This window comes from Pelomonas nitida (assembly GCF_043555975.1).
Classification (GTDB): domain Bacteria; phylum Pseudomonadota; class Gammaproteobacteria; order Burkholderiales; family Burkholderiaceae_C; genus Pelomonas; species Pelomonas nitida.
This window is the reverse complement of record NZ_JBIGIA010000007.1, coordinates 1-109,189: the sequence shown is the minus strand read 5'-3', so window position 1 is coordinate 109,189 and position 109,189 is coordinate 1. Positions and strand designations below refer to the sequence as shown.

General features: G+C 70.4%; 104 protein-coding genes (1 of these 104 cut by a window edge). 42 read left to right on the top strand and 62 right to left on the bottom strand.

The genetic code is table 11. The features are described from left to right. From ACG00X_RS10875 to ACG00X_RS10860, 4 genes are all read left to right on the top strand, one after another. Nucleotides 1-184, top strand: partial view of a hypothetical protein gene (locus tag ACG00X_RS10875; protein WP_394488175.1) — the 3' portion only. Its footprint begins 107 nt before the window's first position; 184 of the gene's 291 nt are visible here — the last part of the coding sequence; the start codon falls outside the window, past its left edge; it ends in the stop codon at nt 182-184. An 81-nt stretch (nt 185-265) separates the two neighbouring features. After that, nucleotides 266-1,333 carry a sensor histidine kinase gene (locus tag ACG00X_RS10870; protein ID WP_394488173.1) on the top strand — a complete coding sequence of 356 codons (1,068 nt, stop codon included), beginning with the start codon at nt 266-268 and terminating at the stop codon, nt 1,331-1,333. Beyond that, on the top strand, nt 1,321-2,019 hold the full coding sequence (locus ACG00X_RS10865; RefSeq protein WP_394488172.1) for a LytR/AlgR family response regulator transcription factor: 699 nt from the start codon (nt 1,321-1,323) through the stop codon (nt 2,017-2,019). The genes ACG00X_RS10870 and ACG00X_RS10865 overlap by 13 nt, the downstream gene beginning before the upstream one ends. Before the next feature lie 54 nt (nt 2,020-2,073). Continuing rightward, nucleotides 2,074-3,261 (top strand): acyltransferase family protein, encoded by a 1,188-nt coding sequence (locus ACG00X_RS10860; RefSeq protein ID WP_394488171.1) that lies wholly within the window; start codon nt 2,074-2,076, stop codon nt 3,259-3,261. Between the two features lie 6 nt (nt 3,262-3,267). Here ACG00X_RS10860 and ACG00X_RS10855 read toward each other — a convergent pair whose 3' ends face one another. The 5 genes from ACG00X_RS10855 to ACG00X_RS10835 all read right to left on the bottom strand — a co-directional run bounded on the left by ACG00X_RS10855 (nt 3,268) and on the right by ACG00X_RS10835 (nt 10,464). Continuing rightward, nucleotides 3,268-6,126, bottom strand: coding sequence for a bpX6 domain-containing protein (locus ACG00X_RS10855; RefSeq protein ID WP_394488170.1), 2,859 nt, complete (start codon nt 6,124-6,126; stop codon nt 3,268-3,270). Then, entirely contained in the window at nt 6,119-6,721 is a 603-nt protein-coding gene (locus ACG00X_RS10850; RefSeq protein WP_394488169.1) for a hypothetical protein, read from the bottom strand. Before ACG00X_RS10850 ends, ACG00X_RS10855 begins: the two co-directional genes overlap by 8 nt. Nucleotides 6,722-7,978: 1,257 nt before the next feature. Continuing rightward, nucleotides 7,979-8,380, bottom strand: coding sequence for a bpX5 domain-containing protein (locus tag ACG00X_RS10845; protein WP_394488168.1), 402 nt, complete (start codon nt 8,378-8,380; stop codon nt 7,979-7,981). Continuing rightward, nucleotides 8,377-9,507, bottom strand: coding sequence for an AAA family ATPase (locus tag ACG00X_RS10840; protein WP_394488167.1), 1,131 nt, complete (start codon nt 9,505-9,507; stop codon nt 8,377-8,379). The genes ACG00X_RS10845 and ACG00X_RS10840 overlap by 4 nt, the downstream gene beginning before the upstream one ends. Nucleotides 9,508-9,663: 156 nt before the next feature. Continuing rightward, a complete protein-coding gene (locus ACG00X_RS10835) occupies nt 9,664-10,464 on the bottom strand; it encodes a class II glutamine amidotransferase (RefSeq protein WP_394488166.1) in 801 nt (266 codons plus the stop codon). Between the two features lie 292 nt (nt 10,465-10,756). On the opposite strand from ACG00X_RS10835, the gene ACG00X_RS10830 reads away from it, so the two are divergent. Then, nucleotides 10,757-11,428, top strand: coding sequence for a helix-turn-helix transcriptional regulator (locus tag ACG00X_RS10830; RefSeq protein ID WP_394488165.1), 672 nt, complete (start codon nt 10,757-10,759; stop codon nt 11,426-11,428). A gap of 112 nt (nt 11,429-11,540) precedes the next feature. After that, nucleotides 11,541-12,173, top strand: coding sequence for a Crp/Fnr family transcriptional regulator (locus ACG00X_RS10825; RefSeq protein ID WP_394488164.1), 633 nt, complete (start codon nt 11,541-11,543; stop codon nt 12,171-12,173). Between the two features lie 33 nt (nt 12,174-12,206). Here the strand turns inward: ACG00X_RS10825 and ACG00X_RS10820 are convergent, their stop codons facing one another. Next, a complete protein-coding gene (locus ACG00X_RS10820) occupies nt 12,207-13,169 on the bottom strand; it encodes a M48 family metallopeptidase (protein ID WP_419964732.1) in 963 nt (320 codons plus the stop codon). A gap of 81 nt (nt 13,170-13,250) precedes the next feature. On the opposite strand from ACG00X_RS10820, the gene ACG00X_RS10815 reads away from it, so the two are divergent. Continuing rightward, nucleotides 13,251-13,727, top strand: coding sequence for a flavin reductase family protein (locus ACG00X_RS10815; RefSeq protein WP_394488163.1), 477 nt, complete (start codon nt 13,251-13,253; stop codon nt 13,725-13,727). A gap of 149 nt (nt 13,728-13,876) precedes the next feature. Here the strand turns inward: ACG00X_RS10815 and ACG00X_RS10810 are convergent, their stop codons facing one another. The 3 genes from ACG00X_RS10810 to ACG00X_RS10800 are packed head-to-tail and all read right to left on the bottom strand — an operon-like array spanning nt 13,877 to nt 16,607. Continuing rightward, nucleotides 13,877-15,334: a hypothetical protein gene (locus ACG00X_RS10810; protein ID WP_394488162.1), complete on the bottom strand. Its 1,458-nt coding sequence runs from the start codon at nt 15,332-15,334 to the stop codon at nt 13,877-13,879. Continuing rightward, complete coding sequence (locus tag ACG00X_RS10805) at nt 15,334-16,215, bottom strand: ABC transporter ATP-binding protein (RefSeq protein ID WP_394488161.1); 882 nt, start codon at nt 16,213-16,215, stop codon at nt 15,334-15,336. Before ACG00X_RS10805 ends, ACG00X_RS10810 begins: the two co-directional genes overlap by 1 nt. After that, nucleotides 16,212-16,607, bottom strand: a complete 396-nt coding sequence (locus ACG00X_RS10800; RefSeq protein ID WP_394488160.1) for a GntR family transcriptional regulator — start codon at nt 16,605-16,607, stop codon at nt 16,212-16,214. The genes ACG00X_RS10805 and ACG00X_RS10800 overlap by 4 nt, the downstream gene beginning before the upstream one ends. 288 nt (nt 16,608-16,895) lie before the next feature. Between ACG00X_RS10800 and ACG00X_RS10795 the strand changes: the two genes are divergently transcribed. From ACG00X_RS10795 to ACG00X_RS10780, 4 genes are all read left to right on the top strand, one after another. Continuing rightward, the gene (locus ACG00X_RS10795) at nt 16,896-17,132 is read left to right on the top strand and encodes a hypothetical protein (protein WP_394488159.1); all 237 of its coding nucleotides are present in this window, start codon (nt 16,896-16,898) and stop codon (nt 17,130-17,132) included. A 98-nt stretch (nt 17,133-17,230) separates the two neighbouring features. Beyond that, nucleotides 17,231-17,662 (top strand): copper chaperone PCu(A)C, encoded by a 432-nt coding sequence (locus ACG00X_RS10790; protein ID WP_394488158.1) that lies wholly within the window; start codon nt 17,231-17,233, stop codon nt 17,660-17,662. Between the two features lie 87 nt (nt 17,663-17,749). Continuing rightward, nucleotides 17,750-18,355 carry an EF-hand domain-containing protein gene (locus ACG00X_RS10785; protein WP_394488157.1) on the top strand — a complete coding sequence of 202 codons (606 nt, stop codon included), beginning with the start codon at nt 17,750-17,752 and terminating at the stop codon, nt 18,353-18,355. Nucleotides 18,356-18,447: 92 nt separating this feature from the next. Then, nucleotides 18,448-18,789, top strand: coding sequence for a hypothetical protein (locus ACG00X_RS10780; RefSeq protein ID WP_394488156.1), 342 nt, complete (start codon nt 18,448-18,450; stop codon nt 18,787-18,789). A 14-nt stretch (nt 18,790-18,803) separates the two neighbouring features. Here the strand turns inward: ACG00X_RS10780 and ACG00X_RS10775 are convergent, their stop codons facing one another. The 8 genes from ACG00X_RS10775 to ACG00X_RS10740 all read right to left on the bottom strand — a co-directional run bounded on the left by ACG00X_RS10775 (nt 18,804) and on the right by ACG00X_RS10740 (nt 26,405). Beyond that, complete coding sequence (locus ACG00X_RS10775) at nt 18,804-19,703, bottom strand: alpha/beta fold hydrolase (RefSeq protein ID WP_394488155.1); 900 nt, start codon at nt 19,701-19,703, stop codon at nt 18,804-18,806. Between the two features lie 10 nt (nt 19,704-19,713). Then, nucleotides 19,714-20,310: an ATP-dependent Clp protease proteolytic subunit gene (locus ACG00X_RS10770; protein ID WP_394488154.1), complete on the bottom strand. Its 597-nt coding sequence runs from the start codon at nt 20,308-20,310 to the stop codon at nt 19,714-19,716. Between the two features lie 63 nt (nt 20,311-20,373). After that, on the bottom strand, nt 20,374-21,123 hold the full coding sequence (locus ACG00X_RS10765; RefSeq protein ID WP_394488153.1) for a DUF4184 family protein: 750 nt from the start codon (nt 21,121-21,123) through the stop codon (nt 20,374-20,376). Between the two features lie 7 nt (nt 21,124-21,130). After that, nucleotides 21,131-21,427: a DUF3144 domain-containing protein gene (locus tag ACG00X_RS10760; RefSeq protein WP_394488152.1), complete on the bottom strand. Its 297-nt coding sequence runs from the start codon at nt 21,425-21,427 to the stop codon at nt 21,131-21,133. A 45-nt stretch (nt 21,428-21,472) separates the two neighbouring features. Further along, on the bottom strand, nt 21,473-22,291 hold the full coding sequence (locus ACG00X_RS10755; protein WP_394488151.1) for an esterase/lipase family protein: 819 nt from the start codon (nt 22,289-22,291) through the stop codon (nt 21,473-21,475). Nucleotides 22,292-22,371: 80 nt separating this feature from the next. Then, on the bottom strand, nt 22,372-22,698 hold the full coding sequence (locus ACG00X_RS10750) for a PspC domain-containing protein (RefSeq protein WP_394488150.1): 327 nt from the start codon (nt 22,696-22,698) through the stop codon (nt 22,372-22,374). Nucleotides 22,699-22,803: 105 nt separating this feature from the next. After that, nucleotides 22,804-24,600, bottom strand: a complete 1,797-nt coding sequence (locus ACG00X_RS10745; protein WP_394488149.1) for an ABC transporter substrate-binding protein — start codon at nt 24,598-24,600, stop codon at nt 22,804-22,806. Then, entirely contained in the window at nt 24,597-26,405 is a 1,809-nt protein-coding gene (locus ACG00X_RS10740) for an ABC transporter substrate-binding protein (RefSeq protein ID WP_394488147.1), read from the bottom strand. The genes ACG00X_RS10745 and ACG00X_RS10740 overlap by 4 nt, the downstream gene beginning before the upstream one ends. Nucleotides 26,406-26,540: 135 nt before the next feature. Here ACG00X_RS10740 and ACG00X_RS10735 point away from each other — a divergent pair, with 135 nt between their 5' ends. The 8 genes from ACG00X_RS10735 to gshA all read left to right on the top strand — a co-directional run bounded on the left by ACG00X_RS10735 (nt 26,541) and on the right by gshA (nt 38,722). Beyond that, nucleotides 26,541-27,479, top strand: a complete 939-nt coding sequence (locus tag ACG00X_RS10735) for an ABC transporter permease (protein ID WP_394488146.1) — start codon at nt 26,541-26,543, stop codon at nt 27,477-27,479. Nucleotides 27,480-27,540: 61 nt separating this feature from the next. After that, nucleotides 27,541-28,569 carry an ABC transporter permease gene (locus tag ACG00X_RS10730; protein ID WP_394488145.1) on the top strand — a complete coding sequence of 343 codons (1,029 nt, stop codon included), beginning with the start codon at nt 27,541-27,543 and terminating at the stop codon, nt 28,567-28,569. After that, entirely contained in the window at nt 28,566-30,275 is a 1,710-nt protein-coding gene (locus ACG00X_RS10725; RefSeq protein WP_394488144.1) for an ABC transporter ATP-binding protein, read from the top strand. The genes ACG00X_RS10730 and ACG00X_RS10725 overlap by 4 nt, the downstream gene beginning before the upstream one ends. A gap of 19 nt (nt 30,276-30,294) precedes the next feature. Next, nucleotides 30,295-32,400 carry a diguanylate cyclase gene (locus ACG00X_RS10720; protein ID WP_394488143.1) on the top strand — a complete coding sequence of 702 codons (2,106 nt, stop codon included), beginning with the start codon at nt 30,295-30,297 and terminating at the stop codon, nt 32,398-32,400. Nucleotides 32,401-32,420: 20 nt separating this feature from the next. Beyond that, the gene (locus ACG00X_RS10715) at nt 32,421-34,418 is read left to right on the top strand and encodes a diguanylate cyclase (RefSeq protein WP_394488142.1); all 1,998 of its coding nucleotides are present in this window, start codon (nt 32,421-32,423) and stop codon (nt 34,416-34,418) included. A gap of 10 nt (nt 34,419-34,428) precedes the next feature. Beyond that, nucleotides 34,429-35,421, top strand: a complete 993-nt coding sequence (locus ACG00X_RS10710) for a Bug family tripartite tricarboxylate transporter substrate binding protein (protein ID WP_394488141.1) — start codon at nt 34,429-34,431, stop codon at nt 35,419-35,421. Next, nucleotides 35,418-37,124: a SulP family inorganic anion transporter gene (locus ACG00X_RS10705; RefSeq protein WP_394488140.1), complete on the top strand. Its 1,707-nt coding sequence runs from the start codon at nt 35,418-35,420 to the stop codon at nt 37,122-37,124. The genes ACG00X_RS10710 and ACG00X_RS10705 overlap by 4 nt, the downstream gene beginning before the upstream one ends. Nucleotides 37,125-37,228: 104 nt before the next feature. Then, a complete protein-coding gene (gshA, locus tag ACG00X_RS10700) occupies nt 37,229-38,722 on the top strand; it encodes a glutamate--cysteine ligase (protein WP_394488139.1) in 1,494 nt (497 codons plus the stop codon). A 43-nt stretch (nt 38,723-38,765) separates the two neighbouring features. Here the strand turns inward: gshA and ACG00X_RS10695 are convergent, their stop codons facing one another. Next, on the bottom strand, nt 38,766-40,919 hold the full coding sequence (locus tag ACG00X_RS10695) for a putative bifunctional diguanylate cyclase/phosphodiesterase (protein WP_394488138.1): 2,154 nt from the start codon (nt 40,917-40,919) through the stop codon (nt 38,766-38,768). Nucleotides 40,920-41,141: 222 nt separating this feature from the next. Here ACG00X_RS10695 and ACG00X_RS10690 point away from each other — a divergent pair, with 222 nt between their 5' ends. Further along, the gene (locus ACG00X_RS10690; protein ID WP_394488137.1) at nt 41,142-41,786 is read left to right on the top strand and encodes a YecA/YgfB family protein; all 645 of its coding nucleotides are present in this window, start codon (nt 41,142-41,144) and stop codon (nt 41,784-41,786) included. A gap of 118 nt (nt 41,787-41,904) precedes the next feature. On the opposite strand, the gene ACG00X_RS10685 is transcribed toward ACG00X_RS10690, so the two are convergent. Further along, a complete protein-coding gene (locus ACG00X_RS10685) occupies nt 41,905-44,331 on the bottom strand; it encodes an alpha/beta hydrolase family protein (protein WP_394488136.1) in 2,427 nt (808 codons plus the stop codon). A 63-nt stretch (nt 44,332-44,394) separates the two neighbouring features. Beyond that, on the bottom strand, nt 44,395-45,669 hold the full coding sequence (locus ACG00X_RS10680; RefSeq protein ID WP_394488135.1) for an Hsp70 family protein: 1,275 nt from the start codon (nt 45,667-45,669) through the stop codon (nt 44,395-44,397). A 94-nt stretch (nt 45,670-45,763) separates the two neighbouring features. Between ACG00X_RS10680 and prsT the strand changes: the two genes are divergently transcribed. Continuing rightward, the gene (prsT, locus tag ACG00X_RS10675) at nt 45,764-48,550 is read left to right on the top strand and encodes an XrtA/PEP-CTERM system TPR-repeat protein PrsT (protein ID WP_394488133.1); all 2,787 of its coding nucleotides are present in this window, start codon (nt 45,764-45,766) and stop codon (nt 48,548-48,550) included. Between the two features lies 1 nt (nt 48,551). On the opposite strand, the gene ACG00X_RS10670 is transcribed toward prsT, so the two are convergent. Together ACG00X_RS10670 and ACG00X_RS10665 are read right to left on the bottom strand one after the other, a co-directional pair. Continuing rightward, nucleotides 48,552-49,829 (bottom strand): D-amino acid dehydrogenase, encoded by a 1,278-nt coding sequence (locus tag ACG00X_RS10670; RefSeq protein ID WP_394488132.1) that lies wholly within the window; start codon nt 49,827-49,829, stop codon nt 48,552-48,554. Between the two features lie 12 nt (nt 49,830-49,841). After that, a complete protein-coding gene (locus ACG00X_RS10665; RefSeq protein ID WP_394488131.1) occupies nt 49,842-50,474 on the bottom strand; it encodes a LysE/ArgO family amino acid transporter in 633 nt (210 codons plus the stop codon). Between the two features lie 73 nt (nt 50,475-50,547). On the opposite strand from ACG00X_RS10665, the gene ACG00X_RS10660 reads away from it, so the two are divergent. Beyond that, a complete protein-coding gene (locus ACG00X_RS10660) occupies nt 50,548-51,465 on the top strand; it encodes a LysR family transcriptional regulator ArgP (RefSeq protein ID WP_394488130.1) in 918 nt (305 codons plus the stop codon). On the opposite strand, the gene ACG00X_RS10655 is transcribed toward ACG00X_RS10660, so the two are convergent. Further along, nucleotides 51,466-51,597, bottom strand: coding sequence for a hypothetical protein (locus ACG00X_RS10655; RefSeq protein ID WP_394488128.1), 132 nt, complete (start codon nt 51,595-51,597; stop codon nt 51,466-51,468). Nucleotides 51,598-51,923: 326 nt separating this feature from the next. Between ACG00X_RS10655 and ACG00X_RS10650 the strand changes: the two genes are divergently transcribed. Next, a complete protein-coding gene (locus ACG00X_RS10650; RefSeq protein WP_394488127.1) occupies nt 51,924-52,145 on the top strand; it encodes a hypothetical protein in 222 nt (73 codons plus the stop codon). On the opposite strand, the gene pssA is transcribed toward ACG00X_RS10650, so the two are convergent. Genes pssA through ACG00X_RS10625 form a run of 5 tightly spaced genes read right to left on the bottom strand, consistent with a single transcriptional unit; the run spans nt 52,142 to nt 55,800 of the window. Then, complete coding sequence (gene pssA, locus ACG00X_RS10645; RefSeq protein ID WP_394488126.1) at nt 52,142-52,759, bottom strand: CDP-diacylglycerol--serine O-phosphatidyltransferase; 618 nt, start codon at nt 52,757-52,759, stop codon at nt 52,142-52,144. The genes ACG00X_RS10650 and pssA overlap by 4 nt on opposite strands. Nucleotides 52,760-52,772: 13 nt before the next feature. Beyond that, nucleotides 52,773-53,867, bottom strand: a complete 1,095-nt coding sequence (locus ACG00X_RS10640) for a nucleotidyltransferase domain-containing protein (protein ID WP_394488125.1) — start codon at nt 53,865-53,867, stop codon at nt 52,773-52,775. Further along, nucleotides 53,864-54,778: an HprK-related kinase A gene (locus tag ACG00X_RS10635; RefSeq protein ID WP_394488124.1), complete on the bottom strand. Its 915-nt coding sequence runs from the start codon at nt 54,776-54,778 to the stop codon at nt 53,864-53,866. The genes ACG00X_RS10640 and ACG00X_RS10635 overlap by 4 nt, the downstream gene beginning before the upstream one ends. Then, the gene (locus ACG00X_RS10630; protein ID WP_394488123.1) at nt 54,775-55,071 is read right to left on the bottom strand and encodes an HPr-rel-A system PqqD family peptide chaperone; all 297 of its coding nucleotides are present in this window, start codon (nt 55,069-55,071) and stop codon (nt 54,775-54,777) included. The genes ACG00X_RS10635 and ACG00X_RS10630 overlap by 4 nt, the downstream gene beginning before the upstream one ends. 27 nt (nt 55,072-55,098) lie before the next feature. Further along, complete coding sequence (locus tag ACG00X_RS10625; RefSeq protein ID WP_394488122.1) at nt 55,099-55,800, bottom strand: hypothetical protein; 702 nt, start codon at nt 55,798-55,800, stop codon at nt 55,099-55,101. Between the two features lie 384 nt (nt 55,801-56,184). On the opposite strand from ACG00X_RS10625, the gene ACG00X_RS10620 reads away from it, so the two are divergent. Then, a complete protein-coding gene (locus tag ACG00X_RS10620) occupies nt 56,185-56,982 on the top strand; it encodes a head GIN domain-containing protein (RefSeq protein ID WP_394488121.1) in 798 nt (265 codons plus the stop codon). A 22-nt stretch (nt 56,983-57,004) separates the two neighbouring features. Continuing rightward, complete coding sequence (locus ACG00X_RS10615; protein ID WP_394488120.1) at nt 57,005-57,649, top strand: hypothetical protein; 645 nt, start codon at nt 57,005-57,007, stop codon at nt 57,647-57,649. Here the strand turns inward: ACG00X_RS10615 and ACG00X_RS10610 are convergent. Further along, entirely contained in the window at nt 57,639-59,297 is a 1,659-nt protein-coding gene (locus ACG00X_RS10610) for an alkaline phosphatase family protein (RefSeq protein ID WP_394488119.1), read from the bottom strand. The genes ACG00X_RS10615 and ACG00X_RS10610 overlap by 11 nt on opposite strands. 68 nt (nt 59,298-59,365) lie before the next feature. Here ACG00X_RS10610 and ACG00X_RS10605 point away from each other — a divergent pair, with 68 nt between their 5' ends. The 4 genes from ACG00X_RS10605 to ACG00X_RS10590 all read left to right on the top strand — a co-directional run bounded on the left by ACG00X_RS10605 (nt 59,366) and on the right by ACG00X_RS10590 (nt 62,023). Continuing rightward, nucleotides 59,366-60,073: a hypothetical protein gene (locus ACG00X_RS10605; protein ID WP_394488118.1), complete on the top strand. Its 708-nt coding sequence runs from the start codon at nt 59,366-59,368 to the stop codon at nt 60,071-60,073. After that, entirely contained in the window at nt 60,070-60,828 is a 759-nt protein-coding gene (locus tag ACG00X_RS10600) for an enoyl-CoA hydratase/isomerase family protein (protein ID WP_394488117.1), read from the top strand. Before ACG00X_RS10605 ends, ACG00X_RS10600 begins: the two co-directional genes overlap by 4 nt. A 94-nt stretch (nt 60,829-60,922) precedes the next feature. Beyond that, on the top strand, nt 60,923-61,159 hold the full coding sequence (locus ACG00X_RS10595) for a hypothetical protein (protein ID WP_088484130.1): 237 nt from the start codon (nt 60,923-60,925) through the stop codon (nt 61,157-61,159). A gap of 150 nt (nt 61,160-61,309) precedes the next feature. Then, the gene (locus ACG00X_RS10590; RefSeq protein ID WP_394488115.1) at nt 61,310-62,023 is read left to right on the top strand and encodes a 16S rRNA (uracil(1498)-N(3))-methyltransferase; all 714 of its coding nucleotides are present in this window, start codon (nt 61,310-61,312) and stop codon (nt 62,021-62,023) included. Nucleotides 62,024-62,048: 25 nt separating this feature from the next. Here the strand turns inward: ACG00X_RS10590 and ACG00X_RS10585 are convergent, their stop codons facing one another. Both ACG00X_RS10585 and ACG00X_RS10580 read right to left on the bottom strand, forming a co-directional pair. Continuing rightward, a complete protein-coding gene (locus tag ACG00X_RS10585) occupies nt 62,049-62,561 on the bottom strand; it encodes a hypothetical protein (RefSeq protein ID WP_394488114.1) in 513 nt (170 codons plus the stop codon). Then, a complete protein-coding gene (locus ACG00X_RS10580; protein WP_394488113.1) occupies nt 62,551-63,828 on the bottom strand; it encodes a THUMP domain-containing class I SAM-dependent RNA methyltransferase in 1,278 nt (425 codons plus the stop codon). The genes ACG00X_RS10585 and ACG00X_RS10580 overlap by 11 nt, the downstream gene beginning before the upstream one ends. A 53-nt stretch (nt 63,829-63,881) precedes the next feature. Here ACG00X_RS10580 and ACG00X_RS10575 point away from each other — a divergent pair, with 53 nt between their 5' ends. Continuing rightward, nucleotides 63,882-64,739, top strand: a complete 858-nt coding sequence (locus tag ACG00X_RS10575; protein WP_394488112.1) for an alpha/beta hydrolase — start codon at nt 63,882-63,884, stop codon at nt 64,737-64,739. A gap of 107 nt (nt 64,740-64,846) precedes the next feature. Here the strand turns inward: ACG00X_RS10575 and ACG00X_RS10570 are convergent, their stop codons facing one another. The 9 genes from ACG00X_RS10570 to ACG00X_RS10530 form a co-directional block, all read right to left on the bottom strand. After that, the gene (locus ACG00X_RS10570) at nt 64,847-67,201 is read right to left on the bottom strand and encodes a polymorphic toxin-type HINT domain-containing protein (RefSeq protein WP_394488111.1); all 2,355 of its coding nucleotides are present in this window, start codon (nt 67,199-67,201) and stop codon (nt 64,847-64,849) included. A gap of 53 nt (nt 67,202-67,254) precedes the next feature. Then, a complete protein-coding gene (locus tag ACG00X_RS10565; RefSeq protein ID WP_394488110.1) occupies nt 67,255-68,751 on the bottom strand; it encodes an RNA polymerase factor sigma-54 in 1,497 nt (498 codons plus the stop codon). Between the two features lie 178 nt (nt 68,752-68,929). Then, the gene (gene lptB / locus ACG00X_RS10560) at nt 68,930-69,706 is read right to left on the bottom strand and encodes an LPS export ABC transporter ATP-binding protein (protein WP_394488109.1); all 777 of its coding nucleotides are present in this window, start codon (nt 69,704-69,706) and stop codon (nt 68,930-68,932) included. After that, nucleotides 69,706-70,308 (bottom strand): lipopolysaccharide transport periplasmic protein LptA, encoded by a 603-nt coding sequence (lptA, locus tag ACG00X_RS10555; RefSeq protein WP_394488108.1) that lies wholly within the window; start codon nt 70,306-70,308, stop codon nt 69,706-69,708. The genes lptB and lptA overlap by 1 nt, the downstream gene beginning before the upstream one ends. A gap of 45 nt (nt 70,309-70,353) precedes the next feature. Continuing rightward, nucleotides 70,354-71,010 carry a thiol:disulfide interchange protein DsbA/DsbL gene (locus ACG00X_RS10550; RefSeq protein WP_394488107.1) on the bottom strand — a complete coding sequence of 219 codons (657 nt, stop codon included), beginning with the start codon at nt 71,008-71,010 and terminating at the stop codon, nt 70,354-70,356. A 2-nt stretch (nt 71,011-71,012) separates the two neighbouring features. Continuing rightward, nucleotides 71,013-71,678: a thiol:disulfide interchange protein DsbA/DsbL gene (locus ACG00X_RS10545; RefSeq protein ID WP_394488106.1), complete on the bottom strand. Its 666-nt coding sequence runs from the start codon at nt 71,676-71,678 to the stop codon at nt 71,013-71,015. A 24-nt stretch (nt 71,679-71,702) separates the two neighbouring features. After that, nucleotides 71,703-72,371, bottom strand: a complete 669-nt coding sequence (locus tag ACG00X_RS10540) for an SPOR domain-containing protein (protein WP_394488105.1) — start codon at nt 72,369-72,371, stop codon at nt 71,703-71,705. Further along, a complete protein-coding gene (gene argS, locus ACG00X_RS10535) occupies nt 72,368-74,077 on the bottom strand; it encodes an arginine--tRNA ligase (protein ID WP_394488104.1) in 1,710 nt (569 codons plus the stop codon). Before argS ends, ACG00X_RS10540 begins: the two co-directional genes overlap by 4 nt. Nucleotides 74,078-74,131: 54 nt before the next feature. Further along, nucleotides 74,132-74,536 (bottom strand): VOC family protein, encoded by a 405-nt coding sequence (locus ACG00X_RS10530; RefSeq protein ID WP_394488103.1) that lies wholly within the window; start codon nt 74,534-74,536, stop codon nt 74,132-74,134. A gap of 31 nt (nt 74,537-74,567) precedes the next feature. Here ACG00X_RS10530 and ACG00X_RS10525 point away from each other — a divergent pair, with 31 nt between their 5' ends. The 3 genes from ACG00X_RS10525 (at nt 74,568) to ACG00X_RS10515 (ending at nt 76,787) form a co-directional block, all read left to right on the top strand. After that, entirely contained in the window at nt 74,568-75,926 is a 1,359-nt protein-coding gene (locus ACG00X_RS10525) for a serine/threonine-protein kinase (protein ID WP_394488102.1), read from the top strand. Between the two features lie 113 nt (nt 75,927-76,039). After that, on the top strand, nt 76,040-76,372 hold the full coding sequence (locus ACG00X_RS10520) for a PsiF family protein (RefSeq protein WP_394488101.1): 333 nt from the start codon (nt 76,040-76,042) through the stop codon (nt 76,370-76,372). A gap of 160 nt (nt 76,373-76,532) precedes the next feature. Continuing rightward, nucleotides 76,533-76,787: a glycine zipper domain-containing protein gene (locus ACG00X_RS10515; protein WP_394488100.1), complete on the top strand. Its 255-nt coding sequence runs from the start codon at nt 76,533-76,535 to the stop codon at nt 76,785-76,787. A gap of 15 nt (nt 76,788-76,802) precedes the next feature. Here the strand turns inward: ACG00X_RS10515 and ACG00X_RS10510 are convergent, their stop codons facing one another. The 6 genes from ACG00X_RS10510 to ACG00X_RS10485 form a co-directional block, all read right to left on the bottom strand. Then, entirely contained in the window at nt 76,803-77,753 is a 951-nt protein-coding gene (locus ACG00X_RS10510) for a peptide ABC transporter ATP-binding protein (protein ID WP_394488099.1), read from the bottom strand. Further along, the gene (locus tag ACG00X_RS10505; RefSeq protein ID WP_394488098.1) at nt 77,750-78,703 is read right to left on the bottom strand and encodes an ABC transporter ATP-binding protein; all 954 of its coding nucleotides are present in this window, start codon (nt 78,701-78,703) and stop codon (nt 77,750-77,752) included. Before ACG00X_RS10505 ends, ACG00X_RS10510 begins: the two co-directional genes overlap by 4 nt. Nucleotides 78,704-79,334: 631 nt before the next feature. Beyond that, nucleotides 79,335-80,234 (bottom strand): ABC transporter permease subunit, encoded by a 900-nt coding sequence (locus ACG00X_RS10500; protein ID WP_394488096.1) that lies wholly within the window; start codon nt 80,232-80,234, stop codon nt 79,335-79,337. Beyond that, complete coding sequence (locus ACG00X_RS10495; protein WP_394488095.1) at nt 80,231-80,698, bottom strand: hypothetical protein; 468 nt, start codon at nt 80,696-80,698, stop codon at nt 80,231-80,233. Before ACG00X_RS10495 ends, ACG00X_RS10500 begins: the two co-directional genes overlap by 4 nt. Further along, nucleotides 80,698-81,711: an ABC transporter permease gene (locus tag ACG00X_RS10490; RefSeq protein ID WP_394488094.1), complete on the bottom strand. Its 1,014-nt coding sequence runs from the start codon at nt 81,709-81,711 to the stop codon at nt 80,698-80,700. The genes ACG00X_RS10495 and ACG00X_RS10490 overlap by 1 nt, the downstream gene beginning before the upstream one ends. After that, a complete protein-coding gene (locus ACG00X_RS10485) occupies nt 81,711-82,622 on the bottom strand; it encodes an N-acetylmuramoyl-L-alanine amidase (protein ID WP_394488093.1) in 912 nt (303 codons plus the stop codon). Before ACG00X_RS10485 ends, ACG00X_RS10490 begins: the two co-directional genes overlap by 1 nt. Nucleotides 82,623-82,889: 267 nt before the next feature. Between ACG00X_RS10485 and ACG00X_RS10480 the strand changes: the two genes are divergently transcribed. Then, a complete protein-coding gene (locus tag ACG00X_RS10480) occupies nt 82,890-84,095 on the top strand; it encodes a lysozyme inhibitor LprI family protein (protein ID WP_394488092.1) in 1,206 nt (401 codons plus the stop codon). Between the two features lie 511 nt (nt 84,096-84,606). Here ACG00X_RS10480 and ACG00X_RS10475 read toward each other — a convergent pair. From ACG00X_RS10475 to ACG00X_RS10450, 6 genes are all read right to left on the bottom strand, one after another. After that, a complete protein-coding gene (locus ACG00X_RS10475; RefSeq protein ID WP_394488091.1) occupies nt 84,607-85,515 on the bottom strand; it encodes a hypothetical protein in 909 nt (302 codons plus the stop codon). Then, complete coding sequence (locus ACG00X_RS10470) at nt 85,515-86,360, bottom strand: pectate lyase (RefSeq protein ID WP_394488090.1); 846 nt, start codon at nt 86,358-86,360, stop codon at nt 85,515-85,517. Before ACG00X_RS10470 ends, ACG00X_RS10475 begins: the two co-directional genes overlap by 1 nt. Nucleotides 86,361-86,653: 293 nt before the next feature. Further along, complete coding sequence (locus ACG00X_RS10465) at nt 86,654-87,196, bottom strand: DUF2894 domain-containing protein (protein WP_394488089.1); 543 nt, start codon at nt 87,194-87,196, stop codon at nt 86,654-86,656. After that, complete coding sequence (locus tag ACG00X_RS10460) at nt 87,193-87,843, bottom strand: OmpA family protein (RefSeq protein ID WP_394488088.1); 651 nt, start codon at nt 87,841-87,843, stop codon at nt 87,193-87,195. The genes ACG00X_RS10465 and ACG00X_RS10460 overlap by 4 nt, the downstream gene beginning before the upstream one ends. After that, on the bottom strand, nt 87,836-90,481 hold the full coding sequence (locus tag ACG00X_RS10455; RefSeq protein WP_394488087.1) for a hypothetical protein: 2,646 nt from the start codon (nt 90,479-90,481) through the stop codon (nt 87,836-87,838). The genes ACG00X_RS10460 and ACG00X_RS10455 overlap by 8 nt, the downstream gene beginning before the upstream one ends. Beyond that, entirely contained in the window at nt 90,478-91,155 is a 678-nt protein-coding gene (locus ACG00X_RS10450) for a DUF3348 family protein (RefSeq protein ID WP_394488086.1), read from the bottom strand. The genes ACG00X_RS10455 and ACG00X_RS10450 overlap by 4 nt, the downstream gene beginning before the upstream one ends. Nucleotides 91,156-91,362: 207 nt before the next feature. Between ACG00X_RS10450 and dmeF the strand changes: the two genes are divergently transcribed. Then, nucleotides 91,363-92,313, top strand: coding sequence for a CDF family Co(II)/Ni(II) efflux transporter DmeF (dmeF, locus tag ACG00X_RS10445; protein WP_394488085.1), 951 nt, complete (start codon nt 91,363-91,365; stop codon nt 92,311-92,313). Nucleotides 92,314-92,358: 45 nt separating this feature from the next. Here dmeF and ACG00X_RS10440 read toward each other — a convergent pair whose 3' ends face one another. Then, nucleotides 92,359-93,270: a LysR family transcriptional regulator gene (locus ACG00X_RS10440; RefSeq protein WP_394488084.1), complete on the bottom strand. Its 912-nt coding sequence runs from the start codon at nt 93,268-93,270 to the stop codon at nt 92,359-92,361. Between the two features lie 117 nt (nt 93,271-93,387). Here ACG00X_RS10440 and ACG00X_RS10435 point away from each other — a divergent pair, with 117 nt between their 5' ends. Genes ACG00X_RS10435 through ACG00X_RS10425 form a run of 3 tightly spaced genes read left to right on the top strand, consistent with a single transcriptional unit; the run spans nt 93,388 to nt 95,078 of the window. Next, nucleotides 93,388-93,939 (top strand): carboxymuconolactone decarboxylase family protein, encoded by a 552-nt coding sequence (locus ACG00X_RS10435; protein WP_394488083.1) that lies wholly within the window; start codon nt 93,388-93,390, stop codon nt 93,937-93,939. A 33-nt stretch (nt 93,940-93,972) separates the two neighbouring features. After that, nucleotides 93,973-94,437 carry a nuclear transport factor 2 family protein gene (locus ACG00X_RS10430; protein ID WP_394488082.1) on the top strand — a complete coding sequence of 155 codons (465 nt, stop codon included), beginning with the start codon at nt 93,973-93,975 and terminating at the stop codon, nt 94,435-94,437. Further along, nucleotides 94,437-95,078 carry a pyridoxamine 5'-phosphate oxidase family protein gene (locus ACG00X_RS10425; protein WP_394488081.1) on the top strand — a complete coding sequence of 214 codons (642 nt, stop codon included), beginning with the start codon at nt 94,437-94,439 and terminating at the stop codon, nt 95,076-95,078. Before ACG00X_RS10430 ends, ACG00X_RS10425 begins: the two co-directional genes overlap by 1 nt. 45 nt (nt 95,079-95,123) lie before the next feature. On the opposite strand, the gene infA is transcribed toward ACG00X_RS10425, so the two are convergent. From infA to trhA, 4 genes are all read right to left on the bottom strand, one after another. Beyond that, nucleotides 95,124-95,387, bottom strand: a complete 264-nt coding sequence (gene infA / locus ACG00X_RS10420; RefSeq protein ID WP_394488080.1) for a translation initiation factor IF-1 — start codon at nt 95,385-95,387, stop codon at nt 95,124-95,126. 89 nt (nt 95,388-95,476) lie between these two features. Continuing rightward, a complete protein-coding gene (locus tag ACG00X_RS10415) occupies nt 95,477-95,695 on the bottom strand; it encodes a hypothetical protein (protein WP_394488079.1) in 219 nt (72 codons plus the stop codon). 74 nt (nt 95,696-95,769) lie between these two features. After that, nucleotides 95,770-95,982 carry a cold-shock protein gene (locus ACG00X_RS10410; protein WP_394488078.1) on the bottom strand — a complete coding sequence of 71 codons (213 nt, stop codon included), beginning with the start codon at nt 95,980-95,982 and terminating at the stop codon, nt 95,770-95,772. A gap of 262 nt (nt 95,983-96,244) precedes the next feature. Next, nucleotides 96,245-96,907, bottom strand: a complete 663-nt coding sequence (gene trhA, locus ACG00X_RS10405) for a PAQR family membrane homeostasis protein TrhA (RefSeq protein WP_394488077.1) — start codon at nt 96,905-96,907, stop codon at nt 96,245-96,247. A 394-nt stretch (nt 96,908-97,301) separates the two neighbouring features. Here trhA and ACG00X_RS10400 point away from each other — a divergent pair, with 394 nt between their 5' ends. Beyond that, nucleotides 97,302-97,598, top strand: a complete 297-nt coding sequence (locus ACG00X_RS10400) for a hypothetical protein (protein WP_394488076.1) — start codon at nt 97,302-97,304, stop codon at nt 97,596-97,598. A 276-nt stretch (nt 97,599-97,874) separates the two neighbouring features. On the opposite strand, the gene ACG00X_RS10395 is transcribed toward ACG00X_RS10400, so the two are convergent. The 3 genes from ACG00X_RS10395 to ACG00X_RS10385 all read right to left on the bottom strand — a co-directional run bounded on the left by ACG00X_RS10395 (nt 97,875) and on the right by ACG00X_RS10385 (nt 102,367). After that, nucleotides 97,875-99,383, bottom strand: coding sequence for a pectate lyase family protein (locus ACG00X_RS10395; protein WP_394488075.1), 1,509 nt, complete (start codon nt 99,381-99,383; stop codon nt 97,875-97,877). A 214-nt stretch (nt 99,384-99,597) separates the two neighbouring features. Then, on the bottom strand, nt 99,598-100,032 hold the full coding sequence (locus tag ACG00X_RS10390) for an InlB B-repeat-containing protein (protein ID WP_394488074.1): 435 nt from the start codon (nt 100,030-100,032) through the stop codon (nt 99,598-99,600). A 151-nt stretch (nt 100,033-100,183) separates the two neighbouring features. Beyond that, the gene (locus ACG00X_RS10385; RefSeq protein ID WP_394488073.1) at nt 100,184-102,367 is read right to left on the bottom strand and encodes a hypothetical protein; all 2,184 of its coding nucleotides are present in this window, start codon (nt 102,365-102,367) and stop codon (nt 100,184-100,186) included. A 562-nt stretch (nt 102,368-102,929) separates the two neighbouring features. Here ACG00X_RS10385 and ACG00X_RS10380 point away from each other — a divergent pair. Next, nucleotides 102,930-103,952: a DctP family TRAP transporter solute-binding subunit gene (locus ACG00X_RS10380; protein WP_394488071.1), complete on the top strand. Its 1,023-nt coding sequence runs from the start codon at nt 102,930-102,932 to the stop codon at nt 103,950-103,952. Nucleotides 103,953-103,988: 36 nt separating this feature from the next. Here ACG00X_RS10380 and ACG00X_RS10375 read toward each other — a convergent pair whose 3' ends face one another. Next, the gene (locus ACG00X_RS10375; RefSeq protein WP_394488070.1) at nt 103,989-104,654 is read right to left on the bottom strand and encodes a type 1 glutamine amidotransferase domain-containing protein; all 666 of its coding nucleotides are present in this window, start codon (nt 104,652-104,654) and stop codon (nt 103,989-103,991) included. Between the two features lie 381 nt (nt 104,655-105,035). Between ACG00X_RS10375 and ACG00X_RS10370 the strand changes: the two genes are divergently transcribed. Both ACG00X_RS10370 and ACG00X_RS10365 read left to right on the top strand, forming a co-directional pair. Beyond that, nucleotides 105,036-107,267: an FAD-binding protein gene (locus ACG00X_RS10370; RefSeq protein WP_394488069.1), complete on the top strand. Its 2,232-nt coding sequence runs from the start codon at nt 105,036-105,038 to the stop codon at nt 107,265-107,267. A gap of 762 nt (nt 107,268-108,029) precedes the next feature. Continuing rightward, a complete protein-coding gene (locus ACG00X_RS10365) occupies nt 108,030-108,230 on the top strand; it encodes a hypothetical protein (protein ID WP_394488067.1) in 201 nt (66 codons plus the stop codon). A 169-nt stretch (nt 108,231-108,399) separates the two neighbouring features. Here ACG00X_RS10365 and ACG00X_RS10360 read toward each other — a convergent pair whose 3' ends face one another. Continuing rightward, complete coding sequence (locus tag ACG00X_RS10360; protein ID WP_394488066.1) at nt 108,400-109,116, bottom strand: hypothetical protein; 717 nt, start codon at nt 109,114-109,116, stop codon at nt 108,400-108,402. Between the last annotated feature and the right edge of the window lie 73 nt (nt 109,117-109,189).

The window sequence follows — 109,189 nt, the reverse complement described above, 5'->3', positions numbered from 1 at the left end:
GCAGACGACCGCCACCGCCGCCACGCCCGACCCGCAGATGCGCCGCGCCGCCGCCGACCTGAAGCAGGGCCAGGTCGACACCGACCTGCGCGCCACGCCGGGCCTCGATGCCCAACGCCGCGGTGCGCTGGTCAGCGGTGGCGAGCGCGCCGCGAGCGACCGCAAGCCGCGCACCGGGCGCTGACGAGCGCGCCGGGGCGAACGGCAGCCCCGGCGGGGCGAGTGGCGAGCGCAGCGACTGCAAGCTCCGCTACGCTGCCCACCCATGTCCGTCCTGCCGCGTCGCTGGCGCCTGCCTTATCTCGCCCTGCTGGTCGTCGTCGCGCTGCTGCTCAGCGCCTCGGCCCTTGAGGGCTACCGCCTGAGCGGCGGCAAGCGCTTATGGGAGCCGTTCCTGTGGGAATTCAGCTCGATCGGCGTGACCGGTCTGCTGGTGCTCGGCTTGCATGCGCTGGTCGGGCGACTGAGCGGCATGCCGTGGCAGCGCCAGCTGGCCGTGCACGCGCTGGCGCTGCCGGCCTTCAGCCTGCTCCACATCGCCGGCATGTTCGGCCTGCGCCTGCTCGTCTACCGCCTCGTGGGCGTGGCCTACCACCCCGACGCCGTGACCAGCCTGCTCGTCTTCGAGGGCGGCAAGGACGCGGTCAGCTACATCAGCTTCTGCTTCATCTCGCGCGGGGTGTGGCTGGCGCAGGCGGCGCGGGCGCGTGTGCAGGAGCTGGAGCGCGCACGCCGCGAGCTGGCCGAGGAGCGCCTGGCGCGGCTGGCCGACCAGGTGCAGCCGCATTTCCTGTTCAACACGCTGAACCTGATCTCCTCGGTCATGTACGAGGACGTGCCGCGTGCCGACCGCCTGCTGTGCCAGCTGGCCGACCTGCTGCGCCAGACGCTGGCCGCGCAGCAGCGCGTGGAGCACACGGTGCGCGAGGAACTGGCGCTGGTGCAGCCCTTCCTCGCGCTGATGCAGGCGCGCTTCGGGCCGGAGCGGCTGGTCGTGCAGATCGACGCGGGCGACGCGGCGCTCGGCTGCCGTCTGCCGGCGCTGCTGCTGCTGGCGCCGGTCGAGAACGCGGTGAAGCACGACGTTGCCCGCCACCGTGGCCGCGTGACGGTGGAGGTGTGCGCGCACGCAGTGGGCGGGCGGCTCGTGCTGACCGTCAGCAACCATGGCGACACGCCCGTGCCGGCCGCCCCGCCCGACGCCGAGGGCGGCCTGGGCCTGCGCAACCTGCGCGAGCGGCTGGCGGCGCGTTACGGCGCGGCGGCGTCGGTCGCCTTCGGCCCCGAGGGCGCGGGCATGCGCTTGCGCGTGGAGCTGCCATGCGCGTGCTGATCGTCGACGACGAGCCCGCCGCGCGCGCCCGGCTGCGCCGGCTGCTGTCGGCCGAGGCCGATGTCGCCGAGCTGCTGGAGGCGCCTGACGCACCCACCGCGCTGACCCTGGTGAGCGCCCAGCCCGTGCCGCCCGACGTCGCGCTGCTGGACATCGAGATGCCCGGCGGCAACGGCGTGCAGCTGGCCGCCGCGCTGCGCGAGCGTGGCGTGCGCAGCATCGTGTTCTCCACCGCGCATGCCGAGCACGCGCTGCAGGCCTTCGAGCTGGCGGCGCTGGACTATCTGCTCAAGCCCTACCTGCCCGAGCGCCTGGCCGCCGCGCTGGCGCGCGTGCGCGAGCAGCTGGCGCGCCCGGCGGCGCCGGTCGGCGAGTGGTGGGTGGGCGGCGAGCGCGTGCGGCTCGCCGACGTGCAGTGGCTGTCGGCGGCCGACAACTACATCGAGCTGCACCTGCCGCCGCGCACCCTGCTGGAGCGCGCCACGCTGGCCGACGCGCTGGCCCGCCCCGGCTGGGCCGCACGTTTCCTGCGCGTGCACCGCAGCCACGCCGTCAACCCGGCGCACGTGCAGCGCATCGAACGCCTGGCCAGCGGCGAGGCGCTGCTGACGCTGGGCGGCGGCGAGGTGCTGCGCGTGTCGCGCGGCTACCGCGCGGCGCTGGATGCATTCGCCCCGCCGGCCTGACCATTCGCCCCAGCGCCCTCGCGCCGCGCCGGCCGGCCCGCGAAGCTGGCGGCCATGAACACCACCGCCACCCCCCGCCTGGCCTTCCTCGACGGCCTGCGCGTCGCCGCCTTCGCGCTGCTGATCCCGTACCACGTGGGCATGTACTACGTGACCTGGGACTGGCATGTGAAGAGCCCCGCCGCCAGCGACGCGCTGGAGCCCTTCATGCAGCTCAGCTCGCCGTGGCGGCTGAGCCTGCTGTTCCTGATCGCCGGCGCGGCCTGCCATGGCCTGTTCGCCAAGCGCGGCGTGCTCGGCACGCTGAAGGACCGCTCGTCGCGCCTGCTGCTGCCCCTGCTGTTCGGCATGGCCGTCATCGTCCCGCCACAGGCCTACTTCGAGGTGCTGACCAAGGCGCCGGTGCAGTTGCCGGGCGACGGTGGCTACCTCGACTTCTGGTGGGCCTATCTGCACGGTGGCAAATACTGCCGTGGCAACGACTGCCTGGACGTGCCGACGTGGAATCACCTGTGGTTCCTGCCCTATCTGTGGCTTTACGCCGTCGTCGGTGCGGTGCTGGCGTCACTGCGCCTGCGGCCGCGCGCGCTCGCGCTGCCCGCCTGGGCCTGGCTGCTGCTGCCCGCCGTGCCACTGGCACTGCTGCGCGTCTTCGTCATGCCGCACTGGCCCAGCACGCACGACCTGACGAACGACCTCTACAACCACCTGCAGTACGGCCTCGTGTTCGCGGTCGGCTGGGCCAGCCGCACGCCGCTGGCGCAAGGCCTGTGGCCGGCCGCTCTGCGGCTGCGCTGGTGGGCATTGAGCCTGGCGCTGGCCGGTTGGGCGGTGATGCTGGCCTTCAACAGCCGCTATGCCGTGGACACGCCGCCCGACGCCTTGCTGGCCGCGGCCCGCGCGTTGCGTGCGTCGCAGGCCTGGTGGTCCATCGTTGCCGCCTGCGGCTGGGCGCAGCGCGCCTTCCCGCGCGAGACGCCGTGGCTGCGCCAGGCCGGCGCGGCGGTGTTCTGCCTCTATATCCTGCACCAGAGCGTCATCGTGGTGCTGACGCAGGCCCTGAAGCCGCTGGCGCTGCCGTGGGGGCTGGAGGCGCTGCTGCTGATCGTGCTCACGCTGGCCGTCTGCGCCGCGGCCTATGCCGTGCTGCGCCGCGTGCCCGGCCTGGCGCTTTTGACGGGCATCCAGCGGCGCGCCGCGAGCCCGGCGCCGCGCGCCGCCACGCGGCTGCATTCGGCCTGATGGGGCTCAGGCCGACGCCCGCTGCTGGTGGCCGGTGGCGGTGTCCAGCACGGCCACACGGCCGCGCGCATCGGTCAGCAGCCAGCGGCCATCGTGAAAGCGCGCCACCGGCGCGTCGGCCTCGGGCCAATGCCAGCGCGCATGCAAGCGGCCGGTCTGCCAGTGCGCCAGCTCCAGCAGGTCGTGCTCGCCGTCGAAGCGCGCCATGAGCAGCCAGTCCTGCGCCGCCGCCTTGACCTCGGCACCTTCCAGCACGATGCCCTCGCCCTGCAGCCCGCCTTCCGACGCGACGTGGCGCAGGTGCACCCGCGCCCGGGCGTCGGCCGGCTGCGCCAGCAGCAGGTCCACGAGGCCGTGCCCGGCCACCATGCCGCGCGTCAGCGCGGGCGGGGTCGACGGCGGCGCCTCCAGCCGCGACAGCAGGCGCCGCCCGGCGTGCAGGTAGATCCACTGCTGCGCGTGCGCGTCGGGCGTCGGCGGGCCCAGCCACCAGTACTCCTTGCTGTCGTCGCGCTCGATCTGCAGCACGGGGCCGGGCAGGTCGGCCACGCGCCACAGCACGTCGCGCAGCTGGGGTGATTGCACGTCCAGCACATCCACGCGGCGGCCGGTGGCCACGGTCCAGCCGGTGCCGTCGAAGCGGTGGGCGAAGGCGTCGAGCCGGTGCATGCCCAGGTCGGTCCAGCGGCCGCTGGTGATGTCCAGCCGGCTCACGCGCCAGGCGTCGTCGCGCCGCGCCAGTGCCAGCGCGCTGCCGCCGCCGTCGGCCGGCACCAGCTGGTGCGCCGGCGCGGCAAAGTGGGCCAGCCGCCGGCCTCGCGCATCCAGCCGCACGGCGCCGCTCTCGCCCAGCGCCAGCAGCAGCTCGCCGTCGGGCAGTGGCACGGCGTCGAGCACGGCCTGCAGCCCGCCGGGCGGCAGTTCGCAGTGCACGGCCTCCTTGGCCTGCTGCAGCGGGCGTGGTGCCGGCAAGGCGCCGGCCTTGAGCGTGGGCAGGTCGGCGGACAGCGCGGCGTCGCCCGCCAGCTCCACCAGCGCGCGCAGCTGGGCGAGGTCCCGCCCGCCGGCGCTGCCGCTCAACGCATCGGCCAGCGTCGGGCCGGCCATCAGGGTGGCCAGCCGGCGCGTGGCCGGACTGACGGGCTTGGGCAGGCGCAGCAGTTCGTCGATCAGCGCCTGGCGCTCGGCGGCCAGGCCGGCGTCGGTCTGCAGGGCCTCGGCGAGCGCTTCGTGGGCCGGGAGCGTGTCGGGCCAACCGTGGGCGCGCCAGGCCAGGGCGCGCACCGCCACCGCGCCACCGGCCGCACTGGCCGTGTCCAGCCAGGCCAGCGCCTGCCCGCGTTCGGCCGCCAGCGGCCACAGCACCTGCACGGCCTCCAGCCAGCAGCCGCGGGCCGTCAGCGCCTGGGCCCAGGCCGAGCGCAGCTGCGCGGCGGCATCGGGCCAGCGGGATTGCAGCAGGTCGACGGCGGCGGCGAAGGCGTTGTCGCGCCGCGCCACGAGCACGGCGCGCCGCCAGTCACCGGCCACCGCGTACAGCCGCACGATCTGCGCGGCCGGCAGGTCCCAGCGGAAGGCGAGTTCGGCGGCATCGGCGGCGCGGCCGTGGCGCTCCAGCAGGTCCAGCGCTTCCTGGCGCAGCTGCATCAGCTCGGCCAGCACGAACACCGCCTCGTCGAGGCGGCCGGCGGCCTCCAGTTGCTGGGCGGCGCGGCGGTAGAGCGTGCGCAGATGGCGTTCCAGCTCGGGCCCGAAGTCGACCGACGCGCGCGCGCCGACGCCGTCGCCCAGCTGCAGGTCGCTGCGCGGCCCCAGCCGGCCGAAGGACTGGCCCAGCGATTGCCCGTTCCCGCCGAGCGGCACGGCGTGGCGCAGCGCGTCGTCGAGCCGGCCTTCGTCGAACATCGCGAGCATGCGGCGCATATAGGCCGCGTGCTGCGCGCCGAGCAGGCGTGCCAGCCCGGTGGTCAGCGACAGCCGCGCGGCCCACTGGCGCCACCGCGGCGGCACGAGCCGGCCCAGCGGCCGGCGCGCCCGCAGCCCGGGGGCCGCTGCCGTTGAGGCGGCGGTGGCCGCGCCGGGGCTGGCCGCCTGGCCCGACCCGCGCTTGCCGCCCGCTGGCGTCAGCAGGTAGCCGGCCGCGCCCAAGAGCAGCACCGTGCCCCAGCCACCGCCGCCGCTGCCGAGCCCGGCGATCAGCGCCAGCAACGCGGCACCGGCGAGCAGGGCCAACATCACGCCGCTGCTGCGGCCCGGCCGCCATCCGCGCGGCGTGGTGGCCGGTGCCGGGGGCGTGGTGCCGGCCGCCGGTCGTGTGGCCTGCAGGGCCTGCATCAACCGCTGTGCCTCGGGCGATGGGGCGCGCGGCACGCCGGGGCCGAGGATGTCGTGCAGCGGCCGCGCCTCGGCCACCAGCTGGCGCGGCGGTTCGGGCAGGCTCAGGTCCAGCGGCGTGATCAGCGGGATGTCCGCGTCCAGCCAGTCCGCCGGGTCCACGACGTCGGCGTCGCGCAGGTGCAGCGCGCGCAGCCGGCCGCCCTCGGCCAGCCAGACATCGGCCGTCGGCCGGCCGGCCAGGTCGGCGGGTTGCAGGGCCGCGCTGCACAGTGCGCCGGCCGTGCGCTGCAGCGGCCATGCGCGCAGCCGGTCGCAGTCCAGCGGCCGTGGCACGGGCAGGCTCTGCAGGTCGCCGTCGGCAAAGCGGTGCAGTGTTGCGCCGGCCGCCCAATGGGCCAGCACCTGGCGCCGCCGGGCGGCCTCGGGCAGCCAGGCCGCCGGCCACCACAGCGCGGCCACGAGGCGCCGGCCCGACAGCGTCGGGTGGGCGACGTCGGCGGGCGCCGTCAGGCTGTCGTGCTCAGTCATGCGTAGCCTCCCCGGCGGTGTCGTGCACGGTCAGCAGCCGTGTGCCGGTGGCGCCGTCCAGCACGATGAGCTGGCGCGACTGCGTCAGCAGCGCCACGCGGCCGGAGTCCGGGCAGACGCTGCATTGCGCGATCTTGTCGGGCAGCTCGATCAGCACCTCGCGTCGGTCCGGCAGGTCGCGGTACAGCAGCCGGGCGCTGCTGCCCTGCACGATCAGCGCGGGTGGTTGGTCGCCCTGGCTGAGGAGGCCCAGCGCGCGCTCGCCAGGGGGCAGCACCACCTCGCGCTCGACGACGCCGTCGGGGTCGTGCAAGCTGGTCAGCGCGTGCGCGCTCGACAACAGCAGCCAGGCCTCCTGCGCCGCCTGGCGCCGCAGCACGGCCAGCGCGCCCAGCCGGGGGGGCGACAGCCGCGGGCGTTGCGCGAACAGTACCCGCGCCTGCGGCGAGTCCAGCCGGCACAGGCGGCGGCGCATCGGTGTCTGCACGCCGTTGGCCGTGAGCTCGCGCAGCCACAGGCCGTTGCCGGCGAAGACGGCGTAGACCAGCCGATCCACGTCGAGCCGGGTCATGCCGATGACCGCTTCGTCCAGCATGCGCGCCGGTCCCTCGGGCCCGGTGTCGGGCCCCCAGCAGATCAGGCGGCCGCGCCGGTCGATGACGCAGGCCCGCGCGCGCGTGCTGGGCGCTGGTCAGCAGGGCCAGCGGCAGCCAGCGGCCGGCGGACACGGCCGGCTCGAACTCGTCGACCGGCGGGCGGGCGCGCGGGGCAAAGCGCGGCAGCTGCCAGAAGTGCAGCTGCTGGGCGTCCAGCCCGACGCCGAAGGCCTGGCCCTCGTTGAGCTGGGCCGCGACGAGCGGGCGCGCTGCCGACCATTCCTGCCGGCGCCATTTCGGCCGCCCCTGGCCGGGCGCCCGCAACTTGAACACCAGCATGGCGTGGCCCTCCAGCGCCGGCACGCCGACGTGCGTGCCCTTGCGGCTGAACAGCGGCGGGCGGTTCAGCGCCAGGCGCAGCCGTGCGTCCGGTCGCATCGGGGCGTGCAGGGCGGGCGCGCGCTGCTCGAAGTCGCCGCGCAGCAGCGGGGCGCTGACCTCGCCGGGCGGCAGCGGCAGTCGGGCGCTGCGCGAGGTGGTGGCCGTGGCGAGCTGCACGGCGAGCCCGTCGTCGGTCAGCGTGCGGCGCAGCGTCAGGCGGCGCTCGCCGCGCGCCGTCGTGGCCTGCGGTTGCGGCGCACCGATCCACCAGGTCTCCACCTCCGCCATGCCCAGGGGCGACTCAGGCCCCGGGGCGAGGCTGCGCCGCCAGTCGGCCTCGTGGGCGTCGTCCACCGGGGCCAGGCGGCGGGCCTTCAGCAGCTGGCGCAGCTGCGCGGGGTTCTCGGCGTCGTGCAGCTCGCCGGGGGACTGCAGCACGCCCCAGCGCAGGCGCCCGCCGAGGTCGGCCGCGCGGCGCGCCAGCAGCACCCAGGCGGCCAGATGGCCCAGGCGTGGCGCACCGAGTTGCAGGGGGCCGGCGTCGAAGATGGCGACCACGAGGCGGTCCGACGGCATGGCCCGCAGTTGCGGCGCCAGGAACAGGTGTTCCGTCGCCACCGCGCGGCGCAGGAATTCGTCGGGCAGCTCCTCGGCCAGCAGCCATTCGCTGGCCAGCAGTCGTTCGTAGGGCCCGCGCAGGCGCAGGTCGCCCAGGCCGTCGGGCTCCAGCGCACCGCGGCCGCCGGTGGCCGGCGCAGGCCCGACCAGCTCCGACAGCCGGCGCACCAGCTCGCCCAGCGCGTCGGCCAGCGCCGGCTCGAACCAGCCCAGCCAGGGGCGCCAGGGCTGCAGCGGCAGCGGCAGATCGACGGGCGTCATCGCAGGCCTTGCAGCGCCGAGTCGCTGGCGATCTGCGGGCGGTCCAGCGGCAGCGCGGCGGCCGGGTCGGGCCATAGCAGCAGCGGCTGGCGGCCATGCTGGCGGCGCAGCCCGCGGTCGACCAGGTCGTGCGCCAGGTCGGGTTCGGCGTGGGTGGGCAGCCACAGCGCGGGCGCCTGCGGGCTGGGCGCGGCGTAGCGCACGCCTTCGACCCAGGGCAGGTCGTCCGCCGCGCCGAGCACCACCAGCCAGCCCGGCGCGGCGACGAGCTGCAGCGTTTCGCGCTGGGCCGACGGCAGGCCGGCCAGGCGGGCGAGCAGGCTTGTCGTGACGGCGCCGACGGCCACGGCCGCCCGCGGTGCCGGCGCCGAGACGGCGGCTTGCCAGCGCCAGCTCATGTCGGCAGCGCGTCGTGCGTGGCGGCGAGGCCGGCGGCCAGGCGGCTGCGCAGCGCGGCCAGCTCGGCCGGCAACTGCTCGGGGGCGAAATTGGCGTCGATCTCGCGCAGCACCGCCTCGGCGCCGGGGCCGTCGGCGTCGGGCGCGCTCAGCCAGGCCTGCGCCGCCTCGGTCAGCCGGGCCAGGCGCGAGCGCGGCTGCAGCGTGGCTTCTTCGACGGCGTGGTGCAGGTGCGGATGCTCGGCCAGCGCGAACACGTCCTTCAGCGCCTGGCGCGCCTGCTGCTGCGCGGCCTGCGTGGGCAGCGCATACAGCAGCGGCCACAGGTCTGCCGGCCCGGCCTGCAGGCGCCCGGCCAGCACGGTGGCGGCGGCCACCAGGCGCTGCGCCTTGACGATGCGGCGGTCCGACAGGCGGATGCCGGCTGCGCGCAACTGGCGAAGTGCATCGGCCAGCGCGGGGCGCACGGCGTCCATCTGCACGTCGCGCAGGTGCCGGCCCAGCAGGTCCAGGTGGGTCAGCGCGCTGCCGTCTGCCACGGTCGCGAAGTCCGAGCGCCAGCCGCCCTGCAGCAGCGCCTCGAGCTGTTCATCGGGCACCGGCTCGACGAAGGCATGCAGCAGGAAGCGGTCGGCGAAGGCGGCGAGCGCCTCGTCGTCGGGCAGCGCGTTGGCGGCCCCCACGCAGACGCGCAGCGGGCAGTGCAGCTGCGTGTGCCCACGCCGGAAGCGCCGTTCGTTGAGCACGCCCAGCAGCGTGTTCAGGATGGCCGTGGAGCCGAGGAAGACCTCGTCCAGGAAAGCCACTTCCGCCTCCGGCAGCATGCCGGTGACGTCGGTCTCCACCGTGCCATCGCGCAGCTTGCGCAGGTCCACGGGACCGAACAGTTCGGAGGGCTCGGTGAAGCGGCCGAGCAGGTATTCGAAATAGCGCCCGCCCAGCGCATGCGCAACCCGGCGCACGACGGCGCTCTTGCCCGTGCCCGGCGGGCCCACCACCAGCAGGTGTTCCTGCGCGACGGCGGCCAGCACGATGAGCTCGGCCAGCGGTTCGCGGCCGACCAGGCCGGTGGTGGCGGATTGGATGGCCGTGCGCAGCTGACGCGCGGCGACTTGCAGGTCGGTCATGGCGGGTGTCGGCGCGCGGCCGTTCTTGGCGATGCGGCTCCGGCCGGTGCCTGCTGGCACCGCTCCTCCCGAGGCCCTGGCCCGCATTGTGCCGGCCGGCGGCGCGAAGTCCGACCAGTTGTTTCGCTAGGGTCAGCCGCGCGTTGCGCGAACCGGTCAGGCCGCCGCCTGGGCCGCGAGGCCTTCGCGCAGAAACACGCAATCGCCGCGCTCGAACACGCGCACCTCGCCGGGCAGGAAGGCCTGCCAGGCCTCGTCGTGCGTGAGCGGCTCGGTGGCCACCAGCGTCATGCAGTCCAGCGGGCCGTTCAGCGTGGCGAGGTCGACGCTGAGGTCACCATCGCGCAGCCGCACGTGGCCGAACGGCGGCTGGCGGCGCAGCCAGTGCAGCCGCGTGGAGGCGTGCGCCAGCAGCGCGCGGCCGTCGGTCAGCAGCATGTTGAAGCGGCCGTGCTCGGCGATCTCGTGCAGCCAGGGCGTCAGCGTGGCCGCCAGCTCCGGCCAGTCGGGCAGGTTGGTCCCGAAGCGCAGCTGCAGGCGCTGCATCAGCCAGCAGAACGCGCGTTCGCTGTCGGTCTGGCCGGCCGGCGTGAAGGCGCCCGTCAACCCGGGCTGGAAGTCCTTGAGGTCGCCGTTGTGTGCGAACACCCAGGTGCGCCCGCCCCAGCTGCGGCGAAACGGGTGGCAGTTCTCCACCGAGCGCACGCCCTGCGTGGCCTTGCGCACATGGGCAATGATGTTGCCGGCCTGCACCGGGTGGCGGCCGTAGTGCGAGGCCAGGTCGGACTCGGCGGCCGGGCGGTCCTCGACGACCACCTCGCAGCGCTCGCCGTCGTGGAAGGCGACGCCCCAGCCGTCGACATGGTCAGCCGTGCGGCCCCCCCGGGCGGCAAAGCCCCGCAACGAGAAGTTGGCGGCGGCCGGGAGGCGGCTGTTGAGGGCGAAGAGTTCGCACATCGGCGGACAACGGCAGTGGTGGTGGGAGGAGCAACGCCGCCAGTCTGACGAGGGATGACAGGAATGCCAACGATTCTTCCGTCATGAGCTCATGCGCACGTGCGCTTGTGCACGCGCCGTCAGGTCAGCTCCGCCGCAATCCCTAGTTTGTCGAAACGTTTTTTCGGGATGACGCGGGCGGGTAATTCGTTCACAAACACATTCAGCAACATTTACGCCAAATCGCAAACATGCTCTCCTACGCTTTAGGGAAATGGCTCGCAGGTGTGGGCCGAGGAGCACTGCCATGTGGATGAATGAGTTTGTTCAACCGGGTCAGGTGACGGGTCGCCGCGAAGAGCGGCGCCAGGCGGCATCCCTATCCACACAGTGGATGGGGTTGGTGCTGGAGGAGCTCGACCACGGCGTCGTGCTGCTCAACGGCGCGGGCCGCGTGCTGCATACCAACAACGCCGCTCGCGCGTCACTTGGCGACAACCACCCGCTGGAGCTCGTCGGCACGCATCTGCGCGCCCGGCTGCTCACCGATGCCGTGCCGCTGGCCGAGGCGCTGGAGGGCGCGGAGGCCAGCGGCCGGCGCTGCCTGTTGCGCCTGGGCGACGAGCGGGCTGACTGTGGCCGCGCCAACGTGGTTGTCGTGCCGCTGAACCGCGACGTCAGCCAGGCGGCTGTGTTGCTGATTCTGGAGCGCCGCCAGCTGTGTGGCGATCTGGCCGCGCAATGGTTCGCGTTGCGCTATCAGCTCACGCCGGCCGAGACGGAGGTGCTCAAGGCGCTGTCCAACGGCGTCAAGCCCGCCGAAGTCGCCCAGCGCCAGGGTGTGGCCATCTCCACGGTGCGCAGCCAGATCCAGAGCATCCGCGCGAAGAGCGGCGCCGACAGCATCGGCGAACTGATGCGCCAGCTGGCCCTGCTGCCGCCGCTGGTGTCGTCGCTGCGGCCGGTGGCCAAGCTGGTGAACTGACGTGCCGGTGAACCGATGGCCGGGCCCGACGCCCCTACCACGAATTGGCACAGGACGAGGGGCCTTAACATTCAGCCACGCGGCCGGGCCTAACGCCCGGCGCGCTGTGTGGATGGCTGACGACTCTCTCGACAACGAACTTCTGTCCCTGCCCACCTCGCTGCGGCTGCTGGCCGCACGCGGGATCGCCCGCAGCTATCGCAAGGGCGTCGTGCTGATCGAGGAAGGCTCGGTTGGCGACAACCTCTACCTCGTGCTGGCCGGCTCACTGCGCGCCTACAGCAGCGACGCACGTGGTCGCGAGATCACCTACGGTGTCTACGGCCCGGGCGAGTATGTCGGCGAGATGAGCCTGGACGGCGGGCCGAGGTCGGCCAGCGTCATCACCGAAGCGGGCAGCCGGCTCGTCATGGTCACGCGGGCCAGCCTGCTGACGCACATCAGCGAGCACCCCGAGTTCGCCTTCGAGCTGTTGACCAAGGTCATCCGGCGTGCCCGTGCCGCGACGCTGTCGACCAAGCAGCTGGCGCTGAACGACGTTTACGGCCGGTTGAAGAACCTCGTCGACGAGTCCACCTGCGAAGGCCAGTTGCTCGCGCTGACCCACCAGGGCATGGCGCAGCGGCTGGGCTGTTCGCGGGAAATGGTGTCCAAGCTGGTCAAGGACCTGGAGCAGGGCGGCTATCTGCGGCGCGTGGCGGCCGGGGAATACCAGCGGCTCAAGACGCTGCCGGCGCGCTGGTAGCGCGCCGCAAATCCCGGCGTGGCGGCCGGCGCTTCAGCTGGCTGATTTCATCGGCGGCGCGATGGGGAAGCGTTGGTCCGGCTTTGCCGCGCGGGCATACAGGCCGCTGACGAGCGGCAGGTTGGCCTGGATGTCCCGGATGCGGGTGCCGCTGGCCGGGTGGGTGGACAGCCATTGCGGCGGCGCGCCCTTGTTCGCGGCCATCATCTTCTCCCACAGACGCACGGCGGCGGCCGGGTCATAGCCGGCGCGGGCTGCCAGCTCGATGCCCACGAGGTCGGCCTCGGTCTCGTCTTCCCGGCTGAAGCGCAGCGTCAGCAGCTGCCCGCCGAGCCCGGCCAGGCCGCGGCCCAGGTTGCCCAGGCCCAGCAGCGCCGAGCCCAGCTCGATGACGCCGTTGGTCACGGTGTTTTTGCCGACGCGCTCGCGCGCGTGTTCGCGCAGCGCATGCGCGACCTCGTGGCCCATGATGGCAGCGACCTCGTCGTCTTCCAGCTTGAGCTTGTCGAGGATGCCGTAATAGAAGGCGATCTTGCCGCCGGGGATGCAGAAGGCGTTCAGCTGCGCGTCGCCCAGCAGGTTGACCTCCCATTTCCACTGACGCGCCCGGTCGTTCCACTCGTAGCTGTAGGGAATGATGCGCTGGGCGATGTAGCGCAGGCGTTGCAGTTGCGGGTGCTGCATCGGCGCCAGCCCGCGCTGCTGGGCGGCCTGTTGCAGCATCTGGGCGTACTGCTGGCCGCCGGCCTTTTCCAGCTGCTCGGCCGACACGAAGCCGGTGAACTTGCTCTTGGGGCCCACGTCCACGCCTTCGCGTGCCCAGGCGGGCAGCAGCGCGGTGGCGCCGGACGCTGCCAGCAGGCCCGTGAACAGGCGGCGAGCCGGCCGCGCGGGCGCGCAGCGGCCGGCGGCGCAGTCGGCACAGGCGCCGAACATGCGTTGCGGCGGGTGGGTGAAGTGGAGGTTGTCGCGGACCAGGAAGTCGTCGGCATGCATGGCGGCATTGTGCGATGGCGCGGCGCCTGGACTCGTAGGACTGGCGACAATGATGCAATGAACCCGTCTCCTGCCCCTGACATGGACAGCCAGCAATTCCGGGCCGCCCTCGGCATGTTTGCCACCGGCGTGACGATCATCACCGTGCGCTCGGCGGATGGCGGCCTCGTCGGCCTGACGGCCAACTCCTTCAACTCCGTGTCGCTGGAGCCGCCGCTGGTGCTGTGGAGCCTGGCGCGGCGCGCGGGGTCGCTGCCGACCTTCACACATGGGTCGCACTACGCGATCAACATCCTGGCGGCCGACCAGAAGGAGCTGGCCCAGCGCTTCGCGACGCGCGACATCGACCGCTTCGCCGGCGTGGCCTGGCGCGAGGGGGCGGGTGGCGCGCCGGTGCTGGACGGCGCGGTGGCCGTGTTCGAGTGCGCCAATCGCAGCCGTTACGAGGAAGGTGACCACGTCATCTTCGTCGGCGAGGTGGAGCGCTGCACGTCGCGGCCCGGCGCGCAGCCGCTGATCTTCCATGGCGGCCGCTACTTCACAGAGCTGCCGATATAAAACCCCCGCCCAGCTCAGCGGCGCGGGCTTTGCAGGATGGCGCCGTCGATTTCGGCGCGTTCGGATCGTCGTTGGCGTGTAGGGCAAGCCTCTGCCCAACTGGAGTCAGCCATCGCTGACGCCACTGGCGCAGTGGGCCGAGGCCGGGATCAGCCCAGCCGCCCGGCGGGCAGCGCCACCGGCGCGGCCACCAGCCGGCGCCAGCGCCAGGCCAGCAGCAGGGCTGACACGATGACCACGGTGGCGGCTACCAGCCACGGCGGTACGCCCAGCAGCTGCACCAGCACAAGCAGTCCACCCCAGAGCGCCATGCTGGCGAAGACCGGCACGACGACTGTCATTGGCGTGACCGGCCGCATGGTGGCCGGCCGGCGCGTCAGCGAGAGCGCGGCGCAAGGCAGCGCGGCCAAGGGTAGGTAGAGCATCAGGCTCTTGTCACTGCAGGCCGCCAGGGCCGCCAGGGCCAGCTCGCACAGCAGCCAGGCCGCGAGGAAGTTGCGCCATTGCAGCCGCGCCACGGCGCGGTTCAGCGCTTCGCCCTGCGGCATGCCCGGCAACAGGCGCAGCAGCGCCTGCTCACGGCGGCTGTGCCACAGCGCCGTGGGCAGGGCAAAGGCGGGGTTGAGGCCGATGTTGGCGATGGCCATGCCGATGCCGAAACTCCCGGCCACCAGCATGGCGGCCATGTCGAATCGGTAGACCAGCCAGAAGCCGATGAACGCCAGGAGCGCCAGCCCCACCATGGCGGCAATGCCCATCACCAGCTTCAGCCAGTGCTGCTGGCCATGCAACACGATGGCGGCGCGCGCCATGACGTTGTGCAGGTTGCTGTTGTCTGCACGGGCCACCAGGCGTTGCTGCCACGCCTGGAACAGGCGCTCGAACGGCCGGAAGATCCACGCCAGTTGATTACCCCACGCAGCGGCTGCCGGAACCTGGCCACCCTGGGCCCGCATCCGCATGGCATTGCGCATGATCGATTGCCGTGTGTAGCGCGACTGGTGGCGAGCGCCCCCGCCCGCAAAGGCGCTGGCGACGATCCAGCCTTGCGCCAGCAAGCTCAGCAGCAGCATGCCCGCCGTGTTGGCCTGCCACAGCGCGGCGATGGCGCGCCCCAAGGGCGCCAGTGGCTCGGCTGCCCACAGCAGCAGTGGCTGCCACGTGAACAGCAGCAGCAGGCATAGCCACCACAGCCGTGTCGACCACAGCAGGAACGTGGCAACGGCGCTGGTGCCCAACAGGATCAGGGCCCCGTGCGAGGTGCCCGGAATGATGAGCCACAACAGCAGCGAAACGAGCGCGGTGCAGCCGGCCCAGCACAGCAGCGCCGCGCGGCGCAACGCAGCCAGGTGGCCGGGCACGCAGTGCGCGGCGGTGGGGTGGTTTTGTTCCTGCAGGTTGGCGCCCAGCGCCATCCACCCCCCCATCAGCACCAGGATCATGAGGCACGGCACCGCCCGCCATTTCGCGGCGGGCGGCAGGAAGATCACCGCCGCGATCGCACCCAACGCCAGCAAGGCGGCGATCAGGCGCCGGCCCCAGGGCGAGTCGCGATCGCGCTGGCGCCACGGCGCGAGGGCGATCTGCGCGAGCTGTACGGCGTTCATCAGGTCAGCTCCGTGAACAGGTCATCGAGGTTCACGCGCTCAACCGCCACGCCGGCCGGCACCGCGGCCTCGGCCGGCAGCCGCGCCAGCACGCGTTCGCGGCCGGCCCCCAGCGGCGTGCGCTTGAGTGGCTGCGCGCCCAACCGGGCCATCAGCGTGGCCATCTCCGTGACGCTGCCGGTGAAGGCGCGCACCTGGTCCAGCAACTCGTCCAGCGGCGCCTGCAGCGCGATACGGCCACCGTTGAGGAAGGCCACGTTGAAGGCCACGCGTTCCAGGTCGGACAGGATGTGCGTGGAGAACACCACCGTGGCGCCGCGGTCCATCACCTGGCCCACCAGCTCGCGCAGGAAGTCGCGCCGGCCGGCCGGGTCCAGGCTGGCGACCGGCTCGTCCAGCACCAGCAGGTCGGGCTCGTGGGCCAGCGCGCGGATGATGGACAGGCGCTGCTTCTGGCCGCCCGAGAGCTTGCGGATGGGTTGATCGGGCCGGATGTCCCAGCGCGACATCAGCCCGTCGACCTTGGCCTGGTTCCAGCGCGGGTAGAAGCTGCGGAAATAGGCCAGCAGCTGGGCCGGCGTGAACGCCTCGAACAGGTCGCTGTGCTGGGGCACGTAGCCGATGCGGGCACGCGTGGCATCGTCGGGCTTCAGCGCCTCCTGGCCGAATAGGCGCACCTGGCCGGCGTCGGTCTCGCGCAGGCCCAGCAGCGCTTCCAGCAGCGTCGTCTTGCCGGCGCCATTGCGGCCCAGCAGGCCGACGACCTGGCCGGGCTGCAACTGCCAGTCCAGCCCATCCAGCACGAGCGGCCCCTTGGGGTAGGACAGGCGCACGCCCGTCAGCTCGGCGGTGGCGGAATCCGTGTGCGGGAAATGAGTCATGGCGCGTTCTCGTCGAGGATGGTCTTGAACAGGGCGACGGCCTGGGCCTTGGACAGCTGCAGCTGGCGCGCTTCAGCCGCGGCCTTCTCCAGCGTGGGGCGCAGCAGTTCCACCCGGTCGGCGGTGGGTTGCGCCTGCTGGTGCTGGGCCGCCACCACCATGGACAGGCCGCGGCGGCGCTCCAGCACGCCGTCGCTCTCCAGCTGCGAATAGGCCTTGGAGACGGTCATCGGGTGCACGGCCAGCGCCTGCGCCAGCTCGCGCACCGACGGAATCTCGTCGCCCGCCTTCAGCTGCCCGGCCGCCACACGCCGCTTCACCTGCTCGATGAGCTGGCGGTAGATGGGCTCGGTGGAGCCGGTGTTGATGTGGACGAAGTGGGTCGGGTCCATGCAAGCTGCCAATGTGTACTAGTACGATAGTACACGTGGACAGTGATGGTCAAGCCGCCCCGTCTGATCCGGTTCTTTTATGCAGAACTGAGTCTGTATTTCTGGTGCTGAGCGGCGCACAGTGCTGGCTTGAACAGGTGCTCGCGCACGGCTGCTGGCGTGGCGGCCGATGCTCGGCGTTGCGCCGTTCTTGCCTCGGCAGTGCGCCGCTCAGCGCGGACGCCGCCGCGTGATGTCGTTGATCGGTTGAGGCAGGATCAGCGACCAGCTTGGAAGTGCTCAGAAATCATGGAATGGGTCCCCGCAGTCTTCATCGTGTTCAAGGTCAGCGTGCTGAGCATCGGCATGTACCTCGCCGTCAAGTGGCACTACGACCAAGGGAAGAAGTACGGCACGGAGAAGCAGCGCGCCGTGCTGCGCGCGTGCGCCAAGTTGGTGGCCGCTTTCGTGGTGCTGGCGGTGGTTTTGCTGTTGCTCACGTTCAAGCTCGGCACGATGCTCGGCATCGACTTGACCTCGCCATGACGGGCGAGCACCGCCGTGGCGATCGGCGGGGCGCGAGGGCGCCGCACGGTCAGGCGATGGGTAGAGTTCGGAGTTCATTGAGTTTTCACACCACCACCATGCGCCATTTCTTCGTTGCTGCAGCCTTGCTCGTCTCGTTCGCCGCCCAGGCCCAGGTCAAGGTCGACGACCCCTGGGTGAGGGCCACTGTGGCGCCGCAGAAGGCCACGGGCGCGTTCATGCAGTTGACGTCGGCCAAGGCGGTCAAGGTGGTGGCGGCCGCGTCGCCCGTGGCGGGCATGGTCGAGATCCACGAGATGAAGATGGACGACGGCGTCATGAAGATGCGCGCCGTCGATGCGCTGCCGCTGCCCGCCGGTCAGGCCGTGGCGTTGAAGCCGGGCAGCTATCACGTCATGCTGATGGGCCTGAAGGCGCCGATCAAGGCCGGCGAGATCGTGCCCCTGACGCTGACGGTCGAGGGTGAAGACGGCAAGCGCACGGCGGTCGAGATCAAGGCCGAGGCGCGCGCAGGCACCGCCGGGCACTGAAACCGTGCGGCATGTGTCAAGCAGGTAAAGCCGGTTCAGCGCGCCCCGCACCGGCCGAAAACCTGGAGACCACACCGGGAGCCGCCCATGATCACTGCCGTCAACACCAGCGCCGCGTCCAGCAGTTCGTCGGCCCCCCAGGCCGCCAAGCCGGATGCCGAGCAAGTCTTCAAGACACTGGACACCGGCGGCAAGGGCTATCTGACGGTCGATGACCTGCAGGCGGCCGTCGTCAAGATTTCCGCCGAGGGCGCCAGGCAGGCGGACGCGGCCGGCCAGTCGGCACCGAGCGCCGAGGACGTGCTGGCCAAGATGGACGGCGATGGTGACGGCCAGGTCACGCTGGACGAGTTCAAGGCCGCCGAACCCAAGGGCGCCCCGCCCGGTGCGGCTCAGGGCGGTGGCGCCCCGGTGGCCAAGGCCCAGGGCGGGCAGGCTCAGGCGGCGGCCGCCGGTGGCGCCACGTCGGGCGGCGCGGCCAGCAGTGCCAGCAGCACCGCCAAGACCTACGAGCCCGCCGACACTAACGAGGACGGCCAGGTGTCGGCCAAGGAGCAGGCGGCCTACGATGCCAAGCTGGCCGCGCAGAAGGCGCAAAGCCAGGCCGGCACCAGCCGCAGCGCCGAGGCAGAGGCGGCGGTCAAGACCTACGAGTCGGTCGACCAGCTCGGCAAGGCGACGTCGGCACGCTGAGCGGTGGCTGGCAGCGTGGCGGCCGGCGAAGAAAGCGCTCAAGTCTGGCGCGCTGCGGCCGACAAGCAGGAACGAGCCCGCGAAATCCCCTCATGTTGATTCCCGCCACACCACCGCTGACCACGCCTGCTGCGGGTGCCACGCCGGCACCCGAGCCGGCGCGCCGGGCTGTGGCCGAGGCGGTGTCCAATGTGGTGTCGGTGTCGGCGGCGGGCGTCCGCGCGGCGGCGTCGCAGGACACGGCCAAGGTCGCCACCGGCATCGTCCATGTGTCGGCCGACGTCAACCACGACGGCACCGTGTCGGAGCAGGAGCAGCAGACCGACGACGCTCAGCTGGCATTGAAGAAGGCCATGCTGGAGGGCGGGCCTCAGCTCGACGAAGCCTTGCAGGCTTACCAGACCATCGCGTCGCTGGCCGACGCGCAGCGCTGACGCTCAGCCTAGGTTCAGGCCGCCCGGGCCGCGTTCGCGGCGATGGCACTGGCCAGGCGCGGCCACAGCGCCTCGGGCAGGTCGTGGCCCCAGCCGGGGAGGGTGTCCAGCGTGGCGCCGGGAATGCGGGCGGCCAGGTCGTGTGCCGCCGCAACCGGAATCAGCGAGTCGCCTTCACCGTGCAGGACCAGCGTGGGCGCCGTGATGTGCGGCAGGCGCTCGGCGCGATGGGTGTCGGCCGCGATGGCGACCATTTGGCGCGCCACGGCCTGTGGGCGGAAGGAGCGCTGCACGCTCTGCGCGATGCGCTCGCGCAGCGCCTCGGCCGGCGCCGGATAGGCGGGGCTGCCGATGACGCCGTACAGCGCGACGAAATGGTCGAGGAGGTTGTCCAGCGTCTGTGCCGGCGTGGCGCCGCGCCGTGGGCGCGACATCAGCAGCTTGCGCACCTGCCAGCTCTCGCGCGGCACGTGGCGTGCGCCGCTGCTGGTCATCATCAGCGTCAGGCTGCTGAGCCGGTCGCCGTGTGTGAAGCCCAGGTGCTGGGCCACCATGCCGCCCATGGACGCGCCGCAGACATGGGCGCGGGCGATGCCCAGCGCGTCGAGCACGCCGACGGCGTCGCGCGCCAGGTCGGCCAGCGTGTAGGGCGCCTTGACCGGCAGATGCAGCGTGTGCAGCAGCGCCGCCATCGGCACGCTGGGCACGCCCAGCTCGTCGAAGGGCTGGGACAGGCCGATGTCGCGGTTGTCGAAGCGGATGACGCGAAAGCCTTGGGCCGCCAGCGCGTCCACCAGGCCATCGGGCCAGGCCGTGAGCTGCATGCCCAGGCCCATGACCATCAGCAGCGGGGCCCCGTCGGTGGGGCCGTGGAGGTCGACTTCGAGGCGGACGCCGTTGGCGCTGGCCTGCATCGAGGCCGGGTCAGTCGAGCTCGGCCTGGCGCTCGATGACGCGCGAGACCAGCCCGTAGGCGATGGCTTCGTCGGTGCTCATCCAGAAATCGCGCTCGATGTCGACGGCCACGCGCGACAGCGGCTGGCCGGTCTCGCGCGCGATGACGGCGGCGATGCGCTCGCGCGTGCGGATGATTTCCTTGGCCTGGATGGCGATGTCGCTGGCCTGGCCACCGGCGCCGCCGGCCGGCTGGTGGATCATGAAGCGCGTGTTGGGCAGCGCGAAGCGGCGTTCCTTGGGGGCGGCCAGGTAGATGTGCGTGCCCGCGCTGGCCACCCAGCCCGTGCCGACGATGTTCACCGGCGCGCGCACGAAGCGGATCATGTCGTGGATGGCGTCGCCGCTCTCCACGTGGCCGCCGGGCGACGAGATCAGCAGCGTGATCGGCGCGTCGGACTCCTGCGCCAGCGCCAGCAGGCGGCGGCAGGTGGCCAGCGCCATCTTGTCGTCGATCTCGCCGAAGACCATCACATAGCGCCCCTTGAACAGCAGCTGTTCTTCGTGCTTCTCGGGAGCGTCCTTCTTGGGGGCCTTGTCTTCGGCGGCGAGGGTGTGGTGTTGCATCGTCAATTCCGGTTGAAGCCGATACCTTACCGCGAGAACCGCGGCCCGCGCGCGGCCAAGGGCTCAGCGGTCACCACGGCGGCGCCACCAGGCCAGGCTGGCGATGGCGAACAGCGTGGCGAAGCAACTGGTGCTCCAGACGACCGTGCGCACGACGAGGTGCGTGGGGTAGGCCGGCAGCGACGGTGGCGTCAGCAGGTAGGCGCAGGTAGCGCCGACGACGAGCGCCGTCGCCAGGCAGGCCAGCAGCAGCCGCAGGCGGCCGCCGTGCGCCGCGCCAGCCGGGGCCAGCGGGCGCGTGCGCAGCGTGCGCCGGTAGGCGATGACGAGGGCGACCACGCCGACCAGGCTGCTCAGGTGCTGCAGCAGGTGGGCGAGCTGCGGCTGCGAGTCGTCCAGGTCGGGCAGCAGCTCGGCGCCCCAGCGGCCCTGGTGCGTGAAGGAGTCCCACAGCACATGCGTGGCGGCACCCAGCAGGATGGACAGCACGGCCACGGCCAGGTTCACCCAGGCTGCCCGTGCGGGTGGCCGCAACTGCTCGCGCACGAGGGCGCGGTGCGGCTCGGGCAGCAGCACGGTCAGCGGCTGCGCCAGGCGCTGCAGCAGCGTCAGCATCAGCAGACAGACGGGCAGGCAGGCGATGAGGACGCCGGTGAGCGTGTGGCAGAACGCCGACCACGCGCCGTGCATGCCGATGTAGTAGCTCAGGTCGGGCGCCATCGCGCCGAGGATCAGGCCGGGCAGTGATAGCCAACGGGGGCACAGCGGGCGCAGCGGCAGGATGGCTGCCGGGTGGGCAAAGGTCCAGGGCATCGTCTGATCAGGGCTGCGCGGGGGCCATGTGGCGGTCGAAGTTCGCGATGTAGTCGTCGAGGTGTTCTTCCAGCATGAGGCGGTACTGCTCGACGAAATAGGCGAGCGTCTCCTCCCGTGCCTGCGCCATCTGCTCGCCGGACTGGAAACCGCAGGCGCTGACCCACGCATTGAACCGCGACGCCGCGAAAAGCATGGAGGCACTCACCTTGCCGCGGCCCGGCTCGTCGGCCAGCTGATCGTTGGAGAGGTGGATGTGCTGGTCGGCACGCGCGTAGAAGTTCTCGTCGGCGTCGGTGGGCATGGGGTTACTGCTCAGTCGGGTCAGGGGTGACGCGCGTCACGCGTATCACGCGGTCGTCTTGTAGAACCAGCGCCGCGCCCCTTTGGGTTCAAAGGGCGCCCACTGGCCTTGCGGCTGCGCGAGGCGGTCGGCCAGCGCATACAGCGCCACGGGGCTCACGCCCAGGCCGATGTGGCTGGCCTGGACCTCGATGTTCTCGGCCAGCGGTGACGGCTCGTTGACGCTGCAGCGCCAGGCGACGACTCCGTCGGTGCGGGAATAGATGGACGTCGTCGGCACGGGCGGTGGGGTGCGCATCTGGGCCAGCAGTTCGTGGTGGTCGGCCAGGGTCTGGCCGCTGACCAGCTCGAAGAAGCGCCAGGCATTGGTGGCGCGCGGGTGGCCGGTGAACGGCGTGCCCAGCGTGACGACGCAGCGCGTGAGCTCCGGGCATGCCTTGGCCAGCTCGCGCGCGTAGAGGCCACCCAGGCTCCAGCCCACGAGGCTGACCTTGCGGTGGTGGCGGCGGTGCAGGTCGACGAGGTGAGCCCGGGCCTGTTCCAGCACACCGGCGCGGGGGCCGAAGTTGAACCCCTGCTGCCAGGGTTGCGTGGCGTAGCCCAGCGAGTCCAGCAGCGCGCGCAGTGGCGCCGTCGTCAGGTCGTTGGCGCCCAGGCCGGGGAACACCAGCACCGGGTGGCCGTCACCCTGGGGCAGCTTCTTCATCCAGGGCAGCGCGGCGAGCAAGGCCGCGTATTCCCACGGCGCGCGGCCTTCGAGCATCAGCAGCCAGGCGCTGGGGGCGCGCAGCTCGGCGGCGTCGCTGGCAGCGGCGGGCGCTGCCGGGGAGCGACGCGTGGCGCGTGGCGGGCGGTGTGCGGGCATGCGGGGCAGCGGTGCGTGCGGATCGCCCCGCATTGTTAGCGAAGCGCGCGGCCCCGGGTGGGCGGCCGCAGGCGCTGTGCTCACTCCTCCGGCACGAAGATCCACAGCAGGATGTAGAGCAGGACGCCGCTGCCGAAGGCCAGGAAGAGCACCGTGAAGATCAGGCGCCAGACCCAGGAGTCCAGCCCCGTCGCGCGGGCGATGCCGCCGCAGACGCCGCCCAGCCAGCGGTCCACCCGCGCGCGGCGCAGGCCGTTGACGGCGCCGACGTTGGGGCCGGCCGAGCCGGTGTGGTGGGTGGCGCTGCCGGCCAGCACGCGGGCCTTGGCCTTGGCGAACTCTTCGTCGCTGAGCACGCCGCGAGCGTGCAGGTCGGCCAGCTTGTTGAGTTCTTCGGCGTCGTTCATTGTCGGGCTCCTTTCGGTGTTGATGGGAAGTAGCCTAACGGCAGAACGCGTGCCGGTCGGCTCGATGCGACAGCCTGTCGATTTGATGGGATGCGGCCGCGGAAATCAGCGGACGGACGGTGCGGCGGGCTCGATGTCGACGAACTGCCAGAAGTCCAGCCAGAACAGCGGCCGGTAGAAGCCGCGCATCGTCGACTGCTGGATGTCGGTCACGATGCGGTGGACATGCACCTTGTAGGGCATGAAGGCCACGGTGATGCGCTTGGCTTCCTTGAACAGCGCCTCGCGCTCGGGCCCGTCGGGCAGGGCCTGCATGCGGTCGTACAGCGCGTCGAAGCGGGCGTTGCGAAAGCGCGGCAGGTTCTGCGTGCCGGCGGCCGGGCCGTAGAAGCGCTGCAGCGCCTCCTGGCCGTCGGGCGAGGCGGCCGTCGAGGCGACGGGCCACATCTGGTAGTCGCCCGCCTGCGCGGCCTTGAGGTTCTCGGGCCACTGCTGGATCTTCAGTGTCAGCCGGATGCCGATGGCGCGTAGCGACTTCTCCCACAGCTCGTCGAGGGCGCGGCTGAGTGAGTCGGACTGGGTGTTGCGCGTCAGCACGAGCGGGCTGCCGTCGGGCATGTCGCGCCAGCCGTCGCCGTCGTGGTCGACGAAGCCGTACATGTCCAGCAGCGCGCGTGCGCGGGCCGGGTCGTGGTCGCTCATCTCGCTCTTGAACGCCGCGTCGTAGCCGCTGGTGTTGGGCAGCACGGGCGACTGGGCCGGCACGCCCTGGCCCCGCCGCGCGACGCGGATCTCCTGGTTCACGTCGTAGGCCAGCGACAGCGCGCGGCGCAGGGCGACCTTGTCCGGCGTCACGCCGCCGATGACCGGGTCGTCGAGGTTGAAGCTGGTCAGCGTCATGTCGGGTGACAGCGTGAACACCGCCTGCATGCCGCGCCGCGCGAGGTTGGGGGCGAGCTTGCCGCCGGGCGCGGCCTGCGTGATGAAGGCCTCGGGCACGCGCTCGATGAAGTCATGCTCGCCGTTCAGGAAGGCGAGCCAGCGTGGCTGGTCCGCCTCGATGACGTCGACGACGACGCGGTCGACCATCGGGATGCGGCGGCCCTTGAAGCGGGCGTAGATGGCCTGCGCTTCCTTGTCGTCTGCGGCGGGCTGCGCGTCGTAGTGGCGTTCGCGATAGGCCGGGTTGCGCTCGAACACCATCTGCGAGCTGCGCCGCCACGCCTTCAGCTGGAAGGGCCCGGTGCCGACGGGGTGCTCCATGATGCGGTCGCCGTAGAACTCGACGACCTCGCGCGCGACGGCGCCGTAGAGGTCGTTGCCGGCGAAGATGGCCTCGACGAGCCGCGGCCGCGGCCCTTTGGTGCGGACTTGCAGCGTGTAGCGGTCCAGCGCGCGCAGGCCTTCGATCTCGGTGTCGTACGGAAACGGCTTGCGGCTCCTGATCGCCTGCTCGCGCAGCTCGCCGAGGCCGACGATGGCCTGGTCTTCATAGGTCACCCAGCCCTGCGCGTTGTTGGCCGGGTCGGCGAAGCGCTTGATGCTGTAGACGAAGTCCTGCGCGGTGACCTCGCGCCGCTGGCCCTTGAAGGCCGGGTCGTCGGCAAAGTAGATGCCGGGCTGGACGCGGACGGTGAAGGTCTTGTAGTCGGCGCTGACCTTGGGCTCGCCAGCCGCGACGAGCGGCACCAGGCGGGCGGGGCGCGCGAGCGGGTCGAAGGCGTAGAGCGACTCGAAGATGTGGGCCGTGGCCGTGCGCGAGTAGATGTCGGAGATGCGCGCCGGGTCGAAACCCGTCTCGGCGATGCGGAAGGCGTAATGCAGCGTCTTGACCGGCACCGTGGCGCGGGCGGGAGCAGCCAGCGCCAGGCAGGTGGCGAGCGCTGCGAGCAACTGCTTCATGGCTGGGGCTGGGTGGCGGGGTCGATGTCGATGTATTTCCAGAAGTCCCGCACGAACAGGTTGCGGCTGTAGCCGCGCACCCAGGGGTGAGCCATGTCGGTGAAGACGCGATGCACGTGGAACTTGTAGGGCGCATAGGCGACGAGCAGGCGCTGCGCGTCGCTCATGACGGCCAGGCGCTCGGGGCCGTCGGGCATGGCCTTCTGCCGGTCGTAGAGGGCCTCGAAGGCCGGCAGGTCGAAGCGGGTCTTGTTCGCGTTGCCCTTGGCCTTGCTGGAGCCCAGCGCGAGGAAGTAGTCGCCATCGGGCACGGTGCCCACCCAGCCGACGTTCCACATCTGCAGCTTGCCGGCGTTGGCGGCCTTGAGCTGTTCGGGGAACTTGCCGATCTTGAAGGTCATGCGCACGCCCAGCGCCTTCATGTTCTTCTGCCATTGCTCGGCGAGCTGGCGGCGCTCGCCGTCGGCCAGCGTCGAGTACTCGATGACCAGCGGCTGGCCGTCGGGCAGTTCGCGCCAGCCGTCGCCGTCGCGGTCCTTGTAGCCGTACAGGTCCAGCAAGGCCTTGGCCTTGGCCAGGCTGAACTCGCTCATCTCCGACTTGAAGGCGGGGTCGTAGCCGAACACCGTGGTCGGCAGCGGCCCCTGGCTCTTGAGCGCCTGGCCACGGCGCACGAGGCGGATCTCCTTGTCCAGGTCCACGGCCAGGTTGATCGCGCGGCGCAGCGCGATCTTCTCGGGCGTGTAGCCGCCGACGACCGGGTCTTCCATGTTGAAGTAGCTGAACGAGATGTCGGCGCGCGGGTAGCGCGTCATCGTGATGCCCTGCTTGGCCAGGTTGGGCGCCAGGTGGTTGCCGGGCATCGCGATGGTGGCGAAGTCGATGGGCACCTCCTCGATGACGTCGGCCTCGCCGCGCAGGAAGGACAGCCAGCGCGGCTGTGCCTCCTCGACGATGCTGACGACGACGCGGTCCACGATGGGGAGCCGGCGGCCCTGCAGCGCCGCGACCTCGGCCTTGAGCCGGTCGCTGGCGTCCGGCGGCGCCACCTCGGCGTAGCGCACCTCGCGGAAGTTGGGGTTGCGATCGAGCACGATGCGCGAGTTGCGGTGCCACTCGACGAGGCGGAACGCACCGGTGCCCACGGGGTGCTCCATGATGTGGTCGCCATAGGCCTCGACGACCTCGCGCGCGACGGCGCCGACGAAGCCGGGGTCGGCAAACTGGTAGACGAAACGCGGGTCGGCGACCGACAGCTTGATCTGGAAGGTGTAGCGGTCCAGCGCCTTCAGGCCCTCGACCTCGCGGTCGTAGTCGAACGGCTTTTTCGTGCGCAGGCTTTCGCGGCGCAGTTCCGACAGCCCGAGGATGCCGACGTTCTCCAGGATGTAGAGGTTGTTGCTCTTCCAGCGCGGGTCGTAGTGGCGCTTGATGCTGTAGACGTAGTCGGCTGCCGTCAGCTCGCGCCGTTCGCCAGGCTTCAGGCCTTGGAAGGCCGGGTCGTCGGAGAAATAGATGCCCGGCTTGACGCGCATCGTGAGCGTCTTGAAGTCGGCGCTGATCTGCGGCATCTCGGCCAGCGTGGCGGGCCGCAGCTTGAACGGGCGGGCGCCGAAGTCGTATTCCAGCGGCGCGTCGAAGATGGCGCCGGCGATGTCCTTGGAATACTTGTCGGAGATCTGGGCCGGGTCGAAGCCCGTCTCGGCGACCTTGAACGCATAGCGCAGCACCTTGTCGGCGGCGTGAGCGGCGGGAGCCAGCATGCAGGCCAGGACAAGGCCGCTCAACAGGGCAGGGAACTTCATCAGGGGAGGCGCTGGCTAGAAGAAGGGCGCAGTCTAGTGAAATCGTCCGCTGCCGCCGCCCTCGCATAGACTCCGGCCCGTTTTCTGGTGTAACCCCGCGCTCCCGGCGGGGTTTGTGGTTTCTAGGAGCCCCGTATGGCGGCCTATCTCGTTCGGCGTCTGTGGCAGATGATCCCCACCCTCCTGGGCGTGGTGCTGCTGGTGTTCTTCCTGTTCAAGAAGTTCGGTAACGATCCGGCGCTCATCCTCGGCGGCATGAACGCCAGCGCCGAGCAGATCGAGGCGATCCGCGACCAGCTGGGGCTGAACAAGCCGGTCTGGGAGCAATTGCTGATCTTCCTGAAGCAGATCGTCACCTTCGACTGGGGCAAGAGCTGGGCCACCAGCGAGCCGGTGGCCAACCTCTTCGCCACGCGCCTGCCGGCCACGCTGACGGTGACCGTGCCCATCCTCGTGCTGGAGGTGGTGCTGGCGATCCCGTTCGCGCTGGCCGTGGCCACCGTGCGCGGCAGTCTGACCGACCGTGCGGTCATGATCTGCACCACCGTGGCGGTCTCCATCTCGCTGCTGGTGTATGTGATCCTGGCGCAGTACGTGTTCGCCTTCCGGCTGGGCTGGTTCCCGGTGCAGGGCTGGACCGGCAGCGTCTGGACCAACCTGACCACCTATGCGCCGCTGCCCATCCTGGTCGCGGTGGCGGTGTCTCTCGCGCCGCAGATCCGGCTGTACCGCAGCTTCTTCCTCGACGAGCTGGGCCACGACTACGTGCGCACCGCGCGCGCCAAGGGCCTGACCGAAGGCACCGTGCTGCTCAAGCATGTGCTGCGCAACGCGCTCATCCCCATCCTCACCAACGTGTCGGTGCTGGTGCCCGGCGTGCTGGTCGGCAGCTTCCTCATCGAGGTGTTCTTCTCCATCCCGGGCCTGGGCCGCGAGCTCTACCTGGCCGTCAACCGCGGCGACTACCCGGTCATCCAGGCCTTCGCCATCTACCTGGCGGCGCTGACGATGACGGTCAACCTGCTCGTCGACGTGCTCTACAAGGTCGTCGACCCCCGCGTGGTGTTCAAGTGAGCCCCCGCTCCGCAGCGCCGCACGCGCGGCGCGCCGCCAACACGCGCCTCCAAGCATCGACATGAATCCCGTTCCCCCAAGTTCTTCCGGCGGCGTCTGGGCCGCCTCCTGGCGCCGGCTCAGGACCGACCGCGTCGGCCTCGTGGCCATGGCCATCGTGGGCGCCTTCCTGCTGTTGGTGGCGCTGGCGGCCACGCAGGTCGTCGCGGCGGGCTGGCAGCAGGAAGTCGGCGTGCCCAACGCGCCGCCCACGCTGCTCGGGCCGCAGCCGGCCGAGGACACCGGCGCCATCGCCGCGCCCAAGGGCCCCAATGTCGACCTGTCCGACATCGACCCGCTGGCGCCTCGCTACGCCGAGTGGGCCGAGCGGGCCAAGTCGTTCAAGACCGAGGAGGTCACGCGCGCCGAGACGCTGCCGCTGGGCGGCGACCGGCTGGGCCGCGACGTGCTGGCCAAGGTCGTCAAGGGTGCCGAGGTGACCATCTTCGTCGGGCTCGCCGCGGCCATCGTCGCGACGCTGATCGGCACGCTGCTGGGGGCCGTCTCGGGCTTCTTCGGTGGCTGGGTGGGCGACCTGCTGGAGTGGGTCTATAACGTGTTCACGGCCATCCCGAGCATCCTGCTGATCTTCGCGTTCGCGGCCATCTTCCCGCGCGGCATCGGCGCGGTCGTCGCCATCCTGGCGCTGACCGGCTGGACGGGTATCTACCGGCTCATCCGCGCGGAGTTCATCAAGCACCGCGTGCGCGAGTACGTCCGCTCGGCCGAGGCCATCGGCGCGAGCCGCTGGTCGCGCATGTTCCGGCACATCCTGCCCAACGTGTCGCACGTGGCGCTGGTGCAACTGTCGCTGCACGTCGTCAGCTTCATCAAGAGCGAGGTCATCCTGAGTTACCTTGGCCTGGGCGTTAGCGTGGACCAGGTCAGCTGGGGCACGATGCTCGCGGAGGCGCAAAATGAGCTCATCCTGGGCTACTGGTGGCAGCTCGCCGTGGTGGCCACGTTCATGGCCGTGTTCGTCACCGCGTTCGCGCTGTTCACCGACGCCCTGCGCGATGCGCTGGACCCGAAGTTGAGAGGTCTGGAATGAACCCCTTGTTGAGCATCGAGGATCTGCACGTCTCCTTCCGCATGGGCCGGGAGGGCGGGCAGATGCGCCGGCAGCAGGCCGTCAAGGGCATCAGCTTCGAGGTGCCCGAGAACGCCACCGTCGCGCTGGTGGGCGAGTCGGGCTCGGGCAAGAGCGTCACGGCGATGTCCATCCTCAACCTGCTGCCCAGCAACGCGGAGCGCGAGGGCCGCATCCTGTTCCAGGGCCGTGACCTGCTGCGCAGCAGCGCGCGAGAGCTGCAGGCCATCCGCGGCAAGGAGATCGCCTGCGTCTTCCAGGACCCGATGAGTTCGCTGAACCCGGTGTTCAACGTGGCCACGCAGATCTGCGAGCCGCTGATGAAGCACATGGGCATGTCGCGCCGCCAGGCGCTGGTGCGGGCCGAGGAGCTGCTGTACGAAGTGGGCATCCCCGAGCCCAAGCGGCGCCTGCGCGCCTATCCGCACGAGATGTCCGGCGGCCAGCAGCAGCGCGTCATGATCGCCGTGGCGCTGGCCTGTTCGCCCAAGCTGCTCATTGCCGACGAGCCGACGACGGCGCTGGACGTGACCATTCAGCGCCAGGTCATGGAGCTGCTCGCCAAGCTCAAGGCCTCGCACCGCATGAGCCTGTTGTTCATCTCGCACGACCTGGGCGTCGTCGGCGAGATCTCGGACCGGGTCGTCGTCATGCGCCACGGCCAGGTGCGCGAGACGGCGCCGGTGGAGCAGATCTTCAACAGCCCGCAGGATGCCTACACGAAGGCGCTGCTGGCCTGCCGGCCCTCGCTGACCGACGACGCCTCGCGCCTGATGGTCATCGACGACCACATCGCCGGCCGCAGCGCCGCGCCGCCGGCCGCCACCAAGGACGCCGACGCGCCCGTGGTGCTGGAGGTCAAGGGCCTGCGCAAGAGTTTCTGGCTGCAGCAGGGCCTGTTCGGCCGGCGCGAGTTCAAGGCCGTGCGCGATGTCAGCTTCAAGCTGCGGCGCGGCCACACGCTGGGGGTCGTGGGTGAGTCCGGTTCGGGCAAGACGACCATGGGCCTGTCGCTGCTGCGCCTGCACGAGCAGAGCAACGGCAGCCTGGGCGGCGAGGTGCTGTTCGACGGCCAGGACCTGCTGCGCCTGGGCGGCGCCGACTGGCAGCGCATGCGCCGGCGCATCCAGGTGGTGTTCCAGAACCCCTACGCCTCGCTGAACCCGCGCTTCACGATCGGCCAGACGCTGCGCGAGCCCATGGAGATCCACGGCATCGGCGCCGATGCCGCCGAGCGCGAGGCGCGGGCCATCGCCTTGCTGCGCAAGGTGGGCCTGGACGAGACGGCCATGGCCAAATACCCGCACGAGTTCTCGGGCGGCCAGCGCCAGCGCATCGCCATCGCGCGCTGCCTGACGCTGCAACCCGAGGTGCTGGTGCTGGACGAGGCCGTGTCGGCGCTGGACGTGTCGGTGCAGGCGCAGGTGCTGAACCTGCTGCGTGACCTGCAGGACGAGTTCGGGCTCAGCTACATCTTCATCACGCACGACCTGGCCGTCGTCAAGTTCATCGCGGACGAGGTGCTCGTCATGCAGAACGGCAGCGTCGTCGAGCAGGCCGCGACCGCCGAGCTGATCGGTGCGCCCCGCGAGGACTACACACGCCGCCTGCTGGGGGCCGTGCCACGCGGCTACACGGGTCGCGCGGAAACGGCGGCTGCTGTCTGAGCAGGCGGCCGGTGGGCGCATGCAACGCCGCCACGGGCCGCGCGAGGGCATGACGGGCTCCTCGCGTGCCGCATCGGTGACCGCCGTGCTGGCGGCGCTGTTGATGGTGGCCTGTTCGCCGCAAGGGGGCGGCGAGGCGGCGGCGCCGTCGGCCCTGGCCGCGTCGGCGGCCGTCGACGCGGCGTTGCTGCGCGACCTGGACCGCATCGAGCGCGCCGCCAAGGCCAGGCCCGCGGAGTACGAGCGTGAGTTGCGCGCCCGCGCGGGCTCGCTGCCATCGGGCAACCCGTCCCACGTCGACGTGCTGGCGTTGCGGGGCCTGCTCGCGGCGCTGGCCCGCGACCAGGCGCTCAGCGAGCAGATCGTGCAGCAGCTGCGCGCCTGGCCGGCCGGCGTGCGGCGGGCCGATGCCCGCGTCGCCGCCGCCAACATCGGCGCGGAATACCAGCGCTCGCATGGCGAGCTGCGCGAGGCGCGCCGGCTGCTGGCCGGCGTGGATGCCGGCGAGCTGGCCACCGCAGGCCTCGCCTACCGCTGGCGCTACCACCTGCAGAGCGCCGCCATCAGCGGAGATGCGGGCGAGCTGGACGCGGCACTGGCCGAGGGGCACAAGGCGCTGCGCCTGGCCCAGCAAACCCACCATGCCTGGCGCGTCGCGCTGTCGCTGGTGGAGCTGGCCTACACGACGCTGCGCGCCGACACGCCCGCCCGCGCCCGCCAGCTCACGCTCCAGGCGCTGGCCGAGGCGCAGAAAGACCCCGATCCGATGACGCTGAGCCAGGTGTATTCGATGCGCGGCATCGTGCATGCGGACGAGCCGGGCGGCGACATCACGCAGCAGGCCTACGCCGACGCGCTGGCGCAGGCCGAGCTGGCCGGTGCCGATTCCGTACGCGCGCTGGGCCTGGCGAACTTTGCCGACTACCACTTGCGTCAGGGCCGGCCGGCACGCGCGCTGGAGCTGGCCGAGCGCGCGTTGCCGCTGGCGCAGGCGGCGCGCAACCACACCGCCGAAGGTGTGGCGCGCTCCAACATCGGGCTGGCCAAGATCGCGCTGGGGCGCATCGCCGAGGGCCGGGCCGAGGCGCGCGCGGCCATCGCGCTGGACGAGCAGCAGGGCGCCCTCGCCGTCGCGTCGGACGGGTGGAAGGAGCTGGCCGACTACCTGGAGCGCGCGGGCGACCTGGCCGGCGCCGTCGCCGCGTGGCGCGAACACCGCCGTCTGGCGGACCGCGTGCTGCGTGACGAGACGCGCAAGATCCTGCTCGAGGCGCAGGAGCGCCAGGACGCCGAGCAACGCGCGCGCGACATCGAGCTGCTCAACCGCGACAACGCGATCAAGGCGGAGCTGGTGCAGCAGCGCAACCTCGCGGGCATCCTGTGGGCCGCGCTCGGCGGCTGCGTGCTGGCATCGCTGGGCCTGCTGTACCAGTCGTTCCGCCGCGTGCGCCGCACGAACGCGGCGCTGGTGCAGAGCAACGCTTCGCTGAAGAACCAGACGGAGACCGACCCGCTGACCGGGCTGGCCAACCGCCGCCATTTCCAGTCCGTCATCAGGCGGCTGGCGGGCACCGAGGGCCTGGCGGCCAGCCTGTTCCTCATCGACATCGACCATTTCAAGCGCATCAACGACGGCTACGGGCACGCGGCGGGTGACGCCGTGCTCATTGAGATGGCGCGGCGCGTGCGCGAGGCCACGCGCGACGACGATCTCGTCGTGCGCTGGGGCGGCGAGGAGTTCCTCATCGTCGCGCGTGCACGCCAGGGGCTGTTTGCGCCGCAGCTTGCTCAGCGCCTGCTGGACCTGATGGGGGGCGAGCCGGTGCGGCACGACGGGCACAGCATCCCCGTGACGGTCTCGCTCGGCTTCGTGAGCTTGCCGCTGGCGCCGCACGGCGTGCACCTGCCGTGGGAGCGGGCCATCGATCTCGTCGACACGGCCATGTACCTCGCCAAGGCCCATGGGCGCAACAAGGCCTATGGCGTCGAGTTCATCCATGCCGCCGATGCGGCGGCCGTGGCGGCGCTGACCGAGCAGCTGGAGTCGGCGTGGCGGGATGGCCTGGTCGGCCTGACCGCGCTGGCCGGCCCGCCCAGCGACGATCCAGGCGCGGGGGCAGCATGAGGGCGGCCTGGCTCGGCTTGTTGTTATTCGCCACCGCGGTGGCCGCGGCGCCGCCGTCCGAGCTCGCGGCGGACCGCAAGTGGCTGGACCATCTGGCGCGGCGCGCGTTCGATGATCCTGCCGGCATGCAGGCCGAGCTGGCGCGGCGCTGGCCGGCCGACGCCACGCCCGCGCGCGAAGCGGCCTGGCTGTTCGCCCGGGGGCGGGTGCTGCTGGCCGCCGGGCAGGCCGGCGCTGCCGATGCCGTCGCCGTGCAGCTGATGGCCACCGAGGACGGCGTCGACCGCAGCTGGCTGCTGCGCGCCCTCATCCAGGAGCGCGCCGGCAAGCCCGCCGGTGCCCTGGCGGCGCGGGCGCTGGCGGGCCTGGAGAGGCGCTGCCCGGCCGGCGACGAGGCCCGTGCCGTGCGCGAGCTGGCCTGTGACTTCCGGGCCACCTGGGAGGCGCTGCGCCTGCAGCTGCGCGAGCAGAGCGGGCAGGGCGCTTTTGTGGACGCCGAGGCCAGTGCGCGCCGCGCGCTGGCGCTGGCCCGCGCGGGCGGCGACAAATACCTCGTCGCGCTCAGCCTGGGGCATCTGGCCAGCGCACTGCAATTGCTCGATCAGCCGGACGCTGCGCGGGCGCAGCTCCGCGCGGCCCAGGCCGAGGCCCAGGGCGACCCGGTGGCCGGTGCCCGCGTCCGTCACGTCGAGGCCTTCATGGCGCGTCGCGTGCGGGATGCCGGTGCCGTGCGGTCGGCGCTGGAGGCCGGGCTGCAGCTGGCCGAGCAGGCCGACGCTCCGCACCTGGCGGCGCAGATGCGCGCCTACCTGGTCGACGCCTACATGCACCTGGGTTTGCTGCAGGAAGCCCTGGCCAGCGGCGAACGCGCGCTGCCCCAGCTGCAGCGCTTCCATGACCGCCCCGCCGAGCGCAGCCTGCATCACAACCTCGCCGTGGCCCACATCAAGCTGCACCAGTTTGAGGCGGCACGGCTGGAACTTGCCCGCGTGGCGGCGCTGCCGCGTGACCCTGCCGACCTGGTGCCGCGCGCACGCGAGCTGCGTGAGCTCGGGGACAGCTGGGCCGAGGCGGGCCAGCACCGGGAGGCGCTGGCCGCCTTTCACGACGAGCGCGAGCTCAGTGACCGTGCCAACGAGCGCAGCCGCGCGGCCGCGCTGGAGGAGCTGCGGCGCAAATACGATACGGTGGCCCGCCAGCGTGACCTTGACTTGCTGGCGCGTGACGGCCAGCTCAAGGACCAGCAGCTGGAGAATGGTCGCCTCGCGCAGCGTGTCGGTGTCGCGATCGGCGCGTTGCTGTTGCTGTCGGTGGCGCTGATTGGCGTCACACTGCTGCGCATGCGCCGCGCCCAGGCGCGGCTGACCGACAACCAGCGCCTGTTGCGCGCTCAAAGTGAACGAGACCCGTTGACCGACCTGTCCAACCGCCGCCACTTCCTCGCCGTCATGGACGCCCGCGCGCGCCAGGCCGGTGCGGCGGACTTCCGGGGGGCGCTGCTGATGATCGATCTCGATCACTTCAAGCATGTCAACGACGAGCATGGCCATGCCGCTGGCGACGCGGTGCTGGTCGAGGTCAGCCGCCGCATCCGCGCCGCCGTGCGCGACGCAGACCTTGTCGTGCGCTGGGGGGGCGAGGAGTTCCTCGTGTTTGCCCCCGAGCTGGCCGGTGACGACCTGGCTCGCATGACCGAGCGGTTGCTGCAGGGCATCGGCCGCAGCCCTGTGGCCACGCCCGACGGGGCGTTGCGCATCACGGCCTCGGTCGGCTTCGCGAGCTTCCCTCTGCACGGCCAGGCCGCGCCGGGCGACGCCCTGGCACTGCACTGGGAGCAGGCCGTCAACTGGGTCGACATGGCGCTCTACAAAGCCAAGGTGGAGGGGCGCAACCGTGGCGTGGGCATCGAGGGCGTTCAGGCCGTGGATGCCGACACGGTGGCCGCCATCCGGCAGGATTTCGACGCGGCCTGCCTGCTCGGGCAGGTGCGGTTGCAGCAGCTCACGGGGCCCGCATGAGGAGCCAGCCATGACGGGGTCGTCCTGCCCACGCCGCGCGCTGCTGCTCTGGCTCGCCAGTACTGGCGCGATGGCCGAGCCGGCCTGGCCGAGCCGGCCGTTGCGCATCGTCGTGCCCTACGCGCCGAGCGGCGCCGGGGACATCGCGGCCCGGCTGCTCGCGCCGGAGCTGCAGCGCAGCCTCGGCCAGGCCGTGCTCGTGGACAACCGCCCCGGTGCCGACGGCAATATCGGCGCGGCCGAAGTGGCGAGCGCGAGCGATGGCCACACGCTGCTGATGGGCAGCGTCGGCACGCATGTGGTCAACCCGCTGCTGTCGCGGCGCCTGCCCTACGACGCGGTGAAGGACTTCTCCCCCGTCAGCCTCGTGGCCACTGTGCCGCTGGTGCTGGTCATGAACCCGGCGTCTGCGCAGTCGATGGGGGTGCGGCGGCTGAGCGACCTGGTCCATGCCGCAGGCCAGCAGCCCGGCCGGCTGCACTTCGCGTCCAGCGGCATCGGCAACCCCTCGCATCTGGCCGGCGAGCTGTTCAAGCGGCGCACGCAGACCTACATGCTGCACTTCCCCTACCGCGGCTTTCCGTCGGCGCAGCAGGACGTCATCGCCGGCAACATGGACCTGATGTTCGACACGCTGCCGTCGGCACTGCCGCAGATCCGCGCCGGCCGCCTGCTGGCCCTGGCCGTGACCAGCGCGCAGCGCAGCCCCAGCATGCCCGAGCTGCCCACCGTGGAGGAGGCCGGCGGCCCGGCGCTGCAGGGTTACGAGGCCAGCATCTGGCTCGCGCTGTTCACGCCCAGCAACCAGCCGGCCGAGCAGCTGGCGCGGCTGCAGCGCGACACCGTCGCCGCGCTGGCCGGGCCGGCGCTGCGTGAGCGCCTGACGGCGCGCGGCATGCTGGTGCGCGGCAGCGGCGGGGCCGAGCTGGCCGCGCTGATGGCGGCCGAGGCCGCCAAGTGGGCGCGGGTCGTGCAGCTGTCGGGCGTCAGGGCGGACCGATGAAGCCTCTCGCGTCGCCGGGCGCCGTTGGCCGCCTGCAGGCGCTCGCCCCCACCTGGCGCGCCGACCTCGTGGCAGGCCTGGTGGTGGCGGTGTTGCTCATCCCGCAAAGCCTGGCCTACGCGATGCTGGCCGGCCTGCCGCCGCAGGTGGGCCTGTATGCCAGCCTGCTGCCGTTGCTGGCCTATGCCGCGCTGGGCTCCAGCCCGGTGCTGGGCCTGGGGCCGGTGGCGGTGCTGGCCTTGATGATCACGCAGGGCTTGAGCGGGCTGCCGGCCGGCGTGTCCGTCGAGGCGGGGGCGCTGGTGCTGGCCGCAGAAGTGGGGTTGCTGCTCGCGCTGGCGGCGCTGCTGCGGCTGGATGCGCTGTCCAGCCTGCTCTCGGTGCCGGCGCTGCGTGGCTTCGAGAACGGCGCCACGCTGATGATCGCGGCCAGCCAGTTGCCGGTGCTGCTGGGCAGTGCGGCGGCCGGCTCCACGCTGCCGATGCTCGTGCGGTCAGCCCTGCAGCAGGGCGTCACGCCACTGAGTGCGGCCTGGGGCGTCACGGCCATCGGGCTGTTGCTGCTGTCGCGCCGGGCCGGCTCGCGCCTGCTGGCGCGGCTGGCGCCGCTGCTGCTGCTCGTGGCGGCGATGGCGCTGTCGGCGTTGACGCCGGCCGCCGACGGCGTGGCCCAGGTGGGCGCGCTGCCGTCGCTGGCGCTGCCGCTGGGCCTGCCGTTGCTGTCCACCGCGCTGTGGCTGCAGCTGCTGCCGTCGGCGGCGCTCGTCGCGCTGATGGGCTTCGTGTCCAGCCTGGCCGTGGCCGAATCGCTGGCGCAGCGGCGTGGCGAAAAGCTGCTGCCGGCCGCCGAGATGCGCGGCCTGGCCGCGGCCAACCTCGTCGCCGCCGTCAGCGGCGGCATGCCGGTGGCCGGCAGCTTCTCGCGCAGCATCCTGCTGCACGAGGCGGGCTCGCAGAGCCGCTGGTCGCTGGTGTTCGTGGCCGGCTTCATGGGCCTGGCCATGCTGGTGCTCGCCGAGCCGCTGGCCCACCTGCCCAAGCCGGTGCTGGCCGCCACCATCGTCGTGGCCGTGCTGGGCGGCTTCACGCTGCGCCATTACCGCGACGTGTGGCGTTATGCCCGCGCGGAAGGGCTGCTGATGATCGCCGTCACCGCCGCCGTGCTGCTGTGGAGCGTGGGCGCTGCGCTGGCCATCGGCGTGGTCGGCTCCATCGCGCTGCTGATCCAGCGCACCGCCCAGCCGCATGTGGCGCGCATCGGCCGCGTGCCCGGCACCCACCACTACCGCAACGTCGAGCGCTACCGCGTCGAGTGCCGGCCCGAGGTCGTGGGCCTGCGCATCGACGAGAGCCTGGTGTTCACGAACGCGCGCGGGCTGGCCGACGTGGTGCTGGCCCGCGTGCACGAGCACCGCAGCGCCGTCGGCGAGCCGCAACGCGTGCTGCTGCTGATGGCGCCGGTCAATCACATCGACCTGTCGGGCCTGACCGCGCTGCAGGAGCTGCACGCCGCGCTGCAGCGCGAAGGGCTGCGGCTGGAGTTCTCCGAGGTGAAGGGGCCGGTGCTGGACCGCCTGCGCGCGGTCGGCTGGCTGGAGCGTTACGACGTGTCGCTCTACCTCAGCCACCACGACGGCGTCCAGGCCGGCGAGCACGGCTTGCGGCCCAGCCTGGCCGATCACGACGCGCCGGGTCAGCTCTAGGCGAGGTCGCGGCGTCTCGTCCTACCTGGTTTTCGCATTCCCGTAGGCCCGAAAGGCTGGCCGGCTTCTGATACCGTCTCGGACCAATTAGCGCTCGAGACGCCATGAATGACCAAGAGACTCTGCTCGGCATCCGCCGTGGCATCGAGAAGGAAAGCCTGCGCGCGCTGCCCGGCGGCGGCCTCGCGCTGACGCCGCACCCGGTGGCGCTCGGGTCGGCGCTGACGCATCCCCACATCACCACCGACTACAGCGAATCGCAGCTGGAGCTCATCACCGGCGTGCATGCCGGCGTCGACGACTGTCTGCGCGAGCTCGCCGAGATCCACCAGGCCGTCTACCGCGCGCTGGGTGACGAGCGGCTGTGGGTCAGCTCCATGCCCTGCGGCCTGCCGGCCGACGAAACCATCCCCATCGGCCGCTACGGCTCCAGCAACGTCGGGCGCGCCAAGAGCGTCTACCGCATGGGCCTGGGCCAGCGCTACGGACGGCGCATGCAGACCATCTCGGGCATCCACTACAACTGGTCGCTGCCGGGGGTGTCGACGGACGGCTACTTCGGCGCCATCCGCAATTTCCGCCGTGAGGGCTGGCTGCTGCTGTACCTGTTCGGCGCCAGCCCGGCGCTGTGCCACAGCTTCGTGCACGGCCGCGACCACGGCCTGCAGCCGCTGGCCGAGCACACGCTGTATCTGCCGCATGCCACGTCGCTGCGCATGGGGCGCCTGGGCTACCAGAGCGACGCACAGGCCAGCATCGCCGTCAGCTACAACTGCCTGGAAAGTTATGCCGCCTCGCTGCAGGCGGCGCTGAGCAGCCCCTACCCGGCCTACGAGGCCATCGGCGTACAGACGCCCGGCGGCGACTACAACCAGCTCTCCACCAGCCTGCTGCAGATCGAGAACGAGTTCTACAGCACCATCCGCGCCAAGCGCGTGATCCGCTCGGGCGAGCGGCCGCTGCACGCGCTGCGCGAGCGCGGCGTCGAGTACATCGAGGTGCGGCTGATGGATCTCGACCCCTTCGAGCCGCTGGGCATCGGTGCCGACGCGATCCGCGTGCTCGACGCCTTCCTGCTGCACTGCCTGCACAGCGACAGCCCGCACGACACGCCCGCCGAGATCGCGGCCAACGGCCGCAACCAGCACCGCGTCGCCGCGCGTGGCCGGGAGCCGGGCCTGCTGCTGGAGCACTGGCAGGGCGGCGAGCGCTCGCTGGCCGACTGGGCGCGACAGATCCTGGCTGGCTGTGCCGTGCAGGCCGAAGCGCTGGACGCGGCCCATGGCGGCAGCGCCTATCGCGACGCGTTGCGCCGCGTGGGCGAGCGGCTGGAGCGGCCCGAGCTGTGCCCGTCGGCTCGTGTGCTGGCGGTCATGGCCCAGGATTTCGGCGACAGCCACGTGGGCTTCATCCGCCGCCAGAGCGAGGCCACGCGCGCCGCGCTGCTGGCGCTGCCGTTCCCCGATGCGCTGCAGAAGCGCTTCGACGCCATGGCGGCCGCGTCGCTGGCCGAGCAGGCCCGCATCGAGGCGGCCGACTCGCTGGACTTCGAGACCTTCCGGCGCTTTTACGTCGCGCCGGAACGCATGGCCGTCTAGGGGCTGGTCACAACGCAGCCTGCTGCCGTCGTGTGAACAGGCCCTATGTCGACTCCGTGAAACCGGGCGTGTCGTCGAAGATGACGCCGGCCTGAGCGGCTTCGGGGCTGCGGGCCCAGGCCACCAGCGCGTCGGCGGCCATCGGCCGCGCATACAGGTAGCCCTGCAGCTTGTCGCAGCGCTTGGCCCGCAGCACGGCCGCCTGGCCCTCGGTTTCCACGCCTTCGGCCACCACCTCCAGCCCCAGCGCGTGGGCCAGCTCGATGACGGCCTTGACGATGGCGCGGGCGTCGGCGCTGGTCTCCAGGTCCTGCACGAAGCTGCGGTCGATCTTGAGCTGCGACACCGGCAGACGGCGCAGGTAGGCCAGGCTGGAGTAGCCGGTGCCGAAGTCGTCGATGGACAGGCTCACGCCCAGATCGCCCAGTCGCTGCAGCACGCGCTCGGTGGCGGCGGCGTCCTCCATCGCGACCGATTCGGTGATCTCGCAGCTCAGCTGCGACGCATCCAGCTGGTGGCGCGCCAGCGCCTGCTGCAGCCGCTGCAGCAGCGCCTCGGGCTGACGCAGCTGTTGCACGGAGAGGTTGATGGCGACACGCAGGCGCAGGCCTTCGTCGCGCCAGGCCGCCATCTGGCGGCAGGCCTCGTCGATGACCCAGTCGCCTAAAGCGGTGATGATGCCGAAGCGCTCCGCCACCGGGATGAAGCTGCCCGGGCCGACCGGCCCGCGCTGCGGGTGCTGCCAGCGCAGCAGCGCCTCGACGCCTAGCACGCGCGCGGTGGCCCCGGACACCTTGGGCTGGTAGTGCAGGCACAGCCCTTGTCCGCCGTCTTCGAGCGCGGCACGCAGGTCGCGGGCGAGTTCCAGCTGGTCGCGCACGCCGTCCTGCATGTGGGCCTCGAAGAAGGCGAAGCCGTTGCCGCCGCCGCGCTTGACGGCCTGGGCTGCCGAGCCGGCCTGAGCGATGAGCGTGCGGCCGGGCACCTCGGTGCCGGCATGCAGTGCGATGCCGATGGACGCCGTCAGCCGCAGCGGCTGGTCGCCTTCGGCCACGTTGATTGACAGCGGCAGCGCCAGCGAATCGAGCAGGCGTTGCGCCACTTGCGCCAGCACCGCCTCGCCGCTCTCGCCTTCCAGCAGCAGCACGAACTCGTCGGCACCGATGCGGGCCAGCGTGTCGTCGCTGCGGGCCTGGGCCTGCAGGCGGCTCGCCACTTCGCGCAGCACGGCGTCGCCGGCGGCATGGCCGAAGGCCTCGTTGACGGGCTTGAAACCGTCCAGGTTCAGCATCAGCAGCGCGACGCTGGCGCCGCTGCGCTGGCTGCGCGCGATCGCGTGGCCGAGGCGGTCGTCCAGCAACTGGCGGTTGGCCAGGGCGGTGAGCGGGTCGCGCAGGGCCTGCTCGGCCAGTTCGGTCGTGGCTCTGCGCAGCGACTGCTGCAGCCGGTGGGCGCGTCGGCGCAGCCGGGCGTCGAGCATGGAGGTGAACAGCGTCAGCAGCAGCAGTGCCAGCGTGGCGCCGGCAACGAGGTGATCCAGGTTGTCGCCTTCCAGCGAACTGACGCTGAGGCAGACGCTGTTCTCGGCGATGCCGGCGGCGGCCATGCCGGTGTAGTGCATGCCGGCCACGGCGGCCCCCATCACCAGCGCGGCGGCGAGCTGGCCCCAGCGGGCCCGGCGGGCGCTGAGCCGGCGCAGCCAGAAGAAGATGAGGAGGGCCGCCGCCGAGGCGCCAGTGGCCACGGCGGCCGAGGCGGCGACGAGCCAGCCGTTCCAGCGGATGCTCGGCGCCAGTTCCAGCGAGGCCATGCCGATGTAGTGCATGCCGCAGATGCCGGCGCCCATGCTCAGCGCGCCGGTGGCCAGCCTCGCGGGGGTCAGCTTGTCCTCGGCGGCGACGCGCAGCGCGATGGCCGAGACGCCGACGGCGGCCATCCAGCTCAGCGCGGTGATGGCCGTGTCGTAGCCGACGGGGAACGGCAGGCGCAGCGCCACCATGCCGATGAAATGCATCGCCCAGATGCCGCTGCCCAGTGACAGCGAGCCCGCCAGCCACCACACGCGCCGGATGACGGCGTCGGTCGTTCGCACGCGCTGCGCCAGGTCCAGCGCCACGAAGGACGCCAGGACCGCTGTCAGATAGGACAACACGACGACCGCCGGGTCGAAGCGCAGCGCGAGGTCGGCGACGGGCATGGTTCAGTATGGCGGCGCGGCTGCGCGTGCGAGCAGCGCAGCCGTGCCGCCACTGCGGCAGCCTTCACGCCGGCAGCGACAAATGCATAAAAAAAGACCCGGTCAGCAAGCTGCCGGGTCCTCAAGCCCTCGAGGTTGAGGGCGTCGTTGGGACGTCCAATGTAGGCGGGGCCGGCCGCGATGGGGGGGCACTATTCACGGGGCATTACCCATAATCCGTCTATGAACCGAGCCCCCGAAGCCTTCTCCGAATCTGAACTGGAGCGCCTGCAGACGCTGCTGGACGCGCTGCCCGCACCGCTGGAGCCACTGGACGTCAGCATGCTAGACGGCTATCTGTGCGGCGTGCTGCTGCAACCGGAGGCGGTGCCGCTGGCGGCCTGGCTGCCACCGCTGCTCGATACCGAGGGCCGCCCGACGCCCCAGCGCGTGGACGACGAACTGCTGGCGCTGCTGCGCCGCCGCCACAAGGAGCTCAACGTCGCCATCGCCGGCCGGCAGTGGTTCGACCCGTGGATCTTCGAGCTCGACGAGACCGAGGACCCCAGCGAGACCGTGCTGCCGTGGGTGGCGGGTTTCGCGCATGCGCTGGATGCGCATCCGGCGCTGATGCGATTGCCCGAGGAGCCGCTGCTGGAGCCGCTGGCGGCGATCTACCTGCACCTGGACCCCGACGATCTGGAAGACGCCGACGCGCTGCTGGAGGAGATCGAGTCGCTGGAGCCGCCGGCCGACCTGGAAGAGGCCGTGGAAGGCCTGGTCAGCGCCGTGCTGATGCTGGCGGACGTGTCGCGGCCGGTGAAGGCGCCGCCGCGGAATACGCCGCAGGGCACCCAGCGGCGCCGCGGCCCGCCACCGCGCCGTTAGTCGCGGTTTTCGGGCCGAGCGCTGGGCCGCTCCCGAGCCGGCCCGTTTGGCGATGTGCTTGCGGCTCAATGCCGCAAGCATCGCCGTCCCCTCGGGGACCGACCCGATGCGCCCGCGTTCAGCGCGGCGCGTCTGGGCGAGGGGCCCTGGGATCGCGCGTCTGGCGCTTGAGCCAGGTGCTCATTTCCCACAGCGTGTGCCCCACCGACTCGCGCGCGCTGTAGCCGTGCGACTCGTGCGGCAGCGTCACGTAGCGCACCTGGCCGCCGGTGCCGGCCAGCGCCTGGTAGAAGCGCGCGGACTGGATGGGGAAGGTGCCGGGGTTGTCGTCGCTCTCGCCGTGGATGAGCAGCAGCGGCTCCTTGAGCTGGTTGGCGAAGTTGAACGGCGACAGCTTCAGGTACACGTCCTGCGCCTCCCAGTAGGTGCGGCGTTCGCTCTGGAAGCCGAAGGGCGTCAGCGTGCGGTTGTATGCGCCGCTGCGGGCGATGCCGGCCTTGAACAGGTCGGTGTGGGCCAGCAGGTTGGCCGTCATGAACGCGCCGTAGCTGTGGCCGCCGACGACCATCTGCTGCGGGTCGCTGACGCCCAGTTCGGCCGCCTTGTCGATGATGGCCTTGGCATTGGCGGTGATCTGCTCGACGAAGCTGTCGTTGACGGTCTTGGGGTCGCCGACGACGGGCATCGTGGCGTCCATCAGCACGACGTAGCCGTCCAGCGCCATCATGACGGGGCTGGGGCCGGCCAGCTGCACGAAACGGCTGCCGGAGCCGCTGACCTGGCCGGCCGTGGACGCGTCAGTGAACTCCAGCGGGTAGGCCCAGACCAGCGTCGGGCGGCGTTCGCCGGGCTGGTAGTCGGGCGGCAGGTAGAGCCAGAACGACAGCTCCACGCCGTCGGCGCGCTTGAACTTGACCAGCTCGCGCTTGATGGCGCGCAGCTGCGGCGCGGGGTCGGCGTTGCGGGTCAGGGTTTGCAGCTGCTCGAAGCCGGCGCCGCTGCGCAGCACGAGGTTGGGCGGCTCGGTGGCGCTTTCGCGGCTGGTCAGCAGCCGGCCATCCGCGAGCAGCGTAATCGGGCGCTCGTAGTGCGACGCACTTGAGCGGAACAGCCGCGTGGCCTTGGCGTCCTGGAGGCTGTAGCTGTCGATGAAGGGCAGGTCGCCCTCCTTGCTGGCGCCGGCGCCGGCCAGCAGCAGGCGGTCGCCGCCGTCCACGCGGGCGATGGTGCGGCCGGTGGGCAGCACGCGCGTCAGCGGCTGGCCGGGGTCGCCGTAGCGGTCGCGCATGGAGCGGTCCTGCAGGCGCTGCGGCTTGGCCGCGCCGTCCAGTGAGACCAGGTCGGCGGCGATCCACAGGCGGTCGCGATCGAAGTCGGACACGATGGCGCGGTCGCCGGCGTCGACGAAGGTCAGGCTGCCCAGGCGGCCCACGGTGCGGTGCACCTCGCGGGCCTCGCCCTGGTAGGGCGGGTCCAGCCGCATCAGCCGGTCGCGGAACGGCACCTTGTTGCGCTGGTCGCCGCCGTCCAGCGCTTCGACCCAGTAGACGGCGCCGTTGGCCAGCGGCGAGGCCCAGAAGTTGCGCGGGCCGGTGATGACGCCCTCGACCGGCACGCCCTCCTTGAGCTTGACGGTGCCGAGGTTGCGCAGCAGCCGGCCGTTGAAGTCGCGCAGCTCGACCTGGCGGGCGAAATCGCGCCAGTCGACCTGGTAGCTGAACGGCGCCACCAGGCGTTCGGTCATCAGCGTGCCCTGGGTGCCGACCACTTCGAGGTTGGCGTACAGGCCCGGTGTGCCGATCTCGTGGGAGGTGCCGGTCGACAGCTTGATGCGCCGCAGCGCCGAGGTGGCGTAGTGGCTGAACAGCGCATCGTCCTGGCTGTTCTTGAGCAGGTCCTGCAGCGTGCGCTCGGGCGAGTTGCGGCCCATGGACTCCTGGACGCTGGGGCCGCTGGGCGCGACGAACACGGGCGCCGCACCGCGCTTGTCGGGCACGGTCAGCGCAATGACTTCGTCTGGCGAGACCCAGGCGACGGTGCCTTCGAGGATGGTGTTGAGCTTCACGCCCTTGACCTGCTGCAGCTTGGCCGTGGCCACGTCACCCAGCCACAGCTCGACGGCGTCGGCGGTGCGGCGGTGGAGCAGGAAGTGCTTGCTGTCGGGCGACCAGCGCAGCGACGTGAACGTGCCGCCCGCCGGCAGCTTGACGACGCGCTCAGCGGCGGCCGGGTTGGCCAGCTCGCGCAGCGAGATCGACTCGATGGTGGCCGTGAGCTGCGGGCTGCTGGCGGCGGCGTCGATGCGCAGGCCCGCCAGGCGCAGGATGGGGCGCGATAGCTCGGCCACGCTGCGGTAGCGCCGCGTGGCGATGCTGGCCAGCGTGCGCTGGTCGGGCGACAGCGAGTGGGCCGGCAACGTCGGCGCGTCCAGCACCGCGCGGATCTCGGCGGAGGGCTGCTGGTAGGTCTGGGACAGCGGCGCGTCGGCAGCGCGGGCCGTGGTGGCGGCCAGCGCGACGGTGGCCCAGGTCAGGGCTTTCAACATGAGGCGGGTCCTCGGGGAAGCGAAGCCGCGCAGGCTAACAGCCCGTGCCGCGGCTGCCGCAGGTCACGCCGTGCCGAACAAGCGCTGCGCGTGCAGGCCCAGGCCGGTCGCCACCGACGCGAAGCGGTCGCCGGTGACGCGGCGCGCCTGCGGGAAGCCGGCGGCCATGCCGTCCACGAGCAGCCGCAGCCCTGTCGAGCCGCCGGTGAAGTACAGCGCGTCGATCTGCTCGGCACGCAGCCCGGCCTGCGCCACGGTTTCGTGGGCGGTCGAGATGATGCGGTCGAGGTCGGCGCGCAGCGCGTCGACGGCGGTCTTCTCGCTGAGGGGCAGCACGAGGCCGCGCTCGATGTGGCCCAGGTCCACCGTGGTGTCGGCGCCGCCGGAGATGTCGATCTTGGCGCCTTCGGCGCGCGCGGCCAGCTCGTGGCCCAGGCGCTCCTCCAGCACCGTCATGAGCCGGGCGTGGTGGCGCACGTCGCCGAACCAGCTCTTCATGCCGCGCCATTCGGCCACGCGCAGCGGCGCGTAGCAGGTGTTGATCAGGTGCCAGGTGGACAGGTCGAAGTAGATGCCGCTGGGCACCTCGCGGCCGCTCGGGCCGGTGCTGCGGTAGCCGAAGGCCTGCAGCAGGCCGGCGAGCTCGATGTGGCGGTCGAAGTCGGTGCCGGCGATGTGGATGCCGTGGCTGGCCAGGATGTCGTCGCGCCGCGCGAGGCGTTGCATGCGTTCGGGGCCCACGCGCACGATGGAGAAGTCGCTGGTGCCGCCGCCGATGTCGGCCACCAGCACGATCTGCTCCTGCGTGGCCTGCTGCTCGAAGTCGAAGGCTGCCGCGATGGGTTCGTACTGGAAGTGCACGTCGGTGAAACCCACGGCCCGCGCGCACGCCTCGAGCTGGGCCTGCGCGGTGGCATCGCGCGCCGGTTCGCCGTCGACGAAGAACACCGGGCGGCCCAGCACCACGCGCGTCGGCTCGCCGGCCAGGCGGCGCAGCCGCTTCAGATAGCCCGCGACGATGTCCGAATATTTGGCGCCGCGGCCGCCGCCGACATCGGTGGTCTGGTCGATCAGCGGCGAGCCGAGGATGCTTTTCATCGAGCGCATGAGCCGGCCTTCGTGGCCCTCGATGTAGGCTTTCACGGCCGCCCGGCCGAAGGCGCGCGGCGGGCCGTCGGCGTCGTGGGCGCCTTCGCTGAAATAGAAGACGGCCGTGGGCATGGTGCGCTGCCCGGGTTCGAGGTCGACGAGGCGCATGCCGCGCGCACCGTCGGGCACGGCGACGGCCGAGTTGGAAGTGCCGAAGTCGATGGCGCAAAAGGCGGGAGCGGCGTTCATGGCGCGTTCGTGTCATGCGGCCGGCCTCCGGGCCAGCCCTGTGAGGGGCCGCGCATTCTAGGAACACAATCGCGCGCCTGTTGTCGGAGACATGATGAAACCCCGCTTTTTCGCCCCCATCCTGCTCGCTGCCGCGCTGGCAGCCTGTGGTCAACGCTCCGAGGAGGAACTGCTCGCCGCCGCGCAGCAGCGCGTCGAGCAGAGGGACGCGGCCGGCGCGATCATCGAGCTGAAGAACCTGCTCCAGAAGAACCCGGATAACGCCCAGGGGCGCCTGCTGCTGGGGCAGATGCTGCTGGAGTCCGGCGACCTCGCGGGCGCGGAGATCGAACTGCGGCGTGCGCTGGAAATGGGCGCGCCGCGCGACAAGGTGGTGCCGCTGCTGGCGCAGGCGTTGCTGAGCTCGGGCCAGGCGCGCAAGCTGATCGGCGATTTCGCCGAGCAGAGCCTGGCCGATCCGCAAGCCATGTCTTCGCTGCAGCAGACGCTGACGCAGGCCTTCCTCGCCGAAGGCAACCTGCCGCAGGCCAAGGTGTCGGCGGCGCGTGCGTTGCAGCTGACGCCGGACGTCGAAGGCGCCGTCATCGCCAGTGCCCGCACCAAGCTGGCCGGCGGCTTTGCCGACGAGGCGCTGGCGGCGCTGGACCAGCTGCTGCAACGCTCACCCAAGGCCGCCAAGGCGCTGCAGCTGAAGGCCGAGGTGCTGCTGACGCGCGGCAAGGCAGAGGACGCCGAACCGTTGCTGGCCCGGGTGCTGGAGCTCGACCCCGTCAATTACGAGGCCCGCGCGCTGTTGGTGCGCCTGGCCTTCGCGCGCCAGCAGGTGGAGGAGGCGGCCAAGCTCATCGAGGGCATGCCGGCGGCGCTCGCCAAGAAGCCGCAGGGGCGCTTCCTGCAGGCGCAGCTGGCGCTGGCGAAGAACGACGCCGTCAAGGCCCGCGAGCTGGCGCTGCCGCTGCTCAAGCTCATGCCCAGCTATGTGCCGCTGCTGCGCCTGGCGGCCGGTGCGCACCAGCAACTCGGTGAACTGGCGGACGCCGAGAACCTGCTGAACCAGGCGCTCAAGGTGGCGCCGGAAGACGGCGGCCTGCGCCGGCAGTTCGCTTCACTGCAGCTGCAGCGCCGTGCGCCGGCCAAGACGATGGAGACGCTGCGCCCCGTGCTGGAGGCCGGCCGCGCCGATGCCGAAACGCTGTTGCTGGCCGGCAATGCGCAGCTGATGCAGGGCAATTTCGAGGGCGCCGACCAGGCCTTCAGCGCTGCCGCCAAGCTGCGCCCGGACGACACCAAGACGCAGGCGGCGCTGGCGCTGACCGCCATCGCCCGCGACACCGCCACGCCCGGTGCCGCCGCCCGCGCCAAGGCCGATGCCGCGCTGGCCCAGCTGCGCGAGCTGGCCGCCAAGGACAGCGGCAGCAACTACGACCTGATGGTCGTCAACACGCTGATGAGCCGCCAGGACCAGGCCGGTGCGTTGGCCGCTCTCGACAAGCTGGCGCCCAAGATGAAGGACAGCCCCGTCCCTCACGCATTGCGCGGGCGCATCCTGCTCGTGCGCAAGGACACGGCGGCCGCGCAGGCGGCGTTCGAGGCGGCCCTGAAGGTCGACGCCGGCTACCTGCCCGCGGCCCTGGGCCTGGCGAGCATCGACATGCAGGCCCAGCGCGGTGATGCGGCGGTCAAGCGGCTGGAGGACTTCATTGCCAACCAGAAGGGCTCGCCGCAGGCCCGGCTGGCGCTGGCCGAGCTGCTGGTGCAGACGCGCGCGCCGATGGAGCGCGTGACGGAGGTGCTGGCCGCCGCCGTGCGCGAGGAGCCCAACGAGGCCGGGCTGCGCATGGCGCTCATCGACCACCAGCTGCGGCAGGGCAATGTTGCGCAGGCGGCGCAGGCAGCGCAGGAGGCGGTGGCCGCACAGCCGCAGAACCCCGATCTGCTGGAACGCCTGGCCCGCACACAGGCTGCGCAGGGCGACCGTGCGCAAGCCGGCAAGACCTACGCACGCCTGACCGCGCTGGCCCCCACGCGCGCCTATGGCTGGCTGGGCCAGGCACAGCTGCGGCTGCTGGACAAGGACTACGCCGGTGCGGAGCGCGAGGTCAAGCGTGCGCTGGAGGCCGAGCCGGGCTCGGTCGTCGCGCAGCGCCTGCTGATCCAGCTGGCCGCGCGCCAGGGTCGCGTGGACGAAGCCATCGCCGCGCTGCACGAGCGCCAGAAGAAGAACCCGCGCGAGGTCTACGCGCTGACGGCCGAGGCCGACATCGAGCTGGGCCGCCAGCGGCCTGACGCCGCCATCGCGCTGCTGCGCAAGGCCGTGGCGCTGCCCGACGCGGGTGACGCGCCGCAACGCCTGTTCGCGGCGCTGCTGGGCAACAAGAAGCGCGAGGAGGCCCAGGCCTTCGAGAGCCAGTGGCAGGCCGCGCATCCGCGCGACACGGCCTTCCCGCTGGCGGCGGCCGATCTCACGCTGGCGCGCGGTGATTTCGAGGGCGCGCTGTCGCGCTACGAGGCGCTGCTCAAGCGCAGCCCCGACGCGGCCATGCTCATCAACAACGTCGCCTGGCTGCGCAGCAAGGCGGGCAAGCCCGGCGCGCGCGAACTGGCCGAGCGCGGCCTGCAGCTCAAGCCCGACAACGGCGCGCTGCGCGACACCTACGCCACCGTGCTGGCCAACGAGAAGGACTACGCCAAGGCCATCAGCGTGCAGCGCCAGCTCGTCGAGGACCAGCCCGACCAACCCAGCTACAAGCTGACGCTGGCCCAGATCCTGATCCAGTCGGGCGACAAGGCCGCCGCCAAGGGCGAGCTGGAAAGCCTCGCGCGGCTGGGCCCGAAGTTCCCTCAGCAGAAGGAAGTCGAGGCGCTGCTGAAGGCGCTGTGATTCAGCCTGCGCCGTAGAAGCCGAAACTCATCGCCGGTTTGCGCCCCGCGATGAGCTCGGCCAGCGCGCGGCCCGAGCCGGCGCCGTGTGTCCAGCCCAGCGTGCCGTGGCCGGCGTTGATCCACAGGTTGCGGGCGCGCGTGCTGCGGCCGATGTAGGGGATGTTGGTGGGCGTGCTGGGGCGCAGCCCCGCCCAGTAGTTCGGCTCGCTCAGGTCCGCCACGCCGGGGAAGAGCTCCTCGTAGCGCTTGACCAGCGCGGCGCAACGCACGCGGGCGGTCGGTGACGCCAGGCCGAGGTCGAAGCCCGACAGCTCGGCCGTGCCGGCGATGCGGATGTAATCGCCCAGGCGCGAGATGGCGATCTTGCGGCTGTCGTCCAGCAGGCTGACGACGCTGGCCGCCTCGGGCTTCTTCAGCCGCAGCGTGGCCGAGTAGCCCTTGGCCGGGTAGATGTTGAGGTGCTCGCCCAGCGGCCGCACCAGGCCTGGCGTGTACGAGCCCATCGCGGCGACGAAGGCGTCTGCCCGCAGCGTCTTGCGCTCGCCGCTGCGCACATCGGCGATCTGCACGGCCTCGATGCCGTCGCCGGCACGCTGCAGCGCCAGCACGTCGTGCTCGTACAGGAACTGCGCGCCGCGCTCGGCGCACAGGCGTGCCAGCTTCTGCGTGAAGACCTTGGCGTCGCCGCTCTCGTCGCTGGGCGTGAAGGTGCCGCCGTAGACCTGTGCGCCGAAGCCGGCCAGTGCCGGTTCCACCTTCAGCACCTCCTCGCGCGTCAGCACGCGGCGGTCCACGCCGTGGCGGCGCATGATCTCGGCGCCGGATGCGCCGTTGTCGTAGTCGGCCTGGCTGGAGAAGAAGTGCAGGATGCCGCGCTCGAGCCGGCAGTACTCGATGCCGGTGCGGTCGACCAGTTCCTTCAGCGACGCGTGCGAATAGCGGCCCAGCTGCACCAGCTGTTCGACGTTGCGCCCGAACGCGGCGTTCGTGCACTGCAGCAGGAAGGACAGGCCCCAGCGCCATTGGTTGGGGTCCAGCCGCGGGCGGAACAGCAGCGGCGAATCGTCGCGCAGCAGCCACTTGGCGACCTTGAACGGCGCTCCGGCGTTGGCCCAGGGCTCGCAGAAGCTGACGGAAATCTGGGCGCCGTTGGCGAAGCTGGTTTCCAGGGCGGCGTCCGGCTGGCGGTCCACGACGACGACGTCATGGCCTTCATCCAGCAGGTACCAGGCGGTGGCGATGCCGATGATGCCGGCGCCGAGAACTACGATCTTCATGGACAGGTTCGCCTAGAGCGGTTGCAGGAGCAGTTGTAAACCGAGGCCGGCCATCAGCAAAGCGACCAGCCCGTCAATAACGCGCCAGGTGCGCGGGCTTTGCAGCCGCGGCGCCGCAGCGGCGGCGCCGAAACCCAGCAGGCCGAACCACATCATCGACGCGACGCCGGCGCCCAGCGCAAACGCGGCGCGCAGCTCGGGCGGCTGACGCGCGCCCAGCCCGCCCAGCAGCACGACCGTGTCGAGGTAGACATGGGGGTTCAGGTAGGTGAAGGCGAAGGCTGCCGACAGCGTGGCGCCCAGGCTGGTGGCCGGGCCAGAGGCCGTCAACCCCACGGCCGGCCGCCAGGCGCGCCTGGCCGCCAGCGCGGCATAGCCGAGCAGGAAGGCGGCACCGCCGTAGCGAAACAGGTCGAGCAGCAGCGGGCTGCGCTGGATCAGCGAGCCCAGGCCGAACACGCCCAGTGCGATCAGCAGCCAGTCCGACAGCGTGCAGACGGCGACGACGGCCGCCACATGCTCGCGCCGCAGCCCCTGCCGCAGCACCAGTGCGTTCTGTGCGCCGATGGCGAGGATCAGCCCGGCCCCCATGACCCACCCCTGCGCGAAGACGGCCGATGCGGTGGGGATGGGCGAGGCGGACATCCGCTCATTCTCGACAGCGGACTGCCATTCAAGAAGATTGATTCATATTCTTCGCCATACATTAGCAAGGCTTATGAACGACTTCGATCCTGCCGCACTGGAATGCCTGGCGGCGCTGGCCGACGAACTGGGTTTCGAGCGTGCCGCGCAGCGGCTGTCCATCACGCAGAGCGCGGTGTCGCAGCGGCTGCGCGTGCTGGAGGGGCAGGTGGGCCAGCCGCTGGTCGTGCGGTCCCGGCCGTTGCGGCTGACCGAGGCGGGCAAGGTGCTGCTGCGCTTCGCCCGGCAACTGCAGGCCTGGCGGGTGGATGTGGCGCGCGAGCTTGGGGAGCGGGTGGCGCCGCAGTCGCGCCTGGCCATCGCCGTGAACGCCGACAGCCTGGCGACCTGGGTGCTGCCGGCGCTCGATGAGCTGGTCCAGCGGGGCTTGCGGGAAGGCTACGGGCTGGAACTGGTGGTCGACGACCAGGACTTCACGCACGACGGGCTGCGCGAGGGGGCGGTGCTGGGCTGTGTGACGACGGTGGCGGAGGCGCTGCAGGGCTGCCGCGTGCAGCCGCTGGGGGTGATGCGCTATGTGGCGGTGGTCAGCCCGGGCTTTCTGGCGTCTCAGCTGGGCGGCGACGCCCTCCGCGGCCTACATGCCGGCAACTTCGCCGACATGCCTTTTTTGGTCTTCAACCGCAAGGACGACAGCCAGGCGCAGTGGATTTCGCAGGCGTTTGGCGTGCGGGCGCCGCGGTTGCGCGAGCGCTTCGTGCCGTCCAGCGAGGCCTATGTGACGGCGGCCGTCATGGGTTGGGGCGTCGGTGTCGCGCCCGAAATCCAGGTCCGGCGCTTCGTGGAGACGGGGCAGTTGGTCGTGCTGCGGCCCGATGTCGGTGTGGATGTGGCGCTGTACTGGCACCAGTGGCAGCTGCAGTCGCGCAGTGCCCTGCTGGATCAGATCGGTCAGGCGCTCGCCGATGGTGCGCGGCTGGCGCTGGGCTGATCAGCGGCGGACGGGGGCCGAGGCGCCGTCCGCCGGCGCGGCAACCGCCTGTGCCACCAGCTCAGGGCCGGTCTTGCCGGATTGCACCGCCTGAGCGATCCACAGTGTGCATGCCACAACCAGGGCAATCATGCCGTTGGCGATCCATTTCAGTACTGCTGACGTCATGCGGCAAAGCTCGGGGGGCGAGGAAGTCGCGCAGCTTAAGGGCATCGGCTGCGTCCGGCGCGCCAGAGCCGACGAGGCTGCGCGAGATTTGCAAATGCACAACGGCGGGCTTGATGCAGATCGGCGACAGAGTCGGTGATTTCTGAGGCGTAGAGGGTGTCTGTGTGTGTGTAATTTGCCGCGCTGGCAATATTTACTCACAGAGGGGCGGTTCACTTGTCATATGAATCCCTCACACTGAAAGCACAGGGCCGATGCGTTTGTCGGCTACCAGCCCAAAGAGGTCTGCCATGCGATTCGTTCCAGCGCTGCGTTTTTTCCGCCGTAGCGCTGCTGTTCGCAGTGAGCCGGACCCGGCGGATCTCGGCACCGCCTTCGGGCTGGACGCCTGCCTGGAAGGCGGCGTCAGCGAGTACAGGCAACAGGCGCCGTTCGAGCAGCTCGAATCCCAGGCTGGCCAGTTGCCCGCGCAGGACTCTCCGCTGAGCTGGCTGTCCCGCCGTAGCGCCTAAAGCTTGGGAATCCGGATCCGGCTGACCATCAGCGAGCCGGACAGCCCGAACAGCAGCACCAGCGGATGCAGGCGGAACCCGCCGATCCACCAGACGCCGCCCCAAAGCTGGTCGCCCAGCGCGCCTTGCGCCGCGGCGACCCACAGCAGCGCAACGAGCACCATGGATGTCGGGATCGGCGTGCCCTCGAAATAGGCCACCTTGTCCGAGCCGGCGCTGAGCTTCTCGGCGGTCACGTTGAAGCGCGCGAGGCGGCTGACGCCGCAGGCGACGAAGAACACCAGCACGATGCGGTCGAACAGCCCCTGCATGCCGCAGCCATAGGCGATGGCTGCCGGTGCCACGCCGAAGGAAATGATGTCGGCCAGTGAATCCAGCTCGCGCCCGAGCGCTGAGCTTTTCTGCCGCCAGCGCGCGATGCGTCCGTCCAGCACGTCGAACACCAGCGCGAGCGGCACCAGCGCGCAGGCGTACTGCAGGTGCCGGGCGTCACCGCTCTGCAGAAAGCTCATCACGGCGAACAGCGCGCCCATGCCGGCGCAGGCGTTGCCCAGCGTGAACCAGTCGGCGAGATGGAACTCGCGGATCATCGAGAAGGGTTTGGGTCGGTCCATGGCGGCCGGATTGTCAGGCCTCGGCGGGGGCGTCCGCTGTAGGCTGCAGCCGCAGCCAGGCCTTGCGCGCCAGGTGCCGGGCCAGCAGTCCGGCCGGCATGCGCAGCCAGTGGGCGCGCACGTACAACGCCAGCCGCGCGCTGTCGGTCAGCGCGTCGTCACAACTGGCGTGGTCGGGCATCAGCGCCCGGTCATAGCAGGCGTCCATGAGGCGCGGCCAGGCGGGTGCGTCGGCGGCGGCGGCCTGCTGTGTGTCTGCCGGCACCGGCGTGCCGAGCAGGCGGGTGCAGTAGTGCAGCGCCAGGAACAACGGCCGGCTCAGGCCCAGCGCGCGCGCACGGGGCACCAGCGCTGCCCAGAACGATGGCTCGCGGCCGAAGTCCCGCAGCAATGCGTCCAGGTCGAACAGGTCGCGCAGGCCCTTCTCCAGTTCACCTTCGTGGAACAGGTGCGCGGCGCTGTGCAGCACCATCGTCACCGGTGCCAGCACCTGGACGCCCGGCCGGTTCGGCAAGTCCTGCGCATCCTCGAACAGCGCGGCGGTGTTGACCTGGATGCGTGCCGTGGGCGGCAGGATGGTGTGATGGACGTCCAGGCTGCTGCCGCGTTGCTCATGCGTCAGCGGCGGGATCTCATGCATCCAGTCGCGGTAGTAGCGCTCGTCGTAGGCGTCCAGGTCGTCCTGGAAGTGCCAGCCGTGGTCGAACAGCGCAGCCTCGATGTCGGCGATGCGCGCCTTGGGCACCAGGATGTCGACATCGCCGAACACGCGTCCGTGGCTGGCGGGCAGCCCGGCCATCAGGTAGGCGGTGCCCTTGAGCAGGATGGGCTTGACGCCCAGCGGTTCGAGCGCAGCCTGGATGCGGCTCACCTCCCAGTGCGTCAGCTTGGCCTGGCGCCGCGCGGTCATCAGCGCCGCGTGCAGATGATGGCGCGGGCCGGGCGGGACCTGGTCGAGCCACGGCTGCAGCGCGACGGCCAGCCTGGCCAGCAGCACGCCGCGGCGTGCCTGGCGCAGCAGCAGGTCCCAGTCCTGGGGAGGCAGGCTGAGCGCGGTGGCTGGCGCGAGCAGAACCCGCAGCAGCAGGGGTGTCGGTGGGCGGTTCATGCCGGCTCGACCGCCAGTTGCTCCAGGCACGCCACCGCATCTTCCAGTGTGGAGTACTCGAACTCGAGGCACAGGCAGCGGTCGACGAGGTCGGCCGTGGCCTCGAAGCCGCTGCGGCCGTGCAGGTCGTAGTTGAAGGCCTGCTCGGCCAGCAGCAGCAGCATCCGGGCCTTGGGGATGTCGGTCAGCGATGCCGTGGCACCAGGGGTGTAGCGCGGCATGACGATCCAGGCGGGCGGTGCCGGCTCCATGATGCGCGCGGCGCTGTCCGAAGGCGCCTTCATCAGCGCGAGCGTGCCCTTGGCGGTGTCTGGCACGGGCCGGGTCAGCACGGCTTGCGGCGCGAACTGCCGGATCAACTCGACGGACACGTTTTTCAGATTGACCGGGCGCCCCATACCACTGACCTGGCCGGAGCCCAGGTCATAGAGCGTGATTTCGTCAGACATGAGTCGCCAGCCACGATGGGCCAACGCGGCCGTCAGCGTGCTCTTGCCCGAGCCGGGTGGTGCCGGCATGACCAGTGCACGCCCGCCGCGCTCCAGCGCCGCCGCGTGATAGGACAGATAGGGGTGGGCCATCGTGCTGACGGCCCAGTTCAGACCCCACTCGACCATGTGAAAGCCCTGCTCGGCGGGCAAGGGGGTGAAGGCGGGTTCGCCGTCGGCCAGAAAGCGCGCCATGGGCTTGATCCAGCGGCGCAGGCCTCCCTCACGACGCACTTCGAGGTGAAAGTCGGCGAAGTCTTGTGGCGTGCCCAGCTCGAAGTCGCCGTAGAGCAAAGCGAGATCCTCTGCGACACGGCCGACGTCGGATCGCAGCCGTGCGACGAAGGGTGGCACCTGGAGGATCAACTCACCACGAGCCAGCCTGCGGCGCAGATCGCCGGGCGCCAGATCACGAACCTTCATGCCGCTGAGGTCACGCGCTCGACCAGCCCGAGCTCCTGCAGCGACCTGAGCTGGCGATCAAAGAAGGCGGTGGCGGTGGCGGCATCCATCTCGTCAGGGATGGCATCGGCCAGCTGGGAGATCAACTGGGCGACGGAAAGGGGGCGCTGCCGCAGCAGCTCGAGAAACTCGATGGCCAGCGCATCGACCAGATGGGTGTCGCCGGAATCGTCGTTGTAGACGGCGCCCAGGCCATCCCAGTCACGCCACGAGATGTCGGCCGACCGATGGAGTGTCCACAGGGTTTCCTGCATCTGCCGTTCGGGGCGGGCGCATGCGGCTCAGCTCAGCCGGCCGATGTAGTTGTTGTGCAGGTAGTTCTTGACGTCGGTGGGCGTCCACGTCTTGCCGTCCGGGCCTTTGCCACCCTGGTTCTGGACGATGTTCCCCAGCATCGTGAGCTGGTTCGTCGAGAAGCTGTCGATCACGCAGACGTCGGTACTCGTCGTCCGGCTGATGCGGAAGTTCAGCCAGGCCACCAGGACTGCCTTCTGCGCGTCGCTGCAGGTGTTGCTGTTGAGCATGTTCCAGACGGAACTGTTGCCCGGCACCCCGGCCGTGCCACTGGTGCTGCCGCACGCGTTCTTGACGGCGTAAGCCTTGACCGTTGGCAGGGCCAGGTTGGCGCAGCTGATGGACGCAACCTTCCAGCCGGCGCAGGTGGCGTTGCCATTGTTGGTCGCGCACCATTCAGCCTTGGTGTAGCAGTTCACCGTCGGCGCCTTGGCGGCTTTGCGGGTGTATTGGCTGGCAGCGGTGCCGATGAGCGTCTGCACGGACCCCCAGGCGGAGGCCGAGAAGCACTTGCCCTGCGTCGTGGCCAGCACCGGGCGGCTGTTCAGCGTCAGCGCCACCGGGATGACGCCGGCGCCCATCTTGATGAAGCGACGACGGCGGGCCGAGCCCAGGTTGCCGGCGGACGCGTCGACGGGGGCCGGCGCCTGCGGCGTCGGCTGGGGGTCGTGGATCTGGCGTTCGCTCATGACAGTGGCCTCGTGGAAACCGATTTTGCTCTGTTCTTGGGGTGGGGGCCGATGCGGGCGGGCGCTTCGGCGGTTTGGCTGGAAGTGTTTCATACAAAGCAGGAGAGGGGTATGGGTCGCCCCCTTGATTGGGTGGACGTTCATCAGGCGAATGTGGTGCCTCGGCAGGCGTCCGAAAAAAGTGTCACAAGTGGTCAGTTTTCCTGCGCCTGGATTCGTGGGTGGTGGCTCACTTTTTTGTGGATTCCCCCGGGACTCCGCGGCCTGATCGGGCCTTCCTGCGGCTCATGCGCAGGAATCTGCATTGCGTCGTTTGGCGCCGTGCCGCGGCAGGCGCTGCACCCACACTGCCGGCCTTTCATCCTTATTCACCGGGAGCCTCTCATGAAACGCCTTGTCCTGCTGATGTTCACGCCACTGCTCGCCGTGAGCCTTGCGATGGCCGACGACAACGACTGGCGGCTGCGCATCAAGAAGGACGCGGAGGGGTGGACCGCTCACTTGAGCGGCCCGATGGACTACGGCAGCGGCCGCCCGCGGATCAAGGGCTCGGGCGTGCGCGTCGAGCGGGTGCGGGCGCTGGCCGCGTTCACGAAGCTGCGCATCGACGGCCCGGTGGATGTGCTGCTGGCCCAGGCGGGCAGCGACCAGGCGACGGTGATCGCGGATGACAACGTCGAGCCGTTGATCGAGACGCTCGTGGAGGGCGACACGCTGGTCGTGCGCCTGAAGCGCGAAGCCGGCTTCACGACGCGCTCCGCGCCGTCGCTGCGCGTCGATGCCCGGGCGCTCCAGTCCATTGCCCTGCGGGGCTCGGGCGACCTGGTGGTGGATCGCTTCAAGGCCGACTCCCTGGTGCTCCATGTCGAGGGGTCGGGGGACGTGCAGATGGGGCTGGTCGACCTGCAATCGCTGCAGGTCGGCATCAGCGGCTCGGGTGACGTGCGCGTGGCCGGCCGGGCCGACCAGCAGCGCTGGAAGCTCAGCGGCTCGGGTGATGTTGATGCCGGTTCGCTGACCGGGCGCTCCGCGCAGGTCGACATCAGTGGCTCGGGGGATGCGTCGCTGGGTGTCACCGAGCAACTGGACGCCACGCTCAGCGGTTCGGGCGATCTGCATTACGCCGGCCGGCCGCAGTTGCGTCAAAGCGTCAGCGGGTCCGGCGACATCCATCGCCGTTGAGGCGCTGGGTTCCAATGGCTGGGTGAATCCAAGCGATCTCTGGTGGCAGGCGCTGGCCGGCGGCCCGCTGATGTTGGCGTTGTTCGATGCCGATGGCCGGATGTTGCAGGCCAACGAGGCCTATCGAGCCGCCTGGGGGCTCGATGACGTGGCGCGGCCGACCTGGGCCGAGATGACCGACGCTGACCGAGCGGCAGGCGTGGGGCCGGTCGACCCGCCGGGGCGCCGCCTGCGCGCCCCCCGGGGAGCCGGCTACGAGCAGGCCTGGCGGGATGGCCGCCGGCTGTGGTGGGTGGAGCAGCCACTGGCGGAAGGCGGCTGGGCCAGCACCGGGGTGGACATCAGTGCGCTGAGCCGGCCTCGGCCGGCGTCGGGGCAGTTGCTCGGGACGCAGGCCGGCCTGGAGTTGCTGCAAGCGCTGCTCAGCGATGCCCGGGCGTGGCCGCTGTGTGTGGCGTCGACGCCGCCCGGCGCCGACGCTGCGGCCTTGCTGGCCCGCATACGGGGTGAAGACTACTGCGCACAGCTGGCGGATGGCCGGCTGCTGCTGATGCTGCCGTCGACCGGGCCGGCCCAGGCCCGCGCGTTGTGCGAGCGGCTGGGCGGTTTGGTGCTCACCGAGGCGCAGTGGGGCGAATCGGCGCTGGCGCTGCTGCTCAGGGCTTGAGGCCGAGGTCGCGGCCCTGGGCCTGGGCGGGCGCGGGCAGGCCGGCGATGGCGGCCAGCGTGGGCGCCAGGTCGGCGATCTGCACGGGCGTCTTCACTTCGCCCTGGCCGACGTAGCCGGGGCCCCAGAACAGCAGCGGCACATGGTTGTCGTTCTCGTAGGGGCTGCCGTGGCTGCTGCCGCCGGACCGATAGCTGAAGATCCAGTTGCGCTTGAGCACGATCTGCAGCTGGGCGGCGCGCGTCGGGTCGAAGGACTTGCGCATCGCATCGAGGTAGGGCGTGGACGTGTCGTTGCCCAGCAACTGCTCCCGCGTGAAGACCGTCTCCACGCCTGGCAGCTTCAGCAGCTCGTCGCGGGCCGCGGCCTGCACGTCGGCGAAGTTCAGCCCTTTCTCGGCAGCGAGCTTGTCGTTCAGCAGCAGGCCGGCGCCGGAGAAATCGCGGCCCAGCTTGTCGACGCCGAACCTGGCCGCGAGGGCGGTGTTCACGAGCGCGAGCGACGGGGCGCTCGCGAAGCGGCCCGCGTCACGCCCTTGCGTGGCAGCCCATTCCGGCGTGTCCGTGAAGCCGTGGTCGGCGGTCAGCGCGAGCACGTAATTGCCCGCGCCGACTTCCTGGTCGAGGAAGCGGAAGAACGCCTGCAGGTGGCGGTCCAGGTGCAGCAGGTGGTCGTGCGACAGCCTGGATTCCGGGCCGAAGGCGTGGTTGACGTAGTCGTGGCTGGAGAGGCTGACCGACAGGATGTCCTGCACGCCGCGGCGGCCCAGCTTTTCGTTCGTCACGGCGGCGCGCGCAAACGCCAGCGTCAGCTCGTCGCCGAAGGGCGATGCCAGCAGGTTGCCGTAGAAGCGCGGGCCGGGCCCGTCCATCTTGTCGCCGACGATGGCCGGCAGGCGGTTGCCGTTGCCGCCGGCGTACTGCCAGGGCTGGCCATCGGGCACGGAGCGGGCATAGGCCGACTCTGGCAGCAGCGGGGCCCAGGCCCGCTTGAAGAAGGCGTCAGCCGGCTTGGCGGCGTTGAAGTCCTTCACCCAGGCCGGCAGCGTGGCCATGTAGTAGGTGCTGGACGAGAACTGCCCGGTCTCGCCCATGTACATATAGGCCGTGCCCTTGTGGCCCGCGGGCAGGATGGCGCCGCGGTCCTTGCCGGAGATGCCGATGACCTTGGAGGCCGGCGAGCGCGTGCGCAGCACGTCGCCCAGCGTTTCGACCTTGAGATTGCGCGGGCTGGTGCCGGACAGCGGCGCCGTGGGGTTGTCGAGGTAGGTGTAGGCGGTGTCGCCGGTGTTGTAGACCGGCGCACCCGTGGCCGGGTCGCGCCATTCGTTGCTGATGATGCCGCTGCGCTGCGGATAGGCGCCGGTGAGCATGACCGAGTGGCCCGCTGCCGTGACCGTGTGGCCGTGGGCGTAGTGGGCGTCGGAGAACCAGCGGCCATGGTCCAGGAAGCGCGCGAAGCCGTCCTCGGCCAGTTGGTCGCGGTAGCCGGTGACCTGGCGCATCGGCAAGCCGTCGATGGCGACGAGGACGATCAACCGGGGCGTGGTGGCCGGCGCCGACGCTGCCGGGGGCAGGGTTGTGGAGCAGGCACAGAGGGTGGCGGCCAGGGCCAGCCCAAGCAGGCTGCGGCGGGAATGCATCGGCATGGTGACGAGGAGAAACGGAACGGAGCTCGAAGCTTACGTCGTTGTCACAATCGCGCACCCGCACCGCCATGGCCCATACCGACGACTTCGACCCCTCGCGCGTCCTCGACGGCTGGCGCGCGCCTGCGCCCGCGCCGGTGGAGCTGGACCTGGTGCTCACGGCCGGCCGCGCGACGCTGGATGGCGCCAAGAAGGCCCGCCTGCAGGCGCGCGGCTATGCGATGCAGGATGTTCAGGACATCGAGCTGCCGCCCGTGGAGCCGCTGCCCCCGTTCAGCGACTTGCCCCGGGGGACGCTGCCCGGCCCGCGCGCGTCGCGGCCCGCGCAGCTGTTGCAGGGCTGGCAACCCCGGGCCTGGACGGCTCAGGCTCGGCGGGTGCGGGGCGCCAGCACCGAGGTCGTGCCGTCGCAGCATGGCCCGCTGGTGGAGAACCATGCGCCGCAGTGGCTGTGCGCGCTGTGGCCGCCGCAGCGGCTCGATGCGCCGATGTTGGGCCGCTGGCCGGAGGTCGCCGCGCTGGTGAGTGCGGAGACGCTGACCGGCGCGCTGCAGCAGCTGCTGGCGCCGCTGCCGCCCGAGGCGCTGGTCTGGTCGGCCGAACTGGAGGCGGACTGGGCGCTCATCGCCGAGCTGGTGCTGCACCAGGACGCCCGGTTGCGCCCGGCGCAGGCGCAGGCCCTGCGTGAGCTGGTGGCGGCCGAGCGCAGCGCCGCGTTTGCGCGCGTGAACGACGGCTACACCTTCGACAGCACCGTGGCGAGGCGGCGCCGGTGAGCGGCGAGCCGCCCCTGCTGGAGCGGGCCGGCAGCGTGGCGCGCATCACGCTGCGCCGGCCGCAGCAGGCCAATCGGTTGACGGTGGAGGATCTCGCCACGCTGCGAGGTTTCATCAGCGAGGTGGATGCCGACGACGCCGTGCGGGTGTTGGTGCTGGCGGCGCAGGGGCGGCACTTCTGCAGTGGTTTCGACCTGAGCGCGTTGGTGGCCGTCGATGCCGGCGCCCGTTTCGGCGAGCTGGCCGACGCGCTGGAGGCGGCGCGGCCCATCACCGTGGTGCGCCTTCAAGGCGGTGTGTATGGCGGCGCGGCCGACCTGGCGCTGGCCGCCGACTTCCGGCTCGGCGTGCCGGCCGTGGAGATGTTCGTGCCGGCCTCGCGTGTCGGGCTGCATTTCTATGCTGGCGGGCTGCGCCGTTTCGTCGAGCGCCTGGGGCTGGCCACGGCCAAGCAGGTGTTGCTGGCCGGGCGCACGCTCGACGCGGCTGCGCTGCTCGGTTGCGGGTATCTGGACCAGCTGCTGCCCGATGTGCAGGCGCTGGATGCGGCGCTCGAGGCGCTCACGCAGGAGTTGTCGAGCATGGCGCCGCTGGCCCTGCTGCCGATGAAGCAGCATCTGAACGCCATCGCGGCGGGCCGGCTCGATGCGGCGCAGCTCGCTGCCGACATCCGCAGGGCCCGGGATTCGGCCGATCTCGTCGAGGGACAGGCCGCCTGGGCGGCAAAAAGGCAGGCGCGCTTCACGGGGTGTTGAAAGCCCTAAGCCCGGGCAGGGCCGGACATGGTGGAAAATACAGGGCCCGAGCGCCTGTCCGGCGCCTCCCACAACACTCTTCGACAGGACCAGCGTGGCCAAAGAAACCACCAAGACCACCATCGAAGCGGATGGTCTGCGCTACCGCTCCAAAGCCCCGGGCTCGCCCTTCGCGGCGACTTCTTCGTTTGGTGCAGCAACCATGTCCTGCTTCCTCTGCGGCAAGCATCGCCCCCGCGCGATGCTGAAGTCCAAGAAGCTGCTGGGCAAGTCCCAGCCCGTGTGCTCGCCGTCCTGCAAGGAGCTGGACGCCCAGCTCGCTGCGAAATAGTTGACCCCTCGGCCTGCGCCGCTGAACGTGGCGCAGGCCTGACCGGTCTCCCGAGGGGCCAGCGATGTCTGCGGCCTTGCGCTGCGAGCACATCGCCTGACGAGCCGGCTTGGGAGCGGCCCGGCGCTCGTCCCATGAAAGCGCTACGTTTTGCCTCGATTCTTTGTTGATACCCCGCTGCAGCAGCCCGGCGAGCTCGTGCTGCCGGCGGGCGCTGCGCGTCACGTGCAGGTGCTGCGCCTGCAGCCGGGTGACGTGCTGACCTTGTTCGACGGCAGCGGCCCCGAATGGCGGGCCGAGGTCACGGCCATGGGGCGCAGCGAGGTGCGGGTGAATCTCATCGCCGCCGAGCAACCGGCGCGCGAGCTGGCCCGGGTGGTGACGCTGGCCGTCGTCATGCCGGCCAACGACCGCATGGACTTTCTCGTCGAAAAGGCCAGCGAGCTGGGGGCTGCCGTGCTGCAGCCGCTGGTCAGCGAGCGCTCGGTGCTGCGCCTGGCGGGTGAGCGGGCCGACAAGAAGCGCAGCCACTGGCAGGGCGTGGCCATCGCGGCGGCCGAGCAGTGCGGCCGCACCGTGCCCATGCGCATCGAGCCGGTGCTGTCGCTGCCGGCCTGGCTGGGGGCCTTGCCCGCGCCGGCTGGCGACGAATGGCGCGGCCTGCTGAGCCCGCGCGCGGCGTCGCCGCTGGCGGCCCTGGCGCCGTCGCGGGCCTTGTTCCTCAGCGGCCCCGAAGGCGGCCTGAGCGATGCCGAGGAGGCGGCCGCCTGCGCGCGTGGCTTCGCGGCGGTGACGCTGGGGCCGCGCGTGCTGCGCGCGGATACCGCGCCGCTGGCCGTGCTGTCTTGGCTGGCCTTGTCCTGACGCGCGCCGTGCCGCTGCGGCGGCCTCAGCGCCGGTCGTGCCGCAGGTATTCGGCGGCCATCATTTCGCCCAGCACATCGGGCTTGATGCGCGTCACGGCGTGGGCGGGCAGGTCGCGTTGCGTGACGAACAACGGTGTGCCCACGCGCAGCCCGACGATGGTGGTGCCGTTGCCCAGCTCGGCCAGCAGCGGGTACAGCCGCAGGCGCAGCACGAGCATGTTGTCCTGCACATAGACGGCGGTTTCCGTCAGCGTGCGGCAGCCGAGCTTGTCGGCTTCGGCCAGCAGGGCCTGGGCCTGGCCCTGCGCGTCAGGCGGCGGGGTGGTCACGCTGGCGGGGTTCACCAGGCGCCCATCGGCCTGCAGTGTCGCGATGACCGCAGCGTTGAAGCGCTGGTTCAGCGAGGCCCAGTCGGGGCCGCCAGCCACGGCGGGCGCGGTATCGCGGGCCTGGACGAAGGCCAGCATGCAGGGGTCATCGGCCTGCGCCAGCCCGGCCGCCATCGCGAGCACGGCGGCCATCAGTTCACGGCGCATGGTCGGCCTCCGGCTTGCGGGCGGAGCCCTTGATGAGGTCGAAACGGAACAGCCGGCATTCGATGGGGCCGTTCCACATCGGCACGCGGCGGGCCTCTTTCAGGCGCATCTTGCTGGGGAGTTTCATGTCGGGACTGAGCATCCAGGCCGTCCAGCCGGCCGGGTTTTCGGTGTACTGGCGCTTCCAGTGGGCGGCCAGGCGCGGGAAGAAGTCGACGCCGGCGTCCAACTCCTCGGAGCCGTGCGCGTCGCGCGACATCGCCGCCTTGCCGCGCACCTCGATGCGTTCGCCGTAAGGCGGGTTCATGACGATGGCGCCGGGCATGCCGTCGGGCAGCTGCGGCGCCGGGCGCTCCAGCGCGTCGCCGCCGTTGAACTGGATGTAGGCCGCCACGCCGGCGCGCTCGGCGTTGCGGCGTGCGAAGTCGACCATGCGGAAGGCCACGTCGCTAGCGTAGATGGGCACGGCGGGCGGGTGGATGCGCGCGCGGGCGGCCTGCGCCATCGCGCCCCAGGCGGTCTTCATCGCCGGCGTGGCGAAGGGCAGCTGGTGTTCGAAGGCGAAGCGGCGCTGCAGGCCCGGCGCCGAGTCGCAGGCGATCAGCGCGGCTTCGATGGGGATGGTGCCGGAGCCGCAGCAGGGGTCGTGCAGCGCGCCGCCCTCACCGGGCGTGCCGCGCCAGCCGGCGGCGGCCAGCATGGCGGCGGCCAGCGTTTCCTTCAGCGGCGCGTCACCCTTGTCGATGCGCCAGCCGCGCTTGAAGAGTGGCTCGCCGGAGGTGTCGACATACAGCGCTGCGCGCTCGGGGCCCACGTGCAGCACGACGGGCAGGTCCGGCCGCTGCGTGTCGACGCTGGGGCGTTCGCCGGTGTGCTCGCGGATCTGGTCGCAGATGGCGTCCTTGATGCGCAGCGCGGCGAAGTTCAGGCTCTTCAGCGGCGAGCGCTGGGCCGTGGTGTCGATGCGCAGCGTGTGCGTGGGGCCGATCCAGTCGCGCCAGTCGACACGGCGGGCCAGCGCGTAGAGATCGTCCTCATGCCGATACGGGCCCTCGATGAGCTCGACGAGCACGCGTTGCGCGAGCCGGCTCTCGAGGTTGATGCGCATGACGTCTTCCGCCGTGCCCAGCACGCCGCAGCCGCCGCGCAGGGCCTCGACCTTGCTGCGCACGCCGGGCGGCAGAAAGCGTTTGAGCTCCTCCTCCAGCAGCGGCTCGACGCCACCGGGGCAGGACACGAAGAGGAATAACTTGTTGGGCAGGCTCACGGGCTGGATTGTCGCCGCCTCTAAACTGCCTCACCTTTCTCCAAGAGGTGGCGATGAAGCGCTTCTTGACGATTCTGGGCTTGGTGATGAGTACTGTGACGCACGCTGACACCTCTTACCCACCGTACAGCCTCCCCGGCACGCAGCTGCGTGCCCTGCCCGCCACCGAGCAGGGCCGGCGCTACCAGCTGCACGTGCATCTGCCGGCGTCCTTCGCGCGCGAGCCGCAGCGGCGCTACCCCGTGCTGTACGTGACCGACGCCTATTGGGACTTCGCGACGTTCGTGGGCTCCTACGGCAACCTCGTCTACGACCGGGTCGTCCCCGAGTTCATCATCGTGGGTCTGGGCTACGCGGGTGAGCAGCCCGACTACGACGCGCTGCGGCTGTGGGACCTGTCGCCCGTCCGGCTGGCCGACCAGCAGGGCGAGTCCGGCCATGCGGACCAGTTCCTCGCGACGCTGAAGCAGGTCGTCTTTCCGCTGGTGGAGCGCGACTACCGGGCCGACCCGGCGCAGCGCTACCTGGCCGGCAGTTCGCTGGGGGGCTTGTTCGCGCTGCACGTGATGTACGCCGCGCCTGAGCTGTTCAAGGGCTACATCGCCGCCAGCCCGGCCGTGGTGGCCGGCGGCGACTGGATCATCGGCCGGGCCAAGGCCTATGCCGCGACGGGCAAGCCGCTCAACGCGCGGCTGTATGTGACCGGCGCGGAGCACGAGTGGCCCGGTTTCCTGGCCGGCATCCAGCGCTACCAGGCGCTGCTGCCCGAGCTGAAGCAGCCGGGCCTGGTGTTCCAGAGCCGCATCATCGACGGCGAGCGCCACGCCGGCACCAAGGCCGAGAGCTACACGCGCGGCATGCGCTTCGTGTTCGAGCCGCTGGCGCTGGCGCACGGGCCTGCCAGGGACTGAAGGTGGTACGCCCATCGCTGCCGTGCGCATCGCGGGCTTTGCCGATCGGGCGCACCCCTTTGATCCCTGGATCGTGGCGCATCGTCACGACGCGCTGCAACGCGCCGCTACAGCCGCCCTTCCTTGCACATCACGATCAACCCGATGGGCCAGAACTCGAACGGGACCATCAAGACGGCTGAGGTGGATGGATGGACCAGGATGGGAAAGCGGCTGAACGACAGGACGCCATTCGGGAGATGGTTGCGAAACACCATGAAAGTGCTCGACCGCACCTCCCGGTTGGAGAACACCCTGGGCAAGACGACGCTGAGCGAGCGGCTCAGTTCGTCCGTGATGAGGCGGGCAAAGGCTCGCAACTCGGGGTCTTCCAACTCGACCCCTTTGAAGGACATGTAAGCCTGAGCCACCTGCTGGAGTTCGGAGGGGTGTGAGTCGAAGTAATCGTCGAGCGAATACACCAGCTGTGCAGGGCAATTGTCGGGGCCCGGCTTGAACAGAAGCTTGTTGGCCTGAACCAGGGCGGCCCACACGATGTGCCCCTCCGTCAGCAGCAGGGGCTGGCGTTCGAACACTTCGCTGAGTTGGTCATATGGCTCCATCCAGTCCGGCTTGGCGCCAGTGATGCGAGCCAACGACAGCATATTCATGGACTGTTGCCGTCGTTCGAAATTGGTTCGAAGCTTTTGCAGTAGCGCGGCCATCTCCAGCTGTTCGGGGCCGGGCGTCACGAAGTGGGCCTCGCTGCTTCCTTCCGGGCCGCCCACCGGTCGCTCCAGCACCTTGCCGGCGACGAAGTGCTGTCCAGTGTCGGTGACGCCGTAGTAGGCCCAAAGTACCGGTGGCTGCCCCCAGTTGCCCGTGTCGCAGACCGATTCGCCGGGTTCGAGCCATTCGCCTGGAAGGCCGTACCACTCTTTGAAATTGCTGGGGGTGTAGAAATCCCCTGTGACATTGGCCAACGCCCAGTGCCCGCTGTCGGGCCTCATCCCGGCGAAGCGGAGCACCTTGACGCGTTGGCGGCTGATGTTGGTGACCGATGTCGAGTAGCCGTGCTGTAGGTCACCCGAGCGCTTTCTCGGTCCATACCGCACGTCCAGGAATGGCTTGCCGCTTTCCAGGTCGCCGAGCCCGAGCGTCGTTCGTGCCGGCAGGCGTTGCTTGAGTTGGCGCAGGATGTCGGGCGGGAGCGTCGGCCATTCTGCTTTCGCAATCCACTCGGTGTGGACGAGCCGCCCGTCGTGCGATGTGACGTAGAAGCTCTTGATGCTCGTCAAACTGATCGAGGTGACATGGGTTTGCCCCGGCGGTGGCACGAGCCTGACCCACCTGGCATCGGCGTCGGCGATCTGCACCCAGGGGCGGCTCGCATCCAGGCTGGTCCGGACGAAGATGCAGCAGACGGGCTCGCGTTGGAACTGGAGCAATCGCAACTGACCCGGTGTCGGCTCCCGGTATGTGTTGTCCATCGCTGCGATGGCGTCAAAGAAGCCGAGGATGGTGTCGCCACTTTCCCGGCCACCGTCGTACTGCTTGCTCACCTTATTGTGGGTGAACGTCATGCCACTTCGGGTTTGGACGCACCCGCTGCCGCCATCGCTGACCCATTCGCCGCCCAGGGCGTGCACCAGGCATTCGCCCAGAAAGGAGCCGATGAGCTGTATCGCGCCGGGCCAGTTTTCCTTGGGTGTGTGCAGTCTGGCCCGTTCGATGTAGTCGTCCAGCCAGGCGACTGAGTCGCGGTCATAGGCCAGTTCTTGGCCCATGCGCGCCTTGATGACGCTTCTCAGCTTTTCTGCCTCCGCGCGATGGGTGAGGCCGGTGGCCGATGCGGCTGCCGGCGCAGGGGGCTCCAAAAAGTCGTTGTAGTAGTTTGCGATCCGAAGCAGCGTCTGCGGCTTCGTGAAGTCGATCGGTCGGTCGGCGCCGGCCGGGTGTTCCTCGGGTGGTAGCAGCGGCGCGGCAGCCAGGTTGTCGCCGACCCAGGCGCCCAACTGCTCGACGTAATACGTGTTGAAACCCTCGACCTCGAGCCAGTGCGTCTGCGACGACTGTTCCAGGGTTTCGACCCGCTGCACCATCGCGTTGCCAAAGAAGCTGAGCACCAGGGCATGGCCGGGGCGCAGATGGCCGGCTGCCACCCAACCGTGCGGCTGCGTCCAGAACGGCTGGCCGGGTGCCGCCATCAAGGTGTCTGTGATGCCGTCGGCGAGATTGATCAGCTCGATGCGCACGGTCGTGGGCGACTGAGCCTCGCCGACCCGGCTGACTGCTCGGTAGAGATATTCGTTGCGCTCACGCCTGCGACGCGGCGGCGGATTGCGCTCGGGATGGGTCAACACGAGATCGCCCGCCCGGACGGCTTCGATTGGGCATAGGCCTTCTCGCGTGTGAATCCGCGTGCCAGGGGCAAAGCCCAGTGCGAGATTCGCTGACAGTGTCGGGAATGGGGTGTTGGTCATGCCCATCGGAGATCAGCCGTGTGGCGTGTGGCGCACCCCGTGGGGTGCGCCGCTCAAAGCGCCTTGCGCAGATTCGCCGGCGCGATCTTCATGCCTTCGCGGTACTTGGCCACCGTGCGGCGGGCGCACTGGATGCCTTGTTCCTCCAGCATGGCCGCGAGTGCGCTGTCGGACAGCGGCTTCTTGGTGTCCTCGGCCGCGACGAACTGCTTGATCAGCGCGCGCACCGCCGTGCTGGAGGCTTCGCCGCCGGCCTCGGTGCTCAGGCCCGAGCCGAAGAAGTACTTCAGCTCGAAGGTGCCCCAGCTGGTGGCCATGTACTTGGCGGTCGTCACGCGCGAGATGGTGGACTCGTGCAGGCTGAGTTCGTCGGCGATCTCGCGCAGCACCAGCGGCTTCATGGCCAGTTCGCCGTGCGTGAAGAAGCCGCGCTGGCGCTCGACGATGGCCTGGCTGACGCGCAGGATGGTGTCGAAGCGCTGCTGGATGTTCTTGATGAACCAGCGTGCCTCCTGCAGCTGCCCGCCCAGCGGCGAGTTGCTGATGCCGCCGCGCGTGGCGCGCAGCGCGTTGGCGTAGAGCTCGTTGATGCGCAGCTTGGGCGCCACTTCGGGGTTGAGCATCACGCGGAACTCGCGGCCCACCTTGCGCACGATGACGTCGGGCACGATGGCCGCAGCCGCGCCCTGTGCGAAGCGTCGGCCGGGCTTGGGTTCCAGCTGCGTGATCATGACCTGGGCCTCGCGCAGCAGGGCCTCGTCGGCGCCGGTCTCGCTCATCAGGCGCCGGGTGTCGCGCTTGGCCAGCAGCTCGAGATGACTCTTGCAGATCAGGATGGCGATGGCCTGGGCCGGGCAGGCGGGCTCTGCGCGCAGTTGCAGCACCAGGCATTCGGAGAGGCCGCGCGCGCCGATGCCGGCCGGCTCCAGGCTCTGCAGCAGCCGCAGCGCGATGCGCAGGTGGTCCAGCAGTTCCGCGCGGTCCTCGTCGTCGTCGGGCGCCAGCGCGGCGGCGATGTCCTCGAGCGGGTCCTCGAGGTAGCCGTCTTCGTTGAGCGACTCGATGAGCACCTGCACCGCCGCGCGGTCCTCGGCCGACAGCGTCTTGCCCGCCAGTTGCTGCAGCAGGTGCTCGGCCAGCGTGGTTTCGGCGGATTCCTGGCTCTCGCGGTCGCTGTCGTCGTCGCCCGCGCTGGCGCTGCCGCTGCCGGGTAGCTCGCGGATGCCATCGAAGTCATCGCGCTCGGTGCCGTTCTCCCAGTCATCGCGCTCGGTGCCGCCGAAGTCGTCGCCGCTGAGCTCGGGCGCCTCGCTGCTCTCGGACTCGCCGGCCGAGGCTTCGGTGCCCGCTTCCGCCGGCGCGTTGGCGGCCAGCTCGGGGGCGCTGACGGTGAACTCTTCCTCGGTGTCCAGCAGCGGGTTGCTGGCGAGCATCTGCTCGACCTCCTGGTGCAGCTCCAGCGTCGACAGCTGCAGCAGCCGGATGGATTGCTGCAGCTGGGGCGTCAGCGCGAGGTGCTGACTGAGGCGGACCTGGAGGGTCTGCTTCATGTTGACCCGCCGGCAGTGGTGTTCGGACCTTGCGGGCCGAGCGCTGGGCCGCTCCCGAGCCGGCCCGCCGAGGCGATGTGCTCGCCGCTCAATGCGGCGAGCATCGCCGTCCCCTCGGGGGACCGACCAGACTCGCTCGCGTTCAGCGACGCGAGGATGGGCGAGGGGCTCACCATCCTCACATCCTGAAGTTTTCGCCGAGGTAGACCTTGCGCACGTCGGCGTTGGCCACGATCTCGTCAGGCGTGCCTTCGGCCAGCACGGCGCCCTCGCTGATGATGTAGGCGCGGTCGCAGATGCCCAGCGTCTCGCGGACGTTGTGGTCCGTGATCAGCACGCCGATGCCGCGCTCCTTCAGGAAGCCGATGATGCGCTGGATCTCCAGCACGGCGATGGGGTCCACGCCCGCGAAGGGCTCGTCGAGCAGGATGAAGCGCGGTTGGGTGGCCAGCGCGCGGGCGATCTCGACGCGACGCCGCTCGCCGCCGGACAGCGCCGGCGCGGGGCTGTCACGCAGGCCCTCGATGGACAGGTCGCGCAGCAGGTCGTTCAACAACTCGTTGATGCGCGCCTTGGGCAGCGCGCGACCCTTGTCGTCCTGCTGCAGTTCCAGCACGGCGCGGATGTTCTCTTCGACGGTCAGCTTGCGGAAGATGGAAGCTTCCTGCGGCAGATAGCTCAGACCCAGCCGCGCGCGGGCATGGATGGGCAGGCGCTGCACCTCGGCGCCGTCGATGCGGATGACGCCGTCGTCGGAGCGCACCAGGCCGACGATCATGTAGAAGCTCGTCGTCTTGCCGGCGCCGTTGGGGCCGAGCAGGCCCACGACCTCGCCGCAGTCCACGCGAACGTGCACGTTCTTGACGACCTTGCGCACGCCGTAGGTTTTGGCCAGACCTTGGGCTTCGAGCCGGCTGCCGCAGGCGGCCGGTTGCATGCTGGACACCTTGTCCATCACGAAGGCTTGCCCGGCTGCAGCGTGATCGACGGCTTCAGCGGCAATGGCGCGGTGGGGGCGGAGGCGGACTCGTCGGGCAGCGGTGGCGGCATGCGGACGATGCGGGTGCGGCCGTTGGGGTTGGGGGAGCCGTTGCCGCCTTCGAACGTGACGACTTCGGTGCGGCTGTTGTAGACGATGGCCGCGCCGGACATTTCTTCCTGCACCACCGCGCCGCGGGTGGTGCGCACGCGGGCATTGCCGATGAAGCGGACCGTTTCGGTCCGGGTGTCGTATTCGACCTGTTCGGCCTGGCCCTCGATCGCCTCGCCCGGGGTGTCGCGGCTCTGGCGGAAGTCGACCGGTTGGCCGGCCACCCCGCTGGCGTGCGCCTGCACGTAGCCTTCACGCGTCTCGCGCACCACCACCTTCTCGGCATGCAGCAGCAGGCTGCCCTGGGTGATGACGACATTGCCGACCAACTCCCGCACCTGATTGACGTTGTCCACCGACCCGCCCCGTTCGGACGACAGTGTCAACGGCTTGAGCCGGTCCCCCTTCTCCGCATGGGCGAAGGTGGCGGCCAGCGCGAAGGTGAGTGGAATCAGATGGCGAGGCATGGCGGCACGAAAGTTGCTGACCATTCTAGGGCGTGGTGCCGGAAATCAGCCTTTCCCACGCGACAATTTGATTAGGAAATCCGCGATGGCCAGGGCCTGCTGGCCCTGAGCGGCTTCGCTCTGGTTCGGGTCGGTGCCCATGCCGGGGCCGGTGCGGTAACGGCCGCCGACGACCAGCGTCGGCACGCTGTCTGCGCCGCTGAGTTCTGCCAGCTTCTGGCCTTGCGCCAGCTTGCCCTGCACGCCGAAGGACGCGAAGGCCTGCTTGAACTTGGCCGTGTCCACGCCCAGCTTGCCCACCAGCGCCACAACGCCGGCTTCGTCGGTGGCGTCCATGCCCAGGCGGTGGAAGGCGTTGAAGATGCCGCTGTGCACCGTGGGGGTCAGCGCGCCCATGGCTTCGAGTGCGTAGAACATGCGCGCGTGCAGCTTGAGCATGGCCGGCGCGCCCACCGGCACGCGGCGGAAGCTGACGTCGGCGGGCAGCTGGTGGATCCACGTCTCGAGCAGCGGGTCCAGCGCGAAGCAGTGCGGGCACTTGTAGAAGAAGAACTCGATGACCTCCACCTTGCCGGGCGTGCCGGGCAGCGGCTGGCTCAGGCGTTGGTAGTGGCGGCCCTCGACGGGGCCACCCTGGGCGTGGGCGGCAGAGCCGATCAGCGAGGTGGCGGCCAGCGCCAGCGTGGCGTCGCGACGTTTCATGATCAGGCCTTGGCGCGGGCGCGCTGGATGAGGAAATCGGCGACCTTCAGCGTGCGCAGGCCCAGTTCATGTTCGGACATGGACTGCCCGGCGCCGACCTGGGCCGGTGACGTCGTGAAGCGGCCGTTGATGGCCAGCGTGGGCACGCCTTCCAGCCGGTAGCCTTCGACCAGCTTGTCGGCCTGGCCGCACTTGGTCTGCACGCCGAAGGAGTTGTAGGCGTCCGTGTACTTGGCCGGGTCGACGCCCAGGCTGCTCAGGAACTTGGCCTGGCTCGCCACATCGTCCAGCGTGGCGTTTTGCTGGTGCAGCGCGACGAAGATGGCCGGGCGCGTCTGGGCTTCCTTGCCCAGTGACTCCAGCGCGAAAAACATGCGCTGATGGGGGCGCCAGTTGGCGCGGAAGGCCACGTGCACCTTGCGGAAGGCGACGTCGGCGCCCAGCTGCCGGGCCCAGGGGTCGACGACGGGCTCGAAGGCGTAGCAGTGCGGGCAGCCGTACCAGAAGAACTCGATGACTTCGATCTTGCCTGCCGGTGTGGTGGGCAGCGCCTGCGACAGCGCGGTGAACTGGCGGCCCTCGACGGGCGCGCCTTGGGCGAGGGCGGTGGCCGAGGCGCCGGCCAGCGGAGTGGCGGCGAGCAGGGCGGAGAAATCGCGGCGCTTCATGGCGTCAGGTGTCCTTCAGTGGAATCAGCGTTGTACACGAACGAGGTTGGCCTCGAAGCCTGCGGCCTCAATCTTGTGCTGCAGGTCCTCGGCGGCATCGCGGGTATCGGTGGGCCCCAGACGCACGCGGTAGACGGTGCGGCCGCCTTGTTCGCGCTCCATGACCTTGGCCGTGAAGCCCTGGATGGCGAGCTTGGCCTTCTGCGCCTCGGCGTCTTCCGGGCGCCCGAAGGCGCCGGCCTGCACGAAGTAGACATAGGCATCGGCACCGGCCGTGGCGGGCGCTGCCGCAGAGGCTGCGGCCGGCGCGGGCTCGGCACGGGAGGCCGCCGCGCGAGGGGGCTGGGCCTGCTGCGATGGCGGTTGGGCCTGCGGCTGCGGGACCGTGGGCGCCGGGGCGGCGGCACTGGCCGGCGCGGCCGCCGCCGGTGCGTTGACGACGCCGCTGGCGCTGCGCGTGTTCTTGCTGGCCAGCGGGGCGTTCGGGTCCCAGTTGCGGTTGCGTTCGGCCTCGGCGGCGTCCTGCTCGGCCGTGCGCTGGGGCACCTTGTTCACGAAGGGGATGGGCACCTTGGTGATGTAGAGCGCCACGCCCAGCGCGATGGCCAGGCCGATCAGCAGGCCGACGATCATGCCCAGGACGAAGCCGCCCTTCTGGCTGCCCTTGCTGCCCTTCTTGGATGCAGAACTCATTCGGTCTCCGGGGTGTCCGTGGTTTCAGCGATGTCGCGGCTCATCTGCTCGGGGGCGCTGACGCCCAGCATGCCCAAGGCGTTGGCCAGCACCTGGCGCGTCGCGGCCAGCAGCGCGACGCGAGCGCGGCTCAGCTCGGGCGCCTGGTCCAGCACGCGTTCGGCGGCGTAGTACGAGTGGTAGGCGCCGGCCAGGTCGCGGGCGTAGAAGGCCACGTCGTGCGGGGCGATGCCGGCGGCGGCGCCGGCCAGCATGTCGGGGTAGGCGGCGAGCTTGAGCATCAGCGCCTCCTCGGTCGGCGCGGTCAGCAGGCTCAGGTCGGCCGGGCTGGACAGGTCGCCGCCCCATTTGCGGATGACGGAGCAGATGCGCGCGTGGGCGTACTGCACGTAGAACACCGGGTTCTCGTCGTTCTGCTTCAGCGCGAGGTCGACGTCGAAGACGAACTCGGTGTCGGCCTTGCGGCTGATCAGGAAGAAGCGCACCGCGTCGCGGCTGGTCCAGTCGATCAGGTCGCGCAGCGTCACGTAGGAGCCGGCGCGCTTGGAGATCTTGACCTCCTCGCCGTTCTTCATGACGGTGACCATCTTGTGTAGCACGTAGTCCGGGAAGCCGGCCGGGATGCCCAGGTTCTGCGCCTGCAGGCCGCCGCGCACGCGGGCGATGGTGCCGTGGTGGTCGGTGCCCTGGATGTTGATGCACTGCGTGTAGCCGCGCTCGAACTTGTTGACGTGGTAGGCCACGTCGGGCACGAAGTAGGTGTAGCCGCCTTCCTTCTTGCGCATCACGCGGTCTTTGTCGTCCCCGTAATCGGTGGACTTGAACCACAGCGCGCCGCCCTCCTCGTAGGCCTTGCCGGCGTCGACGATGCGTTGCACCGCCGCCTCCAGCTGGCCGCCCTTGTAGACGCTGGTCTCCAGGAAGTAGTTGTCGAACTTCAGGCCGAAGGCCTGCAGGTCCAGGTCCTGCTCGTGGCGCAGATAGGCCACGGCGAATTCGCGGATGTTGGCCAGGTCGTTCACGTCGCCCGAGGCGGTGAACTCGCGGTCGTCGGCCTTCACCGTTTCCTTTTTCAGGAAGGCGTCGGCGATGTCCTGGATGTAGTCGCCGTTGTAGGCGGCCTCGGGCCACTCGGCGTCGCCGGGCTTGAAGCCCTTCAGGCGCATCTGCGTGGAGTTGGCCAGCGTCGCGATCTGCACGCCGGCGTCGTTGTAATAGAACTCGCGGGTCACGTCGTGGCCCTGGCTCTGGAACACCGAGCAGATGGCGTCGCCCAGTGCCGCCTGGCGGGCGTGGCCCACGTGCAGCGGGCCGGTCGGGTTGGCGGAGACGAACTCCACCATGACGTGCTTGCCGGTGGCCGGGCGGTGGCCGAAGGCGGTGCCGGCGGCCAGCACCTCGGCGACGACGGCCTGCTTGGCCTCGGGCTTGAGGCGGATGTTGATGAAGCCGGGGCCGGCGATCTCCAGCGCCTGCACCCATTGCTGGAAGGCGGGCTTGGCCTGCAGCGAGGCGATCAGTCGGGTGGCCAGCTCGCGCGGGTTGGCCTTGAGCGGCTTGGCCAGCTGCATGGCGGCCGTGCAGGCGAAGTCGCCATGGGCGGCCTGCTTGGGCGATTCGAAGGCGGCCGCGGCGTTCGAGCCGGGGGCGATTTCCTGGAGGGAGTCGGCGAGTGCGGCGAGCAGCGCCTGCTTGGCTTGGATCATGGGCGGGATTCTAGGAGGCGGCCCTTCAACGCACGGGCCAGGGGTGGCGCCGACTCACTCGGTGGCCGGCGGTTCGGCGTCGTGGCAAGCCACGGCGAGCTTGTTGCCGTCCGGGTCGCGGAAATAGGCCCCGTAGTAGTGAGGGTGATAGTGCGGGCGCAGGCCGGGCGGGCCGTCGCAGCGGCCGCCGTGGGCCAGCGCCGTCGCGTGGGCAGCGTCCACCTGCGCGCGTGTGGCGGCCAGCAGCGCCACCATCTGGCCGTTGCCGGGCTGGTGCTCGCCGTCGAAGGGCCGGCCCAGCAGCAGCAGCGGGCGGGGGCCCGGCGTGCTCTGCCAGCCCGCCCAGGGGTGGGCCGGGTCGCAGAAGCGCTCCGCCACGCCCAGGCCCGCCAGCAAGGGGCGGTAGAAAGCAAGGGCTCGCTCGAAGTCGTTTGTGGCGACAAAGATGTGGGAGAACAAGGGGGATGGACCTCCGTGGCCGGCCCGTATCATGCCCTGCGTGAGTGTTCCCGCAGACGATCTGCCGTCCCATATCGGCCGCTACCAGGTGATCAAGCGCCTGGGCGAGGGTGCGACCAGTGATGTGTTCCTGGCCCTTGACCCGTTCCAGGCGCAACCTGGCCACAAGGAAGTGGCCATCAAGCGCATGCGCAGCTGGGCCCCGCTGGCGGATGCGCCGGCCAGCGATTTCAGCAGCCGCTTCTTCAGCGCCGAGGCCGCGCTGGCCGGCCGGCTGCACCACCCCAACGTCGTCGCCATCCTGGACGCCGTGGCCGAGGACACCGCGCCCTACCTCGTCATGGAGTACGTGCCCGGTGTCACGCTGAAGCACTACTGCCGCCCCGACCGGCTGCTGCCGCTGGATCAGATCGTCGAGACTGCCTTCAAGTGCGCGATGGCGCTGGGCTATGTCTATCGGCAAGGCCTCATCCACCGCGACGTGAAGCCGGCCAACCTGCTGGCCGTGATGGACGCGACCGGCCAGGTGGTCGACGTCAAGGTCAGCGATTTCGGCTCCGTGCTGAACCTGAACGCCGACGCCACGCAGATTCACCGCGTGGGTTCGCTGGCCTACATGCCACCCGAGCAGATCGAGGGCGGCGATGTGGACTGCCGTGCCGACATCTATGCGCTCGGCGCGGTGGTCTATCACCTCATCGCCGGCCGTGCGCCCTTCGATGCGCCGCACCAGATGGCGCTGATGCACCAGATCTACCACCAGGCGCCGCCGACCCTCGTCGGGCAGCGCGAGGGCGTCACCGAGGCGCTGGACGCCGTCGTGCAGCGCGCGCTGGCCAAGGCGCCGCACGAGCGCTTCGCGGATTGGGACAGTTTTGCGCAGGCGCTGTCCGGCCTGGTGTCCGGCCAGCAGGTGCCGATGAACCGCCTGAACGAGGTGCGCGACTCCGAGCGCTTCAACATGCTGCGCGCGCTGGAGTTCTTTGCCGAGTTCGGCGATGTGCAGCTGTGGGAGGTGGTGCGGCGTGCGCGTTGGCGGCGCTATCCGCCGGGGCATGCCCTCTTCAAGCGCGGCCAGGAGGGCAGCAGCTTTCACATCATCGCGCGCGGCGAGGTGCAGGTGTTCCGCGACAAGCACCTGGTCGCGACGCTGGGGCAGGGCACGTCGGTGGGCGAGATGGCCTACCTGGCCCCCAACCCCGACCTGCGCAGGCACAGCACCGACATCCAGGTGACGCAGGAATGCACCACCATCTGCTTCGACCCCGAGACCCTCGGCAAGCTGACCTTCGAATGCCAGCATCTCTTTGACCGTGCCTTCATCCGCGTGCTGGTGCGCCGCCTGCACGCCGCGCACGAGGCGCTGGCCCACCCGCGACGCATCCTGTGAGCGGCGGCCCGGTGAGCAGCCACCCGTTACGCCCGGTGACTTGGCGGGGCCATGCGGCCATGCTTGAATCAAAGCTGCCCCGATCCACCCCTGCACAAGCAAGGAGTCTCCCGATGAAACACCTCTCGATCGCCATCGCCCTGGGCGTGGCCGCGCTGACCGCCCAGGCCGCCGACAAGACTGCCGACAAGGCGCCCTCGGCGCAGCAGTCCAAGATGTCGTCCTGCAACAAGGACGCTGCGGACAAGAAGGGCGACGAGCGCAAGGCCTTCATGAAGGAATGCCTGTCCGCCAAGGGCGGCGACGCAGCTTCGGCAGCCCCGGCTGCCGCGCCGGCCGCCAGCCCGGCCTGCGAAAAGTCTGCTGCCGACAAGAAGCTGCACGGCGCCGCTGCCAAGAGCCACATCAAGAAGTGCATGGCGGACGCCGCCTCGGCGCCGAAGTGAGGCCTGGCGCCCGCTGATCCAAGGCCACCACGGGTGGCCTTTTTTACGGGCGCGACGCTGCGGCGTCGTCCGACAGGGCGCCGGGCCGCCGGCCGGCCCCGCGGCCCTGCCGTCTGGCGGACATTGAGGCCATGACAACTCCTTGACCCAGGACCCGATCATGAACAGCTTCACCGCCCCCACCCCGTCTGCCTCCGTCTACTGGCGCGTTGCGCTGATCTCCACGGCCGCTGCCGCCACGCTCGCGCTGACCGCCTGCGCCGGCATGTCGTCGCGTGAGACGAGCACGGTCGTCGGCGCCACCACGGGCGCCGTCATCGGCGGCGTCGTCACGGGCACCACCGCCGGGGCCGCGATCGGCGCCGCAGCGGGTGGCGTCGTCGGCAACGAAGTCTCGAAGAAGCGCGACCGCTGAGCGGCCGGCCCGCCGTCAGACCACGTGGCAGGCCACCTGCCTGCCGTCCACGCTGCGCAGCAAGGGTGCTTCCTCGCTGCAACGCGGCGTGGCCAGCGGGCAGCGCTTGTGGAAGGCGCAACCCGTCGGCGGGTTCAGCGGGCTCGGCAGCTCGCCGTGGATGACGATGCGCTCGCGGCGCTGCGCCGGGTGCAGTGCCGGTGTGGCGCTCATCAGCGCGCGCGTGTAGGGGTGCAGCGGTGCGGCGAACAGGGTGCGCTTGTCGCCCATCTCCACGGCGGCGCCGAGGTACATCACCATGACCTCGTCGGCCACGTGCTCCACGACCGACAGGTTGTGCGAGATGAACACATAGCCCGTGCCGAACTCGTCCTGCAGGTCCATGAACAGATTCAGGATCTGGGCCTGGATGGAGACATCCAGCGCGCTGACGGGTTCGTCCGCGACGACGATGCCGGGCTTCAGGATCATGGCCCGCGCGATGGCGATGCGCTGGCGCTGGCCGCCCGAGAACATGTGCGGATAACGGCGCAGATGCTCGGGCCGCAGGCCCACCTGCGTGGCCAGCGCCTCGACACGCTCGCGGCGCTCGGCGGCGCTCAGGCGTGTGTTGATGAGCAGCGGTTCGGCCAGCGTCGACGCGATGGTCTTGCGCGGGTTCAGCGACGCGAACGGGTTCTGGAACACCATCTGCACGTCGCGGCGCAGCGCCTTCACGTCGGCCGTGGCGGCGTCGACGCCGCGGATCTTCAGCGTGCCCCGTGTAGGCGGCTCGATCAGCGTCAGCTGGCGCGCCAGCGTGCTCTTGCCGCAGCCCGACTCGCCGACGACGGCCAGCGTCTTGCGGGCGCTGAGCGTGAAGCTCACACCGTTGAGCGCCTTCACGGTCGCCTTGGGCTTGAACAGGCCGCGGCTGACGGCGTAGTGCCTGGTCAGGTCGGCGGCTTCGAGGAGGCGTTCGGTCATGCGGCCTCGACGGGGTAGAAACAGCGCACGCCGTTGTCGAGCGCCGGCCGCTCGGCTACGCAGCGCGGCTGCACGCGCGGGCAGCGCGGCGACAGCAGGCAGCCGACGGGCCGGTCCAGCGCACCGGGCACGATGCCGGGCAGCGCGTGCAGGCGCCGGGCGCCGCGGTTGTGCTCGGGGATCGCGGCGAGCAATGCCTGCGTGTACGGGTGGCGCGGGGCGTCGAACAACCCGGGCACGGGGCCGGTCTCGACGATCTGGCCGGCGTACATGACGGCGACCTTGTTCGACCCGGGCTGGGCCATTTCCGCGACGACGGCGAGGTCGTGCGTGATCATGATGAGCCCCATGCCCTGCTCGCGTTGCAGCTTGAGCAGCAGCGTCATGATCTGGGCCTGGATGGTCACGTCCAGTGCCGTGGTCGGCTCGTCGGCGATGAGCAGCTTCGGGCCGCAGGCGATGGCCATGGCGATCATGACGCGCTGGTTCATGCCACCCGACAGCTGGTGCGGGTAGGCGTTGGCGCGATTGGCGGCGTCGGGAATCTCGACCTGCTCCAGCAACTCGATGACGCGCTGCCTGGCCGCCCTGCCGCTGAGGTTGAGGTGAGCCTTGAGCACTTCGGCGATTTGCGCGCCGACGGTGTAGCTGGGGTTGAGGCTGGTCAGCGCGTCCTGGAACACCATGGCCACGTCGCGGCCGATCAGCGCGCGGCGTTCGCGGGCGTTGAGCTTCAGCAGGTCGCGGCCCTGGAATTCGATGGCGTCGGCCGTGACCTTGCCGAGCGCATCGATGAGGCCCATCAACGCGAGCATGGTCACCGACTTGCCGGAGCCGGATTCGCCGACGATGCCCAGCAGCTCGCCAGGGTTCAACTGCAGGTCGATGCCGTCGACGGCGGGGAATTGGCCGAACTGGACGCGCAGGTTTTGGATGTGGAGGAGGCTCATCGTTGTTGTGGGTTGATGGCCAGGCCCAGCCGGGAGTTCGCCCCGGCGGGCGACCTACTTTCTTGCACGCGCAAGAAAGTAGGCAAAGAAAGCGCCCCCGATCCGCCCGCCCTGCGCTTCGCTTCGGGTTCCCTGCGGTGCTCGGTCCTTGAGGTCCCGCGCAAAACTCGCTTCGCTACGCTGCGCTCAGACAGTTGCGCGGAGTCAGAGCTTGAGGCTCGCTGCGCTCGCGGCCTCAAGGCCCTGTGCTCCTCGGCGGGCTCAAAGGGGGGGTGAAGAACAGCCGGCGCCAGTCGGCTGTCGGGCTTGGCATTTGGCTGTTGGCTGTTCGGCTGTTTCGGGGCTTCCCCTTCTAAACCGCCGAGAAGCGCAGGAGACCCAGGCGCGCGCGCAGCGCGCTTCAAGAACTGACTCCGCGCAACTGTCTGACCGCAGTGAGCGCAGCGAACGCAGGGAGTTTTGCGCGGGCCTGGGTTTCCGAGCATCGCAGGGCACCCCGCAGGGGCGGTTTTGCAGGGGCGCTTTCTTTGCCTACTTTCTTGCGCGCGCAAGAAAGTAGGTCGCCCGCCGGGGCGAATTCCCGGCACGGCGGCAGGCACCCACCCGAAGCAACGAAGAAGCAAGCCACCCATCACGCCACCTTCTTCAACTTCGGATCCAGCGCATCCCGCAACCCATCCCCCATCAGATTGATCGCCAGCACCGTCACCAGAATCGTCAGCCCCGGCAACGTCACCACCCACGACGCCCGCGCGATGTAGTCGCGGGCCGACGACAGCATCGTGCCCCACTCGGCCACGGGCGCCTGCACGCCCAAGCCCAGAAAGCCCAGCCCCGCCGTCTCCAGAATCGCCGATGAGAACGACAGCGTCGCGTTGACGATCAACGGCGCCAGGCAGTTGGGCAGCACGGTGATGAACATCAGCCGCCACACGCTCGCGCCGGCCACGCGGCTGGCCGTCACGTAGTCGCGGCCGATTTCGGCCAGCGCCGCGGCACGCGTCAGCCGCACATAGCCCGGCAGCGCGCCGATGGCGATGGCGATGATGGTGTTGACCAGGCCCGGGCCCAGGATGGTGATCACGCAGATGGCCAGCAGCAGCGACGGCAGCGCCAGCACGATGTCCATCATGCGCATGATGGCCGGCGACAGCCAACGCTCGAAGAACGCGGCGAGCAGCCCCAGCAGCACGCCCGGCAGCAGCGACAGGGTCACGGCTGCGAGACCGATGCCCAGCGACACGCGGCCACCATGCAGCAAGCGGGAGAGCATGTCGCGGCCCAGCTCATCGGTGCCCAGCAGGAAGCGCGTGCTGCCGCCCTCCATCCAGACGGGCGGCGCCAGCATGAAGTCGCGGTACTGCTCGATGGGGTCGTGAGGCGCGATCAGCGGGGCGAACAGGGACGCCAGCGCGATCAATGCGAAGACGATCAGCGCGACAAAGGCGCCACGGTTGGCGGTGAAGCCGAGCCAGAACTCGCGCAGCGGGCTCGGCGGGTCGATGGCGAGAGCGGAGGAACTCGAATTCAAGCGCTTGACCTCATCGGCTCCAAGGACTGCTGCTTGCGGGCCCTGAGTGCGGCCCAGAAGCAAGGCAGTGACAGTGCGGTGATTGCCGCAGCCCACCACAACCTGCGGTGCAGGGCCGCCCGGATTCCGTGGCGCAGATCGACCAGTTGGTCCCCTCGCTCCACGCCGATCAGACGACCACCGTTCATGTAGTAAGTCCGACGGGTGCCTAGGTCAGCCGCAACATCGGGATAGCTGCAAAAGTCTCTTGGGCATTCGATGCGATTGCCGCCGGCCGTCTCCAGCACGTAGTTCCTCTTTTCCCATCGCAGAGTAGCGACGAAGCCGCTGGAGCGGTCGATGGGTGCATCGCCGAGCGATGCCAACTTCCATGCATCAAAGCCATAAAGCATGGGAAGGGCCAACAAGCACGCGAATCCGATGCCCCACCAAAACTCGGACCAGGAACGCAACCGCTGGATCATCAATGCCCCCCTCCCCGAATCCGCGGATTCACGACGCCGTACAGCACATCCACCACCAGGTTCACCCCGATGAAGGTCAGCGCCGAGATCAGGATGCCCGCCTGCACGACGGGATAGTCGCGCCGGGCGATCGAGTCGATCAGCCATTTGCCGATGCCGGGCCACGAGAAGATGGTTTCGGTCAGCACGGCGCCGGCGAGCAGGCTGCCGGTCTGCAGGCCCACCACCGTCAGCACCGGGATCAGCGCGTTGCGCAGCGCGTGCACGACGACCACGCGCGTCGGTGACAAGCCCTTGGCCCGCGCGGTGCGCACGTAGTCCTCGCGCAGCACTTCCAGCATCGACGAGCGCGTCATGCGCGCCACCACGGCCAGCGTGCTGGTGCCCAGCACCAGCGCCGGCAGCACCAGGTGCAGCAGCGCCGAGGTGAACGCGCCTTCCTCGTCGCTCAGCGCTGCGTCGATGAGCATGAAGCCGCTGATGCGCTCGATGTCGTACTCGATGCCGATGCGGCCGCTCACCGGCGTCCAGCCCAGTTGCACCGAGAAGAACATGATGAGGATCAGCCCCCACCAGAACACCGGCATCGAGTAGCCGACGGTGGCCACGCCCATGACGCCCTGGTCCAGCAGCGAGCCGCGCCTGAGCCCGGCGCTCACGCCGAGCAGCAGGCCGAAGCCGACGGCGAACAGCAGCGCCGCGGCGGCCAGCTCGACGGTCGCCGGGAACAGCGCCGCGAATTCATGGCTGACCGGCTCGCGGCTGACCAGGCTCTGGCCCAGGTCGCCGTGCAGCAGCCGGGTCACGTAGTCGGCGTACTGCACGGGCAGCGGCTGGTCCAGCCCCAGGCGCTTGACGAGCGCGGCGTGCGCTTCGGGGTCGAGCCGGCGCTCGCCCATCATGACCTCGATGGGGTCGCCAGGCACCAGCCGGATCAGCCCGAACGCCACCAGCGTGATGCCGATCAGTGTCGGCACCAGCGTGGCCAGGCGCTTGAGCACGAAGCCCAGCATCACCAGCGCGAGGTGTAGGGGCGGGTCTCGGTGTCGCCCGCGCCGGCCACGCGCATCGCGCCGGGCGTGGACGCCACGTCGATCAGCGCGGCCGTCTCGGCGTCGACGGTGCCGGAGATGTCGCTCGGCCGGTACTTCATCTGGAAGGTGGAGACGACGTCCTTGGTCATCGCATCCATCTGGCCCGAGCGCGACACGTTGTAGCCGATGCGCGCCAGCCGCTCCTGCAGCCAGGCCGCGTCACGGGGCGCGACCTCATGCTCCAGCGTCTTCACCATCACCAGCGGGCCGTCGGGCCAGGGAATGAGGCCGGCGTCGGCCAGTTGCCGCCACGGGAACAGCGGCCCGGGGTCCTGCTTGCGGCCGGGGGCGATGTCGGCGTGGCCGATGATGCGTTCGGGCCGCACCTGATGGCGCTTCTGGATGTCGCGCACCAGGGCGATGACTTCGTCGATCTGCGCCTGCGGGAACGGCGCGTAGACGCGGCCGGCCGGCGTGTCGACGAAGCCGGCGTTGACAATCTCGATGCCGATGGAGGCCGAGTTCAGGTTGGTGTTGCCAGCCCAGAAGCTCGCGCCGGCATGCCAGGCGCGGCGGTTCTCGTCCACCAGCGCATAGCTGGCCACCGGGTTGTCGCGCACCAGGTAATGCGCCGACACCTGGCCGCCGGTCGTCAGCACCTTCAGCGACTTCTCCCAGTCGATGACGGTGTAGTGCAGCACGATGTAGAGCGCGCGGCTGTCCTGGTTCTGCGAGGTGTAGCTGCGGTCGATGCGGGGCGCGCGCACGCCGGGTGCCGTGGCAGCGGCGCCGTGCGGTGTCGAGCCCGGGGCCTGGGGCGGCGTGGGCAGGCTGGCGCAGGCGCTCAGCAGCAGCGCAAGGACGGTGGTGAGGAGGGCGGTGGACTTCATGCGTGGGCAGGCGTGGCCGAGCGCCGATTGTTGCAGCGCACACGGGTCTCCGACCCCAGGGGTGAGCCGCAGGGGGCATGTCGAACTGCCATGCGGGTATGAGTTCAGGCCATGGGCGGCGCGCCGGACATGGGTTCAGGCCGCGCGGAAGATTCCTTCCGCGCCCGACGGCGCCGGCGGCGGCGCTTCTCGCCGAAGATGCACCGCCATTCGCGCTCGATGGCCACGGTCGAGCCCGCCTCTGCATCACCTGGATCGCCACACCCCATGCGTTTTCTGCCCGCTTGCTGGTTGACCTTGTCCCTCACCATCGCCACGGCCGGGGCCGCGCACGCCGCCGGCGTGACCTGGCCGCTGGACTACCGGGATGACTCCACCAACCGCTTCCGGTGGGACAAGCGCACGCAGCCGTTGATCGAGGCCATTGCGCGCCAGCCCTTCGCCGGCGAACTGGCACTCGCGCTGGGCGGGCCGCCCGGCCCGGTCGTCGTGCAGGAGAACCGTTATTTCTCGGCCAGCGCCTGCGTCCCGCACGACTGCCTGCGCAAGGGCTTGCTCTGGCTGGATACGGCACAGGGCGTGGGGCTCGGAGCCATCTTCGACGGCAGCTACCCCGACAACACGGGCCGGCTGATGCTGGACGCCAAGGCGATCCGCGGTGATGTGCCGGACGCGGCGCGGCAGGCCATCGTCAGATGGCTGGAGGAGGTCAAGGCCTCTCCCACGGCCGTGGAGTTCACGGATGCCAGCGGCACACGGCGGCCGCTGCCCGTGGCCGCGTTCACGCCGCCCCAGCGCTTCACGCCGCAAAGCGGTGGCCCGAGCTTCGATTGCGCGCGGGCCAGGACGCGCATCGAGCACCTGCTGTGCAGTGACGCCGAGCTGGCCGCGCTGGACTTGAAGCTCGCCGACGACTTCAAGGGCGGCCTCGTGGCGCTGGACGATTTGCCGTCACGGCGGCAGTTGACGGCGTTGCAGCAATGGTGGCTGCGAGAACGCGATGCCGATTGCGAACGCGCGGCCGAGCCCAAGGCCTGCCTCGTTTTGGCTTACCAGGTGCAGTCCGCCACCTTGCTGAACTGGGTGCCCGTGTCCGGCCGTCCGCAAGACCCGGCGTCACTGGCCAAGGCCGGTTTCCAGTTTGGCGACATGGTCTACCGTGGCCAGCGCTACACCGTGGTGAGGCAGAAAGACGCCGGTGAGCGCCTCGCCTCGTTCAACCAGGCACTGGCCGCGCGCCAGATGGCGGCGCTGGACGCTTGCGCGCTGGTGGTGGACCTGCCGGTCGGCACGGCGCACGGCAATCACAGCTATGGCGGCGTCTGCGAGCAGCGCGCCGCGCCGGCCAAGCGGCTGGTGCTGGTGTGCAACGACGACATGATCGGGCACTTCGGCCTGCGCGTGCTCGGCCGGCCCAAGGCCAGCGTCGAGGAGCTGGCGCACTTCGTCGCCGAGGAGTGCTTTGGCGGCTGAGTCATCCCGCCACGGCGGCGCCAAGGCTGAGCCTAGCCCGGATATTTCGCGAGGCCGGCCCGTGCCGACCTGCAACACCGATGAACACGGCGATCTCGCCGTTCAACGCGATATCCACTTTGGCTTCACGGGCCTACGCGGGCTTGCGCGGCGCCAGGCTTGTGGGCTGCACCTCAACTTCTCGCCAATGCCTACGGGCATTGGCTGCGGCCGTCTCGGCGCATCCCCCGGCGCCTGGCATCCACGCAATTCCCGCGTACCTCGCGAAGTATCCGGGCTAGATCCGGCAGTTGACCGCTCGCTACGCATCGAAACGCTAGCCGCATGAACGCCTTGCGTTTGCGGCGGGGTTCACCACTTCGGTGAGCAGCGCTGCATGCCCGCTGGGCTGGCGCTTCGTGGCGCTGGCCGCGTTGCTTCTCCTCGTGGGCACGAGCCCACTTCGTTGTCACGCCTTGCCAGCGCCCCGCCTCGCCCGCCCCTCGGGCTTGCCCAACTGCCGGATCTAGCCTCAGCGCAGCTCCTCGATCAGCCGGGCCCGCTCGGCCGGTGTCAGGCCCGGGGCCTGGTTCAGCAGCGAGACGGCGCGGTCGTGGTCGATGTCCTGCAGTGTTTGCGCCAGCGCCTGCCAGGCCTGCCAGCGCCGCTCGGGCACGGCCATGCGCCCGATGAGGTCCATGGCGTCGAAGGGGGCGTAGCGCCCGATTTCGTCGCCCGTGGCGTGGCGGGCGATGGCCTCGTCCAGCTCGGCGCGCGAGCCCTGCGAGCGCAGCCAGTCGCGGGCGGCCTGGCCGTCCTGCGCGGTCCAGCGCGACAGGCTTTCGTCCAGCAAGGCCTGACGTTGTTCGCCCGGTGGCAGCGTGCTCGCGAAGATGGTGGCGGAGCGAACGTCCTGCTGCAGCCAGCGGTCCTGCAGTGGCGCGAGCCACTCGGCCTGGCCGGGCATGTTCTGGGCCCAGCGCATGGCCTGGTCGGGCGCGGCTTCGGCCCAGCCGTCGATCAGGCGCTGCCGCAGCATGTGGAGGGTGTCGTCGTCCAGCGGGGCGGTCGACAGGGCCAGCATCGCCTGCGGGAACTGGCGCTGCGAGGCCCAGCGGGACAGCAGCCGTTCGTACAGCGGCAGTGCTTCGGCAGGCGAGCGGCGCGCCAGCGCTTCGAGCTGCGGCAAGGCCGCCTCGGGCGCGGGGCCCAGCAGGTGCTGCAGCAGCGCGTCGGGGGCGAGCGCTGCGTCCAGCGTTGACGGGGCGTTGGAGCCCGCCGCCACCAGGGCCAGCGCGGACTGGGCCGTCGCGCGCGGCGCTGCGGCGTCGCCGTGCACCGGGCCGGCAGCGGGGGGCGTCTCTCGCTCGGGCAGTGCCAGGTAGGCCAGAGCCGCCAGGCCGCCTGCCGCCATCGTCCAGCGCAGCGGGCGGGTGCTCATCACTTGAACACGCAGGCGCGTGCGACGTTGCTGCTGCTGGTGTCCTTCACCGGCTCATTGCCCGAGCCGGTGCCGACATAGCCCTCGCACTTGGCCTTGGAGCCGCTGTAGACCAGGTCGGTGATCGTGGCCACGTCGTACTTGCCGGAGATGCCCGACTTGCTGTCGTAGCTGCTGTTGACGCCGATCCCCGCCGAATTGACGGTGCCCAGGCGAACGCCGCTGACGGTCACCTTGCGGGCGTATTGCGTGGAGCAATTGCCGCAGGAGCGGACCAGCTTGCCGATGTTGTCGGCATAGAAGTCCTGGATGACCAGCGTGCCGTCGCCGTTGTGCTGGAACAGCTTGTCCTTGGCCTTGAAGGCCGCGCCGCCGGAGATGGTCAGCTTGCTGGTCACGCCGCTGAGTTTCTTCACCGTGGCGCCGTCCTCGCCGACGTCGGCCCAGTAGACATTGGTGATGTTGCACACGCCGTAGCAGTGCACGCCGTCGGCGCCACCGGCAGCCAGGTTGGTGCCGCTGCCGAGCGAGCCGTCGCCGATGACGACGTTCTTGACCGTCGAGCCGTTGTTCAGCTTGAACATCGGGATCTGGCTTTCGCTCTGCGTGCCCTTCATGTTGGACGCCGTGCCGACCAGGCAGACCCACTTGCCGTACTTGGCCACGCCGTCCCAGGTCGTGCCGGCGGGCACGTCGATGGTGGCGCTGACGTTGACCTTGGTGCAGGCCGGTACCGTGCGAGCGGACGGTGCGGCCGCGGCGGTGCCCGCCACGGCCATCAGCACCAGGCCGAGCAAGCCCTGCCACAGGCGGCTGATCGGGCGTTGCGTCTTTTCACTGTTCATGTTTTGTCTCCTACCGTTGATCACAGCAGCCGCTAGCCCGGCTGCGGGGCGTCAGCACGACAACGGGGCCCGTGAGAACCGCGTGGCGGCGCGAAGGAGTTGAACAACAGCTCCAAGCCGTCGCCACTGACGGTCGAGGCCGGCGTCTTGCACCAAACGGACACAAATTTATTCTTTTGGAACACTGTTCCAATGCGGGCTGGCCTGAGCCTGATTCAGGTGTCGCGCCCCTCCCGGAGCGTCACAGGCCGGACAAACTGCCGCGCCGCCGCGCCGCCGCGCCGCCGCGCCGCTCAGCGCCGGCGTGGGGCGGCCGTCTTGCGGGCCGGTTTGTCGGCAGGCGCCGCCGCGGCCTGCAGCGGCGCCAGGGCGGCCAGCGTGTCCACCTGGGTCAGCAGGCCCTGCAGATAGTCCGGCGCCAGCGCGTGCAGCTGTTGCAGTGCGCGGGCCACCAGCACCTGGCTGTTCAGCGGGCCCAGATGTTCCGGCACGGGCGCGGCCACCTCGGCCAGGCGGCGCTGCGCGCGCAGCGCGCGCCAGGTGGGCTGGTGGGCCTGCACCTGGCGCAGGTCCGTGCCCATGGCCTGCAGCTCGGCCACCAGCGTTGCCAGCGGGCTCGGGGGCCGGCGCGGCGCCGGAGCGGGCGCGGGCGCGGGCAGTGCCGGTGCCGCCTGCGCGCGCGCCATCAGCCGGGCCACGAGCCGCTCGCGCAGCGCGCCGGGGGGCTGCGCCGAGGCGCGCCGGGCCAGCGCCGACAGCACGCGGGCGCGCACGGGGTCGCTGCCGGCCTGGGCCAGCGCCCACGCGACGGGGTCGGCGGCGGCGTCGGTCGTCACGGCGCGGAGGCTGCCACGCGGCGCGGGCGGGGCGTGGGCGCGATCTCGACGCGCCGGTTCAGCGCGCGGCCGGCGGCGTCATCGTTGGAGGCCACCGGCTGCTGCGGCCCGAAGGCGGCGGCGAACACGGCGTCGGGCGGCAGGCCCTCGGCCATCAGCGCGCGCGCCACGTTCAATGCACGCTGGGCCGACAGCTCCCAGTTGTCGGCGAACTTGGCCGTCGCCAGCGCGCGGTCGTCGGTGAAGCCGCTGACCATCAGGATCTCGTCGCGCTGTGCGAGGTAGGCGCGCAGCGGCACGGCCAGGCTCTTGATGAGGGCGAGGCCCTCCGGGTGCAACTGGTCGGAGCCGACGGCGAACAGCACGGCGCCGCTGATGCCGATGCGGCCTTCCACGAGCGTGATGCGGCCATCCGACAGCGGCCCGGCGAGCGCGCGCTCCAGCGCCTCGCGGCGGGCCTGCTCGGCCTGGCGCTGTTCCACTTCGGCCTGGAGCTGGTGGGCCAGGTCCAGCTGGCCCACCAACGCGGCGGCCAGCACCAGCACGAAGGCGCCCAGCACGCCGGCCATCAGGTCGCCGAACGCGGCCCAGGCGGGCGCGCTGAGACCCTCAACGTGGCCTTCCTGCTCGATCTCCAGCTCATCCATGCGGGGCGGCCCCCTGCAGCGCATCCAGCACGGCTTTTTGCGAGCCCAGGCACAGGTCGATGACCTCGCGGGCCTGCGCGACGTAGTAGCCCAGCTGCTCGTCGCTGCGCGCCATGGCGCTGCCCAGGCGCTCTTCCAGCGCGCCGAGGTGCTGCACCAGCTGCGCGTTGGCGGCCTGGAACTGTTCCACGGCCACGCCGAAGCCTTCGCCCAGGCTGCCCATCTCGGCCGCACTGGCGGCGATGGTGGTCGCGGCGTCGGCCAGGGCCTGGCCCGTGGCATCGGTCTGGGCGGTGATGCGCTGGCCCAGCGCCTCCAGTTGCGTGGCGGCGCCGGTGGTCAGTGTGCTGACCTGCGCCGCCGTGCCGTCCAGCAGCGTGCTCACCTGGTGGGCGGCGCCGCCCAGCAGCGCCTGGACCTGCGAGCCGGCACTGCCGAGCAGGGTGTCCAGCGCCGCGCGCTGCTCGCCGGCCGCCTGCTGCAGCGAGGCCAGCAGCGTGGAGACCGTCTGCATCAGCTCGGCGCGCTCGGCAAGGGCCGCGCGGTCCTGGGCCTGGCTCTGCGCCAGCTGTTCGCGCAGCGCCGCCACCACCTCGACGGCGGCGCGCGGCGCCTCGCCGGCCGCCTTCAGCAGCGTGCCGGCCTCGGTCAGCGTGCTGCGGGCCTGCGCCTCGTTCTGTGCCACGAGCTCGCGCGTGTGCTGCAGCAGCGCGTCGGCCAGCGCCTGCTGCCGGGCCTGCTGGGCCGCGCCGGCCTGCTGCAGTTCGGTGCGCCAGGCCGCCAGGCGTTCGGCGTCGTGGCTGGCGTGGGCGGACTGCAGCTGGCCGTGCGCCTGGGCGATGGCGGCGATGGCCTGCTGGGTCTGTGCCGTGAAGCCGGCGGTCAGCTCGGTGAGGGCGTCTTGCGCGCGCTGGCCGCTGGCGGCCAGCAACTGCTGCGCGGCCTCGCGCTGGGCGGCCAGCAGCTGTTCGTTGGCCTCGCGTTGCCGGGTCAGCGCCTCAGCGTCGGCGCGCGCCTCGGCGCGGCGCTGGGCGTCCAGCTCGGCCTGTTGCGCGGCGTGGCGGGTCTGGCTGTCGGCGATGCGGTCGAGCAGGTCGCGCGTTTGCGCCGCGAAGCCGTGGGTCAGGTCTGTCAGCGCCTGCTGCGCGCGGCTGCCGCTGTCGGCCAGCAGTTGCTGTGCGGCGTCGCGCTGGCGGGCGAGCAGGTCTTCGTTGGCCGCACGCTGGCGGGCCAGCGCCTCGGCGTCGGCGCGGGCTTCGGCGCGGCGCTGGGCGTCCTGCTCGGCCTGCGCGGCCTGGTGCTGCGTCTGCGCGTCGGCCAGCCGGTCCAGCAGCGACTGCGTCTGCGCCGCAAAGCGGTCGGCGGTGTCGGCCAGCGCCTGGCTGGCGGCGGCGCGCTGGGCGGCGAGTGCGTCGGTCTGGGCCTGCAGCGCGGCTGCGCGGGCCATGTCGGCCTCGGCCTGCGAGGCCTGTTGCCGCGTGGCGGCGGCGTCCAGCGCGGTCAGCAGCGCGCGGGCTTCGGTCGTCCAGCGGTCGCCCAGTTGCTGCACGGCCTGCTGCGTGGCCGCGCCGGTGTCGGCCAGCAGTTGCAGCGCGGCCGCGCGTTGCCGTTCCAGGCCGTCGGCCTGAGCGGTCGCGGCGGCTTCGCTTTGCTGGGCCAGGCGCGCGGCGCCGGCCTCGAAACGGCCGCCCAGCGCGTCGAGCTGTTCGGCCACCTGAGTGCCGACGCGTTCATGCAGCGAGGCTGCTTCGCGCGCGATGCCGGCCATGGCTGCCTCGGCCGCCGGCTGGATGGCGGCGCCCGCCAGGCGGGCGGCCTCCGTCAGGCTGGTGCGCAGCGTCGTGTCCACGCTGGCCGCGAGTGCGCCGTAGGCCTGGCGGGTTTCGGCGTGGAACTGGTCGTTCTGCGTGGCGAGGCGGTCGGCCATCTGCTGCGCGAACTGCTGCAGCTGCGCGACGAGCTCCCGTTGCCGGGCCTGCGCCAGCTCGGCGGCTTCGGCCTCGGCGGCCTGCTGGGCCAGCGCGCGGCGGTGCGCTGCCGTCAGCGGGCGCAGCGGGCCCAGCAGCGCGGCGTCGAGCCGGGCGGCCACGGCCGTGCGCTCGCGCCGCGCCAGTGCCACCATCAGGCCCAGCATGGCCGAGCCGGTCACGCCAGCCACGCTGGCACTGAAGGCCAGGCCCAGGCCCTGCACCGGCGCGCCCAGCGCGGTGCGCAGCGCCGCCAGGTTGGCAGAGGCGCCCAGCGCGCTGGCCGTGCTGCCCAGCGTCAGCACCAGGCCGATGAAGGTGCCCAACATGCCCAGCAGCACCAGCAGCCCGGCCAGCGCCGGCGCCAGGGTCAGCCCCGGCAGCGCCACCCGCAGGCCTTCGAGCCGTTGCTGCACGGCGGCGCGCAGCGCGGCGGGCACGCGGTCGATCCAGCCCTCGTCGGCGTCGCTGGCCAGCATGTCGGCGAACTCGCGGCTGGCGCGGCGGAAGGCGCGCAGCTCGGCGACGCCGATGACGAAGAAGGCGGCGATCAGCAGCGTCATCACCAGCGCCGCCGGGTGATGGCGTGCGGCGGCGAGGGCCGCGCCGGCGATGCCGGCGAGCCCGGCGGCCAGGGCGAGGGGGTAGAGGGCGTGGAGGAGTCGGTTCATCGGGAATCGGCGGGGTGCAGGGCGTCGATCAGGCCCTGCACCGGTTGAAGTCGGAGGTCCAGCTCGGCGCGCAGCGCCCGCTGCAGGTCGGCCCAGAAGCGCTGGCGCCAGCGGCGTGGGTCGGCCAGCTGGTGAGCCTCGGCGCGGCGCGTCAGCAGCGTGGCCAGGCCGGCCAGGCGTTCGCGCTCCTGGGCGGCCAGGGCCTGCTCGAAGATCGCGTCCAGCTGTGCCAGCCGCGCGAGCGCGCCGGACGCTGCGGCGAGCCGGGGCCGCAGGCGTTCGCGCAGCGTCGCGACGCGCGCCGCCATGGTGCGCTGCTGCTGGGTGTGGTGCAGCCGGAACGGCGCCAGCAGGTCGGCCAGCGGCATGCCGTCGGGCGCGGGCTCGGCCGCGTCGCGGGCCAGCTCGGCGTCGTCGAAGCCGGCGGCCAGCTCGGCCTGCAGGCGGTCCAGCGCGGCGGCGGCCCAGGCCTGCGCCTCCTGGCGCGCGGCCGCGTCGGCACCGGCGGCGGGAGGCGCGGCCAGCACCTGCGACAGCGCGATGGCGTCGGCCCAGCCCAGCCCACCGCCCAGACGGGCCGCTGCGGGTGCGGCCGCGACGGGGGCGACGCCCCATTGCAGCAGCAGCCGGGCCAGGGGCTCGGGGGCTGTGGAGGGAGGCGGGGAGGCGTGCATTTCGATCGGCGGGCCCGCGTGGGCACGCTCGGCGCCCAGGGGCGGCGCGAAAAAAGCGCACGATTTTAGTGAATCGCGATTTGGCGGTGCCCGCCGGGGCGCCGGCGCCGCGCGGGCGATCGGCCGGCTGCGCGTTCTGCCCACGCAGCGGGGTGGGGCACGTGTCGGAGGAGAATCCGGTGATTCGAGCAGTCAGGAGGACCGGCCATGCACACCCAAGATCTCTCCGCCTGGCGGCACGACCATGCCTTCGACGCCGGTAACGCCGCCGGCGAGCGCGGCACACGGCGGGTGATGTGGATCACGGCCGCGATGATGCTGCTGGAGATCGCCGCCGGCTGGTACTACAACTCGATGGCGCTGCTGGCCGACGGCTTCCACATGAGCAGCCATGCGGTCGCCATCGGCCTGAGCGTCGCGGCGTACGCGGCCGCGCGGCGGCATGCGGGCGATTCGCGCTATGCCTTCGGTACGTGGAAGATCGAGATCCTGGGCGGCTTCGCCAGCGCCATCTTCCTGCTGGGTGTCGTCGCGCTGATGGTCTGGGGTTCGGTGGAGCGCCTGCTCAAGCCCGAGGCCATCCACTACCCCGAGGCGATGCTGGTGGCCGTGCTGGGGCTCGTCGTGAACCTCGTCTGCGCGCTCATCCTGGGCGACGCCCATGACCATCACGGGCATGACCACGGCCATGGCCACACGCATGGTGGGCATGAACATCACCACGACCTGAACCTCAAGTCCGCCTATCTGCACGTGGCTGCCGACGCCGCCACATCGGTGGCCGCCATCGCGGCGCTGGCCGGCGGCTGGTGGATGGGCTGGGACTGGCTGGACCCGGTCATGGGCATCGTCGGCGCGGTGGTCGTCGCGGTGTGGGCCAAGGGGCTGATCCGCGACACCGCCGTCGTGCTGCTGGACCGCGAGATGGACCATCCCGTCGTCGACGAGATCCGTGAGGTCATCGCCGAGCGCGGTGCCACGGGCCGCACGGTCATCACCGACCTGCACGTGTGGCGCGTCGGCCGGGCGAGCTATTCCTGCGCGCTGAGCCTGGTCACGCACGACGCCGCGCTGACGCCCGACGATGTGCGCCAGTGGCTGTCGGTGCACGAGGAGATCGTGCATTCGACGATCGAGATCCACCGCTGCGCATCCTGAAGGCTGGGATCCCGCTGCGCCACGGCTGCGCGCGCCGGCCGAACCTCAGCCGGCGGGTTGCAGCTCGCGCAGCGCGGCCTGCAGCCGTGGCGTGGCGAAGTCCAGGAAGCTGCGTGTCTTCATCGGCAGCCGGCCCTGGCGTGAGTACAGCAGGCTGACCGGGACCGGCGCCGGCTCGTACGCGGGCAGCAGGCGCACCAGGCGACCCTCGCGCAGCGCGTCGGCCACCTGGTAGGACAGCAGCCGCGTGATGCCCGCACCGCCCTCGGCCGCGCGGATGGCGGCGTCGGCCGTCGTCACGCTGAGCCGCGTGCGCACCGGCACGCGCTGCATCGTGTCGGCCACCGGGAAGCTCCAGGCGGAGGTGCCGCCCAGGCCTTCGAAATTCACGCAGTCGTGGCCGCGCAGGTCGGCCGGCGCGGCGGGCGTGCCGCGCGCCGCCAGGTAGGCCGGGCTGGCGCAGGTCACGCGCCGGATCTCGCCCAGGCGCAGCGCCACCAGGCCGCTGTCTGGCAGCGTGCCGATGCGCAGCGCCACGTCGATGTGCTCTTCCAGCAGGTTGGCGTTGCGGTCGCTGAGCAGCAGCCGCACGTTGACGTCGGCGAAGCGGGCCAGGTAGTCGGTCACCACGGGCACCACGTGCAGCCGGCCGAACACCAGCGGCGCGGCGACGATCAGCTCGCCGCGTGGCGCCGCCTGCACGCCGGCCGCGCCGCGTTCGGCCTCCTCCACGCGCTCCAGGATCTCGCGGGCCGCGACGAGGTAGTCGCGCCCGGCCTCGGTCAGCGTCAGCTGGCGCGTGCTGCGCGTGACCAGCCGCGTGCCCAAGTGAGTCTCCAGCTCCGCCAGCTTGCGGCTGGCCGTAGCCAACGGCATCTGCAGGCGGCGGCCGGCGGCCGACAGGCTGCCTTCGTCCACGGCGGCCACGAACACTGCCATCGCGTCGAGTCGGTCCATGTTCCCGAAAAATGAGAGATTGAATCGCGATTTCGCAGTCTAGTGTCCGATAACGGGAATTTCTACAGTGACGTCACCGGCACTCACCGGCCTTCAACAACACCCAAGGAAACCGACATGACCACCCGTCTGCACACCTTCGCCGCCATCGACACCGCGCCCGCCGCCGCCCAGCCGCTGCTGAAGGCCGTCGAGGCCCAGATCGGCAGCGTGCCCAACCTGTTCCGCACCGTCGCCAGCAGCCCGGCCGCGCTGGAGGGCTACCTCGGCATGTCCGGTGCGCTGGCCAAGGGCCGGCTGCCGGCGGCCACCCGTGAGCGCATCGCGCTGGCCATGGCCCAGATCAACGGCTGCGACTACTGCCTGTCGGCCCACAGCTATCTGGGCACCCACGTCGCCAAGCTGGACGCCGCCGAGATCCAGGCCAACCGCCAGGGCCGCTCCGGCGACGCCAAGGCCCATGCCGCCGTGCAGTTCGCCGTCGCCGTGGCCACGCAGCGCGGCCGTGTGGCCGATGCCGAGCTCGCCGCCGTGCGCGCTGCGGGCTACGACGACGCCCAGATCGTCGAGATCGTGCAACACGTCGCGCTGAACGTGTGGACCAACTACCTGAACAACGTCGCCCGCACGGACATCGACTTCCCCGCCGCGCTGCCGCTGGCCGCCTGACGCGGCCTGCCGTCTGTCTTTCAGGAGAACGCCATGTCCCGCCCGCCCCTGCCGCCCTTCACGACCGAAACCGCCGCGCAAAAGGTGCGCCTGGCCGAAGACGCCTGGAACAGCCGCGACCCGGCCCGCGTCGCGCTGGCCTACACGCCCGACAGCCGCTGGCGCAACCGCAGCCAGTTCGTGCAAGGGCGCGAGGCCATCGAGGCCTTCCTCGCGCTGAAGTGGCGCCGTGAGCTGGATTACCGGCTCGTCAAGGAACTGTGGGCCACGCAGGGCGACCGCATCGCCGTGCGCTTCGCCTACGAGTGGCATGACGACAGCGGCCAGTGGTTCCGCAGCTACGGCAACGAGAACTGGGCCTTCGATGCCGAGGGGCTGATGCACACCCGCATCGCCAGCATCAACGACCTGCCCATCCGCGACAGCGAACGGCTCTACCACTGGCCCGCCGGACGCCGGCCCGACGATCACCCGGGGCTGTCGGCGCTGGGGCTGTGATGGACGCCGCCCGCCACCCCGCCAGCGACGTCGCCTTCAGCCCGCGCGTGAAGGCCGTGCAGGCGCGCAAGGGCTCGCGCGCCTCGTACGCGCGCATGGAGCAGGGCCACGGCTGGCGCACCGAGGTCGACGACGATCTGCGCGCCTTCCTGGCCGAACGCGACAGCGCCTTCCTGGCCACGGCCAGCGCCGACGGCCAGCCCTATGTGCAGCACCGCGGCGGCCCGGCCGGGTTCATCCGCGTGCTGGACGCGCACACGCTGGCCTTCGCCGAGTTCGACGGCAACCGCCAGTTCATCACCCAGGGCAACCTGGAGGAGAACCCGCGCGCGCAGCTGTTCCTGATCGACCACGCCACGCGCCGGCGCGTGAAGGTCTGGGGCCGGGCCCGGGTCGTCGAGGGCGATGCGGCGCTGCTCGACCGGCTGATGCCGCAGGGCTACGCGGCCCGCGCCACCGGCGTGCTGGTGTTCGAGGTCAGCGCCTGGGACGCGAACTGCCCCAAGCACATCCCGCTGAAGTTCGACGCGGCCGACGTGCAGGCCGCGCTGGAGGCCCGCGACACCCGCATCGCCGCGCTGGAGGCCGAACTGCTGGCGCTGCAGGCCGGCGCGCCCAAAAGCAATCGGCCGCCAGGGTGAACCGTGGCGGCCGATGGGGTCAGGCGCGAGGCGCCTGGTGGGCGCTCAGCGGCGCGCCGGGCCGGACGGCGTCGGGCGCGGGCCGCGGTTTTCCAGGTGACGGAAGGTGATGCGGCCCTTGCTCAGGTCGTAGGGCGACATCTCCAGCGACACGTTGTCACCCGCCAGGATGCGGATGTGATGCTTGCGCATCTTGCCGCCGGTGTAGGCGATGACCTGGTGGCCGTTCGTCAATGTCACGCGAAAGCGCGAGTCGGGCAGGACTTCGTTGACGACGCCCTGCATTTCAATCAGTTCTTCCTTGGCCAAGTGTGGGGCTCCAGTAGCGAAAAATTAGACGGGAGGCCGGCCACAGGGCCGTGCCGGCGACGAATGCGGCCGGTCAAGGCCGCGCGTGGTCAGTGGCAATGCGCCCAGGCCATGCCTTCAACCCGGGCGTAGCGCAGGGCTGCCTTGGGGCTTCGAAAGCACGGCGTGAATTGCATCACCCGGTCCACGCTGGCCATGCCCTGGCCGGACCGGATCGAAACGAGGGCGTCAAAGCCGCCGCCGATTCGAGCCTGTGTCATGGGGGAGACGACATAGCGTCCCACTTCAATATTCTTGTTGGTCTTCATTTTCTTCTTCTTTTTGCCGCAGCGGCCGGGCAGGGCTGCTGCGGTAGGAGACGGGCCGCAAGCGGCCCGCCAGGTCAAAGCGCGCGGATGTTCGACGCCTGCAGACCCTTGGGGCCTTGCTTGGTCTCGAACTCCACCTTGGCGCCTTCGGCCAGCGAGCGGAAGCCGCCGCCATTCTTGATTTCGCTGTGGTGGGCGAACAGATCCTTGCCGCCATTGTCCGGCGTGATGAAGCCGAAGCCCTTGCCGTCGTCGAACCACTTCACGGTGCCGATTTCTGTTGTCATGGTGTTTCCTTTTTTGGAAGTCGTATGGATGAAAACTCCGTCGGCGGCATGCCGAGCGGAGACAGAAACACTCAAGAACACTCACCGGGAGTTGCTGAAGCGAGCCGCTCGCGAGAACGGGCCAGGGGGTGGCCAGCGGGGCTGCAGAGAAGACCTTGAGAAAACGGCCTTGCGCGAATCTATACCCGCAAATGTACCAGCCGTGTCAAGCCCCCCTGCTGCCGACGGGCAGCTTGGCCGCCTTCCCGGGGCCTGGTCGACCTCAGCGATAGGCGTACCAGAGGGCGGCAAAGAAATGGCAGACGCTGCCCCCCAGCACGAACAGGTGCCAGACGAAATGGGCGTAGCGCAGCCGGTTGTCGAGCAGGAACACGACGGCGCCGAGTGTGTAGCTCAGGCCGCCCGCCACCAGCAGCGCCAGGCCCGGGCCGGGCATGCGCTCGACCAGCGGGCCCATGGCGAACACCACCACCCAGCCCATCGCCAGGTACAGCAGCGTGGAGACGATCGGGTGGCGCAGCCGGTTCAGCAGCTTGATGGTCACGCCGAAGGCCGCCGCCGCCCAGACGGCCACGAGCAGCGTGACGCCGGGGCCGGTCTGCAGCACGCCCAGCGTGAAGGGGGTGTAGCTGCCGGCGATGAAGACGTAGATGGCGGCGTGGTCCAGCCGCATCAGCCAGGCCTTGACGCGCCCGTTGGCGAGCGTGGACGGCAGCGCGTGATAGAGCGTGGACACGCCGTACAGCAGGATGGCGGAGGCCGCGAAGATGGCTGCGGCGGCCACGTCGGCGGCGGCACCGTGCCGCACCGCGCGGGCCACGAGCAGCGGCAGCGCGGCGATGGCCAGCAGCGCCCCCAGGCCATGGCTGATGGCGTTGGCGATTTCTTCGCCCAGGGTCTGCGGGCGGTCGGCGGGGCGGGTCATGGGGCAGTCGGGAGCGCGTGTCAGGTTCGCGCAAGCCAGCAATACATCGATGCTGACGTTATCATGCGCGGCCAAAAATTGGGCCTGCAACTTGCATTCAAGGTTCCCCGCCCGATAACAAAAGACAGGGGTCGCGTATGGGAAACAAGCCGTCGTTGCAGGGGGGCTTCAGGTCGCTGCGTTGGTGCGCCTCAGGGTGCCCGCGTTGTCATGTGCCAGCACAGCGCTGGTGCCAGCGACCCAGATCAGTGCTGACGGCACCGTCCTGCGCAACCGTCTGAGCGGGTGGCGCACTCGCCGCTGCGCGCCGACCTGGCGCGTGCGTCGCGTGCGTCGCGCTCGTTGGGAGGGCTGGCGGAGCCCTCATCACTCAACTTCGCATGAGAGAACTGTGATGCAAGAACGCGAGAAGCTGGCGATTGCGGCCCACCTGCACGTGGTGATGCGGCGCAAAACCGGGCGGGTCACCGATGTGGAGTGGCTGGTCCGCAACAACGACTATGCGCGGGAGATCATCAAGCTGGCCTTGTCCGAGCCGGACCAGAGCGAGCTGCATGAGTGGGCACGCAAGCTGCGCTCGGCCTTGTTCGTGCCGGCTCCCGACAGCAAGCCGAGCAGCCGTGGCGAAGCGGCGTTGGTACCCGCGAAGTCGAAGTCAACCTCGCGACGCTTCCTCGACAGCTTGCGCTGAGGCGTTTCTCTAACCACGCAACTGCCTGTATCGCGCCGAGCGCCACCCCCTCGTTGCCGAGGGCGTTTGTGCGCGCCAGTGCCGATGCGGGTGACCGCATCAGCCTGATCAGGCGGCGCCGCCGTCAGGCCGGCGCAGGTGTTTTCGAGAGCCGTCAGCGCTGGCCCTCGATCGTCGAGCGCCAGCGCTGGCCGCGGTGCGTCAAGGCCATTGGCCGTTGTGGCCGCCGGCCGCTGAAGGGCCGCGCCGTCCCGGCCGCGGCCTTCAGCTCACCTCTCAGGAGCAGCTCAGCTTGGCCAGGCCGGTGCCTGCACCAGCGGCCGTCGGCAGCTGAGCCTTCACGCAAGCCGGGGTGTTCGGCGTGTAGCTGTAGGGAATGCCGACGGGGAAGTTGGCGGTGCTGACCCAGTCCTTGGCGTCGCGGCTGGGCGAGGACTCGCTAGCCACCCAGGTGATGCCATAGGTCGCGAAGTCGGCGGCGGTGCGGATGTTGTTGTTGCGCAGTTCCCAATAGCCGATGGACGAGCTGTCACGCGACGTCACGGGGTTTTGCGACTTCTCGAAGTAGTTGGCTTCGATCAGCGAGTAACCACCCATGCGGATGTTGGCGCCGGACGTCTTCACGTCGGTGAACAGGTTGTTGTAGAGGTGGGTGTAGCCACCGCGCTGCAGCGGTGCGCGGGAGCCGATGTTCTTGTAGTAGTTGTGGTGGAAGGTGATGTAGCGGGCGCTGCTGTCGCTGTCGCTGGAGCCGATGAGGCCGACCTTGTGGTGGTCGTGGATGTAGTTGTAGGAGTAGGTCAGGTGGTGGGCGCCTGCCTTGTTGTCCACGAGGCCGTCGAATTCCAGGTCGCCGGCGCCGCTGCATTCGGCCAGCGAGCTGAACAGCGTGTTGTGGTCGATCCAGATGTAGCCCGGCACCTTGCCGCCCTGGCCTTCGATGCCGATCGCGTCGATGGAGCCAGGCAGCAGACCGATGGTCATGTTGCGGATGATGATGTTGCTGGCTTCCGCCTTGATCGCCAGGCCGAAGTTGGCCGCAGAACCGTCAGCACCTTCGATGGTGATGTTGCTCTTGTTCTTGATCTCGACGATGGCGCCGGCCGGCTTCTTCCACTGCGTGCAGGCGTCAGGGATGGTGCCGAAGTCGAACTTGCCGGTGTAGCGCAGCACGAGGCCGCCGGTGCCGCTGTAGGCGTCGATGGCCGCTTGCATTTGCGCAGCGGTGGCCACTTGCACGGCGGCCACGTTGCCGCCGCCGGTCACCTTGCCGGCGAAGCCACCGCTCACGTCAGTGGCCGGAGCAGGCGTCGGGGCGGGGGTGGGCGCAGGCGTCGGGGCCGGAGTCGGGGCGGGGGTGGGTGCCGGGGTCGGGGCGGGCTTGGGTGTCGGAGCCGGCGTGGGGGCCGGCGTCGGAGCAGGCTTCGGTGTGGGAGCCGGCGTAGGCGCGGGGGTCGGAGCCGGCTTGGGCGTGGGCGCCGGCGCGGGCGTCGGGGCAGCCGACGACACAGGGCCGATGGCGCACTTCTTGGTCTTGCCGGGATAGGGGTCGCTGCCAAAGGTGGCCGTCTTGCAGGCGATGTTGCCCGACAGCGTCTTCGTCACGAACTTGTCCTTGATGCCGAAGGAGATGACGTGCTTGGCGCCGTCCTTGATGGCGCAGGTCTCGCCCTCATCGGCGCACTTGGAGTAGCCCGAGGGCCAGTCAGCGGCGAGGGCGTTGCCGGCACCGGCGATCGCCAGCAACGCGGCGGCTCCCTGAAGACTACGAGCGAACTTGGTCATCTGTGTTCCCTTTGGATTTGGATTGAAATCAGGCGGCCCCCAACGAGAGGCGCCGTCCAAGGCCCGTGGATGTCGGGCTTGGCATGGAGCGGCACCATAACGACAGATTCGTGCCTATTTCTTGTAATTGATGCCTGGTGGCAGGTCTTGCTTTTTGTAACGCATGCGGCGCACCGGCGCTGTGCGAGGCGCACAGCCGTGGCACGGTGCTGGGCTAGCCCGGGCGGCCAGCGGCGAGTGTGGTGCGCTGTGCGTGCGGCGACGCGCCGAGGTGCAAGGCCGGGGCGGCGTTGCCTCCCGCAGTTGCGGCGGTGAAGCTCGCCGTCACCTGCTTGTCGGTCGCCAGCGTCAGCGTGCAGCGCGGTGCGCTGCCCTGGCAATCACCGCTCCAGCCGGCAAAGGCCTGGTCTGCCGCCGGTGTGGCCAGCAAGGTCACGGTGCTGCCTGCTGCGAAGCTCGTCGTGCAGCTGCCGGTGCAGGCCAGGCCAGCTGGCGTGGACCCCACGCTGCCGGTGCCGCTGATCGTCACGGTCAGGCTGTGCGGGGCCACGGGCGCCTGCGAGCGGTTGCCGCCGCCGCAGCCCAGCAGCGCGAGCGCGACGCACAGGCCGGGCGCGGTGCTGAGCAGGGCGGGGTGAAGAGGAGGCATGAACGCCGGTGTCGATGGGCTGCTCAGTTACTGCAAGCACAAGGCGGTGGTGCCGCCGGGCCGCGCCGCGCCGAGCGCCCCGGGGAAACCCGGAAAGTGCCCGCCCCGGCTGGCGGTGAACGCCGGCAGGGGGCGGGACGGGCGGAGCGGGTCAGGGGTAGCTGGTCAGCGTGGGCGTGTAGCTCGCGTTGCAGCCGGTCTGGGCGCCCGTGTTGTTGACCACGTGGACGATGCCGCCGTTGCCACCCAGGCAGACGGTGATCATGTTGTGGAAGCGCACATTGCTGTTCGTGGGCGCCTCGATGGCGTGGTCCAGCACGATGCCGCCGTTGTTGAACACGCTGTAGATGCCCAGGCCCCAGGCCTCGTGGCTGGTCACCCAGTTCGACACGCGGTAGGCCGCATGGCCGCGGCCCGTGGAGCTGGTCCACGCGGCCTGGCTGGGCGGGTCGTAGGGGATCTCGGACTGGTAGAAGTAGACGCGGCCACCATTGCCGTTCCACACCACCTGCTGTTCCTGGAAGTGCTCCACGAACAGGCCGTAGATGGTCACGTCGTTGCCGTTCACCCACAGGCCGTTGGCCGAGGGGTTGGTCGTCCAGCCCACGCCGTTGCCATGGTCCGCACGCCACAGCCAGGTGTGGTCGACGATGGTGTTGTTGGCGTTCAGGCTCAGGCCGATGTTGGCGCGGCCGGCCGCGGCGCCGCCGACGCGGAAGAACAGGTCGTGCAGCGTGATGGGGTTGGCCGCGTGGTTGGCGCTGGCACCGTTGGGGCCCACTTCCATCAGCACGCCCGACTCGGTCGCGCCCGCGTCCAGGAACAGGCCCGAGAAACTCAGGCCGTCGACGTCGGCGGTCTGGATCAGCGGCTGGCCGTTGTCCGAGCGCAGCGTCGGGAAGCCGATGCCCAGCACCACGGTGTTCGGGTTGTTGACCTTCAGCGTCTGCGTGAGCAGGTAGTTGCCAGGCGTCAGCAGCAGATGCTTGCCCATCGCCAGCTGGGTGTTGATCGTGGCCGCGCTGTCACTGGGCTTGGCGATGTAGAACTGGCTGATGGGCAGCGTCTTGCCGGGCGTCGTGCCGCCGTTGGCCCAGCTGATGCCGCTGGTGTTGGTGGCCAGCGACGGCACGCGCACCGCGTAGCGGCCGTCAGCGTCGATGAACAGGTAGGGCTTCTCGCGGATCACCGGCGTCTGGGCGATCTTCGTGAAGCGGGCGCCCGGCGTGGGGAAGTCACCGGCCGGCGCGTTGGGCACGCCCACGAACACCATGTTCCAGTTGGAGCCCGTCCAGCTGCCCCACTGGCTGTTGCGCGAGATCCATTGCTGCTGCGAGCCGGAGTTGACCTGGCCGTCCACCAGCACGTCGGAGAACCAGCCGCCGCTGGACCAGCCGCTGTTCTGGTTCAGCTTGATGTTGCCGCGCACGTGCATGCGGCGGAACGGGATGGCCTGCGACACCGCCCACTGCATCGTGTTGTTGCCGATGCCCAGCGTCGGCGTGACCGAGAAGTTCTCGGCGCCGCGCCAGAAGTTCTGCGTCGCGTTGTCGCCGTCGAGGTAGGCCGTGGAGCGCAGGTCACCCACCACGTGCACCTGATCCGGGTGGCTGCCCAGGCCCAGCACCTGCGTGTAGAAGCCCACCGGGATGCGCAGGTTGTTGTACGTGCCCGGCATCAGCAGGATGGCGTCGCGGCGCGGGCCGAAGTGGTTGGGCTGCTGGGCGTTGTAGATCTCGTCGATCTTGGCCTGCAGATTGGCCGTCAGCGGGCTGACGATGTGGACGTTGGAACCGAAGTCGGGCGTCACCACCGGCACATCGGACAGCACGAACTGCTCCCAGGTGTCGACCGCCGTGCGGTTGGCCACCAGCTTGCCGCCGATGTTCAGGTCGGCCGCGACGAACAGGTTGTTCGCCGCCGAACGCAGCGCCACCGTGCCGTTGGCCTGGGGCACCAGGGTGAACTGCTCCCACGCCTGGGCCTGCGTGCGGTTGGAGATCAGCGAGGCCGTGTTGGGAGCGGCCAGGCCGATGTCGGCCGACACCAGCTTGCCGCTCACCGTGGAGCGCAGCGAAACCGTGCCGTTGCTGTTGCTGATGACCTCGAACTGCTCCCAGCTGCTGGCCGTGGTGGCGGTGGCGGTCAGGTAGGACGTGCCGGCAGCCGTGGCGCTGACGAACTGGTTGTTGGCCATGGCGCGCAGCGTGGCGGCGTCGGCCGCGTGCCAGGCGCACAGCAGGGTGGCGGCGGTGGCCAGGCTGGCCAGTGCGGCACGCGGGCGGGGCAGGGAGAGGCGATGGCCCGCCGGGGCCGGGGCAGAAATCCGCGTCATGGAGTCCTCGGGAAGCGTTCAGCGCGCCCCGCGAGGAGCGGCTGCAGTGATGGATCTGGGTGACGGCGTTGCGCCGGATGAGCACAACGTCACGCAGGTTACCGAGGGGTTGTCGCGGGCTTGTTACCAGCCGTGTGCGCGTGCCGCGAACGTGGCCCGTTAGCGGTTTCGGGGGCGGCCGGGCCGCTCTGGCGCAGTGTTTGCGCCGGGGTGCCAGGCGGGCCGGGCGCCGCGCGGGCACGGCCAGGCTGACGCCTCGGCGGCGGGTGTCGCCACCCGTTGGGCACGAATGTCAGGTTTTGATACCACCCGGCCCGCCGAGGCCCTGGCGGGCAAGGCGTTGCCTTCACCTTCTGGAAAGCCGGAGTTCTTCGCGGCAGCATGCCGGTGCACACGCAGGCCACGGCGCCTCACAGCCATCGGGAGGCTCGAGGCTCAGCGGTCGTTGCCGGCAGGCGACCTTATATTGCCCATCGACCCTGCCCCCAGGGCCGACACCCAGACCCACGGCACACGGCCTGACGCCCTGAGCCGTGGCCTAGCCATCACTGAAGGAAGCACCATGTCCCGTCGGACTTTTCTGGGCACCACCGCAGGCCTGTGCCTGACGACTGCCCTCGCCCCTGTTCGTGCGCTCGCGCAAGGCAGCGCGCCCATCGTCATCAAGTTCAGCCATGTGGCTGCCAACGACACCCCCAAGGGCCTGGGCGCGCTGCGTTTCAAGAAGCTGGCCGAGGAGCGCACCCAGGGCCGCGTGCGCGTGGAGGTGTACCCCAACAGCCAGCTCTACAAGGACAAGGAAGAGCTGGAGGCACTGCAGCTCGGTGCCGTGCAGATGCTGGCCCCGTCGCTGTCCAAGTTCGGGCCGTTCGGCATCAAGGAATTCGAGGTCTTCGACCTGCCCTTCGTCACGCCCGACACCGCCAGCTACCAGCGCGTGGCGGCCAGCGAGTTCGGCGCGGCCATGCTCAAGCGCCTGGAAGCCCGCAACGTGCACGGCCTGGGTTTCTGGGACGCCGGCTTTCGCGTCATCACGTCCAACAAGCCGCTGCACAAGGTGGAAGACTTCAAGGGCCTGAAGATCCGCATCAACTCCTCCAAGGTCATCGAGGCGCAGATGCGCGCGCTGGGCGTGCTGCCGCAGACCATGGCGTTCTCCGAGGTCTACCAGGCGCTGCAGTCGGGCGTGGTCGACGGCGCGGACGCCACGCTGTCCAACGTCTACACGCAGAAGTTCTATGAGGTGCAGAAGTACGTCACGCTGCTGAACCACTCCCACCAGGCCTATGCGGTCGTCATCAACCGCAAGTTCTGGGAAGGGCTGCCGGCCGACATCCGCGCGGCGCTGCAATCCGCCATCGGTGACGCCACCACCTACGCCAACGGCCTGACCCAGGCCGAAGACCGCGACGCGTACGACAAGATCAAGGCCTCCGGCAAGACCACGCTGTACGAGCCCACGCCCGCCGAACGCGACGCCGTGCGCCGCGCCATGCTGGTGGTCAGCAAGCAGATGGAAGGCCGCATCGGCCGCGACAACATCCAGGCCTTCTACCGGGCCGCCGGCGTCTCACCCGCCAACTGAGCGCAGCGGGCGCGCTGTCTGCGCGCCCCGCCTGGCTCAGCGTGTGGTCAGCCGCTTCACCAGCAACTCGGCTACGGCCTGGCTGGAGCGCGGGTTCTGGCCCGTGATCAGGTGGCCGTCCTCCTCCACGTGGCTGATCAAAGGCAGCAACGCGGAGTGGAAGTCCGCACCGCGCACCTTCATCTCGTCTTCCAGCAGGAAGGGCACGACATCCTTCAGCCGAGACAGCGTCTCCTCGGCATTCGTGAAACCCGTGGTGCGGCGGCCGCTCAGCAGCGGCTGCCCGTCGGCGCGGCGCACATTGAGCAGGCCGGCGGGGCCGTGGCACACGGCGGCGATGAGCTTGCCCGCGCCGTCATGGCGGCTGATCAGCGCCTGCAGCGTCGTGTCGGTCACCAGGTCCACCATCGGGCCGTGGCCGCCGGGCAGGAAGACGGCGTCAAACCACGCGTCCCGCACATCCGCCAGCCGTTCGCTGTGGCGCAGCGCGTGCAGCGCGGGCGCCCAGCGCTGGCGTTCGTCGTCGTTGGGCTCGGTCTTCGGGTCCAGCGGCACCGCACCGCCCAGTGGCGACGCCACGGTCACCCGGATGCCGGCGCCCGTCACCGCCAGGTAGGGCACCGCGAACTCCTCCAGCCACAACCCGGTCGGGTGGTCAGGGGTCAACTGGGTGGCGCTGGTGGTGACGAACAGGGCATGCATGGCGGCTCCTCGAGCAATGATGGTGCGTTGCACTCTAGGCAGCGCGCCGCGCAGCCCATGTCAGCCGTGGTGCCGTCCTGCGGTGGGCAGCGGCGCAGCCGATGCGGGTGCCACTGCCGCGGGCGCTGGGTTCGCGCCGGCTGATCTCACAGCGCCTGCGTGGAGGGGGCTGGAGCGGCTGGAAACCGTGGGTTTGCCGGGCCGGGCATGGCGTGTTGGCGATGGCCCTGCAGCGCCACGGCCTCGCGCTGCCTGCCTTGCTGCGGCGGCGTCGCCCGCGCCCGGGCCGCACGCGAGCGGCGCACGCTACAGTGGCCGTCGCCACGCAGGCGCCGCATCGGGCGGCCGATGCGGCGCAGGGCGGCTCGACTGAGGAACGATATGGTGAATGGTGCGGGGCGGGTGCCAAGGGTTGCCGTTGTCGGCTGCAGCTGGTTTGCGCGTGCGGCGCACCTGCCGGCACTGCGCCAGTTGTCAGAGGAAGGCCGCGTCGAGGTGGTCGCGCTTTGCAGCCGGACTCAGCCGTCCCTGCTCGAAGCGCAGCGCGTGCTGGGGCGCGAGGTGCCCACCTACACCGACTACGCCGCGCTGCTCGCGAACGAGCATGTCGATGCGGTGGACCTGGTCCTGCCCACGCCGTTGATGGATGCGGCCGTCCGCCAGGCCTTGCTGGCCGGCAAGCATGTGATCAGCGAGAAGCCCTGCGCCGCGACGGTGGCGCGCTGCAGTGAACTGCTGGCGGCCTACGGGAGCCTGCCCGGGGACCGGTCATGGTCGGTGGCCGAGAACTGGCCCTTCAAGCCGGCCGTCGTGGCCATCCAGAACATCCTCAAGGCCCGCTCGCTCGGCGCCATCGAGTCCATCGACTTCCGCTACCAGTCGGCGGGCTGGGGGGGCGGCCAGAGCTGGCGTGCATCGGCGGAGTACCGCGGCGGCTTCCTGCTGGACTCCGCCGTGCATTTCGTTTCGCTGCTTCGCCTGCTGGGCGGCGGCATTGCCGAGGTGTCGGCGCAGGTCGGCTGGCATCCCGAGGCGCACGTGGCCGACCGCGCCTTTGCAGACCTGGTGTACGAAAACGGCGCGCGCGGGCGCTTCACCGTCGACTTCACGCAGCCGCCGTCGGCGCAAGACCCGTATCAGCTCGTCGTCAAATGCACGGCGGGCACGTTGAAGGCGAACTTCACGCACAGCCAGCTGCTGGTGGAGTCGGGCGGCAAGGAGCAGTTGTTCGGCGTGCCGGACGACCCCTGGGTGGCCGGTGGCGTGTACCCCATGCTGCGGCACTGGTGCGAAGCGCTGACGAAGGGCGTGGAGCCCTCCTGCACGCCGATGGAAGGGCTCAAGGACGTGGCGGTCATCGAGGCGATGATCGAATCCGGCCGGGTGGGGCGCCCGGTGGCGCCCGCCGTGCTGCACCGCCAGCTCAATGGCTGCGGCATCCAGATCCAGGCCTACGCCGGGCTGTCCCGGTTCAAGCCCCAGCATCTGGTGAACGCCACGTCGGTGGCCGATGTGCGCACGGCGCTGCGCGAGGCGGCGTCGCGAGGGCTCAAGGTGCGCCCCATGGGCGTTGGCAACAACTGGACGCGTTATGCCCACACGAGCGGCGTCGCCATCAACGTGACGGGGCTGAGCGGCATCCAGGGCATCGACCGTCAGCGCAAGACGGTGCGAGCCGCTGCCGGCACCCGCATGGCCGACATCACGCGCGCGCTGGCCGCGCAGGGGCTGAGCCTGCCGTCGCTGCCCTTCCTGACGGACGGCACCATCGGCGGCATGGTGGCCACCGCCACCCACGGCACCAGCCCCCGCTGGGGCACCGTCTCGGACGCCGTGGTCGGCATGACGCTGGCCACCGCCTCGGGCGATCTGCTCGTGCTCGACGAGCGCAGCGATGCAGACCTGATGCGGGCGGCCCGCGTCTCGGTCGGCCTGCTGGGCATCGTCACCGAGGTCGAGCTGCAGGCCGTGGACATGAAGTGGGCGCGCAACGTGCGCATCGACATCTCGCCTGAAGATTTCGTGCGCATGCAGGCGGTCATCTTCAACCAGTACGAGCATGTCTGGGTGCATTGGGTGCTGGGCAAGCCGCAGCTGATCGTGCAGTGCCTGGAAACCAGCCCGGGCCCCCAGGAAGGCTTCTCGCCCTATGTGCAGAACGATGCCGGCAACTGGGTGCTCGCCTACCACCACGCGGTGCCGCTGCGCCCCACGGCCGACACCGTCATGCTGAGCATGCAGTACGGCGTGGCACTGCCGCGCCTGGCCGAGGCCTTGCAGGTGATCGGTGCTTCCCCCTTCGCGGCCCAGCATGCCGGCCGCGAGATCGAACTGAAGTTCCTCAAACAGAGCCCGGCATCGTTCCTGGGGCCCAACGCCGACGCCGACGTCGTGCTCTTCAACACCTACTGGCCGACGGAGCGTGCGGCGGTGGACCGCACCTTCGACGACCTGGAACGCATGCTCCAGGCCCTGGACGGCCGGCCGCATTGGGGCAAGTTCCACCAGGCACCCCGGGTGGACGAGCTCGCGAGGATCTACCCGCACTGGGGCCGGTTCGATGCCGTGAGGCGCCAGCTCGACCCCACCGGCATGTTCTCGATTTTCGATTGACGGCCGACCGCTAGCCCGGATATTTCGCGAGGTACGCGGGAATTGCGTGGATGCCAGGCGCCGGGGGATGCGCCGAGACGGCCGCAGCCAATGCCCGTAGGCATTGGCGAGGAGTTGAGCTGCAGGCCACAAGCCTGGCGCCGCGCAAGCCCGCGTAGGCCCGTGAAGCCAAAGTGGATTTCACGTTGAACGGCGAGATCGCCGTGTTCATCGGTGTTGCAGGTCGGCGCGGGCCGGCCTCGCGAAATATCCGGGCTAGGTGTCGAGGCCGGCGCCTTGATCGCGGTTCCGGCGTTGCGCCCGTCAGCGGGCGACCGGCGCGAAGCGGAGCGCGGGCGGCCATCCCGGCCGCCGCACGTGCGAACCTGAGCGTCGGTTCAGCTTGCAGCCGCCGGGCGTGGGCGAAGCAGGAATTCATCAGAACGAACCGCATTGAGGCCTGAGCCCGCATTCGCCGGAGAGATTTGGCGCATCGCCCCGAAACCGGCCGACAGGGTTTTGTCCGACCGCCGGGCCGTGGAAACTTCTAGGTGCTGGCGTTGTCCGACAGCCAAGGCGCTGCGCCCGCGTCATCGATAGGCCAATTCCCCGGCAATTCCCCGGCCAAACCGCCGGAGCGCGCCGCTTGCGATTCATCATGGCGTCATCACGCCCCGACAAGGCGGAGGCCCGCGGCGGTATCCATACCCCGCGCCCCACCCTGGCGTGATATTGCCGGCCTGAGCCGGCGCCCCACTGACGCCATTGACCACGGAGGCCGCCATGCACGTTCAACTCGCCACGCTTGCTCATCTCTCGGCCCGGCAACTGCGCGAAGCCATTCGGCGTGCAACGGCAGTGCGGCCTGCTCACGAGTGCCTGAAGGCCGAGCTTGATTTTCTGGCGGGCGTCGAGGTGCAGGATTCCACCTGGGGTGAATGGGAAGAAACCGTGCTTGAGGCGCGGAGAGTGGCCAGGAATTGATGCGGGGCGTGTTGGTAAACCACGGCTGCTTATTCTGTGCCGGGGGGAATTCGGCTCGCTTCTGGAGCGATGGGGTTTAAATTTGAGAATTGATTCCAGAATCCCGGTCCCACGCAAACAACAACGCCCGCTAATGCGGGCGTTGTGCGTTCTGGACTTCTCAGCGATTTTAAGACTGCGGAGTTGATGTCAAATGCGAAGCCAAGATGTCGAATGAGCTGGCTCCCCTGTAGCGACCGGGATCTGTATTCTCGCCACCCCACGGATTGTCATACATGCGCCACGAGGCCTCAATAAGCTGCTTGAAATTGACTTTCCCGTCCAGTTGTGCGCCGACATCCTCAAAGTTATAGAGCATGGCCCTGCCGGTGTACGCATTCGTGGTAGTGAATGCCGGATTCAAGTCACTCGTTTCCAGATAGGTCTTTGCGGCGCTCATATAAGAATTTACTGCATTTACCAATGCTCGATCCTGATTCAGCCGGGTCTCCATTACTTTCTTGTCATCGGCAGCCACATCGCCCGTTACTTGGAGCTTCCCATCTTTAATCGTGACATCCCAATCGGCCTTCGCGAGGTCAGGGCGTGACAGCGACAAATTCTTTTGAAACTTTTTCAGACGATCCTCAATGATCCGAATGTTGTCGTCTGCGGCCAGTAATGGCGCAACCTTAGTCTTTTCATTGATTTCGTAGATCGCCTTCCACTCCGCAGAGTCCTCGGATAGGTACGTCAACTCAACAGTTGACGAAGAGTTCAAGTAGTAGTCGAACCCCGCAGCCTTCGCTTCCTCCGCGGCCTTGGAGCTGGCTCCTTGCTGGATGGAGGGCGACCCCGAGTTCGACACCAAACAGCCGTTTCGAGCGTTTTCCGCCAGCGGGTCCATTTGGAATCAACAACTTAGGCGCGCATTGGTCGATTTTCTGTAGTGGCACGTTTGCTTATTTGGTGTGTTGGCA

Bases quoted from the DNA above. Each gene is read 5' to 3' on its own strand.
- ACG00X_RS10870 (WP_394488173.1), top strand. From the start codon at position 266: ATGTCCGTCCTGCCGCGTCGCTGGCGCCTGCCTTATCTCGCCCTGCTG.
- ACG00X_RS10865 (WP_394488172.1), top strand. From the start codon at position 1,321: ATGCGCGTGCTGATCGTCGACGACGAGCCCGCCGCGCGCGCCCGGCTG.
- ACG00X_RS10860 (WP_394488171.1), top strand. From the start codon at position 2,074: ATGAACACCACCGCCACCCCCCGCCTGGCCTTCCTCGACGGCCTGCGC.
- ACG00X_RS10855 (WP_394488170.1), bottom strand. From the start codon at position 6,126: ATGACTGAGCACGACAGCCTGACGGCGCCCGCCGACGTCGCCCACCCG.
- ACG00X_RS10850 (WP_394488169.1), bottom strand. From the start codon at position 6,721: ATGCTGGACGAAGCGGTCATCGGCATGACCCGGCTCGACGTGGATCGG.
- ACG00X_RS10845 (WP_394488168.1), bottom strand. From the start codon at position 8,380: ATGAGCTGGCGCTGGCAAGCCGCCGTCTCGGCGCCGGCACCGCGGGCG.
- ACG00X_RS10840 (WP_394488167.1), bottom strand. From the start codon at position 9,507: ATGACCGACCTGCAAGTCGCCGCGCGTCAGCTGCGCACGGCCATCCAA.
- ACG00X_RS10835 (WP_394488166.1), bottom strand. From the start codon at position 10,464: ATGTGCGAACTCTTCGCCCTCAACAGCCGCCTCCCGGCCGCCGCCAAC.
- ACG00X_RS10830 (WP_394488165.1), top strand. From the start codon at position 10,757: ATGAATGAGTTTGTTCAACCGGGTCAGGTGACGGGTCGCCGCGAAGAG.
- ACG00X_RS10825 (WP_394488164.1), top strand. From the start codon at position 11,541: ATGGCTGACGACTCTCTCGACAACGAACTTCTGTCCCTGCCCACCTCG.
- ACG00X_RS10820 (WP_419964732.1), bottom strand. From the start codon at position 13,169: ATGCATGCCGACGACTTCCTGGTCCGCGACAACCTCCACTTCACCCAC.
- ACG00X_RS10815 (WP_394488163.1), top strand. From the start codon at position 13,251: ATGGACAGCCAGCAATTCCGGGCCGCCCTCGGCATGTTTGCCACCGGC.
- ACG00X_RS10810 (WP_394488162.1), bottom strand. From the start codon at position 15,334: ATGAACGCCGTACAGCTCGCGCAGATCGCCCTCGCGCCGTGGCGCCAG.
- ACG00X_RS10805 (WP_394488161.1), bottom strand. From the start codon at position 16,215: ATGACTCATTTCCCGCACACGGATTCCGCCACCGCCGAGCTGACGGGC.
- ACG00X_RS10800 (WP_394488160.1), bottom strand. From the start codon at position 16,607: ATGGACCCGACCCACTTCGTCCACATCAACACCGGCTCCACCGAGCCC.
- ACG00X_RS10795 (WP_394488159.1), top strand. From the start codon at position 16,896: ATGGAATGGGTCCCCGCAGTCTTCATCGTGTTCAAGGTCAGCGTGCTG.
- ACG00X_RS10790 (WP_394488158.1), top strand. From the start codon at position 17,231: ATGCGCCATTTCTTCGTTGCTGCAGCCTTGCTCGTCTCGTTCGCCGCC.
- ACG00X_RS10785 (WP_394488157.1), top strand. From the start codon at position 17,750: ATGATCACTGCCGTCAACACCAGCGCCGCGTCCAGCAGTTCGTCGGCC.
- ACG00X_RS10780 (WP_394488156.1), top strand. From the start codon at position 18,448: ATGTTGATTCCCGCCACACCACCGCTGACCACGCCTGCTGCGGGTGCC.
- ACG00X_RS10775 (WP_394488155.1), bottom strand. From the start codon at position 19,703: ATGCAGGCCAGCGCCAACGGCGTCCGCCTCGAAGTCGACCTCCACGGC.
- ACG00X_RS10770 (WP_394488154.1), bottom strand. From the start codon at position 20,310: ATGCAACACCACACCCTCGCCGCCGAAGACAAGGCCCCCAAGAAGGAC.
- ACG00X_RS10765 (WP_394488153.1), bottom strand. From the start codon at position 21,123: ATGCCCTGGACCTTTGCCCACCCGGCAGCCATCCTGCCGCTGCGCCCG.
- ACG00X_RS10760 (WP_394488152.1), bottom strand. From the start codon at position 21,427: ATGCCCACCGACGCCGACGAGAACTTCTACGCGCGTGCCGACCAGCAC.
- ACG00X_RS10755 (WP_394488151.1), bottom strand. From the start codon at position 22,291: ATGCCCGCACACCGCCCGCCACGCGCCACGCGTCGCTCCCCGGCAGCG.
- ACG00X_RS10750 (WP_394488150.1), bottom strand. From the start codon at position 22,698: ATGAACGACGCCGAAGAACTCAACAAGCTGGCCGACCTGCACGCTCGC.
- ACG00X_RS10745 (WP_394488149.1), bottom strand. From the start codon at position 24,600: ATGAAGCAGTTGCTCGCAGCGCTCGCCACCTGCCTGGCGCTGGCTGCT.
- ACG00X_RS10740 (WP_394488147.1), bottom strand. From the start codon at position 26,405: ATGAAGTTCCCTGCCCTGTTGAGCGGCCTTGTCCTGGCCTGCATGCTG.
- ACG00X_RS10735 (WP_394488146.1), top strand. From the start codon at position 26,541: ATGGCGGCCTATCTCGTTCGGCGTCTGTGGCAGATGATCCCCACCCTC.
- ACG00X_RS10730 (WP_394488145.1), top strand. From the start codon at position 27,541: ATGAATCCCGTTCCCCCAAGTTCTTCCGGCGGCGTCTGGGCCGCCTCC.
- ACG00X_RS10725 (WP_394488144.1), top strand. From the start codon at position 28,566: ATGAACCCCTTGTTGAGCATCGAGGATCTGCACGTCTCCTTCCGCATG.
- ACG00X_RS10720 (WP_394488143.1), top strand. From the start codon at position 30,295: ATGCAACGCCGCCACGGGCCGCGCGAGGGCATGACGGGCTCCTCGCGT.
- ACG00X_RS10710 (WP_394488141.1), top strand. From the start codon at position 34,429: ATGACGGGGTCGTCCTGCCCACGCCGCGCGCTGCTGCTCTGGCTCGCC.
- ACG00X_RS10705 (WP_394488140.1), top strand. From the start codon at position 35,418: ATGAAGCCTCTCGCGTCGCCGGGCGCCGTTGGCCGCCTGCAGGCGCTC.
- gshA (WP_394488139.1), top strand. From the start codon at position 37,229: ATGAATGACCAAGAGACTCTGCTCGGCATCCGCCGTGGCATCGAGAAG.
- ACG00X_RS10695 (WP_394488138.1), bottom strand. From the start codon at position 40,919: ATGCCCGTCGCCGACCTCGCGCTGCGCTTCGACCCGGCGGTCGTCGTG.
- ACG00X_RS10690 (WP_394488137.1), top strand. From the start codon at position 41,142: ATGAACCGAGCCCCCGAAGCCTTCTCCGAATCTGAACTGGAGCGCCTG.
- ACG00X_RS10685 (WP_394488136.1), bottom strand. From the start codon at position 44,331: ATGTTGAAAGCCCTGACCTGGGCCACCGTCGCGCTGGCCGCCACCACG.
- ACG00X_RS10680 (WP_394488135.1), bottom strand. From the start codon at position 45,669: ATGAACGCCGCTCCCGCCTTTTGCGCCATCGACTTCGGCACTTCCAAC.
- prsT (WP_394488133.1), top strand. From the start codon at position 45,764: ATGAAACCCCGCTTTTTCGCCCCCATCCTGCTCGCTGCCGCGCTGGCA.
- ACG00X_RS10670 (WP_394488132.1), bottom strand. From the start codon at position 49,829: ATGAAGATCGTAGTTCTCGGCGCCGGCATCATCGGCATCGCCACCGCC.
- ACG00X_RS10665 (WP_394488131.1), bottom strand. From the start codon at position 50,474: ATGTCCGCCTCGCCCATCCCCACCGCATCGGCCGTCTTCGCGCAGGGG.
- ACG00X_RS10660 (WP_394488130.1), top strand. From the start codon at position 50,548: ATGAACGACTTCGATCCTGCCGCACTGGAATGCCTGGCGGCGCTGGCC.
- ACG00X_RS10655 (WP_394488128.1), bottom strand. From the start codon at position 51,597: ATGATTGCCCTGGTTGTGGCATGCACACTGTGGATCGCTCAGGCGGTG.
- ACG00X_RS10650 (WP_394488127.1), top strand. From the start codon at position 51,924: ATGCGATTCGTTCCAGCGCTGCGTTTTTTCCGCCGTAGCGCTGCTGTT.
- pssA (WP_394488126.1), bottom strand. From the start codon at position 52,759: ATGGACCGACCCAAACCCTTCTCGATGATCCGCGAGTTCCATCTCGCC.
- ACG00X_RS10640 (WP_394488125.1), bottom strand. From the start codon at position 53,867: ATGAACCGCCCACCGACACCCCTGCTGCTGCGGGTTCTGCTCGCGCCA.
- ACG00X_RS10635 (WP_394488124.1), bottom strand. From the start codon at position 54,778: ATGAAGGTTCGTGATCTGGCGCCCGGCGATCTGCGCCGCAGGCTGGCT.
- ACG00X_RS10630 (WP_394488123.1), bottom strand. From the start codon at position 55,071: ATGCAGGAAACCCTGTGGACACTCCATCGGTCGGCCGACATCTCGTGG.
- ACG00X_RS10625 (WP_394488122.1), bottom strand. From the start codon at position 55,800: ATGAGCGAACGCCAGATCCACGACCCCCAGCCGACGCCGCAGGCGCCG.
- ACG00X_RS10620 (WP_394488121.1), top strand. From the start codon at position 56,185: ATGAAACGCCTTGTCCTGCTGATGTTCACGCCACTGCTCGCCGTGAGC.
- ACG00X_RS10610 (WP_394488119.1), bottom strand. From the start codon at position 59,297: ATGCCGATGCATTCCCGCCGCAGCCTGCTTGGGCTGGCCCTGGCCGCC.
- ACG00X_RS10605 (WP_394488118.1), top strand. From the start codon at position 59,366: ATGGCCCATACCGACGACTTCGACCCCTCGCGCGTCCTCGACGGCTGG.
- ACG00X_RS10585 (WP_394488114.1), bottom strand. From the start codon at position 62,561: ATGCGCCGTGAACTGATGGCCGCCGTGCTCGCGATGGCGGCCGGGCTG.
- ACG00X_RS10575 (WP_394488112.1), top strand. From the start codon at position 63,882: ATGAAGCGCTTCTTGACGATTCTGGGCTTGGTGATGAGTACTGTGACG.
- ACG00X_RS10570 (WP_394488111.1), bottom strand. From the start codon at position 67,201: ATGACCAACACCCCATTCCCGACACTGTCAGCGAATCTCGCACTGGGC.
- ACG00X_RS10565 (WP_394488110.1), bottom strand. From the start codon at position 68,751: ATGAAGCAGACCCTCCAGGTCCGCCTCAGTCAGCACCTCGCGCTGACG.
- lptB (WP_394488109.1), bottom strand. From the start codon at position 69,706: ATGGACAAGGTGTCCAGCATGCAACCGGCCGCCTGCGGCAGCCGGCTC.
- lptA (WP_394488108.1), bottom strand. From the start codon at position 70,308: ATGCCTCGCCATCTGATTCCACTCACCTTCGCGCTGGCCGCCACCTTC.
- ACG00X_RS10550 (WP_394488107.1), bottom strand. From the start codon at position 71,010: ATGAAACGTCGCGACGCCACGCTGGCGCTGGCCGCCACCTCGCTGATC.
- ACG00X_RS10545 (WP_394488106.1), bottom strand. From the start codon at position 71,678: ATGAAGCGCCGCGATTTCTCCGCCCTGCTCGCCGCCACTCCGCTGGCC.
- ACG00X_RS10540 (WP_394488105.1), bottom strand. From the start codon at position 72,371: ATGAGTTCTGCATCCAAGAAGGGCAGCAAGGGCAGCCAGAAGGGCGGC.
- argS (WP_394488104.1), bottom strand. From the start codon at position 74,077: ATGATCCAAGCCAAGCAGGCGCTGCTCGCCGCACTCGCCGACTCCCTC.
- ACG00X_RS10525 (WP_394488102.1), top strand. From the start codon at position 74,568: ATGCCCTGCGTGAGTGTTCCCGCAGACGATCTGCCGTCCCATATCGGC.
- ACG00X_RS10520 (WP_394488101.1), top strand. From the start codon at position 76,040: ATGAAACACCTCTCGATCGCCATCGCCCTGGGCGTGGCCGCGCTGACC.
- ACG00X_RS10515 (WP_394488100.1), top strand. From the start codon at position 76,533: ATGAACAGCTTCACCGCCCCCACCCCGTCTGCCTCCGTCTACTGGCGC.
- ACG00X_RS10510 (WP_394488099.1), bottom strand. From the start codon at position 77,753: ATGACCGAACGCCTCCTCGAAGCCGCCGACCTGACCAGGCACTACGCC.
- ACG00X_RS10505 (WP_394488098.1), bottom strand. From the start codon at position 78,703: ATGAGCCTCCTCCACATCCAAAACCTGCGCGTCCAGTTCGGCCAATTC.
- ACG00X_RS10495 (WP_394488095.1), bottom strand. From the start codon at position 80,698: ATGATCCAGCGGTTGCGTTCCTGGTCCGAGTTTTGGTGGGGCATCGGA.
- ACG00X_RS10490 (WP_394488094.1), bottom strand. From the start codon at position 81,711: ATGCTGGGCTTCGTGCTCAAGCGCCTGGCCACGCTGGTGCCGACACTG.
- ACG00X_RS10485 (WP_394488093.1), bottom strand. From the start codon at position 82,622: ATGAAGTCCACCGCCCTCCTCACCACCGTCCTTGCGCTGCTGCTGAGC.
- ACG00X_RS10480 (WP_394488092.1), top strand. From the start codon at position 82,890: ATGCGTTTTCTGCCCGCTTGCTGGTTGACCTTGTCCCTCACCATCGCC.
- ACG00X_RS10475 (WP_394488091.1), bottom strand. From the start codon at position 85,515: ATGAGCACCCGCCCGCTGCGCTGGACGATGGCGGCAGGCGGCCTGGCG.
- ACG00X_RS10470 (WP_394488090.1), bottom strand. From the start codon at position 86,360: ATGAACAGTGAAAAGACGCAACGCCCGATCAGCCGCCTGTGGCAGGGC.
- ACG00X_RS10460 (WP_394488088.1), bottom strand. From the start codon at position 87,843: ATGGATGAGCTGGAGATCGAGCAGGAAGGCCACGTTGAGGGTCTCAGC.
- ACG00X_RS10455 (WP_394488087.1), bottom strand. From the start codon at position 90,481: ATGAACCGACTCCTCCACGCCCTCTACCCCCTCGCCCTGGCCGCCGGG.
- ACG00X_RS10450 (WP_394488086.1), bottom strand. From the start codon at position 91,155: ATGCACGCCTCCCCGCCTCCCTCCACAGCCCCCGAGCCCCTGGCCCGG.
- dmeF (WP_394488085.1), top strand. From the start codon at position 91,363: ATGCACACCCAAGATCTCTCCGCCTGGCGGCACGACCATGCCTTCGAC.
- ACG00X_RS10440 (WP_394488084.1), bottom strand. From the start codon at position 93,270: ATGGACCGACTCGACGCGATGGCAGTGTTCGTGGCCGCCGTGGACGAA.
- ACG00X_RS10435 (WP_394488083.1), top strand. From the start codon at position 93,388: ATGACCACCCGTCTGCACACCTTCGCCGCCATCGACACCGCGCCCGCC.
- ACG00X_RS10430 (WP_394488082.1), top strand. From the start codon at position 93,973: ATGTCCCGCCCGCCCCTGCCGCCCTTCACGACCGAAACCGCCGCGCAA.
- ACG00X_RS10425 (WP_394488081.1), top strand. From the start codon at position 94,437: ATGGACGCCGCCCGCCACCCCGCCAGCGACGTCGCCTTCAGCCCGCGC.
- ACG00X_RS10415 (WP_394488079.1), bottom strand. From the start codon at position 95,695: ATGAAGACCAACAAGAATATTGAAGTGGGACGCTATGTCGTCTCCCCC.
- ACG00X_RS10410 (WP_394488078.1), bottom strand. From the start codon at position 95,982: ATGACAACAGAAATCGGCACCGTGAAGTGGTTCGACGACGGCAAGGGC.
- trhA (WP_394488077.1), bottom strand. From the start codon at position 96,907: ATGACCCGCCCCGCCGACCGCCCGCAGACCCTGGGCGAAGAAATCGCC.
- ACG00X_RS10400 (WP_394488076.1), top strand. From the start codon at position 97,302: ATGCAAGAACGCGAGAAGCTGGCGATTGCGGCCCACCTGCACGTGGTG.
- ACG00X_RS10395 (WP_394488075.1), bottom strand. From the start codon at position 99,383: ATGACCAAGTTCGCTCGTAGTCTTCAGGGAGCCGCCGCGTTGCTGGCG.
- ACG00X_RS10390 (WP_394488074.1), bottom strand. From the start codon at position 100,032: ATGCCTCCTCTTCACCCCGCCCTGCTCAGCACCGCGCCCGGCCTGTGC.
- ACG00X_RS10385 (WP_394488073.1), bottom strand. From the start codon at position 102,367: ATGACGCGGATTTCTGCCCCGGCCCCGGCGGGCCATCGCCTCTCCCTG.
- ACG00X_RS10380 (WP_394488071.1), top strand. From the start codon at position 102,930: ATGTCCCGTCGGACTTTTCTGGGCACCACCGCAGGCCTGTGCCTGACG.
- ACG00X_RS10375 (WP_394488070.1), bottom strand. From the start codon at position 104,654: ATGCATGCCCTGTTCGTCACCACCAGCGCCACCCAGTTGACCCCTGAC.
- ACG00X_RS10370 (WP_394488069.1), top strand. From the start codon at position 105,036: ATGGTGAATGGTGCGGGGCGGGTGCCAAGGGTTGCCGTTGTCGGCTGC.
- ACG00X_RS10365 (WP_394488067.1), top strand. From the start codon at position 108,030: ATGCACGTTCAACTCGCCACGCTTGCTCATCTCTCGGCCCGGCAACTG.
- ACG00X_RS10360 (WP_394488066.1), bottom strand. From the start codon at position 109,116: ATGGACCCGCTGGCGGAAAACGCTCGAAACGGCTGTTTGGTGTCGAAC.